Here is a 115,343-nt window from a genome sequence, read left to right as displayed (position 1 = left end):
TAGCCGGTGAGTACCAGGAGTGGCGTGGAGCTGATGGCTCGCCCGCCGGGTAGCCATCGGCGCACCGGCCGACGAGCGATCAGCAAGAGCCGCTTCCACCACGCGTGGGTGTGCACCCGGCGGACCTCGGTCAGCGGATCCACGCTGGAGGTGAAGCGTCGCGGTGAGCTTGCTGGGAGTCCCCGCGGTTCCGTCGTTTGAGACGCCGATTCCACGGGCAACGCCGTGACCAGGCCCTTCAGGCTGGTGACCTCTTCGGCGACAGCGAAGTGCACATCGTGTGCTGATCTACGCGGGGCTCGGTTCGTCAGGGCTGGCCCCCGGCACTGCCCTGCAGTCAATGCGCCGGAATTCGGGCCAGATTGGGCCTCGTCGGCACGTGTCCGAGGCCACCGTCAAGGGCCATGTCTCGCGGCTGTTGGTCAAGCTGGGCTGCAGCACCCGTACTGAAGCCGCCCTGCTGGCCCACGAAGCTGGCCCCAGCACGCCACCCTGAAGCCGTCAAAGAGACGTCTCCCAGCCCTGGCTCGTGTCCGTTGCGGACGGTCACCGGAAATGCGCACCTCGTTGATCGGCGATCCGCCGCCGACGATCTCGGTGACCGTGGCGGCGACGAGCAGGCCCGGAGCAGCGCTGCTGGCGTCCAACGGGTCAGTCCTCGTCGCCCTTTTTCTTGTCGCGGTCCAGGGCCAGGTCGAGCGCGAGGACGCTGCCGATGATGAGTAGTGGGTCGACATCGGGAGTGACCTGCACGGCGTAGGTGTCGCGGATCGTCAGCCACCGTTTGGAGACCACGGCAACCTCGGTGCCGTCGCGTTCGATCACGTACTCGTGGTCGAGCAGGTCGCCCTTCATCTCCAGGTCGTTGGGCCCGGGCACGTCGATGGTGAACTTGTCGCGAAACGGCGTGAGGAGCTTCTTGCGGACTTCTGCGGCCTTCTCGCCGCCGATCCGGATCTCGTAGGTGGGACGCAGCGCCACCAGGTGCCGGTGCAGCGTGGCGACCTCATGGCCGGAGGCGTCCTCGATGACGACTTTGTTGCGGACGCTGAGCACCTTGCCGTCGACGTGGAAGACCTTGGTGCCGTGCTCGTCGAGGACGTCGAAGTCGTCGCCGATCGAAAAAAACCGCTCCCTGATGACAAGCATTCTTCGATTCTCCCTCACGGTGGGCGAAAGGGCTGGCCGGCGGACCGGTCTTCCGAAGTGGCGGGCGGGTAGTTGTGGTGTTTGTTGGCGATGGCGCCACCGAGGCAGGGGGCCGGACCATGGGTGAGGCATGTCGAAGCCGCGAAGCTCGGACTAATGGCCGCTCCCGTCAGCTGAGACGCCGATCCCACCGGCAGTGCGGATACCGGCGAGTCCTTTGTGGTGACGGTTCTATATCTCCGATCGGCCGCGTCAGGGCATCGTGAACGCCCGACCGCCCCCCTTGCCTCGGGCGATCACCGATCCAGGCCAGACCACCTGCCTCAACATGCGTAGCCACAAACCCGTCGGGTGGCATCCTTCACGAGTATGAATATTCTGCGTGACCTGGGCGGACGAGGTTTCTGCCAGGGTCAGGGTCAGGCGGGCCGGGCGCGGGCGTAGACGTCGCCCGAGTTGGCCTCGTGGGGCAGCGCCCGCAGGTACGCCGCCACCTCGTCCGCCGGCCGCCAGCCATTGAGTGCGAACGCCATCTCGTCGCCGAGCGCCACGGTGAACCTGGTGAAGCCCAGGCGGGTGAGCCGGTCCAAGCAGTGCGCGGCCAGGTCCCGTTCGATGGTGGTGAACTCGAAGGACAGCGCCGGCAGGGGGCGGCTCAACCCGGCCAGCACGGCGTCCTCGAATCCCTCCACGTCGATCTTGACGAAGCCCGGCACGCCGTGCGCCGCGACCAGGGTGTCGAGTGTAGTTCCGGCCACCTCGATCTCGACGTCCCAGATCTCGTCCTCCCAGCCGCCGGCTCCCTCGGCGGCCTGCAGGAAATCCGCCGACGCCGTGGAGATCGTCGGGTTCGCCGAGTTGACGTGCAGACGCACCGGCCCGGTACGCGCCCCGCACGCCGCCTCCACCACGGTGACCCGGTCGTCGTCCGCGTAGAGGGCGCGCAGGGCCTGGGTGCAGAGCGGTTGCGGCTCGACGGCCACCACGCGTGCGCCCAGCCGCCGGAAGCTGCCGAGCCGGTCACCCACGTGCGCGCCGACGTCGAAGACCAGGTCCCCTGGGCGAACCAGGGGCGCGTAGAACGCGTCCATCGCCGCCTCGCGGGCCGGGTCGCCGTAGTACGCCTCCAGGGAGCGGCGCAACCCGGACAGGGTCGGATCCGCCTTGAGTGCCTCCACCGCTCTGGAGTCGTCGACCACTGGTCCAACCGTAGTCGCGTCCGGAGCAACGCGAGGGCGATTCGCGCGCATCTCCTGGGCACTGCCGGACCTCCGGCCTCCAGCTACCAGAAGTCCGCTCCTGCCGCTGGCCACGCGCGCAATCATGAGCGCGTCCTGGATCGATGCGGCTGTGAGAGCCAGTGCTGGTGCGAGCCAAAGCACGGGCAGGCTGCTTGCGGTCGGTCCGCCGTCGGCATTCCGGTGCGGTGGCGGCTTGGATAGCGCAGACGGATACGCGAAGCTGCCCACCCCACCAGGGAAGGGCGGCGTTTCGTTACCGAAACACCTCACAGGGGCGTAGCTCGGAGCACCGGTCTCCAAAACTGAAGGTTGCAGGTTCGGATCCTGTCGCCCCTGCTCTCGTCCCGGCTACGGCCACCGCTGATGATTCTCAACTCCACGTGGATGGCATAGCAAGACTCCAGCCGGCGCCTGCACGCCCCGGCGGGGGCAGCACCTCCGCGACGAGGGAGACGCCTGACCCGCTCGCTTTGGAAGCGAGAGAACGGGGTTTGACACCCCGGTTCCGGACCACGGGGTTGTAGCTCAACTGGCAGAGCAGCGGTCCGGCAGGCCGCAGTTTAGGGGTTCGAGCCCCCTCTTCTCCACGTACCGATGCCTTCCTGGCGTAATTGTGGCGCACGGGAATGAAGTCTCCGAGGACCGCACATCCTCGACCTGCCCCACCCGGACCGGAAGACGTACGCCGACGTGCTCGAACCGCCGGCCGACTTCGACGGCTCGCCGGACAGCTGGCTCGCCAGCGCCCCCGAGCGGCAGCGGGCGCTGTTCGACTACGCCCACGCCGAAGCGCGCGGGCGGCAGACGGAGATTCCGGCCAAGCTGAGCATGCTGCGCGCCCGCGCCGAGCTGACCGCGCTGCCGGTCGCCGAGCGGCACGCCGTACTCACGGGCCCCGGCGGGCTGCGACCTACGGCTGGCATTGCCAGCTATGGCCATCGATCACTACCTTGTGTGTACGCATGACTACCGTGTGGGGAGGCTGGTTGCGGCGTCTGAGTGCTCTAGTTCCGCTGCTCCTGTTGTCGGCGGCTATTGCTTCATGCTCGCGAGCCACCCCCCTCTGCGACTACGCGGACGGCCTGGTCAAGTCAGCGCAGCTAACTCAGGCGGCTGACGCCTACGCCACCGCGGAGCGCTCGGACGAGGGCGATTGCGCCGACGACGGCCTCAAGCACGTCGGCGAGCTGCGAGCGAAGGCCAGCGCCTACGTCGCCAAAGGCCGCGCCGCGCGGCGGGCGGGACAGCTCCCGGCCGCCACCGCGTCGTTCCGGGCCGCCCTGGCCATCGACCACAGCGACACCGAGGCGGCCGCCGAGTTGCAGGGCCTCACGAGTGTCTCGGCGACTCCGGCGCTTGCCCCGTCGGTCGTTCCCATCCTGGTCAAAGGCCCGCCGGGCCGGGACGCTGGGCGCGGGCTGGCATGGCTTGCCCTTGTCCTCACCCTCGTCGTGATCATCGCCGCACTTGGCCTGGCGATGTGGATACGGGCGACCCGCCTGGCGCTCGACCGGGTGGCCGCATCGCTCGATGCGGCGAAGAGCCGCGACGACGATCTTCGGGCCGACGTGGTGCGGTTGATCGAGGCCGGCCGGGCGACCACGGATGACGTGGAGGAGTGGTACGGACCAGGGGGAGACCGATGACCAACCGCATCGACGTTACCCTCTATTGGCTCCGCACCGGCACCACCGGCCGTCTGGTGGCGCGGCGGCGGATGACCTGGTCCGGCGGCGACGAACCGGTCGACGAGATATGGGCGTCCGGTTCAGTCGACGGGATCCAGATCGCGACCGTCGATCATGCGGCACAGTCCACGGTTGAATGGCAGCGGTTGCTCGCCGGCATGGCAGTCCTGAAACTCACCGTGGTGACGGCCAAAGCTCAGCTCGTCCTGCGCCTCCTGGACGCCGATGCGCTCGAGAGCCTCGCCGGTACCGCCGCTCCCGCGACTTTGTTCGCCCGCGTGACCACGCAGTTCGAGGAGACCGACGGCGTGCTTCAGGCGGCCGGTGGCCACCTGAACGCGCCGGGGCGCCACCTGGTCGCCCAGCCGCTGCTGCCAGTGCTGCGGGCGGCGCTGCAGAGCGTCAACCTGGCGAAGACCGACGTGCCACCGCCGGCCAGACCCGCCGAGGAGCCGGCGCCAGCGCTGCGGGAGTGCCTTCCGCCTGCGATCAAGTTTGAACGGACCCGGGGCGCCCAGGTCGGCCACCACAACGTTCAGATCAACCGCTTCGAAGTCCGCGGCCCGACGCCGAGCCTCGACCTTGAGCGGGTGCTGTCTCGTCTCGAAGTCAAGGCCGCCCGGACCGCGCTGCTGGCCGACCCGACCAACGCGGCGCGACGCACCGATTTCGTCGAGTCGCTCCAACGGATCTCGGGCTGGGCGGTCAAGGCGAAGCCGCTGGTGCTTTCGGCCACGAGCCGACCGCCCAGCTTCCTCGAGCGGGTCTTCTCCGTCGAAGGATTGCAGGTCGGCAACGGCAACACCCAGCGGAACACTTTCAAATGCTGCGTGACCGACGTCCCGGCGGCCCAAAATCTCCTGAACAACGACCGCGCACTGGCCAGGAGCCTGGCCGACTATCTCTGCCCACGTTCCGGCACCGTCGGTGATTTCAGCACCTTCCGCGAAGACCTGCAGCGCACGATGCGCAACCTGCCGATCACCCTCACCAATCCCCACAGCGTCCGCCTGCCGATTCCCGAGCCGGGCCAGACCCTGATCGTCCGGGACATCGACGGAGTGTCCATCGGCCCGAAGAGCGCCGTCACCCCCATCTTCGTCAATCGCAGCGAGGCGCCGAAGCCGTACATACCGCCGAGCCCAGCGCCGCCGCAGGTTCACCCGCCGAATCCAGCCGACGAACTGTCCACAAGGACCCCAGAGCCTCCCCATCGAAGCATCCCCGGGCCAGGATCTTTCGGTTTCTGAGCCGAGCTGCCGGACCGGATCGTCGGCACATGTGCGCCGACGCGCGCCGACCAGCAGGTTGCGACAGAACCCGTCTGCAAGCTGCGAGATCCGATACCGGCGCTCGGGACGTTCCCGGCCAGCCCCCCGCTTCTTCACCGCTGTGACTCCCAGTAGAGGTCGAAGTGGTCAGGCGTTTCCGCCTCCGGGGATGGCTGGCGCCGGCAGGCGTCTCGGTTCGCCTGAGGCCACGTCTGCAGGCGTGCAGCAGGTCGATGTGGAGCGTCGCGAATAAGCTTGACGGACTCCGCCACGGTTCCGTCATCTGAGACGCCGATCCCACGCGCAATGCCCTGACCAGCCCTTCCGGGCGGACGACACCTTCCGGGGAGTGGCGGGCGAACCGGGCAGCGTCGGCCAGCAGCGGGGTGAACCGTTGCGCCCACCGGAACATGGTGACGTGGTCGACCTCGACACCGCGCTCAGCCAGGAGTTCCTCCACGTCCCGGTAGGAGAGGTTGTAGCGCAGGTACCAGCGGACCGCCACGACGGTCACCCCCGCGGGGAACCGGAACCCGGTGAACGCCGACTTCGGCGGCGACCAGGGACGACGAAGACTCGACCGCTGCACCCGTCAAGCCTGCGTCGATCCCTGGGCACGAGCAACGCAACAGACCGGTTCCGGTTGACCCTATCGAGCTGCGAGACCATCAGGACCAGACCAGCCAGTTAGGCCGCGTGACTGACACTTTCATTTGTTCGTGCAGCAGACCCGTTTGTGGGTTAACGCGGGGTGGGCTCTTGAGGTTAGGTGGTCCGGCGTTCGAGCTCACTTCGCGCGGTGAGGAAGTTGACGGTGGGGTCGCCCTGTGGGAGGTCGGAGACGAAGACAACGAGCCCGGCCGTTTGACTGTCCGCCCAGCCGCAGATGGTCATGTAGCCGCCGCGTTCCCCGCGTCCTTTCCCGCAGCGGGCTTCTCCTCCGAATTGGCCTGTGTCAACCGCCTTGGTCTCGACGCGTCCGTAGAGGGTGAGTATGCGTTTGAGGGTTGCTGCCGGGTCGTCGACGGTTCCCGACGCGCCGGTGACGAGCACCGCGTCGGCGGTTTCGGTCTCACCCCCGTACGCCCAGGCGACCGCGCTGGTGGGTGTTCCCACCTCCTGCTTCAGCTTCTCGATCAGCGAGATTGGTCTGTTAGTCAGACCTCGGCTCATATTCTTGGGCTTCCCGAGGAGGGTTTCTGGTGTTTGCAGCTGGCGAGGCGATGGCGTGCTGGCCGGTGTCGGCACGGTAGGTGCTAGTGCAGTGCATGCGGTTGACAGCAGGAGTGTTGCTGCTGCGGCTAGCGACAGTGCTGCGGCGGCTATCCGGGCGCTCCCGTTGCGGCGGATCGTCGCCATGGTGCTCCTCTGATCAAGAAGATGTCGCGGAAGCCTAGCCCAGTCGATCTCCGAGCGAGGGCGGGCAGTTGGTCGGTTTTCTCACTCCCCAGGGCTGGTATGGCATCGGGCGGCAGGCGTGCTGAGTTCGACTTGTACCCGTTGGCTCTCCTAAGACCAGGGTCGCCATCGACCGGTGCCCGACCGCCTCACGGGGGCAGAGTCCGGCGGTGATAAAACGGGGCATGGAGATCGCGCGGCTAATCCAGGCGTTGGATGACGTCTTCGACGGCGCGATCGTGCATCACGGGTACACCGACTACATTCGCGATTACGAAGTCATCGTCTACGTCACCGCAGACCCGCGTACCGACATCCCACCCGTCCCCTCCGATACCTCTTCAAGTACTGCGTTGCAGCCGAGGTGCAAACGGCGGTGACTCCCGACACCTGGCGGCGCTCCATCCTGGCCAACGACACCACTGCCGCGTTCCGATTTCGCCAAATCCGGTCAGGCGAGGACTGGATCGACCTTGAGGACTTGGAGCGTTACCCAAAGGAATTCGCCGTCGTCATCGACAGCCACCCGTGACTCTCGTGCCGTTGGCACAACCAGCCGTACATCCACACCCGAGCCGACGTGCAAGACAGCGAGCGACCGCAGCCGACGATCCGAACAGCCTAGCGGCGATGCTCAGCGTCAGCCCACAGCAGTCGCGATCGGGCGAAGAACGGGCAGCAGCCGCACCGTCGGCCGTCGCACACCTCGTCCGCGTAGCGAGCGAAGTCCTCGGGCGTGTAGAACGCGGCGACGAAGCCGCCGCGCGCCTCGCCCTCCCACCGCTTGCTGAGGATCACGGCGGAGCCGGTCCGACCGCGCAGTTCGCTGATCCGGAACGGGAAATCATCCACTGTGCCGCCGCCTCTGTTCCACGCGCGCAAATCGTAGATCCTGTTGTCGTCTAAACCGGACGGAGCCGGCGTCGTCTGCCAGCCGGCTCCCGGGTCGAGTAGCGTGATTTCCTCTGCGGCGCGGGCCCGGCCAGGACCCCGCTCGAGATCGATCACGCCGTCGCCGACCGAGCCGTCGTCCTGGCCGAGAAAAAGGGCAATTTTGTCGGTCCCGCCGTGGCACCAGTCGAAAACCCCGACCAGCCGGCCGGCGGCGTCCAGCCGTACCCCGACCGCACCCTCGGTGGCTGGGCTGCAGCCTGTCAGCCCGGCCAGCACCAACGTGCAGATCACTCCCAGCAGCCCTGTCCGTCGCATCCCATCAGCATGAGCACCGGCGGTCACCTACCGATCACGGCGAGAGATCGGCTTGACGACATCGGGGATCGGCGAAGCAGATCCAGCAAGGCCACTGCTTGAAGGCCGGCGGCAGCTCGCGGTGCAGGTTGTGATGGCCTGCTCTACTGACAAAGTGCGTGCCCGTCTACTTTTCTACCTTGCGTTGATGGCTGCGGGCGTTATGGCGACAGGAGCCGGACTCTTGGTCGCCCTGGGATATGTCGAGCAGCCAGGGCCCTTTGGCGAGGGGGCATTGGGCGCGGTTGGCGGAGCTATGGCCTCGGCTGGGTTTTACCGATGGAGGAAGTGCCGCTCCTCGGGCTCGGGGCAAGCGTGAGATCGCGCGCCGACGCCAGCGTCGAAGCATGTCATCGGCAGCACCTGGGTGACCTCAGGCGTTAGCAGCGCCGACATCATCGGTAGCCGGCGTCGCAGCGAGCAGGCGGTCGCGTCGCTGACCGCTGTGGTCCCGGCCGGCGCCGTCGATGCCGCGTTGACCGAGCCTGCAGGTGTGCAGTGGTTCCTTTCGGGCTGGGGCGCCCCTGCTGGCCTGCTGCGGCCCGAATGCGTCGGGCCTGCGATCCCGTATCGGCACCATCGCTGAACCTGGAGCTGATCTGCGCTTCGGCGACCAACTGGGCACCAGCGCGGAGGTCCCACTTTGACCACCTGTTCGTACGGACTGCACTACGTCTGGGCAGTCGCGGCCTTGGGCGCTCGGCGGGTGGTACCTTACCGACCCCTTTGTTGACGAGAAACGAGATTTGGCGTGGTCGACTCCCAAACCGACACCGGTTCCTCCGCTGGCTCCACGTCTTCGCGTCGATGGGTTTGGGTGGCGGCCGGGTCTGTCGTGCTCCTGGCCCTGCTAGGCGGCGGAGCAGCTTATTGGCAGTTCGCTAACCGTGGGGATGAGGATCCGGGATTGACGGGGTGTCGGTCGGCTGGGGTGCTGGTTCGGGCAGGGCAAGGGAAGGTTGTGCCGGCCGACGAGGTTCAGCGGCTGGGCGCCCTGTTCGAACGCTCGGCTCACGATGACTTGAAGTCCGCTGGCGTAACTGCGGCGGGGTTGGTGGAGAGGGTGCAAGATGCTCGCAACACCGGCCCCGGTGGTGACTTCTACCGTGCCCAGTTGGCTCAAGCTGTTCCGCGGATGACCTCTGCCTGCGAGAACCACCAGGTCAGGGTCAAGGCGTAGTTCGGATCGTCTGCCGCGGCCCGATATATACCGAGGCCCCGACCTGCGTTTAAGCAGGTGGGGGCCTCGGTAGCGCTGGCGGAAGTCGATATGGACAGAGGCTGGGCTGTTCGCCGGCCTCCCGACCTCAGTCGGCCGAATCAGCTGAACGGCTTGCGGTGCGCTGCCGGGCGGCAGAGCGCCTCGGGAGGTCAGGCAAGCGGCTGGGCGCGAGTGGCGGTGACCGTCGCGGTGCCACTGGTCGACAGGCCGGAGATCCCGACCGGAAGATCGGCAACGGTCAACGTCAACTATTGTTCCGCGAAACGGACTACATCAGCAGAGGCGGGTCCAGGCTCGGGTGTCACGCTCACCGGCGGACGGAGGACTCGCTTCCTCCGATCGTGTCCGGATCTTGCCAGGCACTTCGACGGTCCAGCAACCCTGCGCCGGTCGTGCTGATGTCAACGCGCATTCGATGCCTCGATGACGGTTGCCGTTCCTACCGCGGGCCGGCCCTCGTGCATGGTAATCGTCATGCCCGGCCGCGGGTCACGCCAGAGGGCGGGGGACAGTGGGCCAAGCGGACCGACCCGGTTGCGCCGGGTGGCAACGCTGGCGCGGACTCCACCCAGATGCGTGCCACGAGCAGATCGGGGTCGCCTGCGGCCGTACGCCGGCCGAGGTCCTCAACTGCACCCACCCCTACCTGCGCTTACACGTTGTCCCAGCTTGCCGACCTGCGCACTCGCTTGGCGGAAGTCGGCAATGAACGCTGACCCGGCCCGGACCGGGGTGCGCGGGCGGCGCCGGTGCTCGTCCCGGCTCAGCTCCGCCGGCCGGGAAAGTTGACGGTGAACGGCGAGGTGCCCACCCGGATGGCGGACGCGTCGACCTGCCGGACGTAGTCCGGGTAGCAGCGGTCGGGGTGCAGGCAGAGCCGGACCCGCTGGCCGGGCACGAGTCGGGCGTCGTACCGGCCGTCCTCGACGTTCTCGTCGACCGCGACGATGTCGCCGGTGTCGGCGTTGTAGACGTGGACCGGGTAGCCGTAGCCGTACACCGGGAGGCCGTTGGCTTGGCCGGAGATGGCGGTGCCGGCGCTCATCCGCTCGTTCGCCACGGTGGTGCCGCCTGCGACGACCTTGATCCGGGTCGCCTTGACGCTGTTCGGCGCCCCACCGGACCACTGGGTGGCGTAGACGCTGTTGGCGCCGCCGTTGCCCGGTGGGATGAACGCCAGTGACCACTCGTACGGGCCGAGCCCGCTGAAGGTGTACGAGCCGTCGCCGGGAACCTTCCGGGTGGTCTCGTACCAGAACGGATCGTAGGTCGTCAGCGCGACGGTCACCGACACCGGCTGGCCGGTGACCGCGTCGGTGATCGACCCGGTGATCGACCCAGCCCGGTCCAACAGGATGTCGGGCAGCGTGGTGATCCCGGGCCCTGGCGCGACCGTCAGTGCCTTGGTCCGGTCGCCGGTGCCACCGCTCGGGCCGACCCACTGCGCGCCGTGCCCCTCGGCCGAGCCGCCGGCCCAGATGTTGTACCGGTCCGGGTGGAGGCTGTGGAACCGCACCACCCCGTTCTCGTCGGAGATCTCGTTGGCGTCATAGATGTCGGGGAACCGCTTGTCCACCGAGATGGCGATGATTCCCGCGTTGGGCACCGGCGTGCCGGTCGCCCGGTCTCGCAGTGTCACGCGCAGTTCGTTACCGGGTGGCTGGACCGGCAGCGTCGCGTGGGTCACCCGCCCGGCGACCGCGGTCGCCTCGACCATCCCGCCCTCGTGTACGCCGTCGTTCGCGGCGCCGGTGAATCGGTAGTGGCCGGGCGGCACCTCCAGGTCGACGTACCCGTTCGGGAAGGTCCCGGTGGGGCTGGTGCAGATGAGGCCGAGTTCCATCGGGTCCTGCACACAGAAGTTCCGCACCTCGGCGCCGGTGGCCGCGTCGGCCGCGACGAACCGGATCCGACCGGCCGGAGGAAGCACGTCGTCGACGACGAGCCGGCCACGGGTCGGCACGGTCACAGCTCCCCAGGGGAACCCGAGCCGGCTCGGGTAGTAGCGGGGCCGGAACACGCCGGGCAGTTGGTTGGTGATCCGGTAGCGCCCGGCCGACACGCCGGACACCCGCCACCGGCCGGCCCGGTCCGTGGTGGTCGAGTAGGTCGGATGCTCGGCGCCGGAGTCCGGCGCGAGGGTGACCCTGACCTGGCCAGCCGGTCGGCCGGACCGTTCGGTCAGAGTGCCGCTGACTGTCGCGGCAGCGTTACCGGCGCGGACCGGCGCGACCGTACCCAGCACCGCGTCGACGCCGAGCAGCAACAGTGCGCACAGCGCCGCCAACAGGAGAGTCGCGGGACGTGCTACTCGGCTGTCCATCGTGGTGGCACCTCCGGAATCGGCAAAGCTCGGCTCGCTCGCTCGCGCACGTCAGGGCAGCGTAACTTTGGCCGTCATCACTTGAAGTCATGTGATGAACACGGACAGCGTCGGTTTTCGAGGCATCTGCAACTCGCTACCGACGGTCCGGGCACTGCCAGCCGCTCGTGTAGCCGGACGGACTCGTGTCTTTGGGCCTCTGCGGTTCGGACGTTTCCGTCGACGACCCGACCTGTACGGCCGAGACACCCTGGCCCCGCCTGCGCCACTCGATCAGAACGCGTGGGACCCCCCGGTACGGGAAGCACCCCGCCGCGGGTGCGCCAGGCGGGAGTCGCCGCCGCCGAACCCCGTGCCGACGGCCAGCATTCTGGCCTTGGCCAGGGGCGTGTCGCGGTACTGATCGTGCGCCGCCGGATCTCCGTGACCACGGTCGCCCGGGCCCGCAGGCGGTGGGTGCCTGCCCGCTGCGAGCGTTGAGTAGCGCCGAGAGTCAGCGTCCCCGTGGGTGTTGCCGAACTCACGGGGACAGACACGCCCGACCGCGAAGTGTCGGCCCGGCCGCTCAGGCGGGGCTGAACTGGATGAGGACCGACGCGGTCGGCAGTTCGTCCGGAGCGGGTGGCGCCTCGGTGCGCCAGGCCAGCCGTACGCGCCATCGGCGGCCCGGCGGTAGGCGGTAGGCGTCGGCGATGCCGCCGGCCGTGCCGCTGGCGAACCCGAGGATGCCCGACTCGAAGACCACCTCGAGCACGTGGCTGCGGTCCCAGCCGCCCGGATCGAAGTCGGCCGGCCCGTCCCAGGTCTCCAGCCGGGTGTCGCTACCCAGCACCACGGCGTCGTCGATGTTCTCGACCACCACGAAGCCCGGCGCCGAGCTGACCCATTGATCGAGCTCGTGCGGTGCGGGTGGAACGTTGCGCCGGTCGTTGCTGTCGTCGATCATCGCGAACAGTCGATAGTCGACATTGACGTACAGCTCGGTGTGCTCGACCAGCGCCGCCATGCTGGCCCCTCCCCGCTCGGTGGACTGCGAGGGTAGCGTTCTCCCGCTGACCGTGAGTGTCCGCATACTTGCTCACCCGTGCATCGGCAGCAGCGAGTGTCCCGAGTGGGCCGCCGCTTGCGGTGTGATGGCGGTGGTGATTGCAGGCGTAAGAGCCAGGCGGGTAGGGCCGCTCGTCGGGCGGTCTCGGATCGGTTGGCCCGGTCGCCGCGCCAGAATCGGGCGAGCCGCAAGTCTCGGCGCCCCTGGCAGCCCCATCGAGAACCAGATCCAGCCCTGAAACGGCGGGGAGACTGCCGATGTGGGCTGGGAGCCTCGCTGCCGCTACCTCCCAGCTTCGACTCCCGGCCCTGGCCTGGGCCCCACGCTGACAGCGTCGCAGCCGCTCATGCCGCCGAGAGGTCGCTATTGGGCGACCGCTTGCCGTCGGCCCTCGGCGCCTGAACACTTTCCCGCCTGATCGGCAATGTCAGGGTGAAGCGCGAACTTTGCCGAGGAGGGCCATGGCTTCGGATGCGGATTTGATAGGCCGGTCGCTGGATGGCGATGTCGACGCCTTCGTAGAGGTGGTCGAACGTCATGAGGCCGCCGTCGGTTCGTACCTCGTTCGCCGGGCTGGGCGGGATGCGGCTGAGGACCTCCTGGGCGAGGTTTGGGTTGCGGCGTTCGAGTCGCGGCGATCGTACGACCGGTCGTACGACGATGCGCGGCCGTGGCTGTACGGCGTGGCATTGAATCGCTTGCGGCGCTACTGGCGATCCCGGCCGACCGAGGACCTGGTGGCGGACGTGCCGGACGTGGCTACTGGATGGGATCCGTGGTCGGCGGTGGACCTCGGCGTGGACGCCCGGGCGGTGCTCCGGTCGGCCCTGACGCGGCTCAAACCCGAAGAGCGGGAGGTCCTGAGGCTCGTCGCCTGGGAGGACCTGACCGCAGCCGACGCCGCGCGGGCCCTCGGAATACCGGCCGGCACCGCGCGGCGGTTGCTGAGCCAGGCCAGGGCGGCATTGCGCGACGCCCCGGGGGTGTCCGCGCTTCTGAAGGACCGCAACAGCGCGAAGGAGAGACACCGATGACCGACGAGCTTGATCTGGTCGGTGCGTTGGGCAGCGCAGAACCACTGCGCCCGGAGGCGTATCAGCGGGCGCGGGCGGTGCTGCGGGCGGCTATGGCCGACCCCGGAACCGTGCGGCTGCTGGGCGCGATATCAGCGGAAGACACGACTATGGAGGCGACTTCAACCATGGAAACGACGACAACCACGCGGGACCACGAATCCAGCCCGGCGCTTCAGCGCCGCCGCAGGATCGGTATCGCGGGTCGATTGGGCATCGGTGCCGGAGTTGCGGTTACCGCCGCCGCGGCAGCTGTCGCTGTGGTGCTCAACTTGTCGGCGACCGGGGACACGGAGGCCGGCAACGATTCGGCGGCCGCCGCCTCGGGCTCGACCACCGTCAACGGGTCCGCCGAGCCCGCGCCGCTGATGATCTTGGCCGGGTCCATCAAGACGGTCACCCCGTCGGGGGGCGACGCGTGGCTGGTGAAGGCGACGCAGGTCAACGGCACCAAGACCATGCAGGTCGTCTACACGCTGTACACCGACGGTCACGCGATCTATACGGGCAACAGCGTGAAGGACATCAAGCGTGCGATCGCCCGTCACCAGGACCAGATGACGGACGGTGGCTACGCTCCGCTCCTCAAGGCGGCCGTCGCCGCAGCGGACAGCAGCCCGGCCGATGGCCGGACCCAGATGCTCAAGGCAGCCAACGATCCGCTGGTGGGCCTTGACCCCGCAGCGCAGAAGGCGGTGTGGGACAAGCAGCAGGCGGATGCCCAGGTGATCATCAGGCAGAAGGGCGGTAACGCCGAGCCGAAGCCGTACAGCCCCCAGGCCGTTCAGCGGCACTTCGACAACGCCCTGTGGACGTACAGCACCGAAGCACTGTCCGCTGGCGACGGCAACACGCAGGTCCGGGCCGGTGTGCTGCGTCTGCTGTCCACCATCTCCGCGGTCAGCGTCAAGAACTCGACCACCCACGGCAAGGCCACACTGACGATCACCGCCGGCCCCGAGGTGTTCGGCGGCGAGGGCAGCGAGGTGCTGACCATCGACGCCACGACCGGCATGCTCGTCAAGGACGTCTCCACCGTGCCGGGCCTCCCTCAGGCCTCTACGACGTACGAGTCCTCCCGCGTGACGAAGGCCGACCTGTAGGCCGGGAGTTCCCATCCACCGTCGCTGACTACCTGGTGCGATCCCGCCGCAGGCACCGTGACCAGCGGGTCCGTGGTGGTGACCTCTTCGGAGGTCACCACCACGGCTAGGCTTGTGCGAGCTTCAGAATCGCACTGAGCGTTATCGGCGGTGGGGCAACGGGCCGTGTCTCGGACACGTTTGCTGCCAGGTGAACTCGCGTGAGCGGGCGAGTTGTTGCACGTAGGTCAGGGCGTCGCGGTAGCCGGTGATGACCTCCCAGGTTTGCGGGTTGGTCTCTACCGGTTCGTCGCCGGCGACGGCCGCGGCGGCGTCGTCCAGAGGCACCTGGTAGCCCTCGATCGAATTCGAACCCTGGATGGCGCCGCTCCTCAGCGACGGCCGGTGCGGGCCTCGGGTGACGTGCCGCCGTAGGTGGACAGTTCGACGCTGATCAGGGCCGGGTGGATGGGACTTCGCTGCCGGCGGGCTGACCGTGCGGGCCACCGTGGGCATGGGGAATCTCCCGGCGGCCAGGTCCCGGGATCGGCCGGGGCGGTGGTGGCGCCGTCGAGGCGCGGACGACGAGCTCGACCGGTTGGTCGGCCGCCGGTGGAAGCTCGACGTCCGGCTTCTCGATGACCTGTACCAGCAGCGCGAGGCCCTGCCGCGCGACCTCGTCGAACCGCTGCCGCACGGTGGTGAGCGGGGGAGTGACGTAGGCGGCGACCGGGATGTCGTCGAATCCGACGACGCTGATGTCCTCGGGCACGCGGCGCCCGGCCTCGAGCTGCGCGCGGATGAGACCGATCGCCATGTCGTCGTTCGCGGCGAACACCGCGGTCACGGTGCCATCGCCGGCCAGTTCCCGGCCCGCCGCGTAGCCGGACGTGGCCGACCAGTCGCCCTCGACGACCGGCGGCTCGTCCGCGCCATGGGCTCGCAGCGCCTCGCGCCAGCCGGCGAGACGGTCCCGTGCCGAATACCACCGCTGCGGGCCGGCCAGGTGATGGACGGTCGCGTGCCCCAGCTCCAGCAGGTGCTCGGTCGCGGCCCGCGCGAGCCGGCCCGCGCCGACCCTGGCGGTCACCACCTGCGGCGCGGCGAAGGTGGGCGGCGCGCCGAGGACCAGGACCGGCACGTCGACGCTGATGAGGCCGACGCCCTCGTCGATCGGCTCGGAGATGACGACGCCGTCCACGCCCTGGTCCAGCAGCGACGCCAGGGCGCTCGCGATGCCGCCCGGGTCGCCCTCGATCGTGTCGGCCAACCGCAGCGTGTAGCCCACCTCCCGGACCGCCCGCTCGATGCCCATGAGCCACGACGCCGGCCCGTACAAGGCGCTGCCGAGCGTCACCACGCCGATCGACCGGGTCCGCCCGGACGCCAGCGCCCGGGCCGCCTGGTTGCGCCGGTAGCCGAGCTCCTCGGCGGCGTCCAGGACCCGCCGGCGCACGTCGGCCGAGACATACGGCTCGTCGTTGAGGACCCTGGACACCGTCTTCTGGGAAACGCCGGCCAGCCGCGCGACGTCCACGCTGCGCGGCGTCGGAGGGCTTCCACCCGGCCTCGCCAGTCGCGTCACGGCAGCTCCCATCGTCGGCCATAGTCCTGTATGATTGCGTAGTCATGTCTACGCAGTCAGACACCCGCCATCAAGAGCCCGTAACCCGCCCGTGACGCTGGCGAAGCACGTTCCTCACCAACACCCTAACTTCCGTTTCGAACCGAACAAGTCAGGCCGCGCCGCCCGCCGACTTCGCCGAGGGCCACAGTGCCGGCCACGCCTTCAGCGTGTCACGCGGCCGGGGGTCACGGGGGCGAATCGGTTCGCTACTCGATCAGCGCAGCGTCGGTGGGCCGGCGACACGGAATGTCTGAGCGCGATGCCCTAGCACTCCGGAAGGGTCGTACTCGTCGGCGGCCACTCGGAGCTTGCGAGGCGTCAGGAGCAGGAAGTAACCGTCCTGAAACCTTGACTTCACGCTCGATGCACCCATTAATGCATATCTATGTATTCGGGCCGCAACCATCCTTCCCGGGTGGTCGGCGACGCCGGCAGACTTGTCGAATCGATTCGTGCATCGGCCTTGAGTCCATGCCCTGAACCGGTGTTGCAGAGCTGGCGGATGAGTCACAGGAGGTAACCGTGCATCACACGAACGTCCACTGGGGTGGCCGATTGTCGGCGTTGGCCAGAGGGCTGGCCGCGACTGTGGCGCTCGGCCTGCCTCTGACGCTGGGTGGCCTGACCCTGGCGACCCCGGGGCCGGCCCTGGCCGCGCCGGTCGTGACGCAGAGTGTCGCGGCCGCCGGACTTGATGGTGTGGCGGCCGGTAACGGCGCGATCGCCTCGGTCGATCTGGCCGGGACGTGGGCCTTCACGCCCGCGGGTCGGGGAACGACCTCGATCGCGGTGCCTGGTGGTGGCTGGTACAAGCAGGGCTTCACCGACGTGACCGAGGCGGTGTACTCGCGCAGCATCACGGTGCCGGACTCGGGGCAGCCGCAGTCGACCTGGATCGAGTTCGGCGCCGTCAACCACCAGGCGACACTGTCGGTCGACGGCCGCGTGGTCGCGACCCAGACGACGGCGTTCACCCCGTCGAACTTCGACATCAGCGCCTACGCGGCGCCCGGCACCACCCACACGATCACCGTGAACGTGAAGGGCCGCGGCGCGTTGAAGGCATCCAACGGCCGGTACCTGGTGCCCGACGCCGCCACGTGGTCCGAGGCGGTACCGCAGGGGATCTTCGGGTCCGCGTTCCTGCGGGTGTACCCGGCGGTGTACGTCAGCGATACATTCGTGCGTACGTCGGTGGCGAACAAGACGCTGACCTACGACGTGACGGTGCGCAACACGTCGGGCAGTTCCCGGTCGGTGACGTTGACCGGGTCGCTGGCGTCCAAGAACGGAACGGCCTTCAGCTACCCGGAACTGCCCAGCCGTACGGTCACCGTGGCGGCCCGCTCGACCGTGACCGTGACCGTCGGGCCGGTCGCGTGGAACCTCGACAGCACCTCGTACTGGTGGCCCAACGTGCCGTACCGGTCGGGGTACCGGGCGCAGCTGCACGGGCTGACGGTGCGTGCCGCCACCGACGACGGCCGGACGAGCGACGCCGAGTACCGATTCGGGTTCCGGGAGGCCACCCAGAACGGTGACTACTACTACCTCAACGGCGTGCGGGTGAACTTCCGCGGCGACAACCTCCAGGGTGCCGACTATGACCGGATCAACAACGGCGGCAAGGGCGACGCGTACCACACCCTGCCCGGCTTCCTGCCCCCGTCGTCCGGCAACGGCGGCTGGCCGCAGGCGGTGGACAACTACCAGCGGCTGAACTACAACGTGGTGCGCATCCACCAGGAGCCCGGAAGCCCGTACATGTTGGACGTCGCCGACGAGATGGGCCTGATGATCATCGACGAGGTCGCGATTCGCGGCTCCCAGTCCTCGCAGGAGTGGAAGGAGTCCGTCGGGCACGACAACATGGTCAACCACGCCCGTGCGCTGGTCCTGCGCGACCGCAACCACCCCGCGATCATCCGCTGGAGTCAGAACAACGAGCCGAACCAGAGCGGCCAGGATTCCGAACAGTTCGAGAAGGAGCTGTACGCGGCGATGAACGGCGCCGACGGCACCCGGCCGATCATCGCCGAGGTGGGCGTCGGCGGGAATGTCAGCCTGTATCCCGGGATGACGTACGCCAACTTCGCGGTGATCCCGCACTACGTCGACGGCTTCGGCAGGTACGGGGAGGGCCTGATCACCGTGAACGGGCGGCCCGACGGCGAGGGCGAGTACATCTGGCCGGCGTGCAACAACAAGCAGGGCTTCGAGTGGTTCGCCACGGCGACCCTGGCCAAGCGCGGCAAGGGCGCCACCGACCTGCGTCCGTACACGCTGCTGTCCGCCTGGGCCAGCGTCGTGCCCGGCGTGCGGAGCACCGACTTCACCCCGGAGGAGGGTGGTCACCCCATCTACGGTGCGGACAACCTGCCCGACCCGTGGAGCAACCCGCAGATCCAGCGTGTGCAGGCGGCGTTCAACCCGGTGGCCGCGGTCGACCTCCCGTACTGGTCCGCCTCCGGCAACTCGGACTCCAACGGCACCTTCCCACTACCGCAGGCGGTACCCAGCTACGCCCGCAACGCCACGGTGACCCGCACCATCACCGTGTTCAACGACGACTTCACCAACACGTCGGTGGGCTTCGCCTGGACCGCCCGGCTCGACAGCCCGACCGGCGCGGTCGTCGCGTCCGGCAACACCACCCTGACCATCCCACTCGGCTCACGGGTCACCCAACCGGTGTCCTTCACCGCCCCCGCCACCGGCAGCCGCGTGTACCTGCAACTGTCGACCACCAAGTCCGGCAGCACCACCTTCACCGACTCGGTCGAATACCTCAACCTCGGTGGAAGCGGTGGAACCGGGCCCACTCCCGGCACCTACCGCATCGTCAACCGCAACAGCGGCAAACCCCTGGCCATCGCCGGCAACTCCACCGCCGACGGCGCCAAGGCGATCCAGCAGAGCGGCACCCCCACCTGGACGATCAACGCCACGCAGGACGCCTACACCCTGCGCTACACCGCCTCGGGAAAGGTGCTCGACGTCAACGGCGCCAGCACCACGACCGGCCTGCAACTGCAGCAGTGGTCGGCAAACGGCGGCACCAACCAGACGTGGTACCTGCGACCCACCGGTAACGGCTACTACACCATCGTCAACCAGGCCAACGCACTGGTGGCCGACGTCTACGCCGCCTCAACCAGTGACGGCGCCCAAGTCGTCCAATGGACCGCCAACAACGGCACCAACCAACAGTGGCAGTTCGTACCCGCCTGACCAGTAGCAAAGGTGAGTGTCAAGTTCGGCCGCCGGTAGCGGGCTGCCGATTGTCGCGCCGACTCGGGGGCACGGTTTGTGCGCCCGAGTCGGCGCGATCCAATCACGTGGGACACGAGCTACCGATCCGAACCGACACGAGCGTGCGCTTCGGCCCACTCGCGCATGCTGCGCGGCGCCCGGCCGGTCACGCGCTCGATGGTGTCCGTGACCGGCGCGGGCTTGTTGACGTGCGTCTCCCAAGTGGCGAACAAAAGGTCAGCAGGCGCGTGCGGGGCGATCTCCGCCCGCGCGGTCGCGGGATCGATCTCCTCGTATCGCAGCTCACGGCCGTGCGTCCTGCCGATCAGCTCGATCTGCTCCCGGTGGGTAAGCGACTGTGGTCCGGTGACGTGGTAACGCTGCTCGCTGTGCCCGTCCTGGGTCAGCGCTGCCACAGCGATCCCGGCGAGGTCAGCGGGGTGAATCGGGGAGCCTGCTGCGTCAGCGTAGGGGCCTCGAACGACGTCACCGGCCGCGAGCTGTCCAGGGACGTCGAATGCCCAGTGCAGCGCGTCGGCGGAGTTGATGTCCAGTCGCAGGAAGGTCCACTGCATCCCGGAGTCGATGATCGCCTGCTCGATTCCGTGGTGGAACGCCGCGATGTCGTTGGGCTGCTGCTCCGCGTTGTCGTCGATCTCCGCCGTGGACTGGAACACCACGCGCTTGACACCGGCGTTCTTCGCGGCCTCGATGAGCTCCGGCACCCCAGGGCCCATGGCGAGGACGAAGATCCCGTCGACGTCCCTCACCGCAGCCGGCAGAGTCCCAGGGTCCTTCATGTCGCCGGCGACGACCTCAGCGCCGGCAGGAAGATCCGCCTGCTGCGGATCACGAGTCAGGGCCCGTGCAGGCTTACCGATCGACACCAGCTGCTCGACGATGGACCGGCCCACGGGTGCCGTAGCCGCAGTCACGAGGATCATTGATTACTCCAGAAAATGGTGAGGTCTGAGTGGGATTAGGTCTCGGCTTGCTGTCAGATGCTCGCGAGCTGCTCCTGATTCACCTCCGCCATGGTTGTTTGACGTGCCTTCTTCGGTAGCCGGTGAACGCGCCAATCGGAGCATTGATCAGGAACACCAGGCGCCATCCGAGAGCGAACAGGTCTGCGTTGATGAGCAACCCCGCGACGATGGACGCGCCAGGGCCGACAGGCCGATCACGGGGCCCAACGTGCCGAACGCGCCTTCCCGATCTCCTCGGGCGGGAAGAGGTCCGGACCAACCCGAAGGCCTGCGGAATCATCAACGCGGCGAACAGGCCTTGCACCGTCCGGGCGGCGATCAGAGTGTCGGGCGACCACGCGGCCGCACAGGCCAGGGAGGCGGCCACGAAACCGGCGGCGCCCACCAGCAGAAGCACCTTGCGGCCAAATATGTCGCCCAGGCGCCCGCCTGTCAGCAGGCCTCCAGCTAATGCCAAGGTGCAGGCTGCGGCGATCCACTGCACGCTCGCATGTGACCCGCCAAGATCCGCTCTGATCGCTTGCGCCGCGATGTTGACGACAGTGGCATCGAGCAAGTTCATGATCATCGCCGCGAGGACAGCAAAGAGTCCGAGCCAGCGGTGGCGTCGTGTTGTCCATGCCGCAGACTCTGGCATCGAAGTAGGAACATCAGTTTCCTACTGGGGTGGGAAACTTCCAGCATGTTGGAAACATCGGCGCGGTTGCTCCGGCTGCTGTCTCTCCTGCAAACCTCACGCAGGTGGAGCAGCACCGAGCTGGCCGAGCGGCTGAACGTGACCACCAGAACCGTGCGCAACGACGTCGAGCGTCTCCGCGCTCTCGGCTACCCGGTGCACGCCACGTTCGGCACCGACGGCGGCTACCGCCTCGCCGCGGGCGCAGTCCTCCCGCCGCTACTGCTCGATGACGAGGACGCCGTCGCCATCGCCATCAGACTGCGCACCGCCACGCCGTCCGTAGCCGGCATCGAGGAATCCTCCGCCCGAGCCTTGGCGAAACTCGAACAAGTGCTGCCAACCCGGCTGCGGAACCGAATCAACGCGCTACAGACCTACAGTGTCGCGGTCTCGGCAGGCGACGACAATCAGCGGGTTGCCGCAACGACGCTCAGCGAGATCGCCGCAGCGTGCCGAGACCGGCAACGACTGCGTTTCGACTACCGCTCCCACGACGCCTCAGAGTCTCGCCGTGAGGCCGAGCCCTACCGCCTGGTCAACTGGGGGAGACGCTGGTACCTCGTCGGTTGGGACATCCAGCGGGAAGATTGGCGCACCTACCGCGTCGACCGTATGACCTTGCGTCTACCGCACGGGCCTCGGTTTCTCGCCCGGCCGCTGCCGGACCCGGACGTCGGCGCATACGTCATGCGCGGGATCGGCCGAGCCGTGTGGCGACGCCGGGCGACAATCATCGTGCACCTGCCCGCCGAAGTCGTCGTCGAAAGACTCCCACCAGCAGTAGGGCCCGTCGAATTTATCGGTAGAGATCGCTGCAGGGTGCGCACAGGATCTGACAACCTCGAGCAACTCGCTGTCTGGTTCGGTCTGCTCGGCGCCGACTTCGAGGTCATTGAGCCGCCGGAGCTCCTCGGTCACCTCAGGATGCTTGCCGACCGGTATCGACGCGCCGTCGGCGACACACCAAGCACCACCCGTGCCGACTGACCCCCAACGCCGGCCGCGCTTCGAGCCGGGACAACGCGCTCCGGGGTGCCTTGAGTCCCGCCTGACCGGGCACTGTGAATTTTGGAATGCCTGCTCGGCTGTGACTGGCCGCAGGGGCCCAATTCCGTCGACAGGAATGGCGTCCGTTCGCGGCGAGTGGTCGACTCGCCGAGCCGGGCTGCGGTCTACGGCTGTACGAGCCGATTCGGCGACCGGTCCGCGCTCAACAGGCGAAGGATGGACGTCAATGTCAAGCGGCCCTCTTCGAGTGGCTAATAAAATCTGACCGGCGTCGACGCCGCCCAGACGTCGACCCACGCACACGAGTCCGTCGGGCAGCCCTCCGTCGTGCCTGGACGGTCGGTCGGTGCCCCGTTCTGCGGCGTCCGGGTCGGCAGGTGGTGGTCGCCACCTTGAAATCTCGAAACGCGAGACGTCGGCTGGATCGTCTTGCGCCGGCCGGGCGTGCTCTGGAGACTACCGGGAGTAGCCCTGGCAGGCCGACTGCCCGTCAGGGCGAACGTTCACTGATACGGGGGCGCTACGTGGACATGTCGTTGTGCGGAATCACCGCGAGACCAGACGTCGACCACGGCCATTCCATGCCGTGAGCGCGCGGTCAGCCTTCGTACGTCGTTGACGCCTCCCTGCCGAATGCCCGATGGCAATTCGGTCGTCACGTGTGCCCTCAGGAGGTGCATTCCGCTGCTCAAATGGAGGAATAGTGCAGGATCTCAGCCGACTGCTCGCGCTCGTCGCGGTGGCGGAAACCGGTTCGATTTCTGCGGCCGCGTCAAGACTCGGTTATACGGCCCCCGCCTTGAGCCAACAAATGGCCAAGCTCGAACGGGAAGTTCGAATGCAGTTGCTCGTACGGCACCGCCGGGGCGCGCGGCTCACCGCTGCCGGTGAGCTGCTCGTGCAGCGGGCGCGCGAGATCGAGGCGATCCTGCGGGCCACCGAGACCGACCTGATGCAGTTCCTCGAAGTGTCGGAAGGGCAACTGCGCATCGGCACCTTCACCACGGGCGAGACCCAGTTCCTGCCCGACGTCCTGGCCGAGTTGCGCCGCAGGCACCCGACCATCGCCCTGTCCATGCAGGAGTTCGACCATGCCGACGGGTTCGAGCGATTAGCCGAGGGCGACATCCATCTCCTGCTCACCCCCTCGTACATCCACGGTCGACCACCTTCCGTGCCGGCGGGGCTGAGCTCGGAGGTGCTCCTCGAGGAAGAATTGCTCCTGGTCGCCAACGAGGGGCATCCCCTGACGGCGGAGCGCATGCCCCTGCACTGGACAGCGCTGGCGGGTTTTCCCCTCATCATCGGGCGGCGTGGCCTGGCTTCGCGTGAGGCGTTGGAGGCGCTGTTCGCGAGCCGTTCGATGCCCCCTCCGGTGGTCGCGTTCGAGACGGCGGACTATGCGATGGCGTGCGCCCTCGCCGGCAGCGGGGTCGGCGTCGCCTGCGTGCCGAGGATGGCCGCCAGGGCGAGCCGCGCGCCGATCAGCGTCCGGCCCTTCGCGGCTCCGCTGCTCAGACATGCCATCAGCCTGCTGTGGCGTACCTCGGACATCACGCCTCTGGTGCGTGCGGCCCGCAGCGTGTTCCGCGAGACCTTCGCCTGCGGCGGGGGTGGGGAGGCGCGGGATGCGCTCGTCGCCTCGGTGCACTGACCGGACCGCACCCTCGCCCCCTGCTCCGATCAGGCCGTTCCCCTCGTCCGGCCTCGCCGGTCCGACCGGCGATGCAGGTCCGGTCTCAGCCGGAGTGCTCGCCGACGCCGAGTCTTGGCAGGGACCAGCGCGGGTCGAGGTGGGGCACCGGCCAGTTCGGGTCGGGACGCCAGTCGGTCCAGCGCACGTCGAACGGGGGATCGCGCCGCAGGGCCGCCCGGCTCAGTGCCACTCCCTCGGCGCGCATCGACCGGACGCTCTCCGGCGGCACCAGACCCCGGCTCGTCAACTGGGCGAGATCGCCCTCGTCCTTCCAGGTCGCCGTGCCGTCCGGGGCGACCCGGAGATCAAGGGCGTAGTCCATGTACTGGACGGTGGCGCCCGCACGGACGTACGGGCGCTGGAAGTTCACGTACCAGCCGAGGTGCGCGCCTTCCCGATCCCAGCAGACCCAGACCACGTGGTGCAGGCCGTGCGGCATGAGCCAGAGGGTGTTCATCCGCCAGACCCGGTCGATGTGCACCCAGTCCGACCGGACGAGGCACTCGGCGATCCGCTCGCCCCGGTCGGCCGGAGCCGGCCTCTCCGGCGGGGAGTCGGGTGCCCGCCACTCGGTGCCCGCCGGCATCCACAAGACGAGGAGATCGCCGTCGTCCCGCACCGCCGTCATCGGCCGCGCGGACCACACCCGGTCCCGCCAGACCTCCTGCACCAGCACCTGCTCGCCAGGCGTCCACCGCCGCGGTGCCGTCATGGCCTCACCCCTCCAACTCCGCAAACCGGCCGATGGGGTGCGGTGAGAGGGCGACGGCGCCCCTCGCCTGACAATCCTTCGCCACCTCGACCGCGCTGACATCGGCCAGCACCTGGTATCCCGTGGAGCTGGCCAGGGTGGCCAGTTCCCGGGGCGAGGAGCCCCAGACGAAGGGTTCGCCGTTGCGTCGTACGCTCGCCGCCATGCTCGCGACGGCTGCGTCCCGAGGCTCAGCGAGATGCCGCGCCTCCCAGTAGTCGAGCACGACGGTCAGCCCAGCGGTGAAGAACCCGCCGAGCGCCTCCAGGGTGGCGGAGATCGCCTGCTCCTGCAGGTAGTAGGTGACCCCGCTCCACGCCACGAAGGTGCGCCGGGTGCCGTCGAGCCCGGGAACCTTCCGCAGCACCTCGTCGAGCCGCTGCTCGGCGAGGTTCGCCGGGACCATCCGCAGCCCGGTCACTCCGTCGGGGCGCAGCCGGGCCACCCGGGCCCGCTTCAGTTCCTGCGTGGCCGGCTGATCGATCTCGTACACCGTCAACCCTTCCGCCCACTCCGGTCGGCGCAGCGCGAAGCTGTCGAAGCCCGCGCCGAGCAGCAGGTACTGCCGCGCTCCACGGCCGCAGGCGCGGCGCAGGGCATCCTCGGTGTGACGGCCGCGCAGCAGCACGTGCGGCGCCGCCACCGAACCGGCGCGCATCCACCAGCGGATGGCGCCCTCCGGGTTCCGGTCGGCCTGCGGACCGCGTACCGCCGACGAGCCGAGGACGCTCCCGCGGAAGAAGGCCCACTCCTGCTCGCTCAGCAGCTGCGCGGCGACCGGGTCGACGTGGACCGGCGCTGGCTCGTGAGCGGTGTGGAAGGCTCGCATGAACGCGTTGCCCAGCGCGGTGGAACTGGCCCCGCCGGTGCGGGGACGGTCACCCCTGGCCGCCGATGCCGCCTTGCGGGAATCCTGCGGGTCGTTCACAACGCATCGAGTTCGTCGAAGGCGTGATGCCGCACCAGGGCCGCCGTGGCCCGGCGGACGGCGGCGTCGTCGGGGACGCCCGCCCCGTAGGCCGTGCGCAGCGCCACCCGGCGCAGGTAGTGGTAGAGCAGAGCACAGCGGTAGTCGCTCAGCAGCACGTCGGCAGTGATGCCAGGCACCGCGACAGTCAGCTCCCTCCGGTAGAGCTCGAGCAGTTCCACGTCGTCGGCCTCGCTGTTGGCGACGAGGAAGGCCAGGTCCAGCGGTCCGCGGGCACGGGTCGCGGCCTCCCAGTCGATCACCCGGATTCCCGGCTCCGCCGGATCGGCGGGGAACAGCACGTTGCCCGAGTGCAGATCACCGTGGACGACGGTCACGGGGGGCGCGCTCAGCGCCCGCAGCAGGGCCGGCGCCCGCTCGGCGAGGCGTGCGGAGCCGGACCGCACCTCGGCGGGCAACCAGCTCGCCTCGGCGACGGCGGAGAGTCCCGCCGAGCGAAAGGTTCCCACCAAGAAGTCCGCGCGGGCCGGGGCGGCCTCGTCGGGCAGCCACCGCCACTCGTCCGGGACGCGGTCCCACCAGCGGGCATGGAACGAGGCGAGGGCCCGGACCGCTCGCTCGCTGTCGGCGGCGGAGAGCACGGCGCGGGGCGGCAGGGTTCCCTCGGCCATGTCGTCGAGGACCAGGACGAGAGAGGTCCCGCGGGTCGCAGGGCCCCAGCCGCGCAGCCTCGGCAGGCGCAGCAGTTCGGTGCCGTGGACGCCGTCCGGGCTGTGCACGTGACGTTCCACGGCCGGCAGACCGAGGCGTTCCTTGAACGCGCGCACGCCGTCGTCGGCCGGCGGGAACTTGACGATCAGGTTGCTCGGCCGCGCCGGGCGGCCGGGGCCGGACGCGTTTGCGGCGCGGCGCACCCGCCACACGTGTGGCGCACCGTCCACCGGTTCGATGGTCAGTTCCTCGTCCGCGCCGATCTCGGATCCGGGCAGGGCCGAAAGGATGGCCGCGTCGAGCGCCTCGGGGGTCAGGCGCGTGGTCACGACAGGATGGCCCCGAGGGCCGCGTCGTGGGCCCGGACGGCCCGGACGATCTCGTCCAGATGCCCCTCGTCGTGCGTGCAGGTCGACTCCGCGACGACGCGGCCCACCGGCACGACATCGCCCCAGGCCGTGCCGGCCACGGGGAGCGCCAGGAATGCGTCGTCGAGGGCCTCCACCTCGGCACGGATGCGGCGTCGGGCCCTCGTGACGATGTCGAGGATCTTGGACACCGGTACGCCCTCGTAGGCGCGCAGTCGTTCAGCGTTCGCAGCGTCGATGTCGAAGTCCGGCCGACGGTTCGTGCTGCCGGCCGCGGCGAGCCGGCGCAGCTTGGCCATCTGCTCGTCCACCTCGTGTTCGGGATAGTAGACGGCGAGGTGGCAGAGGGTGTCCCGGACGGTCCACGTGCCCACCCCGGTCGGCAGGTCGGCGATCTCGTCGACGACGGACGCGACGGACTCGATCCGCCTCCGCTGCTCGTCCATCGAGGCCAGCAGCTCGGCCCTGGTGCAGCTATCGGTGATGGTCATCGAGCGCTCTCTCTCGGTAGGGTCTGTCGAGCAGGCGAAGCCCGGGTCAGGAAGCGACGGACGCGTCGCCGGTGCCCGGCCAGCGCAGGCTCAGGGGGCGTGACGCTGTCGTACGCACCTGCCGCCAGAGCATCCACGTCTCGGGCCGGGCCAGCAGGCTCCTGCGCACCCACGCGCGCGGTTCGTCCGCCGACTGTTCACCCGCCTCCCACGGCGCACGTCGTCGCAGCCGCAGCAGCAGGCGGCGCCCACCCGTTCCGTCCTCGGGTGTCACCCGCCAGGTGAACACCTGTGCCCGGGCGAGGCTGACCATGCGTGGCACGGGAGCCGGGGCGCTCTCCTCGTCCGGCCCCGGCAGCAGCGGAAGACCGTCGACGCCGACATCGGCGTAGCTGACGAACAGCCCGCCCTGGTCGCGCGCGGCGCGCAAGGACAGGCTGAAGCCTCGGCCGGGCGTGGTCCACGTGGAGTTGCGGAGCCCGTAGTGGCGCATCACGGGCAGCATCGCCTCGTGGACGAGGATGGTCTGGCGCAGCCCGAGGAAGTCCAGGTGGACCGGGCCCACCGTGTGGGCGTGCAGGTGCGCACCGACGAGCAGTACGGGACGGTCCGTACGGGCCGCCGCGGCCAGCTCCGGCAGACCCTCGACGCGGACGAAGGACCCGCGCTCGTCGTCGGCCAGACTCAGGTACCACTGTTCGTCGGCGGCCTTGTCGATCCACGTGTCGTACCAGCGGTCGACGAGCGGCGGGTTGGTGGCGGCCGGCAGCCCGGCCGCCACCATCGCCGCCCGGACCTGGGTGCTGACCTCGGAGCGGATCCCTTCGCACTCGTGCGCGATGCGATCCCGCTCCGACTGCCAACTTCCACCGCTCCGGGCCATGGCACCCACCGGGCTTCCTACGCCTGGGCCAGGCGCAGCAGCTTGGGGGCGTGCTGCTCGATGACCGGCCGGACCGGCTCGCCCAGACGATCCACCAGGGTGGTGAGCTCGCGCTGGACGTCCTCGGGCATCCGGCGCTTGAGGGCGTAGCGCAGGCTGTGCTGGACCGTCCAGTCGGTGAAGCCCTCGGCCTGCGCGAAGGTCGCGATCCGGGCGGCGGCCAAGGCCTCCTCGGGGGTGCCGAAGTCCGCAGCCATCCGCAGTCCGAGGTGCAGGTACGGCGCGTTCTCCTCGTTGAGGTAGTCCGTGAGGGCACGGGGATTCCGCCCCTGGTCCCGGAGCACCCGGTGCACGTCGGTCATCGCCCGGTGCTTGAAGGTGATCTGGTCGATCGCCGCCTTGAGCCGGAGGTCGAGGGCGTCGAGCACCTCGTCGTCGATGGTGCGCCCGGGCGTCCGCCGCCAGGCTTCGACGGTGCTGGCGAAAAGGGCCACCACACCGAGCGCGGACGGGTGGTCACCACCGTTGGTGCCCAGCGTCTCGACGATCGAGTCCACCCGGTCCGCGGTGGTCCGGATAGCTTCGAGGGCCACTGCCGAGACGATCGGATCGTCCGGCATGACGTACTGGAGGAGATCGATCGAGCGGCCGGAGCCGTCGGGCAGGGTGTACGGCTTGGTCGTCACCTGGTGGGCGCCGTGCTTGGTCAGGTCGATGCCGGGTGCCGCCTTGACCAGCGGGTGCACTGCGACGGAGATGCCCGTCTTGTAGGTGATGAAGTCGAGTAGGCCGTTGAGGACGCCGGCGAGGTCGCCTTCCTGCACCAGCGGATAGAACGGGATGGCGGTGATCCGCATGTGCAGACCCGCGTCGTGGCCAATCTTGGGTGCCTCGAGGATGTGCTCCCAGCTGTAGCGGGGCTTGAACTTGCCGATCTGGCGGGCGACCCGCTCCACCGGGGTCTCCAGCCCGAGCAGCATGGCCCGGAAGCCGACGTCGCGCAGGTCGAGCATGATGTCGGGATCCACCTCCATCGGCACGGTGGAGACGTAGATGGTCTTGCCCTGGGTCGGCTCGTTCTCGCGCAGCGCCGAGATCAGGGACTCGACGTGTGAACGGCGCAGCAGGAAGTCGTCGTCCTCGAAGATGTACATCTGGAGATCGGGGTAGGCCGCCGCGGCGCGGTTCATGGCGCGCACGGCCTCGCTGCCGTCGTAGAAGTAGAGCTGCTCGCCCCACTGGGTGAGCTGGCAGAACTCGCAGGCCCGGGGACAGCTGCCGAAGACCGTCATCATCTTGATGGCGTTCGGACGGTGCACGTAGTTGCTCAGGCTGAGCGTGGAGCGGGCCCGCGCGCCGGTCTCCCGGCCGGACTCGTCGGTGCTCGCCCCCGCGTCGATCTGCGGAAGTTCGGCGAGTTCGAGCGGGATGTTGAGGTCGTCGGGAGCGCAGACGTCCATGATGTTGGTGGGCGTCCAGTACTTCGTGTCCAGCTCCATGAGCTTGACGTCGAGGCCGCCGGAGAACACCCGGCGCTCGAACTCGGTCAGCTTGACGACCCGGGTGTCGTGTACCCGCACGGCGTCGCCGGTCCGGTCGGCCAGGTGCAGGTTGGGGATGTCGCGGAAGAGTTCCAGGGCGGGCCGGTTGTCCCGGGGCCCCTCGTACGCGGAGGAGAAGATCATGTCCGCCTCGCTGGTCTCGCCGTGCGGTCCGACGACGACGTCCAGCGGGGTGTACTCCAGGTATTCCCGGCGGCAGAAGTACGAGCTGTAGCCGGCGCCGACCAGGCGGGGCACGTAGCCGCGCTCCTCGTGCCGGCGGCACTGCTGGTTGAGGAAGTACATCGACTCGATCTCGGTCTGGGTGAAGAAGTTCGAGGTCGAGAAGAGGAAGTAGCAGCGCTCCCCGAACTGGTCGAGGGCCGCCTCGCAGGCCTCGAACTCCGAGTCGCCGAGTTCCAGGTTGAAGGCCTTGACCTCCACGCCGAGCAGGCCCAACCAGGACGCCACGTAGAACGAACCGATCGGGGGCTGGATGCCGAGGACGCGGCGCGAGCGGTTGCCGACCGTGCCGCCGCGCACCGGGTACTGGCCGCCGACGTTGGGTACGAAGATCGCCGCGGGACCGTCCTCCAGCGGGCTGCGGTCCAGGTCGTAGATGGAGCCGTCCGCCACCGTGAGAGCCAGCAGGTTGGCGGACACCCGGGCGTAGGTGCGGTTGTCGGTCTTGTCGAGGCGCTGGATGGCCTTCTTCACCATCGGCGTCAGGGAGCCGAGTTCATCGAGACTCTCGATCGGCAGCTCGGACAGGCCACGGGCGAACAGATAGCGCTCGGGGGTGGCGAGTCTCGCGAAGCCCTCCTTGGCCACCTTACGGTCCAGCCGCTCGGTCTCGGTCTCCAGGTAGGTGCGGTCAAGACGCTCCTGCTTGCCGTTCTGGAACAACAACGAAGACTCCTCGGGTCGATCGGGTTGTGCCGCCGAGCGGCGCACCGAGCGGACGTCAGTAGTGGCGGAACTTGCTCGTGTACCAGTCGGTGAATCGCTCGATCAGCGAGTTCAGTTCGCTCTCGCCGGGATGGGTGCGCCAGTCCCATCCGCTGTCCAGCCCGTTCGCGTCCACGAGGAGCTTCTTCAGCCGGAAGCCCGTGACCCGCCCGTCCGCCGGGTCGTCCGCGGTGAAGTAGGCGAGCGGCTCCTGGTGACCGGCGTCGAAGGGCGTGTGGACGTAGATGTAGGGCCGGAAGCCGATCTGTTCGCGCAGTCCCGGCAGCGGTGCCGGGGATGAGGCGAACAGCTCCGACAGCGGCTCGTGGATGCGTAGCGAGCCGGGCAGCGAGCACAGGTGCGGATGGAAGGCGTAGTCCTCCTCGGCGAACGCCGACGCACCGCCGCCGCCGCGACCGTGCTCGTAGAAGACGGGGGGCGCGTCGTACACGTCGCTGTAGAAGCCGGTGACCAGAGACTGGAGCGTCTCGATCTCGGGGAACCACTCCTCGAGAACGTCGTCGAAACAGCGCAGACGAAAAGGCGTGTCATGGCATGCCCTCGTCATGATGGAAAGGTAGCCCTCGACCACCTGCCCGACCGGTGCCAACAAGTAGAAATTAGGTGTTGAGACCAGTAGCTGGCTGGGCGATATAGCGGCTGGAAAACAAAAGAGACACCGTGGTCCGTCCCGACTTCTCACATCGACTTGCACGACTCCCCCTGGCGCGGTGTAATGACGGGAATCTAGCGCCCGTTTCCTGGTAGGTCCACGCCGGGTCCACATTTTGGACGGTGGTATCAGCATTGCCGAAGACTGATGAAAGATTCGATTAAGTGTGTTGCTTGTGGATACCGTGAAAGCTGTGCTCTTCGATCTCGACGGCACCCTCTTCGACTACGACGGATCGGTGACGGACGCCTTGCTGGGCTGGCTTCCCGAACTGGGTGTCGACCCCTCCGACGACGTACTGGAGCTGTGGCGGAGGCTGGAACGCGAGCACTATCCCGCGGCACATCGCGGAGCCATCAGCTGGAGCGAACACAGAAGGCGGCGGCTGCGGGAGTTCCTCGTCGCCCTCGACCGCCCGGTCGACGAGCCGTCCTTACTGGAGGTCTTCGCCGGCTACCTCGACAGTTTCGAACGGGCCTACCGGCCCTACCCGGACGCCGTCCGGGCCCTGACCCGGGTCCGCGCCGCAGGTCTCGCCGTCGGGGTCCTCAGCAACGGCTCCACCGGGCGGCAGACCGGGAAGCTGCGGGCGATCGGACTGCTCGGCCTCTGCGACGTGGTCTGCGTCTCGCAGGACCTGGCCGCCGCCAAACCGGACCCCGACGCGTTCCTGCGCGCCTGTGCACGGCTCGGGCAGCCGCCCGGCGCGGTCCTCATGGTCGGTGACAACCACGAGTGGGACGTCCGTGCCGCCCGCGCGGCCGGGCTGCCCGCGCTTCACCTGGACCGCCGGGGTGACCGCCCCGAAGCGGACCCCCACCGGATCACCACGCTCGACGCACTGTTCACCCCCTCATAAGGAGTTGGTCCTCAGATGAATCCGCTGCCGGAGGAAGCCGGCGGGATCACGCCGTGGCTGGAGCGGGTGGCCGGGCTGGTGCCCGCCATCCAGGAGGCCCGCGACACCGTCGAAACCCTGGGCCACCTGCCACCCGACCTGGTGGCGCGGCTTCGGGACGCCGAGCTGTACCGGTTGTGGGTGCCCCGGTCCCTCGGTGGCCACGAGGTGCCACCCGCCGTGATGCTGCACGTGGTGGAGGAGATCGCCCGGCACGACGGCTCCGTGGCCTGGTCCATGATGGCCGGGGCCAACTCGGCGCTGCTCGCGGCGCGGCTGCCCGAGGCCGGCGGCAGAGAGATCTTCGGCGACCCGCTGACCGTGGTCGCGGGATCGCTGCACACCGCAGGCACGGCGGTCCGGGTCGACGGCGGCTACCGGCTCACCGGCAGGTGGCGGCTGGCCAGCGGGTGCGCGGAGGCGAGCTGGCTCATCTGCTCCGCCTCCGTCACGGATGAACCCGACAGCAGTGGTGCGCACATCTTCTTCGTACGGGCCGCGGAGAGCGAGGTCATCCACGAGTGGAACGCGGTCGGCCTGCGTGGCTCGGGGAGCAACGGCTTCCGGGTGACTGACGTCTTCGTCCCCGAGCACCGGCACATCGCGCCGGGCGCCGAACTGGTCGTGGACGGCCCGCTCTACCGGAGCTCCATGGCGCACTTCATCAATCCGCCGTTGGGTGCGCTGGCCCTCGGCATCGCCGAGGACGCCATCGGCTGCTTCCACGAGCTGGCGCAGAAGAAGACCGCCCGCGGCAGCGACCTGACCCTCAGCGAGCGCGGCACCGTGCAGGAGAAGGTGGGTACGGCCAGGTCCCTGGTGCGCTCGGCCCGCGCCTACCTGCACGCGGCCACCGCCGACATCTGGCGCGTGGCGGCGACGGACGCCGACATCCCGCACGAGCTGACCGCGGAGATCATGCTCGCCACGGCGACCGCGGCCAAGAACGCGGTGGAGGCCGTCGGCATCCTCTACACCGCAGCCGGATCCAGCTCCGTGGTCGAGTCCAGCAGGCTCGCCCGCTGCTTCCGCGACGTCAACGTGGTCAACCACCACGACGCGGCGTCGCTGCAGGTGTTCGAGCGGGTCGGCCGCTACGCGTTGACGGGGCGGTAGCGGCCGTAGGTGGTCTCCGCGAGCCAGGGACCGGTCCTAGTCCGCGGAGACCACCCGGAACGACTCCGCGTACCGTCCCTCGGGAAGCCGCCCGGCGCGGGCGATGGTCGCCGCCCACCGTCGTACGTCGGCGTCGAGCGCCTCCGGATCGGCGTGCTGGCTGGCATGGCAGCGCAGTGCCGCGCACTTGGCGTCGAGGGTGGCGGTGATGTCGACGTACGTGTTCGAGTCGCGCCCCGTCATCACCCAGATCTCGGCGACCCGCCACGGATCCAGCCCGCCTGCGGCGAGTTCGGGAAACGCCCGCGGGTTGCGGGCATCGGGGTATACGGCGCTGAACAGCGCCTCGCCCACGGCGAGATGGTCCGGATGGGAGGCGCGGATCCGGTCGATCTGTCGTACCGGTGAATGCGTCACCACCCGGTGTGGACGGTGCGTGCGCAGCACCCGGGTCAAGCAGCGGCGGAGGGCCGGAGACGGTGTCAACCGCCCGTCCGGAAGCCCCAGGAAATCCACGTGCCGGACGCCGACCGCCCGTGCCGCGGCCTGCTGCTCCGTCCGGCGTGCGGCGGCGACCTCGGCCTTGGGCAGCGCGAGGTCGGAGTGACCGGAGTCCCCGTCGGTCACCACGCAGTAGCGGACGTCCTCGCCCTCGGCGACCCACCGGGCGACGGCGCCCGCGGCGCCGTAGTCGACATCGTCGGGATGCGCGGTGACGACAAGCGTGCGGCTGCGCACCTCCGTCTCGCCGGCGAGCGGGGAACGCGTATTCGAGGACTCGGCCATGCCTTCACACTAGGTCGGCCACGACTCCGGCATAAGCCGGTGAAGCAGGTTTAAGAAAATGTCGCCAACAGCCGTCACGGTCCCTTTCATCAAACAATTCATATGCTGGGAACGGTCATTGACACCGCCGGGTGTGTGCCGTGTAGGTTCGCCAGACCACGCCTTTCACGCCACGTGCTCGCGGCACCATTTACAGAACAGCGCCCGGGATCCCGATGAATGAGCGGCTCGCCTGCGTTAATGCAGGGGCCGCCGTCTCCTGCCATCGGAATGTCCGGCACCGGGCCGGCGTGAACACGGACCGACGTACAAGGAGACCGGCGCATGCCGACTGCCCAGGACTGGGAAGTCACTGTCATAGACACCGGGCGCGAGCACGCACAGTTCGAGTCGCTGCGCCACCTGACCCACGGCGACATGGCCATCGTCGTCCTGCGCGATCTCTTCCCGGCCGTATCCGTCGCCGACCAGGCGGCCCGGATCCAGGAACTGCTCGCCGTCCCGGAGACCGCGCGGCTGCTGCACGCTCCGGTCGCCGACTTTCTCGACGAGATCGAGTCGTACCACGAGCGCGCCGAGCAGGCCCGCGCGGCGCTGGCGCGCTCGGGCGTCGACCTGCCGGCCCGGACGCGGGAGGCCCTGCGGGAGTCCTTCGGGCTCAGCTCGGTGGAGGTGGCCGTCGAGGACGGTCAGGGCGCCTACGGGGAGGCCGCGGTCCGGACCCGTGTTCCGGGGCCGGCCGCGGGGCTCGCCAGCCACAACATCATGCGCGACGGCGACGGCACCAACATCGCGCTCACCTACCTCGCCTACCACCTCCAGTGCGTCGTGGTCGTACGCGCCGCCGCGGGCGGCGGTGAGTTGGTCGTGCACGACCGTGCCTGGGAACCCGGCGACGAGGCCCACCGCACCGTCGACGGCACGGGCTACACCGACGTGGTGGCGGGAACGCGGGCCGACCGGTACGTCCCCCGCGACGGTGACGTGATCCTCTTCAACCCGGACCGGTACCACCGGGTCACCCCGGTCAGCGCCGGGGAACTCGTCACTGTGGAGTTCTGCCTCGGCTTCCGGGACGACCTGCTCGACTACGCCGTCACCTGGGCCTGACGCCTCGGTGGACAACCCGCCTCCGCCCGCGGCCCTGCTCCTGTGGGACATCGACCGCACCCTGGTCGACTGTTCCCTCGTCACCAGGGGTGCGTACGACCGGGCCTTCCGACGGATCACCGGCCAGCCGCTCGGCCGCGTTTCCGACATCGCGGGAGCCACCGCACGGCACATCGCGGTGCGGGCGCTCGCCAGGCACCGGCCGTGCACAGCCGATGCCCTCGTGCGGCGACTGCTCGACGCGGTCGACGACGAACTGGATCGGCTGGGGGAGGAGCTGACGGCAGCGGGACGGGCCATGCCGGGCGCTGCCCGAGCGCTCACCGCGCTCGCCGGCTGCCCCGGCGTCCGGCAGACCGTGCTCACCGGCAACACCCGCCGGTCGGCTGCGGCAAAGCTGCGCGCGTTCGGCCTCGACCGGTATCTGGACCTGGCCATCGGGGCGTACGGCGACGAGGCCGAGGAGCGGGCCGCGTTGCTGCCGCCGGCTCGGGAGCGGGCCCGGCGTGCCCTCGGCGTCGACTGCCCGCCGGCTCGAGTGATCATCGTCGGGGACACCCCCCGCGACATGGCCGTGGCCAGAGAGCACGGGGTCCGGGCGGTGGGAGTGGCGTGCCACCCGGCAGACGCGGGAGGGCTGACGGCGGCCGGCGCCGACGTGGTCCTGCAGGGACTCGCCGACACGGACGCGGTGCTGCTGACCTTCGGCGGGCTACTGCGGCAGCGGTTCGCGGAGCGGCCGAGCGGATGACTCCCGTCGTCCTGCTGCCGGGGCGCTGGCACACCCCGCGCCATTTCGGGCCGCTGCGCGCCGCGCTGCGGCGCCACCGGATCCCCGTCCACACGCCGCGGCTCCAGCGCGGCTCGCTCGCCGCCGACACCGTCCACGTCCAGCGGCTCGTCGACACGCTGCCCGAGCCGCCCGTGGTCCTCGGCCACTCCTACGGCGGTTCGGTGGCGACCGGGCTGCGCGGGGTGGCCCATCTCGTGTACGTCGCCGGATTCGCGCTCGACGTGGGGGAGTCGACCGCCGACGTGGGCGGTACCAGCACCCGGCTCGCGGCGGCCGTGACGGAGAGCCCCGACGGCACCACCCGGCTGCTGCCCGACCGGGCCGTGGAGGTGCTCTACCACGACTGCGCCGACGACCTCGCGGCGAGCGCCGTGTCCTGGCTGCGTCCGCAGGGCCCCGGGTACGGCCGGGCCCGTCCGACGCGCCACGCCTGGCGTGAGACCCCGTCCAGCTACGTCGTCTGTGCGGCCGACCGGGCCCTGGACCCGGCGGTGCAGCGCGAGATGGCCGCGCGGTGCGCCGAGCGCCACGAGTGGCCGGTGGGGCACTGCCCCATGCTCAGCCGCCCCGACCTCGTCACCGATCTGCTCCTCGGCCTGACCGCATCAGGTACGCGCCGGGCCGACCGCGGGTGATCCGCCCCGCACTACCACGAGGAGTCCCATTGGATCTCGGTGCACGATGGCCTCGCCGGCCCGGCGCGACGCTGGCCGAGGCGCGGCGAGCGACGAACCTTCCGGACGGGCCGGACGACCTGGACGCGCTGCCGCGCGTACCCGCGCCCCGACCGTGGCGATGGGTGGCCGGCGCGGTCGGCCTGGTGCTCGCGGCTCAGTTCGGGCACGGCCTGGTGACCAACCCGGCCTGGGAGTGGGGGACATTCTTCGACTACCTGCTGAGCGAGACCGTGGTCTCGGCGGTGTGGGTCACCGTCCAACTGGTGCTCGTGTCCGGGGTCCTGGGGTTCGCGCTCGGCAGCCTCATCGGGGCGATGAGGCTGTCCCGCAGCCGGATGCTGCGCGGTGTGGCCGGGACGTACGTCTGGGCGCTGCGTTCGGTCCCGCTCATGGTGCAACTGCTCTTCTGGTTCAACCTGGCCTACCTCTACCGCCGGATCGGTCTGGGCATCCCGTTCGGCCCGGTCCTCGTGTCCGTCGACACGCTGCACCTCATCGGCACGATGGCCGCCGCCGTCATCGGGCTGACGCTCCATCAGTCCGCGTACGCCGCGGAGATCATCCGCGGAGGGGTGGCCTCCGTCGACCCCGGGCAGATGGCGGCGGCGGAAGCCCTGGGCATCCCGCGGCTGCGCCAGTGGCGCCGGATCCTGTTGCCGCAGGCGATGCGCGCGATCCTGCCGAACGCCGTCAACGAGATCGTCTCCCTGCTGAAGTCCACGTCGCTGGTGTCGGTGATGGCGATCGGTGAACTCTTCTACCGCGTCCAGATCCTGTATGGACGCAACGGTCGCGTCGTACCGCTGCTGATGGTCGCCACTGTGTGGTACCTCGCGCTCACCACCGTGTTGACCCTTGTGCAGCACCGGGTGGAGCGCCGTTTCGCCTGGGTCGGCTCCGACGGCGACGGGCGGGCCGCCGCGTGAAGGACGAGACCCCGGCCCTGGACGTACGCGGCGTGCACAAGGCGTTCGGCGGGACGGAGGTGCTGCGTGGTGTGGACCTCCGACTACGGCGCGGCGAGAGCGCGGCGGTGATCGGCCCGTCCGGCGCGGGCAAGTCGACCCTGTTGCGCGCCATCAACCACCTCGAGGCCCCCGACCGGGGACACGTCCTGGTCGACGGCGAGCTGATGGGCTACCGCAGGCACCGCCGCGTCCTGGTCGCGCTCCGGGACCGGGAGCTGCTGCGGCAGCGTACCCGGATCGGCTTCGTCTTCCAGAACTTCAACCTGTTCCCGCATCTGACGGTGACCGAGAACATCATCGAGGCCCCCGTGGGCGCGCTGGGCGTGCCGCCCGCCCGGGCCCGGGAACGGGCTGCCCGGCTGCTTGCCCGCGTGGGTCTCGCCGACCGGGGCGGGGCCTATCCGCGTCAGCTGTCGGGCGGGCAGCAGCAGCGCGTCGCCATCGCCCGGGCCCTCGCCCTGGAGCCGGTCCTCCTCCTCTTCGACGAACCCACTTCGGCGCTCGACCCGGAGCTGGTGAACGAGGTGCTGACGGTGATCAAGGACCTCGCCCGGGAAGGCACGACGATGGTGGTGGCCACGCACGAACTGGGCTTCGCCCGCGAGATCGCCGACACGGTGATCTTCCTGGACGGCGGTGTCGTCGTCGAGGCGGGTCCGCCCGAGCAACTCCTCGACGCTCCTCGCCACGCACGCACCCAGGCGTTCCTCGCCAAGGTCCTTTGACCGCTCCACCCCCCCCCATGACCCGTACCATCCGACACCCACGTCAGGACCCGCGAATGAGACACCCGTCAGGGCGCGTCGCCGCAGCCCTCACCGCCCTCTCCTGTTGCCTCGCCCTCGTGGTGACCGGCTGTGCGAACCCCGAGTCCGAGAAGACCGCGCCTCCGGCGAAGGCTGCCGACGGCACCCAAATGAACCTGTCCCCGAGCCAGGACAGGCTGCACGCCCAGCGCATCGCGGCCATCGCCGACTCGGTGCCCGAGGCGGTCCGCGAGGACGGGTTCCTGGACATCGTCAACCTCGCCGGCACCGAGCCGCCACTGAGCTTCTACGCCACCGACAACCAGACGGTGATTGGTGTGGAGCCCGATCTGGCGACCCTGGTCGCGGACGTGCTTGGCCTGAAGCCGCGCTTCCACACCGTGTCGTGGGAGAACATCTTCATCGGCCTGGACAGCGGCAAGTACGAACTCGCCATGACCAACGTGACGGTGACCGAGGAACGCAAGGATAAGTACGACTTCGCCACCTACCGGGCCGACGAGGTCGCCTTCGAGGCGCCCCGGGACGCGGACTGGACCGTGCGCGGCCCGAACGACGTCGCCGGCCGGACCATCGCGGTGACCGCCGGTACCAACCAGGAACAGCTCCTGCGGACGTGGGACCGGCAGAACCGCGCGAAGAACCTCGATCCGGTCACCGTGAAGAACTTCCAGAATCCCGCCGACTACTACCTGGCGCTCGGTTCCGGCCGGGTCGACGCCTACCTCGGCCCCGGTCCGGCGGGTGCCTACCACGCCGCCGCGAGCGGCAAGACCAAGGTGATCGGCACGTTCTCCAGCAGTGGCGATGGTCTGGAGGGGCGGATCGGTGCCACCGTGCGCAAGGAGAACGGCATGATCGAGCCCGTCGCCAAGGCGCTCAACGTCGTCATGGCCGACGGTACCTACACCGAGGTGCTCAAGAGGTGGGGGCTCCAGGCGGAGGCCCTACCGAAATCGGAGGTCAACCCGCCGGGCATCCCCCGGTCCTGACGCATGGTCGCTGTGCCCCGCTCTCCGAGCGGGGCACAGCTCACGCCTCCACGATGCGGAGGATGCCGCCGACGCCGAGGACGCTGTCGAGACTGCACAGTTCCGCCACGGCCTGCCTCATCGCGCCTTCCTCGGCACGGTGCGTGATGAAGACGACACGCGCCTTCGAGGCGCGGTCCTCCTGGGTGATGGAGCGGATGGACACCTGGTGGCGGCCCAACACCCCCGACACCTCGGACAGGACGCCCGGCGCGTCGGTGACCTCCAACTTGAGGTAGTGGGGGTGCGCCAGCCGTTCGGTCGGTCGCAGCACCGCGGAACTGCCGAGCGGAACCCTCCGGTGGGTGCCGCGTCGCAGGTGGTCCGCCGCGGTGACCAGATCGCCGAGCAGAGCGGACGCGGAGGGCAACCGTCCGGCGCCGTGACCGTAGAACATCTGGTCGCCGGCCGCGCCGCCCTTGAGGAACACCGCGTTGTACGTGTGGCGCACGTTGGCGAGGGGATGGTTCTTGTCCACCAGGGCAGGGAAGACCTGGACGCCGATTTCGCGCTCGCCGGAGCCGGCCGCCCCGAAGACCTCGGCCTTGGCGATCGATTTGATCACGTATCCGAAACGCGCCGCGATGTCGAAGTCGTCGCGATCGAGCTTGTCGATACCCTCGCGCTCGACGTCGTCGACGGCGATCGCGCGTTTGAAGGCGAGCGAGGCGAGGATGGCCAGCTTCGACGCGGAGTCCGCGCCCGTCACGTCGTTCGTGGGGTCGGGCTCGGCGTAGCCCTCCTCCTGTGCCTGGCGCAGGGCCTCGGCGTAGCCGAGCCCCTCTTCGGACATGCGCGTCAGCATGTAGTTGGACGTGCCGTTGACAATGCCGAGCACGCTTGTGATGTCCTCGCCGAGGAACGATTCCCGGAGTACGCGCAGGATCGGCACGGACGCGACGGCGGCAGTCTCGAAGAAGAGATCTACGCCGCTGGCGTCGGCCGTGGAGTACAGCTCCGGGCCGTGCTTGGCGATCAGTTCCTTGTTGGCGGTGACGACCGGCTTGCCGGCGCGAAGCGCGGCGAGCACGTACGTGCGGGCGGGCTCGATGCCGCTCATCACCTCGACCACCACGTCGATGTCATCGGCGTCGGTGATCGCCCGCACGTCGTCGGTGATGAGCGGGGTCAGCAGGCCCGAGCGCTTCTTCCCCGCGTCCCGTACGGCGATGCGCTTGAGTATCAGATCGATGCCGCTGATTTCCTGGATATCGGGAGCCCGACCCAGGAGAAATTCGGCGAAAGCCGCTCCGACGTTGCCGCAACCGAGCATACCCACGTTCACGGGACGATCCATGGCGGGAGCATATACGCCTGCATCGTCCGGTCACCGCCGCTCTGCTGCGCCGTCTTGGATGGTGAAACCGGCCGCAAAGAAAAAATCTTCTGCGTGGCCGCTCGACGGCCGTCGGCGGGGAGTCGGTCGGAAGAGGCGGAGCCCGCGGGCGACCAGTTGGGGACGCCGCTTCGGGCGGATCGGCCGTAAAGCCGTACTTATGTCTGCCCCAAGAAAACGTCACTACTGGCCGCTGTCCGGGCGTGCTGGAATGAAGAGCGCTGCTCGGCGTGCCGGGCCGCGCAGCCATCTCGCCATCGTCTTGGAGGAAGCCCGGTGCGGGTCCTCGTCCTGGAATGCGCCCTGTCGTTGGACGTCAATGCCGCCATGATCGCTGACTACGCCGATGTCGCCCGACGACACGGTGATCTCAGCCTGACCGTGCTGACCAGGGAGGGTGTGCGGGACAGGTTGGCGGGTGGGGTTCCGGAGGAGGTCGAACTCCTCGAGGAGGTGCCCGACTACTTCACGCCCGGCGCCGTCGAGCGACGGGCCATGGAACTGCTCCGGAACTCCTCGTACGACCTCCTGTTCGCCCCGCGGGAGGGGGACGTCGTACGAGCCGCGCGTATCCGGGAGAAATTCGGTATCGAGGGCCAGGACGTCGAGAGCGCACGGGCGTACCGCGACAAGCTGGAGATGAAGCGGCGGGTGGCCGCCGCCGGTCTCGACGTCTGGCCCTCGTACCGCGTCGACGACGCGGTCGACTTCTGGAATGCCGTCGACGAGCTGGGATATCCCCTCGTCCTCAAGTCCCGGTCCGCCTGGGCCGGCGAGACCGCGGCTTTCGTCTACGACGAATCAGGCGCGCGGCAGGCAGCGTCGGACTGTTTCGGCCGGCTCTCCGCCGATGTGCCCGCGCACAGCGTCGCCGAGCCGATGGCGGGTTCGGTGATGTACCACGTCGACGGAGTGCGCCATGACGGGGAGTTCCTCTACCTCATCCCGTCGCAGTACTACGGCTTCGGGACCGGGCGCGCTGTGGGCGAGCACGTCGGCTCCTTCGGTTCCGTCATGCTCGACCCGGCTTCGGCCGTCGGCCGTGGCCTGGTGGAGTTCGTCGAGGCGGTCGTGGCGGCCCTGCCCAACGCCCGGACTTCCGCGTTCCACGCCGAGGTGTGGGGCGACGTGAACGGCAGGCTCCAGCTCAACGAGATCGCCGCGCGCGCCGGCGGGCACTTCACCATGACCAATGCGGGTGCGGCGACCGGTCTCCTACCCGACAAGCTGTGCCTCGGGCTCGCCACCGGCATGAAGCCGGAGCAGTTGGGCTTCGTCGGAGAGGAGCACATCCGGCCGGTGGCCGGATTCGGCCTGCCGTACCGCGCCGGCAGGGTGGTGACGCTGCCCGACCGCTGCGAACTCCCCTCGGTGCTCAAGTTCGTCCTGCCGGAGTGGCTGGTCCCCGGCGCGACGATCCCCCTTCCCACGAGCTGGTTCGACACCATCGGAGACGTCACGCTGACCACCCCCACCTACGACGGGTTGCGGCCCGAGATGGAGCGGGTCGTCCGCTGGGCGGAGGACGCCATGAAGATTCAGCCCGACGAAGCCGGCCTGATCCGCTGACGCCGTCGGGCGACCGGCGAAGCGGACCGGACCTGGCGGGAGCATCATTCACGGGGAGACGAGATGACGCAGGCGCTGTCCTGGGGGCAGCCGGCACCGGTTGTGCATGCCCGGGGCCTCACCAAGTCCTACGGCGGCCCGGCTGCCGTCGACGGGGTGGACCTGGAGATCTGGGCCGGTGAGTCCGTCGGGATCCTGGGGCCCAACGGTGCCGGCAAGACATCGCTCATGCGCATGCTGAGCTGTGTCTCCCTCCCGTCGGCCGGCTCGCTGCGCATTTTCGGGCTGGATGCCGCGAAGCAGAGCCGCGACATCCGGCGGCGGCTGGGCATCGTGCATCAGGAAGACATCCTCGACTCGGAGCTGACCGTCGCCGAGAACATCTACATCTACGGCAGGTATTTCGGGATGCCCCGTGCGGTGATCCGCGAGAACAGCGCCGAGCTGCTGGAGTTCGCCAAGCTGTCGGATCGTGCGGACTCCCGCGTAGAGACCCTCTCCGGAGGGATGAAGCGGCGACTGAGTATCGCCCGTGCCCTGGTCAGCAAGCCGGAAGTCCTGTTGCTCGACGAGCCGACGACCGGCCTCGACCCGCAGGCGCGGCACGTGCTCTGGGATCGGCTGGCGATGCTGAAGACTCGTGGCGTCACGTTGATCCTGACGACCCACTTCATGGACGAGGCCGAGCAGCTGTGCGACCGGATTCTGCTCATGGATCGGGGGAGCCTCCGGGACGAGGGCGCTCCGCAGGAGCTCGTCACGCGCTATGCGTCGAAGGACGTCGTGGAGATCCGCGCGAGCGGCGCAGCGGACGTGTCCGCGCTGGCGGAGCTGGTCGGCAAGATCGGCAATCGGATGGAGCAGCTGCCCAACCGGCTGTTGCTCCACGTCGACGACGGTGATCTCGCCCTGCGCGCGGTGATCGACCTCGGCGTCGATCCCCGGGCCTGCCTGGTCCGGCGTGGCTCGCTGGAAGACGTCTTCCTGAGGCTCAGCGGCCGGAGCCTGCTGGGGTGACGATGCCCTCGATCCTTGTCGCCTGCGAACACTGGCTGCTCCAGTACCGCCGCACCTGGCGAGGTACGCTCACCAGCTCGATTCTCGCGCCGCTGCTCTACCTGGCGACGCTCGGGCTCGGCCTCGGCGCGAGCTTCGATCTGCAGGTCCAGGCCCACACCCAGCGGGTTGACTACGTGGTGTTCGTCGCCCCGGGTCTGCTGGCCGGCTGGGCGCTGCAGACCGCGGCCGAAGTGTCGGCGTACCCGGTAGCCACCGCGATGCGGATGGACCGCACGTATCACGGCATGGCGTCCTCACCGGTCGGCTACCGCGGAGCGTACGCGGGACACCTGGCCTTCATCGCGCTGCGTGTCGCCATCAACTGTGCGATCTTCCTGGCGGTGCTGGGCGCCCTCGGGATCGTCACCTCGTGGTGGGCGGTGGTCGCGCTCTTCGTGGCGGTGCTCACCGGCATGTCGTGTGCCGCGCCCATCCTCGCGTTCTCGGCCGCGATCACGCGGGACGCGAGCCTGACGACTCTCACGCGCCTTGTCGTGACGCCGCTGTTCCTGTTCTCCGGGATCTTCTACCCGGTCAGCGTCTTCCCCACCGTGCTGCAGTGGCTGATCTCCGTCACGCCGCTCTGGAACGGGGCGGAACTCTGCCGGCAGTTGATGACGGGCCACGCGGACCTCCGGCCGGCGCTGCTGCACCTGTTGGTCCTCGGGTGCTACCTGCTGCTCGGCACTGTCGCGGCCGAGCGGATGTTCAAGAGGCGATTGACCCTATGAAGTCGGCAATTCTCACGGATGTCAGCGCGGTAGTCGAGCGGAACTTTTTGGTCGCCCGGAAGACCTGGTCGGTCCTGCTGTCGGGCATGATCGAACCGGTCCTGTTCCTGCTCTCCATCGGACTAGGTCTCGGTTCGCTGCTCGGGCCGGTGGAGGTGGGCGGCGAGACGGTGCCGTACCTCGTCTACTTCGCCCCGGCCCTCATCGCGACATCCGCCATGAACGGCGCCCTGTACGACTCGACAGTGAACTTCTTCTGGAAGCTGCGCTACCGACGCCTCTACAAGCAGCTCCTGTCGGCGCCGATGAACATCAAGGGCATAGTCGCCGGAGAGATCGTCTGGGCGCAGCTCCGGGGTGTGGTCTACGCGGTAGTGATGTTGGTGATCATCGGCGTGTGCGGCGGCCTCAGATCCCCCTGGGCCGCACTCGCCGTACCGGCCGCGTTGGTGGTGGGATTCGCCTTCGCGGCCATCGGCGTCGCGATCGCCACGGTGATGCGCAACTGGCAGGATCTCGACCCGGTCCGCTTCGGCACGCTGGTGCTCTTCCTCGCGAGCGGCACGTTCTTCCCCACGTCGGCTTACCCGCCGGCCATCGGTCACCTGGTCGAGCTCTCGCCCCTGTACGCGTCCAACGAACTGGTCAGGGCGTTCTGCGTCGGGCGGGTCGGTGCCGCCCAACTGCTCCAAGTGGCCTATCTGGTGGCCCTGACCCTGGGCGCCCTCTGGATCGCCGTGCGTCGTTTCGGACGCCTGCACGCCGACTGAGCGCCGGCCCGCCCATCTCCCACCTGTGGGAGGAGAACCTCCGAAGGAGCCTGACGCCGTGCAGAACACGAGCCGCCACGTTGTCCATCTCGGTTTCGCCGAGCAGCACCTCGACTCGATCGAGTTCGGCGACCACCAGGTGTCCCTGCTGGTGCACCGGCACGTCGTCGAGCAGATGTCACCCGCCGCGCGGCAGCGGTTCGTCCGCATCGGCGTACTGGACGTGCCGCACACGTTGGACTTCGAGGACTACGACCGGGCGCTCGACCAGATGATCCCGCTGGTCGAGGAGTTCGCCGTCGAACTGGGTCCGCCGGTCGCCGTCGTCGCCATGTACGAGCACGTCACCCTGCCGGCGGCCCGGCTGCGCGAGCACTTCGGCATTCCGGGCGTCGGCGTCGAGACGGCGGTGCTCTGCCGCGACAAGGTCCGCATGAAGGAGGCGATGCGGGGCGGCGGGGTACGCGTTCCCGCGTTCTGGGCGGTCGGCGCAGCCACCCCGTACGCCGACCTGGAGAGGATCGCGGCCGCCGTGCCGGGCGGGATCGTCCTGAAGCCGCAACGCCAGGCCGGCAGCTTCGGCATCAGGGTCTTCCGCGACGCGGCGGAGTTCCTCACGTACGCCCAGGCGCACGGCATCCCCGACGATCACGAGGTGGAGGAGTTCGTCGCGGGCGAGGTGTGCCACGTCGACGGCGTGGTCCGGGACGGTCAGATCCGCTTCATCAGCGCCTCCCGGTACATCGGCGACTGCTTCAACTTCCGGACCGGCACGGAGCACCTCTCGTCCGTCACGTTCGACGACGCGGCGACGCTGGCGCGGATCAGCGACTTCACCGCCCTCGTGCTGAAGTCGCTGAGATTGCACACCAGCACCTTCCATCTGGAGCTGTTCCTCACCCCCGACGATGAGCTGATCTTCCTTGAGGTCGCCAACCGCTTCGGTGGCGCCTACATCGGTGAGGCCATCCGCGCCGTCTACGGCGTGGACCTGGTCCGCGAGTCCGTCCTCGCCTGTATGGGCCTGCCGTCCGAGGTCGGGACCGTCACCGACATCCTGGGGTACGCAGAGGTCGGAGCCTCCGGTTGGCTCTACCCGGCCCTGCCGGAGATGCGGCCCTGCGTCGTCAAGCGCATCCGCGGCCTCGACACCTGCCCGGACTCCGTGGTGCTGTCCGAGATCCCCAACATCGGCCAGACGCTGAACGACGACATCACGGCTTTCCCCAGTGCGGGCAGGTTCGTGCTGGCCGGAGCGAGCACTGCGGAGGTCGAGCGCGACATCCGACACCTCGCCGCCACGTACGCCCTGGAAACCTGCCCGCGGGCTACCTGGTCACGAGACTGCGCAGTGCCGCCAGGACCGCCCGGTTGCTGACCTTGGTCCGTCGCTGCGCATGTCCGGAACCGATATCCGGACCAACGGCGGCCCATTGCTCCATGAGGTGTTCGCACCACCGGACAGTGCGGCCCGCGGCCGTGCGGACGTGAGTGGGGGATCGAGATGACGGCGGACGCGCCGGACCGAGCGGCGGCACCTCCGGTGAGCGCGGATGAGTTCCGCAACGCGATGGCGCTGCTGGCAGCACCGGTGGCCATCGTGACCACTCTTTTTGACGGGCGCCGCTGGGGCTTTACCGCCAGCGCGGTGACCGGGCTGTCCCTCAGTCCACCGCTGGTCTCGGTGGCGATCGATCGGGCGAGCCGGTCGCACGGAGCCTTCGTGCTGGCGAAGGAGTTCGTCGTCAACGTGTTGGCGGAGCAGCACCGCGAACTCGCTTCCCGGTTCGCGCGTCTGGGACCGGACAAGTTCGCCAACCACACCGACTCGACCTTCCCGGGTACCAGTCTCCCCGCCATCGATCAGGCGATCGCCCAGTACCGCTGCACCCGTCAGGCGGTGGTACCGGTCGGCGACCACGACCTCGTGGTCGGTGAGGTGAGCATGGTCCTCCGGGATGCGGCTCGACGGCCCCTGCTCTGGTACGAACGGGGCTTCCACGCCGCGGTCCGGCTCTGACCTAGACCGGCTGCCCCTGCGGCGGGACCCCGGAGAATCCCTGGTGATGTCGTGGCCGATCGGGTCGAGATCGGACTCGTCACTGCGACAGACCACGCCGCCATCGTCCTGGTCGGGCTCCCGTCAGCGTGCTGGTGCGCCGATTCGCGCTCAGGCGCCCACAGGCCAACATGGACCTGGTACGCCGCGCCGGTGAGGTGGAAGTCACAGCCGAATGGACTTAGCGCGGATTGTTGCGCACCGTAGTTATCCCAGCACGCGGGAGAATGTTGCCTGATCGATCCGGATTGATTAAAGCTGGTGTGGGTTCCGCCGGGAGTTGTCGGCGGACACGGGGGCTTGGAGGAATTCGTTGTCGACGTTCGCGTTGAGTGAAAGTAAACACTGCTCGGTCAGAATCTCCTGCAGTTCATTGTGGGAATCTCTCGCCAGTATCCGATTGGTCTACAGTGCTCGAAATGCCGCACCGTGGCCTTACGGAAATTGGCTGCAGGCCACCCGGCGTTCAATCAAGCGAGACGGACCGGAACTCACGCCCTGGCTGCGGGACCTGTTGCAGATCCACGGCGGCATGTTGCCGTCGTTCGTCACGCCCTTGCCGAGATCGGCGTCGCCCACCCTCGATGAGGAGTTGGCGGACCTCCGGGCAGTGCCGCCGGCGCAGGTGCGTGCCGAGCTCGAGCAGTGGGGCGGCGGGCTCCAGTCGCGTGCCCTGCGCTCCCTTCATGAGTGCCCCGAGCAAGCCCTCGACCAGCTCGCGGACATGGTGGCGGTCTACTGGGAGGTGGCACTGCGCCGGTATGCCACCGCCATACGCTCGACCTATGAGGCGGAGATCTTCGCCCGGTCGCGGGTACTGGCCACGGAGGGCCCGGAAAGCCTGCTGGACAGCCTGCACGCCCAACTGCCGCAGGTGGGCACGCCTGGCGTCGGGGCGCCGCCGTCGGCGTCCGAGCCGATGTCGCGGGTCCTGATCGTCCCGTTGCTCTTCGGCCGGGGACCGTCGCTGACGGCGACCGCCCCGCACGGCGTCGTGTGCTTCTCCTACCAGGCCTGCGGTGCGGCCGTGCTGAGCGGTGCCGCCCTGGAGCCCGGCCGGGCGGACGGCACGGGGCGCAAGGACCGTCTGGAAATCCTGCTGGGCCGCAGCCGGGCGGCAATCATGCGCGGTGTCACCGTGCCGACCACCACCTCGGCTCTCGCCGCTGAGCTGGGCCTCGCCGTCAGCACGGTGTCGGAGCACCTGGCCGTGCTGGTGGCGGCGGGAGTGGTCAAGCGCCGGCGGGCGGGCATCCGGGTCCTGTACGAGCTGGACCGGGTTGGCCTGCCGTTGCTGGGCTACCTGGGCAGCGATTCGATGGCCATGTCGTCCGCCGGCTGAGCGTGCCTGCGGGCCGCACGTCATGTCCCGGTGCCCGCCGCGCCGGCAGCTTGCCCGGCGTGCTGGACTACGACCACGAGGCGGCCACGGATGACGCCCCGCGAGGCGGGGAGGCCAGGGCCGGCGCCGCGGCGGAGCCGTGATGACACTGCTGCCCGCGGGCGCTCGCCTCGTCTGGACGTGGGGTGCGGCATCTGCCCGGTGACGGGCTTCGCGGGCCGGACCGGTGGGTGGCCGGGCTCGACGAGGCCGGGCGGGTGCTGCATCCGGGCTGGGTGTCCAGCATGCGGACACCCGGCCGGCTTGAGCCCGCCGCCGATGCAACCGCGCAACATCTTATCGGCAGGCAGGGACCGCTATGCGGATATCGGCCGTCGCCGTGTGGTGAGGATGATGTCTTTTCACGGCCACGAGGGTGACAGCCGACGTCGACAACGGATTTGTCGGCTCCGTTCGAATTCACCGCCACAACAATTCCAGGGACTGGATCACATGCCCCGTCGGGGACGGTCGAGAAAATGGCACGGCTATTTGCCGTCGAAGGTGCCGACGGGGCCGGTAAGGCCACTGCCGCCCCGGGCCTCGTCGCCCAGTTCCACCTTCCAGCGGCACTGAAAGATGTGACGATGGCCGGCCCGACCGGGCCCGCCCGGCGGTCTGGGTCGGTGAGGTGATCAACCACTGTGCACGGATCGCCGCGTCGATCAGCGCCGGCTGACGGGTGCCGCCGGTCGGCGATCCGGCCGATGGCGCTGGCGCCGGGTCCGGTCCGAGCGGATCCGACCGCATCGGGAGCCGGCGCCACCGGCCGGATCGCCTACGCCACCTGTTCGATCGGGGCGGTCCGGTCGAGCCCCGGCCCCTGCGCGATGTCGAGCAGGGTGGGTCTGGCCAGGCGGAGATAGTCCGTGGTGCGCAGGGCGACGGAGCGGTCCAGCGCTGCGGCGTTGAAGAAGATGTCGGTTGTCTCCAGTAGGGCCGGATCCACGATCAACTCCAACTCGGCGTCGAAGGCGAACGGCATGATGGTTCCGCTGACGGTGCCGGCGAGCCGTTCGGCGGTCTGCCGGTCGGCGAAGCCCGCGTCGCGGCCGCCCACGCTCTCGCGGATCCGGTCGAGGTCGACGCGCCGGTCGCCGGGCACCACGGCCAGGACGAAACGAACCTGCCTTTTGCTGATCTTCACGCGGACGACGATGCACTTCGCCGCCTGCTCCGGAGGGTGCCCGCGCAGCAGGCTCGCCCGTTCCGTCCGGCCTTCCGGGGCGTGCCGGATCAGCCGGTATTGTGCGCCGCCCTCCTCGAGCAGGTTCAGCAGCCGGTCCGCCGCGGTGGGCACCGGATGATGCTTGTCCGAGGGTTCGGGACTCATCCCCAGACCACCGCAGAGTCGAGCGTGTCGTCCGCGAAACCGATGAAGAAGCCCATGGTGAGCCGGTCGGAGCCGGAGACCCGCTCGATCGAGTGGTACCGGGTGGGGTTGATCAGGTAGACGTCGTTCGCCTGTGGGCGGAACTCGTGGCCGGGCACGTCCCTGACCACCTGCTCGTCGTAGCCCAGCCCACTCTGGATCTTGTACTGCTCGTCGGCGGCCGCCCAGGGCTTGCGGTAGATCCGCAACTCGCCGCCGCTGTCGCACTCCTGGATGCACACCACGCAGCTGAGCTGGTAAGCCAGATCCTGAAGGGCCACCTCGGTGCCCGCGGCATCGCGCATGATGTTGTCGTTGTGCAGGGGATTGCGGACGCCGTCGGCGTGGATGCGGATCACCGACTCCGCGTACTCGCCCCGCCCCGGTTGCGCCGCCGGCTCGAGGCTGCTCAGCCCGAACTGCACCCGCAGCCCGTCCCGGACGTGCTGGGCCAGGTCGAATGAGACGCCCTCCAGCATCACCTTGGCCTCCTTCGCGGCCTGGAGGTAACCCTCGAAGTCGTCGAGGTACTTGGCCAGGTACGGGCCAATGGTCGTGAGCGCGCCGTTGGCGTACGTGGTGGTGGAGGCCGAATCGAAGACCTCCCGGAGCCGAGCTCGATTCTCGGCGAAGACCTCGTCGGGAAGCAGGTTGCGCAGCACGACGACGGCCACGTCGCCGTCCACCAGCCGGCGGAGTAGGTCCCCGGACGGGCGGGTGGTGCGGACGTCGACGACGACGCGATTCCAGTTTTCAGACTCGTACATGCTGACGTTCTCCTTCGGGTCGGGATGCGGTGGCGGCAGCGGGCAGCGGCAGTTCCAGCACGTGGTCCGTCGGCAGGGGAGTCCACCTGTCCACCGCGCCCAGCGCCGGGATGATCTCCGAGGACACGATGGTGGCTCCGGGACGGTCCAGCCGGGACATACCGAAGTAGATCGGGCGGTCGTTGTCGGCGGGGCTCCAGTGCACGACGTAGGCCGCGTTGAGGTTGACCGCGATCGCGTTGCCGGAGGTGCCTCCGGTCGGGACGGCCCGCAGCCTGGTCAGGGTCTCCACCGGGTCGAGGGCCTCGGCCCCGGGCGGGACGATGTAGTCGAAGTACTCCAGCGAGTCGAACCGGGACGCGGGCAGGCCCAGCCGGCGGTACACGGTGGGCATGAACCCGTTGTGCATGAAGTACCAGGGGAAGTCCCCGGCACGTTCCAACGGGTGGGTGAACTCCAGGCCATGGTTGGTCGGGAGCGTGGCATGGCGAGTGTGGATGGCCAGGAAGGTGGAGCGCAGGCCGATGAGGGGTGACTCACCGACGCTCTCCTCGATCGGCCGCACGTCGCGATGCGTCCGCAGGTGTGGCGCGTCGGGGGCGCTCCACACCGCACCCCAGCCGTTGGGGTGGACCCGCACCGGGCCCTCGTGCGTGGCGGTGCGTCCGCAGGCCATCGCGACGGCGGCGTCCACCATCTCACGGACGTCGAAGTCTCCCACGCAGAGCAGTAGTCGGCACATGAACGATCAGCCCTCCCATCGGTCGGCGACGACGGACCGCAGGTTCTTGAGCACCTCGTCAACGTGGTCGCCGGTGATCAACAGTCGGCCCAGGGCGCCGGCATGCCGCAGCACGTCCGAGGCCAGTGCGGCGCGGTCCACCGCCGGCAGGTCCCGCTCGGGCGGCGCGGGCAGGCGGAGCATCCGTACATCGGGGTCGACGTCGGCCATCGCCTCCGCGACGGCGAGTTCCTGCGGCGAGGTGAGAGACACCTGACCGGCGACCCCGCGACGCGAGCGGGGCGGCAGGAGGGCCGGTGGCGTGTCGTCCAGATGGCACCGGACGGCGATGTCGGCCCAGTCCATGCCGGTCGCGGCGGCCACGAGCGCCACCAGCCCGCCACCGGAGAGCCGGAAACCCATCTCGACGAACACCGGTCCGGCGTCGCCGAGGATGGCGTCGAGGTGGAACGGGCCCTCCCGGTAGCCGGCCGCCTCGACGGCGGACCGCGCCAGCCGGTGCAGCGCGGCGTCCGCGTGGTCACCATGCTCGGCGACGTGGCCGATCTCGCGGAACCCGGACAGCCCGGTGGCACCCGGGGCGTCCTGCGGCTCCACAGCGGTCAACTTGTGGCAGACGCTGAGCAGGTACACGCGTCCGGCCCGCACCACGCCCTGAAGTGAGACCTCGGGACCGCGTACGAACTCCTCCGTGATGACCGCCTCGAACGAGGCGCCGCCGTAGTTGCGCAAGCCGGTGATCACCGACAACGCCTGCCGACGCTGAGCCTCGTCGGCGGCCAGCAACACCCCCAGGCCGCCGCCGCCGTCAACCGGCTTGACCACCTGCGGGTAGGCCAGGTCGGTCCGGGACACGCCACCGTCGGCGGCGAGCACAGCGCTGCGGGGCTGCGGCAGCTCCGGCGCGACCCGTGCGAGCGCGGCCCGCTGCTCCTGCTTGTGCAGTGGCTCGAACGTGGCTCCCATCCGCGGCCACGGCGCCGTGCCGAGGGACCGCGCCGCGGTGAACGCGGCGTCGACGTAACGCTCGAAACCGGTGAGCAGCAGGGCCGGTGCGATGCCGGCCTCCGCCAACGCGGCGATGACCTGCCGGGGGTCCTCCGGGCGCGACACCGCCAGCTCCACGTCGAACTGCCGGCGGCCGAGGTCGCGGCGTCGGCGCAGGTAGCTGGCCGTCTCCACCAGCACCGCCCGCATCCGCCGGGACCGGGCGCAGTCCAGGTACGGGTCGAGCCCGTCCCGGGTGGCCCCCACCTGTACGAAGTCGGATCCACCCGACTGCGGCGCCACGCCGGTCATCGCCCGGAAAGCAGTTCGGGAACCGCGTGGCCGTCGGCTCCCCGCAGGCTGAGGACGACCTTCTTGTGCGGATCGCCCTCCAGGATCGCGTCGATCAGCTCGCCCTTGACCGGCGTGGTGGACGGCAGCCGCAGCGAGCTGCGATAGAGCAACCGCAGCTGTGCGAGGGTGAGTCCGGTGACGCGCTGAAGCCGGCCGGCGAGGGCCGCCACGTCCCCGGCCGGCGGCACCACGTCCTCGGCGAGCAGATCGTGGATGGTCTCGGTCGAGCTCACCAGATCCGGCTGCTCATTGCTCAGGTAGCGGTCCAGGTGCAGGCCCTTCTCCGTGAACGGCGCGTACACCATGGCGACGAGCTGCTCGTCGGTCAGGCCGTACGCCTCCATCGCGTACGCCTGCATCGCCGAGCGCATCCGGGCTACGGCTGCCGCACCGGCGTAGCGCTCCCGCATCACCGTGATGAGGCGGTCGGGGAACTCCTTCTGGTGCATCAGGCCCAGAGCGAAGTCGACGTACTCGGCCAGGCCCTCGGCGTACGTCCGGCCGTGGCGTCGCTCGGTCTTCAGTGCCCGCAGGTGCGCCATGAGCGCCGGGTTGCCGCAGTCGGACTCGGTGAAGCTGAAGGCGACGTCGTCGAAGACGAAGCCGAGGAACTCCGTCAGCAGATCCCAGTGGTCCCCGGAGGCGTATGCCGTGTCGTCGTAGATGGAGAAGAACTGAAGATCGGTGCGGACGTCGGTGGTGATGGCCCGCTCGGCGATGGTGTCCGTCGCGTCCGCACCGTGGATGTCCGCGAAGTAGGCGCCGGAGATCTTGTCGAGGGAGGACAGGAAGCCCTTGAAGCCGCTCCGGTGGTCGGGCGACGGTTGCAGGCCGAAGCGCCGGGCGAGGCGGGTGACCCACAGGAAGTAGTCCCGTTGCTCCGTCTGCGAGTCACCAGTGATGATCACGTTGACCCCGCCGTCGTGGGCGGCGGCGAGCCCGAAGGCGTTGACCATGCTGAGGTTGCAGGCGTTGCAGAAGGTGGGCCTGGCGTCCGCGGCGGTGCGGTGGCCGGTCATCAGGATGTCGACCCGATTGCGCTCGACGACCTCGCGCCGCTGCGGCAGGTCGACGTCGAATGTCGACACCACCGACCCGTCGACCACCAGTAGTTCACAGTCGGGGTCGTCGAGCAGGCCCAGCGCCCGGTACGCCCGGTCGATGTTCTCCATGACGGCGCGCGGCATACCCGCATGCCGGTTCGTCGCCACCCGCATCCGGAAGGTGCTGCCGTAGATCTCGGCGAGGACGAGCTGCATCGCCCGGACGAAGGCGAGGGTGTACGAGCTGTCCTTGCCGCCGCCGTAGGCGACGAGGACGACGTTGCGGTTCAGCGACGCCGGCTCGGGCAGCGCGGCGTACAGGCGCATCGCGCAACGCGCCGCGCTGGTCAGGTTCTCGCGGGACATCGCGGAGCGGAGGGCGGTCAACGCGGCCCGCCGGGTTGCGACCCGGCTGGGGGAGCGCTCGACTGTCGGAGTCACCATTGAGATCGATCACCTTCCCTGTGGCCGTCCCGTCAGGGACCGCACGCGATAGGGCAGGCGCATATGACCGACGACCGGGCGAAGGTGGAATTGCCCGGGCGTACGGATATGGCGTGCCTTTACTGTGTTCCTGGCATCGGGTGATTGTCGTCGTCCGTTACGACCGGACCCGGGAAATGAGAAGCCGAACAGCTATCGGATAAGACTTCGTTTAGCATCGGCAATGACATCGGCGGCCCACCATGGAGCGGCCCTGTGATTGAACCTCAATTGCGCCCCCGTCCGGCAACCCGTTCGATCCCTACAATGGGGGAGGGGGTGCCAGGTGGTCAAGCCGCAATCTCGTAGTTTGAACCTGGCCCCGCCCAAGCGCATCACTTCGACCTATCGGAAATGGCCGAAAGGCTCCTGGTCAGCCAGTCGTCGAACGTCGTGCGGACGTCGCGACATTCGGGGAATCAGAGTGGGCGGTCCGCGCAGCGGATGCTTCGTGCAACGCGTCGAGGGCGGCGGTGATCGCCGGCCGGTCGCTGGTGCTCGCCCGCCACACGGCCATGATCTGCCGGGAGCTGGTTGGCCGCAGCGGCAGTGCCACGACCTCCGACGGCAGGCGCCCACGGCCCAGCCGGGGCAGCAACGCGACGCCCAGCCCGGCGGCCACCAACGACACCTGGGACTGGTACTCGTCCACCTGGCAGGTGATGTCGGGCTGCCGGCCCCGCTCGGCGAAAGTCCGCAGTAGCCACGCGTGACACATCGATCCGGGACGCTGGCTGATCCACCGCTCGGCGACCAGGTCATCGGCGGAGACCTCGTCCCGGCCTGCCAATGGATGCCCGGCCGGCAGGAGCACGTCGGCGACGTCGTCGCCCAACGGGGTGCACCGCAAGCCGTCGGGGAGGACCAGCGGGGTGTTGTGCCAGTCGTGCACGACGGCGACGTCCACCTCTCCCTCGGCCACCAGGTCGACGCCGCGGAGCGGGTCCACCTCCGACACGCGGAGGTCCAGGCCGGGGTGCCGGCGGGTCAGCTCCACCAGCACGTCCGGCAGGAGTCCTCGGCAGGCCGTCGGGAAGGCGGCGAGCGTGAGGCGGCCGGTCGGCGTTCCGTGCTGGAGTTTCAGTCGGGTCTCCGCCCGCTCCAGGGCCGCCAGCACCTCCCCCGCCGTCTGCGTGAGGATCTGCCCAGCGGGGGTCAGCGCCACCCGGCGGCCCTCGCGGTCGAGAAGGGGGGCGCCGGCCTCCCGCTCCAGCTTGGCGATCTGCTGTGACACGGCGGACGGCGTGTAGCCGAGCGCCGACGCGGCCCCGCTGATGGAACCGAAGGTTGCCACGGCGTGCAGCGCACGCAGCCGGCCCAGATCGTGTAGTGAAGCCATGCTAACGAACTCCCATTAGAAAGTGTCAGCCTTCGGGTCCTTGGCGGCGGCGCCGGATGAGACATCATGGGTCCGGTCCGGTGGCGCGCGCCGGGTAGGAGGATGGGCGGTGAGGAGATAACGATGAAGCCGACTCATGTCGGGCTGGTCGTTTTCGTCGCGGCGGTCTGGGGCGTGAACTTCGTTGTCATCGATGTAGGTCTGCAAGACTTCCCGCCGCTGCTCTTCTCCGCACTGCGTTTTATCCTCGCCGCGATACCGGCGGTCTTCTTCGTCGGTTCGCCGCGGGTCGCCTGGCGGTGGGTTCTCATCGTCGGAATAGTGCTCGGCGTGCTGAAGTTCAGTTTCCTCTTTATCGGGATGCACGTCGGCATGCCCGCCGGACTTGCTTCCCTGGTGTTGCAGAGTCAGGCGGCGTTCACCATTGTTCTCGCCACTTTGCTGCTGCGCGAGCGGCCCAGGGCGGTGCAGTTGGTCGGCCTGGGCGTCGCCATGGCCGGGATCGTCCTGGTGGGCACGCGGCTCGGTGGGACGACGCCGGTCGCCGGGTTCCTGTTGGTGCTGGCTGCTGCCGCCTGCTGGGGACTGGCGAACATCGCGACCCGCAAGGCCAACCCGCCGGACATGTTCCGGTTCATGGTCTGGGTGAGCGTGGTTCCTCCCCTTCCGTTGCTGATCCTCTCGGCCGTCTTCGAGGGCGTTCAGGACGACCTCGCCGCGCTGCGCTCGATGTCGGTGTCCGGTGTGGTCGCCGCCGTGTACGTGGCCTGGGTCGCGACCCTGCTAGGTTACGCGATCTGGGGATACCTGATCCGGATCCACGGAGCCACCTCGGTGGCCCCCTACGCGTTGCTGATACCGGTGTTCGGTCTGGGCGCCGCGGCCGTCTTCCAGGGTGAACCCCTTACCGCCGTCACGATCCTGGCCAGCGTGCTGGTCATCTCCGGGGTCGCGGTCGGTGCGGTGCGCCTCCCGCGGTCGGCGTCGTCCGAAGCCATCGTGCCGGTCGGCGGAACCGACGACGCCGTTCCGGTTCTCACGGCGCGGCGTCTGCCGTAGGCCGCCCTCTACAAGGACGGCTCTCCGTTCCGTTGTACCCCGGGCTCCGGCTCGGCGATGGCGTGCACCGAAGGCTGCGCCAGTCGGACGTAGTCGGCGGTCCGCAGGCTGACGGAGCGTTCCAGCGCGCCCGCGTTGAAGAAAATCTTCTCGTGCTCCAGCAGCCCGGGATCGACGATCAGGTCCAGCGCCGCACCGAAGGTGAAGGGCACGATGGTGCCGCTTGGCGACCCGGTCAACCGCTCGGCCGTCGCCGCATCGGCGAACATGGCGTGCCGCGCCTGGTATCGCTCCTTCAGCCGGTCGAGGTTCAGGCGCTGGTCCCCGGGCACGACCGCCAGGACGTACCGGGATTCCTTTTTGGTGATCTTGAGACGCACGACTATGCACTTGGCCGCCTGCCCGGCGGGGTGGCCCCGCAAGGCGCTGACTTCGGTGGTGCGCCCCTCCGGCCGGTGATCGAGGGAACGGTAGTCGGCGCGTCCCTCGTCGAGCAACGCGATCAGCCGCTGCTCGGTGGTGCCGTCAGTGCCATCTGTCGGGGCGAGCCGGAGTTCATCGTGCATTTCCATACTTTAGTGCTCTCTCGTCATTTTGCCTGTCCGGGCGCGGTGCCGGTGCCCTTCACGCTCGACACGATGGCGTCGAGGACGGCCCGGCGGGGATGTTTCTCTGGTCTGCCCATCCACTGCGGGGAGGGCAGCATCGGCACTGTGGCAGGGTCACGCGGAGTTGCGCCACTTGCGGCCGTTCCGGCCGATGAGCCGATCGGCGTCGGTCGGGCCCCAGGAGGCGGCCTCGTAGGTCGGGATCGGCGAGTTGTCCTTCTCCCAGTTCTCGATGATCGGGTCGACGATCCGCCAGCACTGTTGCACCTCGTCGCTGCGGATGAACAGCGACGCGTCACCGATCAGCGCGTCCAGGAGCAGACGCTCGTACGCCTCCGGGGACTCCTCGACGAACGTCTGGTCGTAGGAGAACTCCATCGTGGCGGTGCGGACCCGGAAGGAGTGGCCCGGCACTTTGGCACCGAAGCGCAGCGAGATGCCCTCGTTCGGCTGGATCCGCAGGATCAGCGCGTCGGCATCGAGGCCGGTGAGCTGGTCGGTCGGGATCGGCAGGTGCGGCGGCCGCTGGAACTGCAGTGCCACCTCGGTGAGCCGGGCCGGCAGGCGCTTGCCGGTGCGTACGTAGAACGGCACCCCGGCCCAGCGCCAGTTGTCCACGTTGAGCCGCATAGCGGCGTAGGTCTCGGTGCGCGACAAAGGGTCCACGCCGGCCTCCTCGCGGTAGCCGGCCATCAGATCCTCGCGCGTGCCGCCCCGGGTGTACTGTCCCCGGACCGCGGCCTCGGCGATGTCCCGGTCGGTGGGGAGCCGGATCGCCTGCAGCAGCTTCACCTTCTCGTTGCGCAGGCCCTCAGCCTCGAACGAGGCCGGTGGCTCCATCAGTGCCAGCGCGAGGACCTGGAGCACGTGGTTCTGCACGATGTCCCGCATCGCGCCGGCGTCCTCGTAGAAGCCGCCGCGGCTGCCGACGCCGAGGGTCTCGGCGACGGTGATCTGCACGTGGTCGACCCAGGAGCGATCCCAGATGGGCTGGAAGATTGAGTTCGCGAAGCGCAGCGCCAGCACGTTCTGGACGGTGTCCTTGCCCAGATAGTGATCGATGCGAAAGACCTGGTGCTCGTCGAACGCGCTGTGCACGACGCGGTCGAGCTCACGGGCCGTGACCAGGTCGCGCCCGTACGGCTTCTCGATGACCAGGCGGGAGAAGGAGCCTTCGCGTGGCTGGTTGAGCCCGACGCCGGCCAGTCCGTTGATCACCGGCTCGAAGGCCCCGGCGGGGGTGGACAGGTAGAAGAGCCGGTTGCCGGACGTGCCCCGCTGTGCGTCCAGCTCGTCGAGGGTCACCGCGAGCCGTTTGTAGGTCTCCGGGTCGTCGTAGCCGCCCGCCACGTACCGCACGCCGCCCTGGAGCTGGCGCTTGCTGGCGAGGGTACGTTCGCCGAGGGCGCTCTCGATGAACTGCTCGTCGGTCATCGGCGTGCGCGCGACGCCGACCAGCGCGAACTGGTCCGGGAGCCGCTCGTGCCGAGCCAGGCTCTCGACTGCGGGCAGCAGCTTACGCCGGGTCAGGTCACCGGAGGCACCGAAGATCACCAGGGCGGCCGGCGGGGCACTGCGATCCTGGATGAGCTGAGTTGCGCGGTCCATGGTCTGCGTTCCTCCGGGCACAAGGGATGTGGGTTCGGGGGTGTCGTGCTGTCATGCCAAGGAATTGTGCGGCTGTGGGGGTGGTGTCCGGGGTCCCGGGGCGTGGCCCGTTGGTCGTGGAGCTCGAGCGTCCCATGCCGGGCTGACGGTTGGGCGACTCGGTGCGGTCTGTGGGAGTCGGGAGTGGGACGCCCTCGTGGCCGCGCCCGCGGGCGCGGCAGAACGGGACGGGCGGCAGCGCCGGAATCGACCGGTGCAGCGGTAGCGCCCACTCATCGCGAACGTCCGACAGTCAGTGGGAATCCGCCGGGCGCACCGTCGTGCTGACCGTGGGAACCGGCACGCCGGCGGCCTCGATCAGCACAGCGGCCTCAGCGGCCACCGCATGCCATCGGCGGCGCAGCATGCCGTCGGGGAACGCGTCGGTCCAGGGCTTGACCTCGGTGGCGTAGTGCGTGATGAACGGCGCCCGTTCCAGATCCACCTGGTACGGCATCGGCACGTACCGCTCGCCGTGGTAGGTGAAGTCCAGGCGCTGCTGCACGACACTGACCGGCATCACGTTCCATCGTGGATCAAGCAACTCGAACCTGCCGCCGAGCAGGTAGTTCAGCGTGTCCTGGTCTCCGAACAAGGGGCGCCAGTCGGGGTTGGCGATCAACTCTGCGGCCCGCTCGGTCAGCCGCTCGGCCCGCCAGCGTGCCACGTCGATGGCCAGCAGGCCGGAGTTGAAGTACGGGAAGCTGGGTGCCCGGCCGCTCAGCGGGAACCGGTCGGTCTCTACGTGCGGGCTGCCCAGCTCGGGAATGTACGGGTCGCGTGCCGCCGCGACCGGGTAGTCGTGCGCGATCGGCCGGTGCAGGGTGTGCACGCTGACGCGGGCGATCATGTCCGAGTCCAGGTAGAGCAGCCGGTCCGCGTCGATGAGGCCGGGTGCGACGATCCGCGCGTACCCCATCGGCGTGATGTAGCCGATCCGCATGTCGGGAAAGGTGAAGTCGCGTTGGATGACGGTCACCGTCGCCGGAGCGGCGGCGGCCGTCAGTGCCGCCAGCGAGTCCGGGAGAACGCCGGGGTCGCAGAGCAGGTAGAGGTGCAGCGGCTCCGGTCCCTGCCAGCTGCGGGCCAGCGACCGGGCTGCCACGCAGGTGGGCCAGACGTAGTGGGCGTCAAGGCACAGGACGACACCGTTCACCGTCCGGTCACCGATCGCCGGAAGGCCGTGCCATCGGTGACCAGGATCTTCTCGAACACAGCGGCGAGCAGTGCCAGCATCAGCCCTCCGGCCGTTGTTGGAGCAAGCAACCGTAACGCAGAATCGACCATGGCCGGAGACGCCGCAGATTGCAAGCGGAAGGGGCGGTCCTGATGTCCGAGATGGACAGCCGAAGCTCCGGCGCGATCGCTGGACGGGACACCCGCATCAGGGGCGAGTACGCGGCCGGACGCGATATGGTGATCAACAACGTTCCCGAGTCACGCCCAGCGCCATTCGCCGTGCCACTCGACATCTCCGACTTCGCCGATCGAACGGACGAGTTCAGCGCCATTGTCAACATGTTCGGGGAATGCGCCGCCCCGGTGGTGGTGAATCTCTTCGGACCCGGCGGGATCGGCAAGTCGGCGCTGGCTGTCCGGGCGGCTCACCGCCTCCGCGACCGCTTCCCCGACGGCGTCCTGTACGCGGCCCTCGGCACCCAGTCCTGGCAGACCGCCGACATCGTCGCCGAATTCCTCTACCTGCTGGGCCGCTCGGCTGACGGTGCCACCGAGTCCCGGCTGGTTGCGGAGTTCCGGACCGCGGTTGCCGGCCGCCGGGTCCTGGTCGTGCTGGACGGGGCAACCTCTGCCGATCTGACCATCCCACTGCTGCCCACCACCGCTGGTTGCGGCGCGATCGTGACCAGTCGCCCGCCACTGACCGGCCTGCCCGGCGCTGAGCTGGTCGAGGTGCCGGTGCTGCCCGAGCCGGACAGCGTGGCCCTGCTCGGCCGCCTCGCCCGGGTGCAGATCGACGCGTCCAACGCAGACCAGGCGGCACTGCTGGTGCGGATGTGCGGCAGGTTGCCACTGGCGCTGCGTGTCGCCGGTGCGAAACTGAAGACCAGGGGCGACTGGGATATGGGCCGGCTGTCCGAACGGATGGCGGCGGCGGCCAACCGGCTCGACCTACTCCGGATTGGGGACCTCGAGGTGCGCGCGACGCTGCTGACCAGCTACTCCGAGCGCGACCCTGGCGAGCAGCGGGCGTTTCGGGCGCTCGCCCTGGCCGGTGGCGACGAGTTTCCCGGTTGGATGCTGGCGCCGTTGCTGCAGGTGAGCATGGCGGAGAGCGAGCGCCTGGTCGAGCGCCTGGTCCATGCACAACTCGTTCGCGTCACCCGGATGGACGGCACCGGCCAGCCCCTCTACCGCCTGCACGACCTGGTCCGCGACCTCGCCCGCGAGTTGGCCGACACGGACGCGGCCGCCGAGCGTGCGGCCATGGCGGTCCGGTCGAACGACCGCTACCTCGACCTCGTGGCGACTGCCGCCCGGGCGCTGCGGGAGCAGGGCTCTGGCAGCCGTGCTGCCGATCCCGTCTCTCCGGCGCCGGACGACGACTTCGCCGAGCTGCGCAGGACGATCACACTGGCACCCGTCGCCTGGTTCGCGTCCGGGCGGGACGGCATTCTCGCCAGCCTGCGCCGGGTCGCCGAGGACGGCCAGATGGACCGGGTGGGCCGCTTTGCCGACGCGATGCTCGCTCTGCTGATCGTCACCCCGTTCGCCGAGGACCGCATCCGGGTGCACCGGCTGGTGCTGGAGGCCAGCACCCGGGCCGGAGACCAGGTCCAGCTCGCCGGTGCGCGGCGGGACCTGGGTCGCGCCTTTCGGGACTTCGGCCGGTATGCGGAGGCGCGCGCGGAGCTTGAGGCCGCGATCACCGATTTCGCCGACCTGGGCGATGCCGGGGCGTTGGCCGAGACCCGACTGATCTATGCGGTGCTGCTCCGGTTGCTCGGGGAGAACCAGGCCGCCCGCGAGGTGGTCCTCGACTCACTCACCCACTTCGAGGCGACCGGGGAGACGGGCTGGCAGGCGTACGCGTACCGGACTCTCGGCATCATCCACCGCAACCAGGCCGACTGGCCCGCCGCTGGCGCAGCCTTCGAGCGGGCGCTGGAGTTGTTCCGTGCCGTCGGCGACCGGCACCGGGAGGGTAACTGCCTGGTCCACTACGGCAGCGCGCTGCGCCAGCAGGGCGAGCCGGGCCGGGCGCTGCCCCTCTACGGCCGGGCGCGGGACATCTTCGCCGCGCTCGGCTTCTCGCTCTGGGAGGCGATCACTGACGTGCACCAGGCCGCGAGCCTGATGGACCTGGAGGTGCGGGAGGAGCCCGGCCTGCTGCTCGACCGGGCGCTGCGTACCTTCACCGACATCGGCGACCTCCGGTGGGCGGACATCGCCGAGTACCACCGTGCCCGGCTCGCTCTGCGGGCCGGCGATGTCGCCGGCGCGCTACCGCGGCTGGAACGGTCAGCCAGTCGGTTCCGGGAGCTCAACGAGCCGTACAGCGAATCCATGGTGCTGCTCACCCTGGCCCAGGCCCAGGCGCCCGGCCCGGCGGCCCGGTTCACCCTGCAGCGGCTGATCGAAAACGCCCGGCGGTTGGGAAACCCAATGCTGGAGAGAACGGCGACGCGACTGCTCGACCGTCGATGAACAGCGCGTTCGGCCGGGCGCCAGGCCCCGATCACGACCGTGCAGGCGTACGCGGTGTCCACGTCGCAGGCGCCACGTACCCCCGCGGCGGCGCGGCGGACCCGTCCCTGACCGCCCTCGCCCTGTCCCGCCGCCTCGCTGCCTTCCTGAGCGACCCGAGCCTAGCCGCCGTCCGGGCCACCGACGTGTAGGTCCCGGCCAGCGGCGTACCGGCCGGAGACGCGCATGTCGCGGCCCGCGACCGCGCCGCTCTCGTTCGCCTGGATGATCGTCGGGTCGGCCCCGGCGAGCGCGTCCCGCAGCGCCGCGGCGAATTCCGGGTCGGAAGTGATCTGCCGGGCCAGCCGCAGCGTCAGCCGATCTTCGGCGGCCGGCGTCGGCGCGGTGGTCACCTCGTCGATGACCTCCAGCGTTCCCGGGTCACCAGCGAACCGGTGCCGGATCACCTGGGCCACCCGGTCCGCCCCGGAGAGCAGCCGCTGCGCTGCCCCACCGGCCACGCCTGTGGAAAGGGCGGTCAGCGCTCCGACGGCGACGCTTGCCAGGTCCAGCGGTTCCATCTGTGCCTCCTGGTCGGGGCGGTCGTCCGGGTCCGTCCAGCCTAGCCGTCTTCCGTGGGGGATTCCGGACAGCGAGGTAGGCCCGGCGTAGCGCCGCGCAAAGGTCGGACGGAAGGCCCCCTCGACTCCACAGTCGACGCAGCAGCGGCGTCCGACTGAAGCGCCGACGGGATCAGCGCCTTCGACCACAAGGTCGCTACCGCCTACCGGTGGCCCCTCTACGCGTTCGTCGAGCGGCTCACCACGCCCGGCTTCCGGGAGGTGGAACGCCTACCCCGACCCGGCGACGACCAGCGCTGGCCGCACCCCGTCATGGCCGCGGTCGTGGTGTGATCACGCCGAGGGCCGGCCTCCCATCGCGGGAGGCCGGCCCTCGCTCAGCTGAGCACCCCCGTCGAGGCGGGCGTCCGGTACGGCGGCAGCGCGCTCAGGCGGTGAGCTTCCCGGCGATCTTGACGACCCGCTCGGCCATGTGGTCGAGGGCCGAGAACTGGGCGTCGCCCAGCGGGGCGTCGTTGCTGCCACCGGTGACGTGCGAGACGCCGTACGGGTTGCCGTCGGCGAACTTCAGCGGGTCGGTGTAGCCCGGGGCGACAACCAGGCCGCCGAAGTGGTGAACGGTGTTGTAGAGCGCGAGAAGGGTCGACTCCTGGCCGCCGTGCGCGGTCATGGACGCGGTGAAGCCGGCGTACACCTTGTCGGCGAGCAGCCCCTGCGCCCACTGCGGGCCGAGGGTGTCGATGAACTGCTTGAGCTGGCTGGCGACGTTGCCGTAACGGGTGGGCGTGCCGAACAGCACGGCGTCCGCCCAGACGACGTCGTCGGCGGTGGCCTTCGGCTCGTTCCTGGTGGCGTCGAAGTGCTGGCTCCAGGCGGCGTTGGAGGCGATGGCCTCCGCCGGGGCGAGCTCCGGAACCTGACGCAGCCGCACCTCGGCGCCAGCCTTCTCACCAGCCTCGGCGAGGCGCTTGGCCATGGCGTGGAGGGTACCGGTGGACGAGTAGTAGATGACGGAGAGCTTGGTCATCGGAGGCATCCTTCCCAAAGTAGTTGCCGCTGATAAATTTGCTGCAGCAACAATCTTGACTGTAGCAGCCACCGCGCGGCACCCTCAACGGCCCGGCCATGCCCAGCTCCGTGACGGAGCGCACCAGGCGACGGGCTCGGGCTGTGGCCGTCCAGCCGACGAAGCGGAGGTTCTGGCCCCGCGATGAGGCGATGGACCCCCGCGGCGCCACACCTGCGGGCCTCGCCGCTGGCTGTCCGCTTCACCGCGATCTGCCCGGGCTGGACGGCGAACAACGCGCACCATCAGTTGCGGGGGCAGACGAGCGCGCCGCTGCTGGTGCTCAACGGGCGGTACGACCCGGCCACCCGTACGACGGGGCCCAGCGGGTGGTGCGGCAGCTCGGCAGCCAGGGTCTGACGCGTCGACGTCGTGACGGTGACACCCCAGCTCACGGTAGGTAGTGCGACCGACTGGTCAGTCTCCTACCCGCCGGTCGGGGCGTCGCCGGTCATTCGCTGCGCATCGGTGGATCAGGAGTCGTCGGACGGGTCGGCCGGCTGCTGTCCCGGCCAGAACGGCCACTCCTCGAATGACCGGCACCGGCCGTCGTCGGCGAAGCGCATGACCCACAGGTCGCGGTACTCCTGGTCGACCGGGTCACCGTAGCGAACCTCTTGGCGCGACACGGCGGTGTCGCCCTCGACCGCGACGATCTCCGTGGTCATCCGGAACACCTCGTCGGGACCCTTGCGCTGCTTCTCCCACATCCGGGCGATGGCCGACAGACCGACGACCGGCGTCCAGTACGGCCCCTGCCGGTAGCTCGCATCCTCAGTGAAAAGCGTGACCAGCGCGTCCGTGCCCGGCGTCCGCCAGAGCCGCTCGTAGGCGGCGAGCCAGTCCTCGACGTGCTTCCTCTCCATGGACATCACCTTGCCACCGGAGCGGCGGCCAGCCGGGCGAACCGCGAGCTGGGGTCGCGCTCACACCGATCCGGTGAGTGGGTGAGCAGCGGCAGATGGCGATCCGCTTCGCCGTCTTCGCTAACGTCCTCGATCTGGACGAGCACGGGGATCCGCTCAACGAGAAGTACGCCGAGCGCCGTGCCGGCGACCTGGTTCAACGGTGCTGCCCTGCAGTTGCTGCACGGATATCGCTGGCCCGGCCGACATTCGTCCGGCGCGATCGCTCCGGATCGGCCGCTGATGGAGTGGCTGACCGTGGGTTGCTCAGAGGCCACTGGTCCAGGTGCCACAGGCTGCACGGACCCGCGAATCGGCGGTGACCGTCCGGGCGAGGGTCACCGCCGATAGCGTGGTCGAACCGGTCAGGCGGCCGAGCAGGCGGTGTCCAGCTCCTTGATGGCGGCTTCCAGGGCCTTCTTGCTGGGCTTGGCGTCGGCGGACTTGTTGTACGCGTCGCTCAGGCTCATCATCTCGTTCTGAATCTTTTCGGAGGCGGCGGTGACTGCCTCGTTGGCGCTCATCGAGTGCGCCAGGATCGCTACCGAGCCGGCGGCCCACTGGGCGCTGACCGCGAAGTGCCCGGCCGGCGGGCCGATCTTCTCGGCCTTGGTGACCTTAGCCGCGTTGTCCTTGATGTCCTTCTTGATGTCGGCGCAGGCCTTCACCGTGGCCGCGTCGTTGGCTGCGGTGCTGGCCGCGGTGGTGGCCGCACCGCCGGTCGGAGCGGCGCTCGAGGCCGCCGGCGACGGCGAGGTTGCGGTGCCCTCGGATTCGGGCTGCGGATCGCAGCCGGACGTCGCGATCGCCGCCGTAACAGCCAAGCCGGCCAGGACGAATCGAGTTCGGTTCATCGATGTTCCCCCGTGATCTTCATGTTCGGCGCACGCTACCAGCCCCGGTCGAACGGGTGGGGGCAGTTTCGTGGCCGACGCTCCACACGAGTCACCAGCTCGCCAGAATCGTCAAGAGGGCTTGTCGGGAGCGGTAGCCGGTGGCCCTTGTGCCGGTCAGCGGTGGCTGACGACGTTCACCACCTTGCCGTCGGGGTCGCGGACGAAGAAGCGCCGCACGCCCCACGGCTCGTCGGTGATCGGGTGCACGATCTCTGCGCCCGCCGCACGTACCGCCTCGTAGGCGGCGTCGACGTCATCGACCTCGACGCTGAGGTCCGGGTTGACGGCTGCCGCCGTGTCTCTGGTGACGAGGGTGACCTGGGCGGTGGGGTTGGACGGTGAGACCAGGGTGACCACCCAGCCCAGGTTCATGTCCTCCCGGAAACCCAGAAGCTGGTAGAAGCCGCTGCTCGCGGCCGGGTCGGCGGTGGTGATGTCGGGCACGGCGCGGCGGATCGTCATGCCGGATTCTGGCATGCGATGTGCCACGGCATCCTGACCTGCGGCTGCCATCAGGCGGATTGCCGGTGACCGCCGAGTGACAGGAGCAGGCCGGCGGCGGCCAGCCCGATTCCGGCGGCGGCGGTGTACTCAGGGAGTTGGGCGGGGATGCCGAGGTAGACGGTGATGCCGAGGATGCGGGACAGGCCCCAGGGCAGCAGCGCGAGCTGGTCGTTCCACACCGTCAGCGCGCGTTCCAGGCCCACCACGGCGACCAGGGCGGAGAGCACGCCGAGGGGCACACCCGCGGCGGTGAGGGTCAACCCGACGGCGCTTCGGCGGCGCCTGCCGTACCGGTCCCGCAGGACGACGGCGACGACCACGAACAACCAGCAGAACGCCGCGAACGCGACGGTGACGTACGCCGCGCGCACGCTCGGCGCGGTCCAGAAGGCGAACCAGTAACCGCCCGGTCCGCGCCCGGCGAGCGCCGCCAGCAGCAACACGCTGCGCAGCAGCGCGACGCCGCCGAGCGCGGCCCACAGGTGGTACGGGTCCCGGCGGCCGACGACGAGGCGTACGACGAGTGTGAACAGCGCCCACCCACCGAGGGTGACCAGCAGGTGCGCCGGCGCGGCGAACCAGGTCAACACGAGCCGGCTCGCCACCAGCACCAGGGCCGGGACCAGCCACACCAACACCCGATCCGCCCGCGTCGTGGGCGTCGGCAGCGCGGCGACCCGCCACGGCCGGAGCGCGCCGAGCAGCAACCCGCGCGCGGCGGCGGCGCCGAACCCACGCCCGTAGAGGCCGAGCAGCACCACCAGCAGGATCGACCCGAGCATCGCCCGGGCCGCCCAGGCCATCGCCGGGTCCCGGTCGGCACGCCGGGCCCCGAGGTCGGCGGCGGTGAAGTTGTACGCCGGCAGGTCCACATCGGCGCCGTAGCGCTGCCGGTGCGCGTCGCGCGCGTGGTGGTATGCCGCTGTGGCCAGCCGCCAGTCGTGGCGGGCGGCCGGGGCACCCGTGTCCAGCCACTGCGCGTGCCGCAGCACCATGGCCCGGTACGCGCTCAGCGTCTCGAACAGGTCGACCTGGTAGTCGAGAGTCGCGGTGAAACGCCCGCGCAGTTCGGCGTCCCGCCAGGTCGCCGGTTCGGTTCCGGCGACCAGGTCCCGCATGCGCCGGGCCAGTACGACTGCCTGCCGGCCCTCCTCGATCGCCTCGTCGACGCGGCCGCCGGTCACCGCGTAGATGCTGTCCAGTGCGGCGGAGTCGCCGGTCGGGATGTCCCACTCGAAGATCCACATCATGGGCGGCGGTTCCAGCCCGAGCGCCCGCACCGACCGGTCGGCGTACGGGCCGATGTAGAGGCCCTTGGTGACCGCCTGCCGGGACAGCGCCATGGCCTGCCCGATCGCGGCGACGGTGCCGGGATCGCCGGAGAACGTGCGGTACGCCCAGTCCGCCGTGATCTGCGCCGGGTCGACGTTCGGGTCCCAGGCCAGGCGGCCGACGGCGTACGTGTTGAGGTCGTAGAGCTGCCAGAACCCCGCGCGCAGGTACAACGACATGGGCCCGGCGCGCAGGGGACCGCCGTCCTGGGTCCAGTTCCAGACACCCTCGACGTTTCCGTTGGCGGCGAGGAATGCGCGCAGCGCCTCGCCGTGCAGCGGGCCGAGATCGTTGGGCAGCGAGCCGAACCCCTCGAACTCGCGGCGGGCCTGGAACTCCACGATGCGGCGGTGCCCGCCGCCCAGCAGGGTGGTGTTGAGCGGCAGGTGGCTGTAGAAGTCGCCCAGGGTGTACTTGGTGGACACGATCAGGTGCGGGTCGTCGAGCCCGCCGAGGACCTGCGCGTACGACTCCGGGTTGGTGTGCAGGTCGCCGACGGCGCCGACGCCCACCGTCCACGTGCGAAAGATGATCTCCTTTCCGGCCGTGCCAGCCGTGTCCAGCAGTGCCCGTAGCATCGCGCGCACGGACGCCGCCGTGGTGACCGCGAGCTTCGACGAGTAGTCCCAGCCGGCCCCGGCGTACACCTCGCCGCCCTCACCGACACGGACCATCAGGCCGTTGACGAACGGCATGCTCTCGAACAGCTCGGCCAGACCGGCCTGGTAGACAGTCCACAGCCGAGGGTCGGCCGTGTCGAGGCCGCCGACGGTCCGCGTCAGGTACGCCTCCAGCGGCGGCGACACCGCGAGCATGTCGGTCAGCAGGAAGACCCGCACGCCCATGTCCTCGGCGTACTTGAAGACGGGGCCGAACGCGGCGACCATCGCCCGTGCGCGGTCGACGTGCGGGTCGCCGGGCGGGTAGACCGCGTGCCCGTCGCCGACCTTCGCGAACGTGACGTACTCCAGGAAGCCGGGCACGACGACTCCGTTGAATCCCTGCGCCACCGAGTGGTCGACGAACTGCCGGAACTGCGCGTCGATGCGGGCCACCGCGGCAGCGTCCACCCACGGCGCGCGAGGCAGGACCGCCGTCCCGACCACGTCGGTGTTCAGGCCATAGTCGTCGCCGGCGGCGAAGACGGCCGGGTCGGGCTCGCGCCCCACCGAACCCGCGTCGGTCAGCCGCAGGCCGAGCCGGGGGATGACCACCCGACCCGCGTCCGCCGCTGCAAGCGCCTCGGCGCCGGAGCGGATCCGGTCGGCCAGCCGGTACATCCCGGCTGCCACGCCCGCGACGTCGCCGCCCTCGACGGTCAGCTCGGCGCCGCGCACGTCGAGCCGGTACGACTCGGGCGTCCCGCCGAGGGTGGACAGCACGCCCGCCCGCAGCGCGGTGACCGCCGACAGGTCCGGGGTGGCGACCGGTGCCGTGCCGGGTGCGGTCGTCGCGGGCTTGGCCGGGTGCGGCGCGGCCGGGACGAGCAGCGGCCGGGGCAGGCCGCGAAAGACGACCGCGTCGGCGACGGCGCTTGCGGCCTTTTTCAGCCGCAGATCATCGGGTACGACGAGGGATGCCAACGGCGGCACCGGCGCGGGCGTCCGCGCCGGCGCGGCGACAGCGTCCTCGCGCGGCACGGCGGCGGGGGAGTGGCTCAGCCCCAGCGTGTCGCCGACCCCCCAGGCGGCGGCCGCGCCGAGCGCCAGCAGGACCGCCGCGGCGACGAGCAGCGGGTACGGCCTGCGGGCCTGGGCAACGTGAGCCACGCTCGCATCGTAATGGCTGCACCGGCCCGCGCCCGGCGCCCCCGCGGTGAGGATGCCGGGCAGCGGCGGTGCTCAGAGAGCGATCCGGTCGAACTTCTCCCAGGCGCCGATCGCCGTCCGGTTGGCGATGAGGGGTTTGGTGCCGCCGCTCTCCGCCACCACGTACCTGCCGTTGGTCGCGGCGCGCAGGCTGATCGTGTCGTCCGAGTTGTTGATGATGGTGAACTTCTCCCAGGTGCCGACCTTGGTGCGGTTGGCGATCAGTGGTTTGGCGCCGGCGCTCTCCGCCGTCACGTACCGACCGTTGGCACGCGAGCGGAGCGCGACGTAACCGCCGCCGGCACTGATCACGTCGAACTGCTCCCACAGTGCGACTGTGGTGCGGTTGGCGATCAGCGGCTTGCCGCCGGCGCTCTCCGCCACCACGTAGCGATTGTTGGTCCGTGAGCGGAGGGCGACCGGAGGCGCGGCCACCGGTGCGCCGGTCAGCCCGGTGAGGGCCGCGTGGGTGCCGTTGAAGACGTTCTGGCTGTAGTTCCCGGGCTGGCTCGGGTTGCCGGCGGCGTACTGCCAGATGGTCTCTGCGGTCCAACCCGCCGGCAGGGGTGGACGAGTGGTGGTGTAGCCGGCGATGTCCAACGGGTTGGCGCCGAACGACGCGTTCTTGCCGGTGCACGGGTTCCAGTAGTTGGTGTTCGTGTAGATCATCACGGGCCGGCCGATGCGTGCCTTGACCTGGTCGGTGAAGGACCGGATCCAGTTCGACATCTCGGTCGGGGTCAGCCCGTAGCAGGTGGGCGCGTCGCTCCAGTAGGGCCACTCGATGTCGACCATCGGCACGAGGGTCTGGCCGTCCTTGGTGAACTTCGCGCTGTCGACAAAGAAGTTGGCCTCGTTGATCGGGTCGCGCTTGTCCGGACGGGCGAAATGGTAGGCCCCGACGAGCAGACCGGCGTCCTTGGCCGCGGCATAGTCTTCGGCGAAGTACGGATTGAGGTACGTCCTGCCTTCCGTCGCCTTGACGTAGGCGAACTTGACGCCGCTTGCCGCTACCGCGGGCCAGCTGATCGGGCCCAGGTTGTGGTCGTGGCTGGAGACGTCGATGCCCCTGACCGTGTAGCCCGCCGGGATGGCGGCACTCGTGGACGTCGCGGCGCTGCGCGCGCCCGGGGTGATGCCAGCGTTCGCTCGGCCGCCACCATCGGCGGTCGGGTCTGCGGCATGCGCGGGCTGCGTGACGCCGAGCGCCGTACCGACCGCGAGGCCGGCGGACATCAGCACGCAGAGCAGTCTTCTAGGCATGGTGAGGTGGGTTTCTCCTTGCTCGCGGGCCGAGGTGACCACCGGCGCGGCGGGCGGAACCCGCCACGCCTGTGTCGCGCGCCGAGAGGCGCGGCTGGCTACCTCCATCGGCGTGGGTCCGCAGGAGTATTTCTTGTCGACGGGAGATCGCACCGTCCTGGAGGAGCGAAATCAGATCATCGGCAGGACGCGTCGAGCCGAACGGTGGAATTCGAGAGTCGGGGACACCGCCACGGCGGCTGCGAGCGGTGTGCCGGCCAGCAGCACGCCCACGGATGTGTCAGGTCCGGTCCCCGGTCCAGGCCGCTTCGAGGATCGCGGTCAGGCTGGCGGTGTCGGTCGGGCCCGGATGGTTCTGGATCAGGCGGGTGACGCCACTGGCCATCTCCGCGAAACGCGGGAGGTCGGCGCGTGCCACGCCGATGTCCGCCAGGGTGGCAGGAATGCCGATGTCGGCAAGGAGTCCGTCGAGCCAGGTGAGGAACGTTTGCGCGGCCTCGGCATCCGAGGCGTCGGTCACGTCGAGCCCGCACACCCCGGCGAGGATGGCCAACCGGTCGGCGATCGCATCCCTGGCCGCGTCCAGTGCGTAGGGCAGGAGCAGCCCGACACCCAGGCCGTGTGGCGTGTGCGTGGCGGCGCCGATGGGGTACTGGAGGGCGTGCGGGGCCGCGTTGCCCGCGTGGGAGAAGGCGAGCCCGGCGAGCATGGACCCGTAGGACATGTCCGCGCGCGCGTCCGTGTCGCCGCCGTCGGTGACCGCGCGACGCAGGCTACGGGCGATCCGCTCCGCGGCCCGGAGCGCGTAGTGGTCGGTGATCGGGTTGCGGCCGAGGAAGACCTGCTCCACCGGGTCGCGCGGTCCGTGGGGCCGGGGTCGCGCGGTGTAGCTCTCCACCGCGTGACAGAACGCGTCGATTCCGGAGTGGGCGGTGACGGTCGCCGGGCAGGTGTAGGTGAGTTCGGGGTCGACGATGGCGAAGTCGGGCACGATGTGGACGCTGGAGACCCCCACCTTCAGCGCGCGGTCCGGGTCGGTCAACACCGAGACGGGTGTGAGCTCGGAACCGGTGCCTGACGTCGTCGGGACAGCGACGAGAGGAATCGTCGGCCCCGGCACCTTCGACTCGCCGTAGAAGTCGCGCGGCGTCCCACCGTGGCGCCGGATGACGCCGACGATCTTGGCGAGGTCGATCACCGTGCCACCACCGATGGCGAGGATGACGTTGGCGTCCACCTCGGCGGCGGCCGAGACGGCCAGGGCGACATCGGTGAGCGGCACGTCCGGAGTCGCGTCGGAGAACACCGCGACGACCTCGACCGTGTCCCGCACGGCGGCCACGATCTCGGCCACGCCCGGCTGCCCCAGCAGAACCTGGTCGGTCACGATGAGGACCCGCGAGCCACTCTCGGACACCACTCGTGGGATGTTCTGCGCGACCCCTTCGCCGACGATCAGCTGGCGTGGTCCGCGGACGGTCTCAAGCATGTCAGTGCCTCTCTCGAACGTCGGCGGCGATGTGCTGGGCGAGCGACCGGGTCACCCGCGCGACCCCGACGGCGTCGGCAGGGTTGGCCGCCCGGATGGCGCGGGCGCGCGCGCCGGGCGGCCGGAGCAGCAGGGCGGTCACGGCAGGTCGATCGCCGCGTAGGTGAGATCGAGGTATTCGAGGATGCCCTCGTGCGACCCCTCCTTGCCGATCCCGGACTGCTTGACGCCTCCGAACGGGGCCGACGGGTCCGATATGAGGCCGCGGTTGATGCCGATCATCCCCGTGTCCAGCCCTTCGGTGAACCGGAGCGCCCGCCGGAGGTCCCGGGTGAAGACGTATCCGACCAGGCCGTGTTCGGTGTCGTTGGCCTTCGCCAGCACCTCGTCGTCGGACGTGAACGAGATGATCGGCGCCACCGGACCGAAGATCTCCGCCCGCAGCATCCGCGCGTCGTCGGGCACGTCGACGAGGACCGTTGGCGGGTAGAAGTGGCCCGGCCCGTCCGGACGCTCGCCGCCCACCAATACCCGCGCGCCACGTTCGACAGCGTCGGCGACCAGCTCGTCGATCGTGGCGACCGAGGCCTCGTCGATCAACGCTCCGACGTCCACGCCGTCGTCGAGACCATGGCCCACCGACAGCGCGCCCATCCGCTCGGCGAAGCGCGCCGTGAACTCCTCGCGCACCGGCTCCTCGACGTAGATCCGGTTGGCCGCGATGCAGGACTCGCCGATGTTGCGCATCTTGGCCACCATGGCTCCGTCGAGCGCGACGTCCAGGTCAGCGTCCGCACACACGATCAAGGCCGCGTTGCCGCCCAGTTCCATTGACGTACGCAGCACGTTGTCCGCGGCCTGCCGGAGCAGCACGCGCCCGACCTCGGTCGACCCGGTGAACGAGAGCTTGCGGGTCCGACTGTCGGCCAGCAGTGCCGAGACCACCTCGCCGGAACGCTTGGTGGTCAGAACGTTGACGACGCCCGGGGGGACGCCGACCTCCTCCATGATGCGGGCCAGGAGCAGCATGGTCAGTGGCGTCTGGGCGGCTGGCTTGGTGATCGTCGTGCAGCCTGCGGCCAGCGCAGGAGCGATCTTGCGGGCACCCATGGCCAACGGAAAGTTCCAGGGCGTCACGAAGACGCACGGTCCGACCGGCTTCGGCACGGTGAGGATGCGGTACCCACCTGCGGGAGCGACGCTGTAGCGCCCCTCGACGCGCACCGCCTCCTCGGCGAACCAACGGAAGAACTCGGCACCGTAGGCCACCTCCGCCCGAGCCTCGGCGAGCGGCTTGCCCATCTCGAGGGTGATCAACCGGGCGACCTCCTCGGTTCGCTCGGTCAGCGCCCGGTACGCCGCGGTCAACAGCTCTGACCGTTTCCGGGGCGGGGTCGCCGCCCATCGCGCCATTGCCGTGCTCGCCGCGTCCAGAGCGGCGAGCCCGTCACCGACGTCGGCGTCCGCCACCTCGGCGATGGTCTTGCCGGTGGCCGGGTCCTCGACGGCGAAGGTGGCTCCGCTTGCGGCGTCGCGCCAGGCGTCGCCGATCCGGAGCCGCCGGTGCTCGGGGGCCAGGACGTTCATCGGGTCACTCATCGCGTCGCCTCCTGTGATCTTCTTGGTGATGTCCGACGTGCCGCAGCGATCGCGCTGTGCGCGCAGACGGACGGGTCACCCGCCCTCGTCGGGGGCGAGGTTCGTCGAGCGCGTCGAATGCGGCAGTGGCCCGGTCGGCGGGGCGACGCCCGGCACCACCGATCGCCACTGCCGTCTCGGCGTCCCGGTTACCGCCCAGCCTCGGACAGCGACAGCCCGGTGTCCGCGTCGAACAGGTGCGCCCGGTCCAGGTCGACCGTGACCTGCAGCCGATCGCCCGGCGTACCGGTGACGGTGGGCCGGGCCTTGACCTTGACGATCTTCGTCCCCACTCGGACGTCGACAAGCGTCCGGTCACCGAGCGGCTCGAGCCCGTAGAGTTCCCCGGACAACGACGCGTTCCCACGCTGCTCGACGGACAGGTCCTCCGCTCGCAGGCCCAGCAGCAGCGCACGACCGTCCTCGGCGGTGGTCCAGCGGGGCCGTGGCAGCGTCCAGCCCTCCGCGCCGACCAGACGATCTCCCTCGGCGCGGCAGGCGAGCAGACTGATCGGCGGGCTCCCGACGAATCCCGCGACCCACTGGTTGGCGGGACGTTCGTACACCTCGGTCGGCGTTCCGACCTGTTGCACCTTGCCCTCCTTGAGGACCGCGACCTGGTCGGCCATGGACAGCGCCTCGACCTGGTCGTTGGTCACGTAGACGAACGTCGCTCCGAGGCTCCGGTGGATGCGGGTGAGCTCGGTGCGCATCTCGACGCGGAGCTTGAGGTCGAGGTTCGTCAGCGGCTCGTCCATGAGAAACGCGCGCGGGCGACGGACCAGCGCCCGGGCCAGGGCGACACGCTGCATCTCACCGCCCGACAACTGCGCGGGACGGCGCTGCAGCAGACGTTCGATGTGCAGCAGGCTCGACATCTGCTCGACCGCGGCGGCGATCTCACTGGAAGAACAGCGGCGTGCCCGCAGGGGCGACGCGATGTTCTCGTACACCGTGTGTCGCGGGTAGAGGGCGTAGCTCTGGAAGACCATCGCCAGGTCGCGTGCGGCCGGGGTGTCACCCGTCGCGTCCCTCCCGTCCAGGTGCACCGACCCGGCGTCGAGCTTCTCCAGGCCGGCGATCGCTCGCAGGGTCGTGGTCTTGCCTGCCCCGGAGGGCCCGAGCACGACGAAGAACGAGCCGTCCGGCACGTCCAGCGTCACCCCGTCCAGGGCCTGGACCTTCCCGAAGGACTTGCTCAGCCCGCGCGCTGCCACGGTTCCCATCAGGCCACCAGCTCTTCCGTACGCACGTCGTAGACCGCCGGGGTCCCGCCGGTGTGCCGCAGCCCGACCTTCGCGTCAGCGGCGAAACGGACGGTCGGTGGCATCCGAACCCGTACGTCGCGCTCGCCGCCGTGGTCGACCACGTAGATGATTTCGTCGCCCAGCCACTCCGCCGAGACCACGCGGGCCGGGACAGTGCCGTCCGCCCCTGGCTCGGTGACTTCCAGCGCCTCCGGCCGTACGCCCGCCACCAGGCGAGCGTCGCGCGGCAGACCGGGCGGTGGCGTGAGGACCAGACCGCCCTGACCGCGCAGCTTCCCGTCGGCCACCTCCACCTCGATCAGGTTCATCGGCGGGGAGCCGATGAACGCGGCGCAGAAGAGACTCGCCGGCCGGTCGTACACCTCCAGCGGCGTGCCGATCTGCTCGACGCGGCCCTTGTTGAGGATGGCGATCCGGTGACCGAGCGACATCGCCTCGACCTGGTCGTGGGTGACGTAGACCATCGTCGCCCCCAGTTCCCCCTGCAGGTGCTTGATCTCCGTGCGCATGTCGGCTCTCAGCTCGGCGTCCAGATTGGTGAGAGGTTCGTCCATGAGGAATGCGCGCGGCCGTCGCACCAGGGCGCGAGCGAGCGCGACGCGCTGCTGCTCCCCACCGGACAGCTGGCGCGGTCGCCGGTCCAGGAGCGGTCCGAGCCGCATCAGCCGGGCGGCCTCCTCGACCCGCTCGCGCACCTCCGCCTTGGGCAGCCCCTCGGCCCGCAGGGGGAACGCCAGGTTGTCGCGGGTCCGCAGGTGCGGATAGAGCGCGTAGAACTGGAACACCATGGCGATGTCGCGCTCGGCGGGCGGCAGGTCGTTGACGAGCGTGTCGCCGATGCGGATGTCGCCAGTCGTCTGCCTTTCCAGGCCGGCGATGGCCCGCAGCGTCGTCGTCTTGCCGCAACCCGAAGGGCCGAGCATCACGAACAGCTCGCCATCACCGATGGACAGGTCCACGTGATCAACCGCTACCGTCCCGTCCGGGTAGCGCTTGTGCAGTGCGTTCACCTCGATGCCCGCCATCAGCGTCGCACCGCCCCGAGCGTCACACCGGCGATGAGATGCTTGCGCACCAGGTACGCGAAGACCAGCACCGGTAGGGCGAACACCACGGAGGCGGCGGCCACGAGACCCCAGTCCGTCGTGGTGCCACCGATGAGGCCGGCGATGGCGGGCGGAGCCGTCCGCACGTCGTCGCTGGAGGTGAGGAAGATGGCGAACACGAACTCGTTCCACGAGAAGATGAGTGCGAAGACCGCCGTCGCGGCGATGCCGGGCACGAGCAGGGGGAGGGTGAATTTCCAGAACGCCTGCAGACGGGTGTAGCCGTCGAGCATTGCGGCATCCTCGTACTCCGCGGGCACCTCGTCGACGAACCCCTTCATCATCCAGATCGTGAACGGGACGTTGAACGCGGCGTAGATGAGGATCAGCCCGAGCTTGCTGTCGATGAGCCCGACCTGGCGGTACATGAGGAAGATCGGGATCACCACCACCACGGGCGGCATGAAGCGGGTGGACAGGATGAAGAACAGTTGGTCCTTCTTGGCCCTCACCGCGAAGCGTGAGTAGGCCCAGGCCGCCGGCACCCCCAACACGGTGGCCAGCACCGTGGAGACCCCCGCGACCACCGCGGAGTTGAGGAACGAGACGGACAGGGCCGAGCGACCGCCATCGGGAGCGACGAACACGTCCCTGTAGTGCTCCAGTGTGACTCTGAAGTCGAAGAACTTCGCCGGGATGGCGTAGACGTCGCGGTTCTCCTTGATGGACGTCTCGATCATCCACAGCACCGGAAAGAGCATCACGACGGCCAGCACGATCAGCAGCGCGACCTCCAGCCCGGAGCGGCCCCGGCCGCCGAGGCGGCGCGCGGGGGGCGAGTGATCCCGGGCAGGACCTGTGGACACGGCCTCGTCGACGGAGACGGCCATCAGTCCTCCTTGAGCTTGTTCAGGTAGCGCAGGTACAACTGCGTGAGGACGATGACGACGAGGACCATGAGAATCCCGTACGCCGACGCGGTTCCGGTGTTGAAGCCCAGGAACGCCACCTTGTAGACGTGGAACGACAACGTCTCGGTGGAGACGCCCGGGCCTCCGTTGGTGAGGATGTAGACGAGGTCGAACAGCCGGAAGGCCTCGATGGCCCGGAACATCACGGCAATGAGGAGCAGCGGCCACACCAGGGGAAGAGTGATGGTGCGGAACCGGAACCACTCGGACGCCCGGTCGATCGAGGCGGCCTCGTACAGGTACTTGGGAACCGCCGTCAGGCCCGCGAGCGCGATGAGCATGATGAACGGCGTCCACTGCCAGGTGTCGACCACGACCAGGGAGATCAGTGCCGTCCGCTGCCGGGTGAGCCACTCCACCTGCCCCAGGCCGAGCGAGCCGAGCATGCTGTTGATCACGCCGAACTGCGCGTCGAGCATGAATCGCCAGAACAGCCCGACCACGACCGGCGACAGCATCATCGGCACCAGGAACAGAGTGGTCAGCACCCCTCGCCCGTGCGTACGCCGCGAGATCAGGTAGGCGATGCCGAAACCGAGCACGGTCTGCAGGCCGACCGCGCCGATCACGTAGATCAACGTCGTCAGGGCCCTCTGATGGACCTGCGCCGACGTCAGGATGGCGGTGTAGTTCCCGAACCCGATGAAATTGGCGGGCCCACCGCGGGTGGCCGAGTAGTCGGTGAAGGACAGGTACAACGCCCACAGCAACGGGAACACCGACATGGCGAGCAACAGCAACAGCGCGGGGGAGATGAAGCCCACGGCGAGCCCGCGGTCGGTCAGCCGGCGGGACCGACCCGGCGCAGGTGGCGGCACGGACGCCACCTGCCCGGGGTTGTCGGTCGTCAGAGGGACGGGGTCACTCACAGCCCGCCGCCGCCCTTGCGGCCGCTGGAGTCGAGCACACCCTGCTGCTCCTTGGCGATGTCGTCGAGCGCATCCTTCGGCTTCTTCGCGCCGTTGAGGGCCGCGTTCACGTTGGTGTTCTCGATGTCGACGAGGCGCGCGTACTCGGGCACGTTCCACATGTCCCGCATCCGCGGCACCGAGTCCGTGTACACCTGGTTGAAGGGCCCGGCGTTGAGGAACTCGGGCGACTGCAGGGCGTCCGTACGCGAGGGCACGCCACCAGCCGCGGCCCACTTCTTCTGAACATCAGCCTGCTCGAACCACTTCATGAAGTTCAGGGCCTCGGCCTGGTTGGCCGCGGAGGAGTAGGCCGACACGTGCATCCCCATGCCGCCGAGGGGGACCAGGTTCGTCTTCTGGCTCGGCAGGGTGGCGAAGCCCAGCTTGTCGAGAATCTGCTCCCGCGTGGTGCCGAGCGTCGACTGCTTCGGGTCCAGCAGCCCGCCGCTCGCGGCGATCCAGTTGAACGCGATGCACGCCTTGCCCTGGGCTACCGCCGCGTTCACCTCGTCGATGAACCAGTTGCCGGAGCCCTTGGCGGTCAGCGGCTTCATCTTGTTGACCAGGACGTCCATCGCCTCCTGGCCGGCGGCGTCGTTGAGGACGCCGTTGATCTTGCGGGCCTTGGCGTCCCAGAGGTTGCCGCCGTAGACGCCGTTGACCGTGTTGTAGGTGACGGCCGCCGCGTCGGAGCCGTTGGCCTGGTGGAACGCCAGCCCGCTGACGCCAGGATTCTCCGCCTGGCACTTCTCGGCGGCTGAGATCATCTGGTCCCAGGTCTGCGGAGGCTTGTCACCGATCAGGTCCTTGCGGTAGATCATCGTCCAGGTGTCGCCGAGCAGCGGCAGCCCGTACAGGCTGGCGTTCTCGTCGCGTTTGCCCGTCTCCGCCTGGGGGAATTGGCCGTAGGCCGCCAGGAGGTACGGGTTGTAGGCCGCGACGTCGATGTTCTGCTTGACGAAGTCGGTGAGGTCGAGGATGTTGCCGTTCGTCACGGCCTCGCCGATGTGCTGCGAGTCCAGGATCGCGATGTCGAAGTCGGTCTTGTGCGCGGCGAACTGGGTGAACATCGCGTCGTGCCAGTTGGCGTTCGGCACGGTGTTGACCTTGATGGTCGTGTTCGGCCGTTCTTTCTTGTACTCGGCGTTGCCGAAGGCTTCCAGTGCCTTGGCGGGGGGCCAGTCGAACCAGATGAAGCTGAGAGTCAGCGGGTCCTTGGTGAGTTCCGGGATGGTCGCCGGCGCCTTGGGGGCGCTCGCCTTCTCGCCGTCGTCCTTGCCGTCGCCGCATGCCGTCACGGTCGTGGCGACCAGCAGCAGGGCCGCCGCCGCCAGCCGCGCCTTCCGGCCGGGAACGGACATGATTCCTATTCGCTTCGGATTCCGCATGTTCTCGCCTGCTTTCTGGGTGGGAACTTCCAGAGCCTCGCTATGCGCTTCGCCGAGCAGTTGCTGGGTTGTTCAGGCGTGTCGCGGGACTGTCGCGGGGGTCGACCCGGGGGGCGGCGTCACGAGTACGCCGCGATGTGCTGGGTCTGCAGACCGTCGGGCAGTCCTCCAGGTGATCGAAGTCGCCGTGGCGGGTGGTTCCGCGATGATGGAGGATGAAGATCATCCGTCGCGTTTCCTATACGATCCGGGTGGGGGCGTCAGCATGCCGCAGCGTCGTGACTGGTGTCAACAGGTTCCCGAAGGCGCAAGAAAGGACCTCAGGTCACGATGGACGACGAAGCGATGAGCGGGCGGGGCCGGCGGGCCGTGCCGGGTGCGATGCCGCCGGGAAGATCTCGCGGCCGGCTCGCCGACGAGGTGTACGACACGCTGCTCGGACAGCTGATGTCGCTCCGGATCGAGCCTGGTTCCCGCGTCACGATCGACGTCCTGGCGCGGGAGCTGGGGGTCTCGCAGACGCCGATCCGCGACGCCCTGAACCGTATGGAGGCCGAGGGCCTGGTCGTGCGTGTGCCCCATGCCGGCTACCGCATCCCACCCCAGATCACCCGTCACCGATTCGAGGACATGCTCGAGGTTCGCCTGCTCCTGGAGCCGGCGGCGGCACGCAGATCCGCCGAACGGGCGTCCTTGGAGCAGGTGGCCGGTCTGCGGCGGATGCTGGAGGAGATGGCCGAGCTTCAGGGGGGCAGCGGGCTGCTGGCCTACGGTGCCTTCGGGCTACGCGACGCCGCTTTCCACGATCTCGTCGCCCAGAGCGCGGAGAACCAGGTCATCCGGGAAGCGCTCGCTCGCCTGCACAGCCACGTGCACCTCTTCCGGCTGCACCACGACACCCAGGTCACGCACCTGGCCATGGCCGAGCACGAGGACGTTGTGGCAGCGATCGCCGCGCGTGACCCCGACGCCGCTGCTTACGCGATGCGTCGGCACATCCTTCGGTCCGGCGAGCGTTTCCGTCGATTGTTCGACGAGGTCAAGGACGCGGACCCGATGACGGTGGAGGGTTGACGGGCGGGCTGGGCCGAGGAATGCTAACTCGATCAGATCGGATTGGATCTGATCCACCCCGCCCGTCCCCACATGCGAGGAGAAGCAGGTGCCCAGAGCGCTGCTCCTGACCGGCGACGCCGCCGAGGAACTCGACACCATGTATCCCTACTACCGCGTGCAGGAGGGCGGCTGGGACGTCGACGTCTCGTCCCGGACGATGCGTGACGTGCAACTGGTCATCCACGAGTTCGACCCCAACTCCGACGCCTACGTGGAGAAGAACGGCCGGAAGCTGCCGGTCGACGTGCCCTGGGCCGAGGTCGACGTCGAGCGCTACGACGCCCTCATCATCCCCGGTGGACGTGCCCCCGAGTGGATCCGGGTCGACGCCGACGTCCGGCGCATCACCGAGCACTTCTTCGCACGCAACCTCCCCATCGCGCTGGTGTGCCACGGCGCGCAGGTGCCGGCGGTGTACGGGCTGCTGAAGGGCCGGAAGACGGCGTGCTTCCCCCCGATCACCGGTGACATGGAGAACGCGGGCGCGACGGTCATCGACGCTCCCGACGTCGTGGACGGCAACCTCGTCTCCTGCCGGGGTTGGCCCGACATGCCGCAGTTCGGCCGGGCGATGATGGAGCTCTTCTCGAAGTCCGTCAACTCCGCCTCGGCATGAGCGCACCTGGTCTGCCCCGGTGACGGCACTTCGGACCGTCACCGTCGACGGTTCCCCCGTTCACGTCCTGGAGAGCGGCACCGGTCCCGCGGTGCTGATGCTGCACGGCTCCGGACCCGGCACGACCGGGTCCGGCGCCTGGGCAACGACGGCGCAGGCGCTCGGCACGTCCTGGCACCTGGTGGCTCCGGATCAGGCGGGGTTCGGCCGTACGCCCGTCCCGGCGGGCTCCAGGGGCGGGCTCCGGCTGTGGACGGAACAGGCCGCGGGCCTGATGAATGCTCTCGGCATCGACCACTACGCCGTGGTGGGTCACTCCATGGGCGGCGCCGTGGCGCTGGCGTTGGCGGCCGCCCGCCCCCAGCAGGTCACCCGTGTCGTGGCGGTCTCGACGATGGGCGCCCCCGGGGCGCCGCTGTCCGCCGATCTCGACGCCGTCTGGGCCGCCCCGGCCGGCCCGACCGGGGCACGGGACATGCTGAGTCGCCTCGTCCTCGACCAGGCGCTCGTGACCGATTCGGCAGTCGATGCCCGTGCCGCTGCGATGCGAGCGGGGGCGGACGCCTTCGCGTCGCTGTTCCCTCCACCCAGGGCACGATGGGTCGACGACCTCACCCTCTCGGCGCAGACGCTTGCCGCGATCCGCGCGCCCGTGCTGCTCGTTCACGGCGCCGAGGACCGGGTCACCCCGCTCGAAACAGCAGCCCAGCCCCTGCTCGAACACCTGGCGGACGTCCGTCTGCACGTGTTCGGGCGATGCGGGCACGTGCCGGCGATCGAGCACCCGCACGAGTTCAGACGACTGCTGTCGTGCTTCCTCGGCCGGGGTCACCAGTAGCCGCGGCCGGTCCGCGTGCGCTCGGAATATCCATTGCCATCCGATCGACACAGCACCTACCTTGATTGAGCAAGGCAGTCCCGACCCACCCGAGGAGTTCCCGATGGCGCAGTACGCCTACACCGAAAGCACGCGGCTCATGCCGCGCGGCGGTGTCGTGCTGTCCTCGATCGGGCGAGCCCACAACCTGTGCGCAAATGAGCGGAACTGGGATCCGGGGTGGCGGCGCGAATAGCGTCAGCGCAAGCTGCGAAGCCGCCCACCCCGACCGGGACAGGGCGGCTTTTCCGTTGCGGGAACAACGTCATAGGGGCGTAGCTCAACTGGTAGAGCACCGGTCTCCAAAACCGAAGGTCGCAGGTTCGAGTCCTGCCGCCCCTGCTTTTCGTCCCGGCTGCGGCCAGCGACGTTGTAGATTCTCAACTCCACAGTGGATGGCATGAGCAAGACCCCGGCCGGCGCCTAAACGGGCCGGCCGGGGGGATTACCTCCGGGACGAGGGAGACGGCTGACCCGCTCGCTTTGGGAGCGAGAGACACGGGGTTCGACACCCCGGTCCCGGACCCGTTCGAGTCGGGGAGGGGCACGTTCGCAGGGGACCGGTCCAGGTCTCCCAGCCCCTCCCCGCTTCATGGGCCATTGGAGCTGTCGGCAAAGCTCACCTGGTTCTCAGCCAGGAGATCGTCGGTTCGAGCCCGACATGGCCTACGTGGAAGGTCTCTATCGCGTACCAGCTCACGTGGCTGAACGCACCGTTTCCAACGTGGAGGTGTCGCGTCCTGTCGAGCTGCCCCAGGTGTGGGGCAACGGTGGGCGCGAAGTGCGCCAGCGGGCACGTTCCCGTCCAAGTGGTGGAGGCGCCCTGGCCGTCGTAGCTCAGATTGGGGGAGCGTCCCCTGGTACGGGGAAGGTCGCGCGTTCGATTCGCGCCGGTGGCTCCACGCGGTTGTAGCTCAGTTGGTAGAGCGCGACGTTGCCAACGTCGAGGTCGCCCGTTCGAATCGGGTCAACCGCTCGATGCCTCTCGGGTAGAGACAGTGCGACATCACCGACGCCGGCCTCAACGGGCCGTTCGTGATCGGAAGAAGGGAGGGACCCGGGTGGACGCCGGACCCCTACACCGCGTCAGGTTCGCCCACGCGATCCGGATGCTGAAGAACACCTGGCGGATCACCGTCAGCGCGTGCGCGCCCTGCAACCAGCGCAAGGGCGATCGGACCCCGGCCGAGGCAGGCATGGTGCTCCGCACCAGCCCGGTCGTGCCGGCGTGGGGGTCGCTGGCGCAGCGCTGACACCGGCCGGCGGGCCATCACCCCGCCGGCCGCGATGGGAGCTGATGTAACCGGCAGCATCGCTGGCTCTGACCCAGTGCGTAGAGGTTCGAATCCTCTGCTCCCAGCTAGGCCCTCGTAGCCCAGTGGTAGAGGCGCGGTCGTGAGGCGGCCGACAGGGCAGGTTCGAATCCTGTCGGGGGCACCAAGCCGGTGTAGCTCAGTTGGCAGAGCACGCGCCTTGTAAGCGCGAGTGGGCCGGTTCGATCCCGGTCGCCGGCTCCACACCCTGCCGCCGTAGCTCATCAGGCCAGAGCGACGTCCTCGTAAGACGTAGGCACCCGGTTCGAGTCCGGGCGGTGGCTCTCTCGCCGACGTAGCTCAGGTGGTCAGAGCGTCCCGCTCATAACGGGAAGGTCCCCGGTTCGACACCGGGTGTCGGCACGCAACACCACCTGTCCGGGTGGGCAAAATCGCAAAGCCACCGCACCCGATTAGTGCAGGATTGCTAGTTATGGGCAACCCGCGCACCTACACCGACGACCAGCTCCGCAACGCCGTCCAGGGCGCGACCTGCTGGGCAGACGTCATGTCAGCCATCGGCAAGTCACGGACAGCAGGTCGTACGAGTGTCCAAGCTGTCGCGGCCCGCCTCGACTTGGACGTGTCGCACCTGACTCACGGCAGCAACCCTCGTCAGCTCGTAGCGCCAGCGCACCCGTTCAGCCAGCCAGCTCAGCACGGCGGACGATCGGGGTTGAGCATCGCCGCCCGATGGTTCATGGATCGGGGTTACAACGTCTCGATCCCGCTAGAGCCGGCCGCATACGACCTGATCGCGGAATCCGACACCGGACTGCAACGGGTGCAGGTCAAGACCACCGGCACGACCGAGAGCAATGGACGCTACCGGGCGGTCCTGCGGCGGACGGTGTACGACGCCAGCGCGGGGGATACCGCTCGTGGTCGCATCCGAGTCACAGGCTACACAAAGGGCGAGACCGACTTTTTCTTCATCTCGACAGCGGGGGCCCTCGACTACCTCATCCCGGTAGAGGCGGTGAGTGGCGCGCAATACATCGTCCTCGACTCGAAGTACGCGGCGTTCGCGGTCGAGACGAGGAATCACATGCCCGGCTAGCCCAACTGGCAGAGGCGTCCCGTTCAGGGCGGGAAGGTTCGCGGTTCGAATCCGCGGTCGGGTACTCAGCAACACCTTGGGGTCGTAGCTCAGTTGGTAGAGCGTCCCGCTCGCACCGGGAAGGCCGTCGGTTCGATTCCGTCCGACTCCACGCCGCCGGCCCGCCGGTCGGCCCGAGGTTCCCCCGCACCAAGGTCACGTAAGCGTGGGCGATTCGCCGCCGGAAGCGGCCACATGCCGACGTAGCTCAGTGGTTAGAGCACCCGACTGTCGATCGGGGGGCCGCGGGTTCGATCCCCGTCGTTGGCGCGCATGAAGGGTTGGCCGAGTCTGGTCGATGGCGCCGCGTTGCTGACGCGGAGCGGGCCATACTGCCGGGGGTTCGAATCCCTCACCGGGTCGCCGGGATGAGACAGAACCCGGCGTACCGGCCGGCTTCCCTCGCCGCACGCACGACATGCCCCCGTAGCTCAGTGGATAGAGCGCTTGACTACGAATCAAGAGGCCAGACGTTCGAATCGTCTCGGGGGCACTCACGGGATATGGCGCAGTTTGGTAGCGCACCTGACTGGGGGTCAGGGAGCCGTCGGTTCGAATCCGGCTCCCGCTCCCAACGGTCCTGTCCGTTCGGGTCGGCCCTGGCACAGGGAGTGCCAGGTGCAAGCGCGGCAGTACCCTCCGCGGCCGGCCGCCTATTCACGCCCCGATAGCTCAGCGGGAGAGCACCGGTTCGACAGACCGGGGGTCGCTTGGTTCGACACCAGCTCGGGGCACGCACACCACCTGGCGCGGTGGACGAATTGGAAGAGTCGCCCGGCTTTCACCCGGGACATGTGCGGGTTCGAGTCCCGTCCGCGCTGCCGATCTGGCGTAAACCGTAATTGGTAGCGGTCCGGACTGTTAATCCGGCGGGCGCAAGCCCTCTACAGGTTCGAGCCCTGTCGCCAGAGCCAAGCCCGCGTAGCTCAACGGGAGAGCGCCTGGTTTACACCCAGGGGGTCGGAGGTTCGACACCTTCCGCGGGTACTGGCCTTCGGGCCGTAGTTGTGGCTGTAGCTCAGTGGTAGAGCGCCCGGTTGTGGTCCGGGTCGTCGCGGGTTCGAATCCCGCCAGTCACCCCACGGGAGTGCGCCACCGATGGTGAGGTGGGCCGGGCTGTAACCCCGGTGCGTTCGCGCTCAGGGAGTTCGAGTCTCTCCACTCCCACGCAAGCCCGCGTAGCTCAGGGGATAGAGCACCAGCTTCCGGAGCTGGGTGTCGGGGGTTCGATTCCCTCCGCGGGCGCTTCTGCCTGGTCGTGTGCCCGAGTGGTGAGGGAGCGGTCCGCAAAACCGCGTACGCCGGTTCGATTCCGGCCACGGCCTCGACTGCCATCCACTGTGGTGCGAAAACGTGGCGTGCCGTCCACAGGCTCACCGGGGAGAGCCCGTCCGACTGATCGGCCTGTCCCACGCTCGCCCGAGGGGTGGCGGTCAGTACGCGGTCAGCCCGTGTTCCTCGAACTGGCCACGGACTCGACGCAGCAGCGCCTCATCCGGCGGCGGCATGTCCGCCAGCGGGAACGGCAGGCCGAGGGCGGCGTACTTCTGCGCGCCGAGCCGGTGAAAGGGCAGCACCTCGACGCGTTCGACGGTGGGCAGGTCGGCTGCGATGGCCGCGACGGCGTCGACGTTGCCCGGGTCGTCCGTGAGGCCGGGCACGAGGACGAAACGGACCCAGATCGGCGTGCCACGGTCGGCCAGGCGGTGCCCGAACCGTACGGTCGGCGTCAGCCGCCCGGTGCGGGTGACGGTCCGGTACGTGGCCGGGTCGCCGGACTTGATGTCGAGCAGTACCAGGTCGGTGGCGTCGAGCAGCGCGTCGTCGGCGCGGTCGCCGAGCAGGCCGCTGGTGTCCAGAGCGGTGTGCAGCCCCATCTCCGTGCAGCGGCGCAGGACCTCGCGGGTGAAGGCTGGCTGTTGCAGCGGCTCGCCGCCGCTGACTGTGACGCCGCCGTGCGCGACCTTCAGGAAGCGTTCGTAGCGGCGGATCTCGGTGACGAGGTCGTCGACGGAGATAGGCCGGCCGTAACGGCGGTACTGGGTGTCGGGGCTGTGGCAGTAGAGGCAGCGCAGCGGGCAGCCGGCCAGGAACGCGACGAACCGGGTGCCCGGCCCGTCCACTCCGATGGAGATGTCGAAGGAGTGGAGCGAGCCGGTCAGCGGCGCCGTGACGACGTCGGTCATCAGAGTGATCCGTGGAAGGTTCGGGAGATGACGTCGCGTTGCTGCTCGGGGGTGAGTTTGACGAAGTTCACCGCGTACCCGGAGACCCGGACGGTCAGCTGCGGGTAGTTCTCCGGGTGGGCCATGGCGTCCTCGAGAGTCGCCCTGTTCAGCACGTTGACGTTCATGTGGAAGCCGCCGCTGTCGGTGTAGCCGTCGAGCACTCCGGCGAGGTTGGTGATCCGTTCGTCGCGGGCGTGGCCGAGGCCGTCCGTGGTGACGGTGATCGTCAGCGAGATCCCGTCGCGCGCGCTGCGGTACGGCAGCTTGGCGACCGACAGCGCGGCGGCGACCATGCCGTGCGTGTCGCGGCCGTTCATCGGGTTCGCGCCCGGCGCGAACGGTTCACCCGCGCGCCGCCCGTCGGGCGTGTTGCCGGTGTGTCTGCCGTAGACCACGTTCGACGTGATGGTGAGAACCGAGAGCGACGGCTCGGCGCCCCGGTAGGTGGGCTGCCGCCGGATCTTGGCCATGAATCGTTCGACCAGGTCGACGGCGATCGCGTCGGCGCGGTCGTCGTTGTTGCCGAAGGCGGGGAAGTCGCCGTCCACTGCGTAGTCGACGGCCAGGCCGTTCTCGTCGCGCAGCACCTTGACGTGGGCGTGCCTGATGGCGCTCAGGCTGTCAACGGCTACCGACAGGCCGGCGACGCCGGTGGCGAGGAAGCGGTGCACGGGGTAGTCGTGCAGGGCCATCTCGATGCGCTCGTAGGCGTACTTGTCGTGCATGTAGTGGATGACGTTGAGCGCGTCGACGTACGTCTCGGCCAGCCAGTCGAGCGTCTGGTCGTACGCGGTCATGACCGCGTCGTAGTCGAGCACGTCGTCGACGATCGGCGCGGCGACGAAGACCTGCTCGCCGGTCATCTCGTCGCGGCCGCCGTTGATCGCGTACAACAGGGCCTTGGCGAGGTTGGCGCGGGCGCCGAAGAACTGCATGTCCTTGCCCACCCGCATCGCCGACACGCAGCAGGCGATGGCGGTGTCGTCGCTGTACGCCGGTCGGATCAGGTCGTCGTTCTCGTACTGGATGGCGCTCGTGTCGATCGAGACCTGGGCGCAGAACCGCTTGAACCCCTCGGGCAGCGCCGGCGACCACAGCACTGTCAGGTTCGGCTCCGGGGCCGGGCCCAGGTTGTACAGGGTCTGCAGGTAGCGGAAGCTCGTGCGGGTGACCAGCGGGCGGCCGTCGCAGCCGATCCCGCCGAGCGCCTCGGTCACCCAGGTCGGGTCGCCGGAGAACAACTGGTCGTACTCCGGCGTGCGCAGGAACCGGATGATCCGCAGCTTGATGACGAAGTCGTCGACGAGTTCCTGCGCGTCCCGCTCGGTGAGTCGGCCCTCGGCGATGTCGCGTTGCAGGTAGGCGTCGACGAACGTGGCGGTCCGGCCCAGCGACATCGCCGCGCCGTTCTGCTCCTTGGTGGCCGCCAGATAGGCGAAGTACAGCCACTGGATCGCCTCGCGGCCGGTGCTCGCCGGACCGGAGATGTCACAGCCGTACCGGCTGGCCATGAGTCGCAGCTCGTCCAGCGCCCGAATCTGCTCGGCAAGCTCCTCGCGGTCGCGGATCACGTCCTCCGACGACAGCCGGGTGTCGAGCGACGCCTTGACCTCCCGGCGCTCGGCGATCAGGCGGTCGACCCCGTACAGCGCGACGCGCCGGTAGTCGCCGATGATCCGACCACGGCCGTACGCGTCCGGCAGCCCGGTGATGATGTGCGAGCGGCGGGCGGCCTTCACGTCGGCCGGGTAGGCGTCGAAGACACCGTCGTTGTGCGTCTTGCGGTACCGGCTGAAGATCGCGTGCACGGTCGGGTCGAGGGTGAAGCCGTACGCCTGGAGACCGGCCTCCACCATCCGCAGCCCGCCGTTCGGCATGATCGCGCGGCGCAGCGGGGCGCTGGTCTGCAGACCCACGATGAGCTCATGGCCCTGGTCGAGGTAGCCGGGCTCGTGCGAGGTGATCGTGGACGGGGTGTGGTTGTCCACGTCGTAGACCCCGCGACGACTCTCCTCGACGAACATGTGCTGCAGCTGCCGCCAGATCCGCTCGGTACGGGGCGTCGGCCCGGTCAGGAACTCCGACCCGCCGGTGTACGGCTCGATGTTGTCGTGGACGAACCCGCCGACGTCGATCGTCTCGCGCCAGCCGGTGCCGCGGAACCCGCGCCAGGCTTCGTGGGATGTGGTGGCCATGGCCCCTCCTTGGTCTCCTCCCAGCGTCGCCGAGTGACGACCAGCGGTTAAGGGCCGGAGGTCCCGGACGGTCGGGACCGTCCGGGACCTCCAGGTGCGGGTGCGCCCACCAGGGCGGTCGATCTCAGCCGCGCGCGGCCCAGTCGCCGAGGGCCCAGTCGCGGACCTCGGGCATGTCCTCCAGGTGTTCCACCACGTACGTCTCGTGGCGGTCGAGCTGGCTCTGGCACCACGCCTTGAGGTCCGCGGCACCGCGCGGGAGGCGCTTGGCGTTGTTGATGGCGTCCATCACGAGGTGGTACCGCGATGCCTTGTTGCGCACGGTCATGTCGAACGGGGTGGTGGTCGTGCCCTGCTCGATGAAGCCGCGGACGCGGAACCGGTCGGCGTCGGGGCGGCCGTGCACGAGCTGGTGGATCGCGCCGGGGTAGCCGTGGAAGGAGAACACCACGTCGACGTTGTCGGTGAACAGCTCGGTGAACAGGGTCTCGCTCATGCCGTGCGGGTGGTCCTTGGGCCGGACGAGGGTCATCAGGTCGACCACGTTGACCACGCGGACCTTGAGGCCGGGCAGCTTGTCGCGCAGGATCTGCGCCGCCGCGACGGTCTCCATGGTGACGACGTCGCCGGCGCAGGCGAGGACGATGTCGGGGTCGCTGGTGCCGTCGTCGGTGCCGGCCCAGTCCCAGACGCCCGCGCCGCGAGCACAGTGTTCGACGGCCTCGTCCATGGAGAGGTACTGCAGCTGCGGCTGCTTGTCGATCACGATCAGGTTGATGTACGACCGCGACCGGAAGCAGTGGTCGGCCACCGACAGCAGGGTGTTGGCGTCCGGTGGCAGGTAGACCCGGGCGACGTCGCCGCGCTGGGTGAGCACCACCTGGATCAGGCCCGGCCCCTGGTGGGAGAAGCCGTTGTGGTCGTTGCGCCACGCCGTCGAGGTGAGCAGCACGTTGAGGCTGGGCACCTTCTCGCGCCACGGCAGGTTCTTGGCCTCCTGCAACCACTTGCCGTGCTGCACGGTCTGCGAGGCGCTGACCATGGCGAACGCCTCGTAGGTGGCGAACATCCCGTGCCGGCCGGTCAGGTTGTAACCCTCCAGCCAACCGTGGCAGTTGTGCTCGCTGAGCACCTCCATGACCCGGCCGTCGCGGCTGATCGCCACGTCCTCCGGTGTCACGCGCTCCATGAAGGCACGGTCGGAGACCTCGAAGACGCTGCCGAGCCGGTTGCTGTTGGTCTCGTCCGGGCAGAACAACCGGAACCGGTCGGCGTTGCGGGTGTAGATGTCGCGCATCATCTCGCCCAGCTTGCGCGTCGACTCGGCCCGCTGCTGCGCGGGCCGGGGCACGTCGATCGCGTAGGCCCGGAAGTCCGGCAGGTCCAGATCCCGGGTCAGCACCCCGCCGTTGGCGTGCGGGCTGGCACTCATCCGCAGGTCGCCGTCGGGCGCCTGGTCCCGGATGGCCGCCACGGGCGTGCCGGCGGAATCGAACAGCTCCTCCGGACGGTACGACTTGAGCCAGCGCTCGAGCAGCGCGAGATGCTCCGGGTTGTCCTTGACGCCGGACAGCGGCACCTGGTGGGACCGCCACGTTCCGGTGACGGTGATCCCGTCGACGGAGTCCGGCCCGGTCCAGCCCTTCGGCGACCGTAGGACGATCAGCGGCCAGACCGGGCGGGTGCCGTCCCAGGAACCGTCACGGGCGGCGGTCTGAATGTCGCGGATCCTCGTCCAGGCGGTGGCGAGGGCGGCGGCGAAGCGGTGGTGCATGCCGGGCAGGTCGGAGCCCTCGACCTCGATGACGTCGTAACCGTGGCCGCGCAGCAGGGCGCGTACCTCCTCGGGGTCCTTGCGACCCAGCACCGTGGGACCGGAGATCTTGGCGTCGTTGAGGTGCAGGATCGGCAGGACCGCGCCGTCGCGTTCGGGGTTGAGGAAGGACACGCCCTTCCAGGAGCCCTCGAGGGGCCCGGTCTCGGCCTCACCGTCGCCGACGACCGCGATGGCCAGCAGGTCGGGGTTGTCCATGACCGCGCCGAACGCGTGGACCAGGACGTAGCCCAGCTCGCCGCCCTCGTGGATGGAGCCGGGGGTGGTCACCGACACGTGCGACGGGATACCGCCTGGGCTGGAGAACTGCCGGAACAGGCGCAGCATCCCGGCCTCGTCCTGGCTGACGTCCGGGTAGATCTCGCTGTAGGTGCCTTCCAGATAGCCCGCGGCCACCAGCGCCGGCCCGCCGTGACCCGGACCGGCCAGGTAGATCGCCTGCTGACCGGTGTGCCGGATCAGCCGGGAGACGTGCGCGTAGATCAGCGACAGGCCGGGGCTGGTGCCCCAGTGACCGAGCAGGCGCGGCTTGATGTGCTCAGCCGACAGGGGTTCGCGCAGCAGCGGATTGCCCTGCAGGTAGATCTGCCCGATGGTCAGGTAGTTGTTCGCCCGCCACCACGCGTCCAGACGAGCGAGTTCGGTGTCGTCGAGTTCGGCGAGCGTACGGAGTTCGGATACGGCCGCGGTCACTGTGGTCCTTTCGCTGATCTCGTCTCTGCCAGGGCCCACGTTAGGCGCAGCCGTGGTCGGCCACCCGGGGCCGCAAGCCGGAAACCGAGGGACCTTCGGCCCCCAATATCCTGAGGTTCCCCCCGGATGTGGACAGCCCGGCGACCGTGGCCACGGGGAAGTCACGGTCGCCGGGAGCTGTTCGGCTCGCCGGTTGGACCTCCGGGGCCGCAGGTGCGGGAGCGGCAGGCTTCGCCACGGCCCGGCGGCGACCGGGCAGCACCAGAAGGGGCGAACAACCCACCGATCAGGGTGCCGATCGCGGCCACGATGAAGCCGATCTGCAGGCTGTCGGTGAACACCGGCGCCACCGCGTCGAGCAGCGGGCCGCGCAACTCCTGCGGCCGGCAGTTACGCGCCCTCGTGGCTCGGCCTACCAGTTGCGTCCGGTGGGCAGATCCGCCAGCCCGGGTGCCGACAGGTGGAGGACCTCGTAGCGTTCGGTGGCCGCCTCGTCGTGAGCGACGGCGCCGTTCCAGAGCACGAACCGCATCAGCTCCCAGTGCTGGGGGTCGATCGCAAGGGCTGCGGTGTGTACGTCCTCGTGTCGGGCCAGCGCGCGAAGGTCCTGGATCTCCTGGTCGATCGCGGCGGCCAGCCCCAGGCCGGTCCGGCCCGGATCGGAGTCGGCAGGGATCGGGGTGAGACGCCGCGAGGCTGCCTGAGGGAACGCCGTGCGTGCGGGGCCGGGGTGGCAGGCGACGCCGGTCCAGTGGCGGACCACCGGACGTCCGAAGTCGCGGATGATGTTCTGGAATCCGCCGCCGAGCAGGAAGTGGGCCATGGCGCCGATGTCGTTCCAGAGGTAGAAGGGGGCGTACTGGTTGACGGGGGAGTCGTTGATGCCGCGTTCACGGATGACGTACGCCTTCAGCCCCAGTCCGGCGCGGTCGTCGAGGAGATGGCCGCCGTCGGCTACGCGTTTGCGGATGATGCGCATGTCGTAGTCGGCGGGCAGGGTGATGTCGTACTGCTTGGCGTACACGGTGTCGCCTTCCCAGGTCGGTATGCAGCTGGCCAGGTGGGTCATGAAGGTGGCCGGCCTGGCTCCTGTGCCAGTGCCACTCGCCGGGATGGCGGCGCTACGAGCCGGCGGGCGCGACGTACGCGGCCAGCAGGTTCAGCACACCGGTGATCGCCTGGTCGAACGGTGCCGTGGAGTCGGCGGCGCGGGCCAGCACGTAGCCGCCCTGCAGAACGGCCACCACTGTCGCGGCGGTGGCTGTCGGATCCATGGTGGCGGCAAGCTCCCCGCGGTTCCGGCCCTCGGCCAGCACCTCGCTGAGGCGTTCGCGTAGCCAGGAAAGTGTCGCGTCGACCGGGGCGCGCAAGGTCGGATCGCCCATGACTTCGGGATCCTGAGTGAGGCGGCCGATGGGGCAGCCTTTGAGGACGTCCCGTTCGCGCCGCAGGTAGGCGGTGATCCGCTCCATTGCCGTGCCTGAGGTGGCGAACTGCGCCTCGGCCTTGGCCCGCATCTCCTCGGCCGTGCGGCTGATTGCCGCGAGCGCCAGGTCGGGCTTGCCGGAGAAATGGTGGTACATGCTGCCCTGGCCGGCCCCGGCTCGCTGTTGGATGGCCTTGGGACTGGTTCCGGTGTAGCCGCGTTCCCACAGCAGCTCCCGGGTGCTCTCGACGAGTCGTTCGACAGTGCTCATTCGAGCACTGTACCTACTAGTAGGTACAGTGCTCGACGGTGGGACCGAGCGCCGAGCACGGCCGGCCAGCCCCGAGAACACGCCCGACGCCGGTGCCTCAGTCCGCGCCCTCGGTCTCGGCCAACCGGTCGGCAGGCGTCTGTGTCACCGGGTGACCGGTGTCGTCGACCAGCCCCGGCGCCATGCTGCCGCCATGGGCGTCCTGAACCTCCCGGGTGTCACGGGCCGCTTCGTCCTGCGGCACCCCGGGCTGCTCCCCGTCACGCCGTTCTTCCCGCTCGGTCATGGGCCTCCCCTTCCTCGGTCCTGACCAGCGGCGGTACCCGTACGAGCGGCAGGGAAACCGATCAACGGCCGGTCCTTCGTCCCGCCCGCCACCGGCGGGCGAGTACGGAGGTCCGTTGGCTCGGCTTCGGTCGGTGGCGACCGCGGCGATGACAGCGCGCGGACGACGAGTGCCGTCAGTCGGCCGACGAAGGCGCTCGACGCCCGTGACTGCGGCAGGCGTTCAGGCGGCGGCCCGGCTCAGGGGTTGCTTCTGTTGGTAATGGCCCAGCTCGATCGCCGCACGCGTCAACTCGGCCTTGTTGCTGACGTTGAGCTTCGCGCGAATCCGCTTCGCGTACGTGTTGACTGTCGCCGGTGACAGCCCCATGCGCGTGGCGATCTGCGCGTGCGTGAAGCCGGCGGCGATCAGGCGCAGCGTCTCGATCTCGCGTGGCGCCAGGCCACTCGTCTCCTCGCCACCGCCGCGGGCCAGCTCCTCCTGGAAGCGGCCGACCAGCCGCGGGCAGACGTAGAACCCACCACCCGCGATGACGTGCAACGCCTCGCGGATGTCCCGCTGCTCGGTGCGGTGGCCGACGCAGCCGCGTGCTCCGGCGCGTACCGCTGTCAAGAGGCCGGTGCGCCGCCAGCCGGCGCTGACCAGCGGTGAGCCCAGCGACGCGGCCAGGGAGATCTCTGCGGCGTCGGCGTACTCCGGCAGGTCCAGGACCACAACGTCGTAGTGCCCCGCCATCTCCAGGAGCTCCTCGACCGTCGCGACAGCGGCGGTGACGCGCATGTCGGCGGCGTCGGACGCGAGCTTCTCCAGGCCGGCCAGGGAAACGGGCTGCTCCGACACGACGGCGACTTCGAACACCCCGGGCTCCTTCGACTCGGCTACGCCCGCGCTGTCGCGCGGCCGCCCTAAGACGGACGATGTCGGGTCGCGGTTCACGCCGGCCGCAGAAAAGTGCTGCCGAGCGGGTCAGTCCGTGGGCGGTGCGGAGTTGATGTCGGCCGCGGCGTAGATCTGGGCGGTGTTGTTGAGCTTGGCGACGTACTGGCCGACCAGCTCGAGCACGCCACCGACGCCCTGTAGCAGCTGGTACTGGTTGTACTGGATCTGCTCGGTCTGCTCGGGGTGCGGGTCCTTGACGCTCGGGTAGTACTCGTCCGGGCCGGCCGACCACGCGGCGTAGTGGTTGCCCCCGATGGGGTCACCGGCGTGTTTGGAGACCTGGGTGGCCGCATAGCTCGGGGCGTAGAAGATCCAACTGGCCCGCTGCATGACGCTGTCGCGGAACTTCTCGAACTCGTCGATCTCGGTCTGCGTCAGCTTGAGGATCCTGTTCTCGGCGTCGTGGATATCGCCGGTGCTGACCTGCCAGTCGCTGAGGTCCGGCTCGGGCACCGAGCCGTCGGCGGCCGGCAGCGGAGCGCCCTCCTCGGTGACGGGCTCGCCGTCGCTGTTGACCCATCCACCCTTGCCGTCGGACTGCGGGATGTCGCGGCCGTACTGGTCGACCGGGTTGCCCTCGGAGTCGACGTAGCCGCCCTTTCCGTCCGACTTCGGCGGCGTGAAGACGATCGAGGAGTCCTTGCCGTCGACGCTGCGGGCCTCCCGCCAGGTCTGCGTGAGATCGACGGGCACGGCGTTGGTTTCCATACCGCACTGTTGCGCGCGGGTGCGGACAGGTTCAACGTCCCCGAAGTGGGGTCTCGAAGACTGGCCGCATGCGCGGCTAGCGTCTCGGCGACGGGGTGGACCAGGAACGCAGCAGGGGTGACGAGTTGGCCGATTACAACCTGACGTCGACCGAGATCAACGTGTCACCGCAGACGATGCATCGGTACGCCGCGCAGCACATGAAGGTCGTCATGACCAACCTCGTCGAGCACTGGGACGCCGTCGGCAAGACCTGGGAGAGCCTCAAGCTCGGCTGGATCGGCGACAGCGCCGAGGCCGCTGACGAGTTCAACGCCCGGCTCAAGGACATCCAGGAGCGGCTGTTCGGCGTGCCGAGCGCCGACGGGCAGACAGTCGAGACGCCGGGCCTGCTCGACAAGGTGCGCTCCGGGGTCGTCGTCGCAGCCGCGAACTACAACAACGCCGAGCACTCCGTCACCGACATGTGGGACGCCTTCTGCGCCCAGATGCGGCAGGAGGCTGAGAGCACCGGCGACAGCGCGCCGCCGCCGAGCGACGACACCACCCTCGACCCGATCAAGGCGGACTACTCGGCCAACCCCTACCCGTGGCACAAGCCGGAGCAGAGCTGATCCGTGGGCGATTCGAAGGACGGACGTCCGGATCCCGCGGCGCTGCGCCAGCTCGCGAACGACTGGCGGGCCGAGGGCGACCGTCTGGAACTCCTCGGCGACAACGTGCTGGCCGCCTACAACGACGTCAAGTGGACCGGATTCGCCAGCCTGTCCGCGGACATCGCGACGAACATCGTCGACCTCAAGCTGCGCAAGATGAAAGACGCGGCACACGAGTTCGCGAAGTTCCTCGACGAGTACGCGGACAAGGTTCAGGAGCAGATCGACAAGGAGAAGGCCCGTACGATCATCGAGATCGTGCTGGCCATTCTGGGCATCCTGACCATGGGCCTCGGCGCCGTCCTCGGCCCCATGCTCGCGGCCCTCGGCCGCCTGCTGGCCGGCCTGCTCACCGCGATGAGCCAGGTCATGGGCAAGATCGTCACCGCGGTCATCGACGTCGCCATCGGCATGCTCGTCTGGGGCTCGCTGCAGGTCGCCATGGAGTTCGGCACGACGGCGGTGGTCTCCAGCATCATGGGCGTGCCCGCCGAGTACACCGCCAGCATCGCGATCAGCACCGTCATCGCCGGTGTCATGGGCGGTCTGTTCTCCATCCGGGGCGTCAACAACGTGCCGGTCAAGGGCTCGGCCACCGGCGCCAAGCCCGGTCCGATCCCCAGTCCCGCACCCACACCCAAGGGCGGTTCCAGCACCGACGTGACCACGAACGGCACGCTGGTCACCGGGCCGAAGCCCTACTCGAACACCACTGTGGACAGCAGCGCGGTGAGCATCGACGGGGTTGGCGCGAGCGCTACCACCATCGCCCCTCCGGTCGTCCCCGGCGCCGGCCGTGGCGCCCCCGTCACCGGCGTGGGGGACCAGCGGGTCCACTCCGGCGCAGGGTCGGTGGGCAGCGCCGGGCGTACGGTCGAGCACGCCAACCCGCAGGCCGCCCCCCGCACCGGGGAGACCATCACCACCCCGGCGACGCCGATGCCGCAGACCACCACCGCCGCGCCCGGTGGCGCCACTCCAGGCAAGACCATCACCGCGCCGCCCGGTCCGGGGAAGGCCGGCACCTTCGAGGTGCAGACCGCCCCGCCCGGCACCGTCGCAAGTCGGCCGCCCACGGTGTCGGGAGCCGACACCCCGCCGGTTGCCAACCTCGATCGCGGCGCCAACCTGGACCGGCAGCCGCCGCGAGTCTCCACAGGTGGCGAGGTCCCCCCGCTCGCCTCGGTGGGCGGCCGCGGCAGTGTGGACCTGGGGCAGGTCTCGCCGCTCACGCCCCAGCCGTCCCGCCCCGGCAGTGTCGACCTCACCATCTCCGGCCACGGCGACCTGACCGCGACGCCGCAGCCGAAGACGGGCTTCGCGGGCGCCGACGTCGCCGCCTCGTCAGTCAACACGCACGGGCCGGGCCGTACCGTCACGCCGGACAACCGCGCGACGGGCTTCGCGGGCGGCCGGGAGGCCGTGACCGACGTGCCCGCCACGTCGACAGGCGGGAACGTCGTCAATCCGGCCACCGGCCGTCCGGATGCCGCCGGTACGACCCTCACGCCGCCGCATCTGGGCGAGAACGTGCCCGCGGGCGCGGCACCCCGGTCCGGCGCGGTCAACGCCACGCCGCCAGCGGTGCCGGAGCATGAGGCGGCGGCCGGCGCGAACGCGGCGCGCGGCGGGTCGACTGCCGAAGGTGCGGCAACCGGGCAGAACCGCGGACTGCACTACACGACGACGAGCGGCCCCGCGGCTGTGCCGCACGGCGTCAACCTGCCGCCGGCGATGCGCCCCGGTGCGCTCCCGGACCTGCCCGCCGGCACCCACGTCACCGCGCCGCCCGCGCGCGTGGTGGGTGCCGAGCACCTGCCGTCGGCCACGCCGGGCCGGTTCCCGGACGCCCCCGTACACGATCCCGGTCGAGGCCCGGCCCCGGTCCGCGACGCGGTGTCGTCGTCGACCCCCGGTAACACCGCGGGCGTGAATGCCGGGCACGGGATTGCGCCGCCGCGCGAGGCCGGCACGTCCGCTCCCGGCACCGCGCGGCCCGGCGAGGTCGTTCCAACCCGCGACATTCCCGCCGGCACCGATGCGCCGCGGCCGGCGGAGGCCTCCACCACCCCGCGCAGCAGCACGGACCTGACGTCGACCGCGGCATCGCCGCGCACGGGCAGCCCGCAGCGCTCCACCGACGTCGGTTCGTCCACGGTGCGGCCCGTCGACTCCGGTCCGGACGCCAGCGCGGCGCGTCCGGCCGATGCGAGGACGCCGGCCGGACGCGCCGGCTCCGGCCCGCACGGCAGCGCACCCCGACCTGCCGACGTCGAGACGCCGACGGGTCGTCCGGTCGGGCCGTCGTCGCGGCCCGACGCGGCCGAGGTTCCGACCGCGACACCGCCCCGTCGGTCGATGTCGGAGTCCCCGGTGTCGGAGTCGTCGGCGACTGCGCGTGTCGATGCCGGGCAGGGCAGGTCGTTGGAGGAGCGGTTCGAGGCGTTGGGTGGGCCTGGCTCGAAGGGGTCGAAGGGATCGGATTCGGCGTCGATCAGTGGGTTGGAGCAGCGTCTGGAGGCGCTGGGCGCCGGCCGGAGTTCGATGTCGCACCCGGACGCGTTCAAGGCGTTGCGAAGCGAGGAGCTCCAGGTCCCGAAGACCGCGCCGAAGGAACCCGAGTTGCCGGAGTTCCCGGCTGTGCCGACCGGCACGGAAAGGCAGCGAGCGCTCGTCGAAGATTTCGGCGAAGCGGCCGGGTTGCCACGGAAGGAGATCGACGAACTGCTGACGAACCTGAAAGCCAAGTACGGCGACAGTGTGCTGGACAAGGGCGCCGATGCGGCCGCGACCCGTGAGCTGATCAAGGACATCGGCGTACGGGCGGGGATGGACCCGAGCGTGGCCCGCGGCTTCGCCGAGCGTGCGACATCACCGAACACCGCCACCGCGCAGGTGTCCCGCGCCGAGTTCCGAGCCGAGATCAGGGCGTTCGCGGATGACAACCGGATGATCGAGCGTCTGGTCAACCTGCGTGTCGGACGGGCCGAGGACCTCGGCGTCACGATGACGCAGGGCCCCCGTAGGGAGCTGACCCAGGCACTGCGGGCCGGCGACGAAGCGGCATCAGCCAAGATCAGCGGTGACCTCGACCGCGCCATCGAGGTCCGGACGACCACGGCGAAGGCGACGCACGACAATGCCATGGAGAACCTGGAGCGCCGGGTGAAGGAACTCACTCAGTGGCGCGCGGACCGGGAGGCCATCGCCGCCTCGGACGCCGCCGCCGAGAAGGCCGCCCAACAGAAATTCACCCAGGACTTCCGCGAGGGACCGCTCGCCGAACTCACGTATCGTGTCGGCGCCGCCGATGGCGCGAGCCCGGCGAAGGCCATGAACCTCCGCTCGCCTGCAGAGCCGACGCGAGTCGAACCGCCGGCGCGGCAGCGACACGACGATATCGTGGCCTCCGAGAAGGAGTGGGCGCAGTACCAGCGGGACCCGCAGGGCGGTGAACCGGAGCTCCAGCTCGAGACGCCACCGCATCAGCGGGAGTTCGACGAGCTGCTGGCCTCGGCCGATGACCTCGGTGCCAAGGCCGGACTGTCGCCCGCTGAGATCACCCAGATCCGCGCGGACATCCAGGCGCGCTACCGCGAAACCCTGTCGTTGGACGAGGCGAAGCGGACGCTGCTGGAGAACACCGCCGTACGGGCGGGAATGGACCCGGATCGTGCGGCGACGCTCGCCGCGCGCGACATCGACGGTGGCGTCGGTGGCGGCAACGCGCGGCAGGTGTACGGCGACGAACTGGAGCAGCTCGCCGAGGGCAACCACCTCATCGACCGCTATGTGCGGCTGCTCGACGACGACTTCCGGCGTTTCGGGCTGCCGTTCGACGACGCAGCGCGGGAGCGGCTGACGCTCGGGTTGCGGCAGGGGGACGAGGCCGCAATCAGGGAGGTCACCGACCCGCTGGACGAAGCGCGGACCGTCGCGGACCAGCGTGCGACCCGGATCCAGGACCAGGAGCAAGAGGATCTCGAAGGCCGGCTCGAGGCGCTGGGGAAGCCCAGCGAGCGGCCCGCATCGGCAGCGAAGGTCGAACCGGTGGAGCCCACGCCGACGCCTGCGGCGACGCGTACGCCGGAAGAACTCGAGGCCCTGGCAACCCTGCGGGAGGCGTTCCGCCGGGACGTGCTGCCCGAGTTGCACGCCGGCACCACGCTCAAGCCCTCGCCCGGTCCGCGGCCCGAGCCGTCCGTCTCGGACCGCATGGGCCGCACCGACGAGATCACCGACCCGGAGATCCGGGCGCGGGACGAGGAGCACCAGCGGCAGGTGCAGGAGTTGACGCCGCCGGCAGACGTGCCCGAGCCTCCGGTGCTGCCCACGGTGCCGACCAACGGTGAGAGGCTCGGCTCGCTGCAAACCTTCGGCAAGGGGCTGGCCGAGGACGCGGGGCTCGACGACGCCGCCACCACGCAGCTGCTGAAGACCATCGAGGACCGGTGGGGATCGTCGTTGCTGGACGACACCAGCGCCGCCGCGGCGCGCAGGACGCTGGTCGAGGAGATGTACGGCCGCTACGACCTCACACCGAACAAGGTGCGTACCCAGGACCTCGTCGGCGGTGACGCCGAGCTGCGTGAGCTGGCTCGGGCGGGCTTCCGCGCTGAGCTCATGTCGGCGCAGGAGACGAAGGGCCTGGGCGACCGGCTCGCCGACCTCACGATGCCGAACGGCTACAACCTCGCCGATGACTTCGTGAACAGCGCCCGGAGCAGGCTGGCGGAGGCGTACCGCTCGGGCGACCCCGACGCGGCCGGCCAGGTTCACCTGGAGATCGCGGAGAAGGTTTCCGAAATCACGGCGAAGCAGCACGCCGACGAACTGGCTGCGCGGGCGATCCAGCAGACCGAGGTGAACCGGGGCGCCTTCGGCAAGGTGATGGACGACCTCACCGCACGGCTGAACGCGGAGGACGTCAAGCCGCTGCCCGGCAAGCAGACCCGGCCCGAGAGCATCCTGCCGGAGGGGCCGGGCGAGGGCCTTCTCATGGCGAAACCGCAGCCCCGCGACCCGAACGCCACGCCGCCGACTGCGAGTCGTGCTGACGTGTCCGACGATCTGCCACGCGGCGGGACGGATTCACCGACGCCTGTCGAGCGGGCCGAGCAGAACATTGAGGACCGGAACCTCGCTGCCGCCGCGGCTGAGCGCGACCTGCACGCGGCCGGCCTCGACCCGGACAGCCGATTCCGGGCCGGGGTGGCGGAGTTCCGTACGGCCAATCCTGAGGCGCGCTTCGACGTGGACGCCGTCCGAGCCGAATACGACGCCCGCATCGTCGACGCCTGGCGCGACAAACCGGAGGCCGACTCGTGGCGCCCGCACGTCGCCGCCGTGGCATCCGCTCTGCCGCAGATCATCGCGCAGGCCGTCACCGAGGGCGTGCCGACCGCGACCGTCGACGTGGACGAGCCGGTCGTGACCGTCGCCGACGCGGAGTTCACTGTCACGCTGGACGCGCTGCGGGACCCGGAGTCGCTCCCGTCCGCGGTCCGGGACCTGTTGCGGGACCGGTGGATCGGCGATCCGGCGCGATTCGCCCGGGAACTTGAGGCGGCCGAGATGGCCGACGACCTCCTGACCCGTGCGGTGGGCGTGGTGGACTACGACTACGGCTTGGACCTGCCCACAAGCGTGCTGGATGGCATGCGCCGCACAGTCATCGCGGATGTCCTGCACCACCACGACGTCATCCGGTACCAGGGCGACGACGCACGCTTCGCCGAGGACGGCGGCCGCGAAGCGGTGTGGGAGGCGTACGAGGACCGGCAGTTCACGAGCATCAAGGCTGACGTGATCCTGGCGCGTAAGGCCTGGATGGCGGCGCAGAGCGCTGCGGAACAGTTCCACCGACTGGTAGGCGCGGGCACCACGGACGCGTTGAATCTGGACCTGTCGGAGGTGTCCCTGCGCGCCCTCGGCGAGCGGTTCGCCGCCGAGCAACTCGCCCTGCGCGGGAATCACTTCTACGGCTTGGAGGACCTCCAGCGCCAGGCGTTCCAGGAGCGACTGGACGCGCTGCTGCACCCGGTGGACGAGATCGCGGCGCTCACCGACGCCGAGCGGGCGAAGCGCTGGCAGCAGGAGGCGAGTTCCCTGCAGGCGCAGTACGCCCAGCGTCTGGAGACGGCCCGGCTGGCCGAGCGGCACCGCCCGGACCTGGTCGCTGACTTCGACACCGTGCTCGCTCATGCCGTGGCGGAAACCGAGCGCACCGGCGTGGCGACGCTCGACGGGCTGCGCCCGGGAGTGCTCGACGCGTTCCGGGCGGACTTCGTCACCACCGGCCGGCGGTGGTTCGAGGAGGTGTTCGGCCCAGCGGTCACGGCGGGTGTGCGCGGGTACGACGCGCTCTTCGTCGACGCCGAGGCCCAGTGGGGCCACCAGTACGAGCACCTGCGCACCAGCATCCGCCAGGAAGCCTTCGTGCACCTGCAGTCGCACCGGCACGACGCCGCGTTGGACGCCGCAGCTGCGAACCACAGGGTGGTGTCCGCGGAATCCGGCCGGGATCCGCTGCCGGAGTCGGCCTACACGATGGCCCGGGAGGAGTTCCTCGCCGCCGCCGGGGCGAAGCTGCGTGCGACGGTGAAGGAGCAGCTCGACCCGTTCGCGAAGAGTCAGGGCGCACACTGGGACACCGTCGCCGCCGAGATCGAGCGCGATATCGCGCGCTATTTCGACGACGAGAAGCTGCGCGAGTACGGCGCCCGCGCCGCGACGGCCGACGCCGACCCGAGCGCCCCGGCACTGCCCGAGTCGGCGGGGACACCCGGGACCGCGTACGACAGTGCGGCGGCACCGATCCTCGAAGCCGTACGCGCCGGGGTGTCGGCGGCGCTGCACCGCGACGGCCGGGAGGTCCCGGCCGACGTCCGCGATCGCATAGCCGGCGAGATCGAGGCGGTGCTGCGCGAGGCGGGCACCGCGGCCCGAGCCCGCGCCGAGCGGGGCGGCAACACCGAGATCGCGGTCGCGGCGGCAGTCGCCGAGTTGGCGGAGCGTACGGCAGACCTCGCCCAGTCGGTGCCCGCACGCCTCCTGCACCACGCGCAGGTCGGCGCCGAGCTGCATCACGCCGAACGTGCCTTCGAGGGCCTGCTGGCCACCCGCGACGCGTTGCCGTCGAGCGTCGTCGCGACGCTGTCGGTCGCCTTCGCGTACGAATGGCTGACCCGCTACGACAGGCTCTTTCGAGGCGCGACGAGCCAGGGCGAGGCCGCCGCGACCGAGACCGGCCTGCGGGATCTCGCAGAACGGGTGGGCATCGAGCTGCCGAACCACGACCTGCTCAGCCCGGCCGCCCTGCGTAAGGCGCTGCTCGACGCGGCCGCGACGCTGCCCGGCGGTTCCGCGGCTGTCGGTTCGGGCCTGTTGCTACGCCAGCCGGGCGCCCCGCCGGTGAACGGGATGGCCATGGTCGCGGACTCCTTCGTCCCGATCCCGGGGGAGCAGCGTGTCATCGTGGCTCCCGGCGCCGACGTCGCCGGCTTCCTCACCGAGGTCACCGGCCGGGTCACCGACCCCGCACAGCGCGCCAAGATCGTCGTGCATGCCCCGACGGTGCCCGAGGCGGTGCTCAGGACGCTGGGCAACCGCTACGGCGTCACTGTCGCGTACACCGAGCGGCCGACCGACGCGCGGCAGGCACGCCGGGCGGTGCCGGTCACCGCGGACGGTACGCCGACCCTGCAGCGCTGGGCGGAACACTGGCTCGTCCGCCCGGCCACCCAGGAGACCCCGCCGCCGTACGGGCTCCGGCAGGGCAGCCGCTCCGGGCTGTTCGAGCTGCCCGAGGGCTGGGTGCTGGAAGACCTGCCGCAGCGGGTGTGGGCACGGCCCGCCGGGTCGCCCGATCCGGAACTCGCCACACGGGTCCGCTCGGGTTCCGACGGTGGGAACGCGTCGATAGTTGTCGGCGTACCAGGCGTGCCGGTCCCCGAGGCCGTCGCGCGGGCCGGTCTCGACCTCATCGAGCGCCTTCCGGTCGAGCCGGGGCGGCAGGGGGTGCAGTGGCTCAGCCCGCTCCCCGAGGTGCAGCGCCCGCCCGTGCCGATGCTTCAGAGCGCGCCCGAGCTGGACGCGACGTCGGGTGGGCTGACCGGCGTACCGACAGTCGACACGCACGCCGGTCCGGCTCACGACGCCCTGACCACGCTCCGGGCCGCGGGTCACGGGGACGCCGCGGCAGCGTTCCTGGCCGAGCCGGACGCGGCGGCGCGCGACCGGATACTGCTCGACCTGCTCGGTGCCGGTGATGCCGTCCGCGGGGCCCTGCCGGAGCTCCATCTCGGCCTGGCGAACCCGGATCGCTCCGATGTGGCGCTGGCGGCGGTCCTCGGTTACGCCCAGACGGCGCTGCGCGGCGAGCCGGTACCTGCCGACCGGGTCCTGGGCGCGGCGAACGGCCTGTCGGTCGGGACGAAGAGCCCGCTGATGAACGCCCTGCTGTCCCTCGCCGGCCCGGCGAGCGCGAACCGTGCGGTGCTGGCCAGCCTCGCCGAGCTGGTTTTCGACTGCCGGTGACGAGGTCGCCGGCGAGGGCGTACCGCCGGGTCCCCCGTTCGCGGGGGTTGGCCGCGCCCCCACGGCCCGCGCGACGATGCGCGGTGCCCGTTCACCGGGCCGGCACCTGAGGGGAACGAGGAACATGGACAGCATCGACGACAGCGCCCACGTCCATCGGGTGCTGCGGACCGACGTCCCGGCCCTGGGCGAGGTGATGCCGCCCGTGCTGGACCTGACGGCCGCGACCGGGCCGCTGTGGGCCGCGGCCACCGACGACTACGACGACGCTGTGGTGGCGGCGGTGCTCGCCGCCCCGGGCACGTCGGCGCTCTGGCGCTCGTGGCGTTTCGCCGCCGACGCGACCGACGGTCCGGGGACCCGCGTCTACCTGCTTGAGGCGGAGGAACCGGAAGTCGCCGCCGCGGCGGTGCGTTCGGCACTGGCCGAGGCCGGTCCCGACACCACCCTGCTGATCGAGTTCGCGACCGGGGACCTGGGGCCTCCGGCGGCCCACGCGGCGCTCGGCGCCTCCGCGCTGCTCTGGGCGTTCGACGCCGACGAGCCGGTCCAGGTGGCGCGGGTTTTCGACGGCGTCGACCCGTATGCCGGGCCGTACTTCGACCAGGGGCATCCGCGGTTGGAGGGCCCCGAGCGCGACGCCGCGCTCGGTTTCCTCGAGAGCGGCCAGACGTTGTTGCTGACGCCGCAGACCCAGGACGATGTGGTGGACCCGCAGCGCGGCCCCGTCGTACCGACGAACTTCCGTACCGACGGGGCCTGGGTCTGGACCGACGCCGTCGCCTACTACCTGCGCGAACACGGCATCGCGCCGGACGAGGGGCTGCTCACGCATGCCCGCGACGCCGGCTTCGTGGCGGCCGAGGCGGGCGCCGTCGGGCTGCACCGCGCGCTGTCGTGCCTGTTCCTGCCACGAAATGTCGAGCCGGCCGAGGAGGTTGGTGCCGGGTAGCGGTACGGGAGCGGAGAAAATTCGGGCGGGCGTGAACCCCCACGTCCCACGAGCCGTCTCAGTGCGTCACGGACGTCGAGCGAAGCGCGAAAGACCAACATGACTGGACCTGTGAGCACGGATCCCGCGGCTGAGCAGCCGGTGCGCCGGGCGACGGTGGCGGCGCCGCCGGCACCTGAGCATCGGGCGTCGGCAGAGGTCAGCCAGCGGCGCGAGTTCGTTCGCGCGTTCGTGGAGCACGCCGCGGAACGCCCGGCGAGCGAGCGGGTGACAGTACGCCTGCCCACCCTGATCACCGTGACCGCCGCGGTGGCGGTCGGCGCGCTCGTTGTCGGGGTGTTCTGGCACCTCGTCCGGCCGATGACCCCGCAGCAGAAGGCGGCGGCGAAGGGCACCACTGTCGCACCCAGCGTCCTGCCGACGGGCACGTTCGACGCGGTGGCCGGCTGGGACTGCGAGGCGGCGGCGGACCGCGGGTTCGATGCCCGTGGCCGGATCGGGGCGTGGCGCACGATCGGCAAGGGAGGCTGGTCGCAGGGCGGCTGCCACGGCACCGCGGTGACGCTGCCGCGGCCCGCCAGCAGGGACGGCCGTGCGGCCACCGGACAGTCGGCGACCTGGTGGTTCACCCCCGGCCCGAACATCAGATCCTGCGCCGTCAGCGTCTACCTGCCGAAGACCGGCTCGGCGCTTGTCAGTAAGGCGACGTACATGGTCGGAGCCGGCGCGACGGGCACGCCGTTCGCGAGTTTCACAGTCGATCAGGACGCGAACGCTGGCAAATGGTTCGACGCGGGGACCTACCCCGTGCACCAGAACCAGCTCGCTGTCAGCCTCGACGCCTCGAACACCTCTGGTGCGAGCAACGCCCGTGTGGTGTTCGGACAGGCGCGGGTGAACTGTGGGTCCTGAGTCTCTCGCCGCGGGAACCGCCGCCCGTACGCCCGCGACCGCCAAGATCGAACGGGTTTCCACACGTGCGTGGAGTCGGCACAGGACGATCGGTGCTGCCGTGCGGGCGGCCAAGCCCGGTGCGGTGGTCGCGGTCTCCCCGGGCACGTACCGGGAGTGCCTGGTCCTGGACCGCGACGTCACAATCGTCGCCGAGGACGAGTCGGCAACTGTCGAGCTGATCGCGCCGGAGGGACCCGCGGTCCAGCTCCGCGGCGGTTCGGCCACTCTGCGGGGCCTCACGATCCGCGGCAGCCGGACGGGAAACGCCGCAGTGGTGGTCTCGGCCGGGCGCCTCGAGCTGACGGACAGCCGGGTCAGCGGCGGCTTCGTCCACGTGGCCGGCAGTTCGGCGGCCAGGCTCAACGGCTGCACCGTCGAGGAAACCTCCACGTGTGCGCTCAACGTGGCCGACGGCGCTCGCCTGGAGGCCTACGACCTGCGCGTCACGAACGTCTCCGGCGTCGCGGTGGCGGCGGGCGGCTCGTCGTACCTGGCGCTGTCCGGCGCGGTGCTCAACGACGTGCGGGGTGTCGGCGTACGCGTCGGCGAGACCGCCACCGCTGTGCTGGAGCGCTGCGACATCGGCTCGGCCGGGGACGCGGGCGTGGAGGTTCGCGAAAGCGCGGGCCTGCGCCTGCTCGACAGCCACATCCACGACATCGAGGGCGACGGTGTACGCGTCCTCGGCAGCGCCGGCTTCGGCGCCGACTGGTGGCCCGAACTGCACCCCGGCCGGCCCGACGACCTGACGCCCGCCGAGCCGGGCACGACCGGGGGAGTCGTGGTGCGGCGGTGCGAGATCCGCCGTACCGGAGCCGCCGGCCTCGTGACAGGTGGCGATTCGGTGACGCTCGTCGACGACACGGTGATCGACCGGGCCGGCAGCGCGGGTGTGCTGGCCGCGCACGACAGCCGTGTCGTGGTCCGCTCGGTGCGCGTCAGCAACAGCACCCAGACCGGCGTGGCGCTGCGCGACAGCGCCCAGGTGCGATGGCGTGGCGGCTCGCTGACCGGTTCGAAGGCCAACGGCGTCTTCGCGGTCGGCGACAGCCACCTGCAGTTGCGCGACGCGGAGGTGCGCGAGAGCGGCTTCACAGCCGTCCATCTCACCGGGAGTGCGTCGGTGACGCTGCTGGGCGTCGCTGTCACCACGACCGCCGAACTCGGCATCCGTGCCTCCGGCCGTTCGGTGCTCCACGCGAAGGGCACCGGCATCGACCGCGCCGACCTCACCGGCGTGCAGGTCGACGACGTGGCCGACGCGGTCCTGCGCGACGTGACAATCGCCAACTGCCGCACAGGTGTTCGCGTGGACACACCGCACCGCCCTCTGCTCGCCGACTGCACCGTGCGCGACATCGCCCAGACCGGTGTGGAGATCGCGGCCGGTTCGGCGCCCACGCTGGTGCGTACCACTGTGGCGGGCTGTGGGGCCGCGGGCGTCTTCGTTGACGTCGACGCTGAGCCGGTGCTCGACAACTGCCGGATCGAGACGATCGGCGGCAGCGGTCTCGCGGTGTGGACGGGCGCCCGCCCGACGCTGCGACGGGTGACGATCACCGAGGTCAAGAAGAACGGCCTCTACTTCGGGACCGGTGCGCACGGCGAGGCGGAGGACGTGACGATTTCGCGTACGGGCTACCCGGCACTCTACGTCGGGGACGCGGCTGACCCCGTACTGCGCCGATGCGTCGTGCTCGACTGCGACGAGGACGTCAGCCTGGGTGCGGACGCCGAGCCCGTCTTCGAGCAGTGTCGCAGCGAGCGGGTCGGTTCGGCGGTGTGGCCGGCGACCGCGGGGCCGGCGCCCGCCGCAGCGCAGACCTCGTCAAAGGCACCCGAGGCGGGCACCCCGCCGGAGGCCGAGGCGTCGGAGGACACGCTGCAGCCACTGCTCGGTCAGCTGGACGAGCTCATCGGTCTGGTCAGCGTCAAGCGGGACGTGGGCACCATGGTCAAGCTGATGCACCTCGTGAAGCGCCGCCGCGAAGCCGGGCTGGCGCCGCCGCCCATGTCCCGCCACCTCGTCTTCGCCGGCAATCCCGGTACGGGCAAGACGACTGTCGCCCGCCTCTACGGCCAGTTGCTGGCGGCGCTGGGCATGCTCAGCAGCGGTCATCTCGTCGAGGTCGACAGGGGCACGCTGGTCGGCGAGTACGTCGGCCACACCGCACCCAAGACGCAGGCCGCGTTCCAGCGTGCGCTGGGCGGTGTCCTCTTCATCGACGAGGCCTACGCCCTGGTGTCCGAGGGGCAGAGCAGCGACTTCGGCAACGAGGCGATCTCGACGCTCGTGAAGCTGATGGAGGACCACCGCGAGGAGGTGGTGGTCATCGTGGCCGGCTATCCCGACCAGATGGGCCGCTTCATCGGCGTCAACCCCGGTCTGTCCTCGCGGTTCTCCCGCACGCTGACGTTCGCCGACTACAACGAGACAGAGCTCGTGCAGATCGTCGACAAGCACGCGGGGGACCACGACTACCGGCTGTCGGATGAGGCTCGCACGCGCCTGACCGAATACTTCAGGACCGTCGACCGCGGTGAGGGCTTCGGCAACGGCCGCTTCGCCCGCAAGGTCTTCCAGGAGATGACCGAGAACCACGCCGGCCGCATCGCCGAGCTCGACGACCCGAGCGACGAGCAGCTGAGCACCCTGGAGGCCGCCGACCTGACCGACGTCGCGTTCGACGTAAGAGGCTGAGGAGCCCGATGAGCCGCCTGGCGTTCCACCGGCCCGCCCGGATGCTGCTGCCGCAGCTTCCCTCCCAGCAGGTCACCCTCCCCAACCCGCCGGAGCCTCCCAAGGAGAACCCGGGCAACAACGCGTGGAGCCTCGTGCTGCCGCTGCTGTCCAGCGTCGGCATGGCCGCCTACATGGTGACGTTCGGCAGACCCGCCCTGATCATCATCGGCGTGCTGTTCTTCCTGACCTCCACAGGCGCGGTCGTCGGCATGCGGATGTCGCAGCGCAGCGCCAACGGCAAGCAGGCTCGCAGGGCCCGTGTCCGCTACCGGCGCCACCTCGCCCGGGCCCGTGACGAGGCGCGCGAGGTCGCGAACGCCCAGCGCGCGGTTTCGATGCTCGTCGACCCCGACCCGCACCGGCTCTGGTCGATAAGCGCCAACCGGCACCGGGTGTGGGAGCGGCGCCAGAGCGACAAGGACTTCCTGCGGGTACGCGTCGGCCACGGCACGGTCCGGTTGGTCACGCCGATGGGGCTGGACCCCGGCATGGATCCGCTCGGCGACTACGACTGGGACTCGTTGCAGGCCGCGCACCGGCTCATCGACCGGATGGGCCACGTCGAGAAGCAACCGATGATCATCGATGTGGGTCGCGCCGGCGTCATCAGCGTCGTGGGCGACCCGACGCGGGCAGACACGCTCGCCCGCTCCATGCTGACCCAGATCGGGGTGCTGCACGCGCCGGACGACGTCACCATCGCCGTCGAGACCTCAGGCGCCGAGCACTGGGAGTGGACCAAGTGGCTGCCGCACACCTTCGAGCCCGACGTGAAGGGCGAGAGCGGCACGGTGTCGCTTGTCGCCGAGGACCCCGAGGTGCTCGGCGCCTTCCTCGCCGGTGAGCTGGCCCGGCGCAACGAGCAGGTGCTGAGCCGGCGCAACATGCTCAGCAGCGAGCGCCTCGGGGACGCCAAGCAGCGCCGCCTGGTCGTGCTCTTCACCGGCTTCGCGCCCTTCTCCGACTGGGGCCGCTCAGACCTGATGAACGCCCTGTTGCAGGCTGCCGGCCCGCAACTCGGCATCACCCTGATCTTCCTCAGCGAGAAGGACCGGGACGAGCCGAGCCGCGTCGACCTGCGGATCCGCTTCGACGACGAGGGCAACATCGTGACCGAGGGGCACCCCGACACGGTGGTCACGCCCGCGCACCGGTGCAAGCCCGACCATCTCACCCCGCAGTTCGCCGAGCTCATCGCCCGCAACCTCGCCCCGCTGCGGCTCAGCGACGAACGGGAGCAGGTGCTGACGCGTACCCGCTCACTCAGCGAGATGGTGCTGGGCACCGACCCCGGCCGTGCCGACCTGACGGGCCGCTGGGTCACGGCGGGCGACCCGCGCATGCTGCGCGTCCCGATCGGCACCGACGGCGACGGCCAGACAGTCGTCCTGGACATCAAGGAGTCCGGCCAGGGCGGTTCCGGGCCTCATGGGCTCATCGTGGGTGCGACGGGCTCCGGCAAGTCGGAGCTCCTCCGTACGCTCGTCACCGGCCTGGCGCTCACCCACTCGCCGGAGCTGCTCTCGTTCGTCCTGATCGACTTCAAGGGCGGTGCGGCGTTCGCACCCCTCAAGGAGCTTCCGCACGTCTCGGGCCTGATCACCAACCTCGCCGACGACGCGGCGATGATCGATCGCGTCCTGGCCGCCCTCATGGGGGAGCAGCAGCGACGTCAGCGCATCCTGCGCGACGCGGGAAACTTCGACACGGTACGCGAGTACCAGATGCGCCGCGCCGCCGGCGCCGCCGGCCCCGACGGGGAAACCCTCGAACCGCTGCCCACGCTGCTCATCGTCGTCGACGAGTTCGGCGAGCTGCTCTCCGGCCGTCCCGAGTTCGCCGAGCTGTTCGTGCAGATCGGCCGGGTCGGCCGGTCGCTGGGCATGCACCTGCTCATGGCCACCCAGCGGCTCGAGGAGGGCAAGCTGCGCGGCCTCGATTCGCACCTGTCGTACCGGATCTGCCTGCGTACGTTCTCGGCCGCCGAGAGCCGGACGGTGATCGGGACGACCGACGCGTACAAGCTGCCGCCGGTCCCCGGGTCCGCGTATCTGAAGGTTGACGAATCGGTCTACCAGCGGTTCCGTGTCGCCCACGTCTCCGCGCCCTACGTCAGCGCCGAGGACCGCCTCGCCAGCATGACCGCGGGCGGCACCTCCATCGTGCCGTTCGACCTGCGCTCCGACGCTGTAGTCGTCGAGCGTGAGAGCGACGAACTCGCGCGGCTGGCCGCCCGGCCCGGCCCCACCGAGTTGCAGGTCCTCGCCGACCGGTTGCAGGCGATTGCCAGCCCCGCGCACCAGGTGTGGCTGCCGCCGCTGCCCGCCGCCCTGGCTCTCGACCACCTCATCGGGCGGCCGGCGCCCAAGGCCGGCCGCGGCTACGCCGCCCGCGTGTGGCCGCTCGCCGGGCGCCTCGCCGTGCCGATCGGCCTCATCGACCTGCCACTCAAGCAGGACCAGGAGACGCTGGTCATGGACTTCGGCGGCGTGCACGGGCACCTGGCCGCTGTCGGCGCTCCGCGTACCGGCCGCAGCACGTTCCTGCGCACCATCATGATGTCCGGGATGCTCACCCACACCCCCGACGAGCTGCAGTTCTACTGCATCGACTTCGGCGGTGGGACGTTGCACCCGTACGCCGCCGCGCCGCACGTCGGCAGCGTGGCGGGGCGTAACGAACCCGAGCTGGTCAATCGCATGTTCGCCGAGATCCGCGGGCTGATCGTGCAGCGCGAGCGGGAGATGCGCGAGCTCGGCGTCGAGTCGATCGCCGAGCTGCGCGAGCGCCGCCAGGCAGGGCTGCTACCTGACGGGCTGCGCATGGCCGACGTCTTCCTGATGATCGACAACTGGGGGGCGCTGCGGGCCGAGTTCGAGAGCGCGGAGGTGTACGTCACCGAGATCGCCGCGCGTGGCCTCGGCGCCGGCGTGCACCTGGTGCTGACGTCCGGGCGCTGGAACGACATCCGTCCAGCCCTGCGCGACAGCATCGGCACCCGCATCGAGCTGCGGCTCAACGACCCCACCGAGTCGGACGTCAACCGCCGGCTCGCCGCGAGGATCCCGGCCAACATGGCCGGTCGCGGAGTCAGCACGCCAGGCGTCTTCTTCCACCTGGTCCTGCCCCGCCTCGACGGCATCGACTCCGTCGACGGGCTGCGCGAGGCACAGGACGAGGCGCTCGCCAAGATCTCCCAGCACTGGAACGGCCCGGTGGCGCCGCCCGTCCGGCTGCTGCCGCAACGCGTGCTCGTCGACGAGTTGCCGCCGCTGGCCGGTGACGCCGTGCCGATCGGCCTCGCCGAGCACGACCTCTCCCCGGTCGGACTCGACCTCTTGGGCGGCGATCCGCACTTCCTCATCTACGGCGACGCCGGGTCGGGCAAGAGCTCACTGCTGCGCACCTGGCTCACCGGGCTCACCGAGCGGACCTCGCCGTACGACATGCGCGTCGTGCTCTTCGACTACCGGCACGGGCTCATGGACGTCGTGCCGGAGGAGCACCTCGGGGCGTACGCCGGTGACGCGGGAACCGCCCAGGTGTACGTGCAGCAGGTGGTGGAGAAGCTCAAGGAACGCGTACCCCCGCCGGGCATCACCCCCGCGCAGCTGAAGGCGCGCGACTGGTGGGAGGGCACCGAGATCTACGTCGTCGTCGACGACTACGACCTGATCGTCGGCCCGCAGAGCGTGCTCGCGCCGTTCCTGCCGTTCATCCCGCAGGCCCGCGAGGTGGGCCTGCACCTGGTCCTCGCCCGCCGCGTCGCAGGAATGGTCCGCACCGGCATGTCCGACACACTCACCACACGCATCCGCGACATGGGGTGCGGTGGCCTCATCCTCTCCGGCGACCCCAAAGAGGGCGTCGTCCTCGGCGACGAACGCGCGGCGCAGCGGCCCCCGGGCCGGGGCGTGCTCGTACGCCGGGGCCAGCCCAACCGCCTCGTCCAGATCGCAGTCACCGAAACCACCCAGGGGTAGACCCGTCATGGCCAACGAACAGACCCGCGTCACAGTGGTAGGCACCTACCGCAGCGCCGACGTCGCCCTCCCGTCGCTGAGCCCGCTCGGCGAGTTCACCGCGCGGCTCGCCGAGGTGTGCGGTCAGGACAGCAACGACCAGCTCCCACCCGTATGGACCCTGTCGCGCCCCGACGCCGGCCCCCTCGCCCTGGACACCAGCCTGTTGCAGGCCGGCATCGTTGACGGTGATGTGCTCTACCTCTACGACCTGGCGGGTGACCCGGTCGACGCCCCGATCGTCAAGGACATCGAGGAGATCGTCGCCGAGCAGACCGAGGAACTGCGGCTGCGCTCGGCGCATCCCGGCCCTGTGGTCATCGGCATCGGCCTGCTGTTCCTGCTGGCCGCGGCGGTGCTTGTCGGCCTGCGCTACAACGCCGACACCGGGGCGGCGATCGGGCTCACCACGGGCGGGCTCCTGCTGCTCGGGATGGCGTGGGGCGTGCGCCAGAAGGAATCGGCGACGCCGCCGCTGCTCGTCCAACTCATGGCGCTGACCGCCGTACCGGCCATGGGCGCCGCCGGCGCCCTCATCGCGCAGGGCCTCACCTTCTCCGGCTGGGCCGGCGCCGCGATCGGCGCCAACACCGCGATGCTCATGGCCATCGCCATGCTCGGCGACGTCCTCCTCGTGGCGATCGAGCTGTCTCTCGCCGCCGGAGCCGGCCTCGTGGCGCTGACCACGGGCCTCGGAGCCGACGCCGTCGAATCCAGTGCCGTCGTCGCGGCCGTTGCCATCGGCATGCTGGCGGTGTCACGTCGGCTCGCCGCCACCATCACCGCCTGGGGCCAGAAGTTGCCGCGAGGCCGGCAGTCCTTCGCCGAGGCCACCACCGGGCTCGTGAACCGTTCCGCCTGGATCACCGGGGTCGTCATGGGCGGGCCGGCTGTCGCACTCTGCGTCACGTTGCCGCTGATGGCGTTCTCCGGACGTACTGTCGCTGTCATCCTTTCGGGGATCTGTTGCCTGGCCCTGTTCGCCCGCGGACGGATCGCCGCCTTCACCGTCGAGCTGTGGATGCTCGGCGCTGCGACAGCCGCCGGTGGGTTCGGCCTGCTGGCCGCGCTCGTCATGTCGATGGGCGGTGCCGCCGCGTCGGCGGTGCTCGTGGGCGTCGGGCTCACGACAGTGCTGTTCGGCATCGGCATGAGCGTGCTGGTGCCACCCCGCAAGCGGCACACCGGTTCGGGCCCGAAACCGCCGATCCGCCGCAGCCGCTCGGAGGTCGTCGGCGCGGGGGCCGCCATGGCGATCGCACCCCTCACGCTCGGCGTCTTCGGCGTCTTCGGCCACCTGGTAATGGTGGGCCGGACGCTGTTCTGAGAAGTTCCGTCCCGGTGCTCAGCGGTCCACGGGCAGGAGGTGGCCGAGTTCGATCGCGCGGCGGGTCAGCTCCGCCTTGTTGCCGGCGTTCAGTTTCGCGCGGATGCGCTTCGCGTACGTGTTCACAGTCGCCTGTGACAACCCCATCCGCGTCGCGATCTGTGAATGGGTGTAGCCAGAGGCGATCCACCGCAGCGTCTCAGCCTCGCGCGGCGCCAACGCGCCCGGCTCCTCCGCCGACACCTGGGAAAGCTCCTCCGGCAGCCGATCCGCGAGACGTCGGCACAGATAGAACCCACCCTTGACTGTTACCCGCATCGCCCCACGCACCGCGTCCTGATCCGCCTGCCGACTCACGCAGCCCCGCGCGCCCGCGAGAATCGACTCCATCAGGCCGGTGCGCCCCGGCCATTCCGCGCAGACCAGCACCGGACCGTGCGCAATTGTCCGGGTAATCAGCTTGCTCACCGTGGGCTCCGGCCGTGCCACATCCAGCACCACCAGGTCGAAGCTGCCCACCAACTCCTCGACGTCGGCCACCGCGACCTCCACCAGCCGGTCCGGGTCGTCCCCGGCCAGCTTCTCGAGACCAGCGCGCCAGATCGGCTGCTCTGCCACCACAGCGACTTTGTACACGGCGCTCCTCCACGCACTTCCCCGGTGTGTCACCGGAGATCTCACCTGAGACGTACGCGGGGGCCCCTCGGTTCGAGGACGCAGGCGACAAATGCCGGACGTCCCCGAACGGATGTCTTGTTCGCGATCCCGGTCGGCTCATAGCCTCTGTCGCTGTCCGGGACGGTCGACCGCAGGAGTGTGCCGGTGCCCACCCAAGACCTCGCCGACGGCACAGTTGTGGAATACGACGACGACGGCCGCGTCGTCCGCGAGGAGCTCCCCGACGGCACGGTCTTCGACCGCTTCACCGCTGATGGCAGGCCGACGCATGGCACGTTGCCCGACGCGGGTGAGGTGTCGATCTCGTACGGCGGTGGTGGCGGCAGTACGTGGAGCTATGCGGACGGGACGGTTGTTCAGCGCAACGCCGCTGGTGACGTCACCTACGAGCGGACGGGCGATGGGGCGTCGTTCGATGCGTTCA

General features: G+C 69.7%; 94 protein-coding genes, 24 tRNA genes and 2 pseudogenes. 67 read left to right on the top strand and 53 right to left on the bottom strand.

Annotated elements, in window-relative coordinates:
• Nucleotides 1–340: 340 nt before the first annotated feature.
• Complete coding sequence (locus AB0B39_RS12310) at nt 341–496, top strand: LuxR C-terminal-related transcriptional regulator (protein WP_357493434.1); 156 nt, start codon at nt 341–343, stop codon at nt 494–496.
• A gap of 155 nt (nt 497–651) precedes the next feature.
• Here AB0B39_RS12310 and AB0B39_RS12305 read toward each other — a convergent pair whose 3' ends face one another.
• Together AB0B39_RS12305 and AB0B39_RS12300 are read right to left on the bottom strand one after the other, a co-directional pair.
• Complete coding sequence (locus tag AB0B39_RS12305) at nt 652–1,149, bottom strand: LURP-one-related family protein (protein WP_357574308.1); 498 nt, start codon at nt 1,147–1,149, stop codon at nt 652–654.
• Nucleotides 1,150–1,568: 419 nt separating this feature from the next.
• Entirely contained in the window at nt 1,569–2,348 is a 780-nt protein-coding gene (locus tag AB0B39_RS12300) for an FkbM family methyltransferase (RefSeq protein ID WP_357493176.1), read from the bottom strand.
• A gap of 312 nt (nt 2,349–2,660) precedes the next feature.
• Between AB0B39_RS12300 and AB0B39_RS12295 the strand changes: the two genes are divergently transcribed.
• The 4 genes from AB0B39_RS12295 to AB0B39_RS12280 all read left to right on the top strand — a co-directional run bounded on the left by AB0B39_RS12295 (nt 2,661) and on the right by AB0B39_RS12280 (nt 5,328).
• Nucleotides 2,661–2,726: transfer RNA gene (locus AB0B39_RS12295), tRNA-Trp, on the top strand.
• 354 nt (nt 2,727–3,080) lie between these two features.
• Nucleotides 3,081–3,356: a hypothetical protein gene (locus AB0B39_RS12290; RefSeq protein ID WP_357493174.1), complete on the top strand. Its 276-nt coding sequence runs from the start codon at nt 3,081–3,083 to the stop codon at nt 3,354–3,356.
• Nucleotides 3,353–4,036, top strand: coding sequence for a hypothetical protein (locus tag AB0B39_RS12285; protein WP_357574307.1), 684 nt, complete (start codon nt 3,353–3,355; stop codon nt 4,034–4,036). Before AB0B39_RS12290 ends, AB0B39_RS12285 begins: the two co-directional genes overlap by 4 nt.
• Nucleotides 4,033–5,328 carry a hypothetical protein gene (locus AB0B39_RS12280; protein ID WP_357574306.1) on the top strand — a complete coding sequence of 432 codons (1,296 nt, stop codon included), beginning with the start codon at nt 4,033–4,035 and terminating at the stop codon, nt 5,326–5,328. Before AB0B39_RS12285 ends, AB0B39_RS12280 begins: the two co-directional genes overlap by 4 nt.
• Before the next feature lie 421 nt (nt 5,329–5,749).
• Here the strand turns inward: AB0B39_RS12280 and AB0B39_RS12275 are convergent.
• Nucleotides 5,750–5,863 (bottom strand): annotated as a pseudogene (locus AB0B39_RS12275) (IS6 family transposase); the annotation flags it as partial.
• A gap of 251 nt (nt 5,864–6,114) precedes the next feature.
• Nucleotides 6,115–6,708, bottom strand: coding sequence for a hypothetical protein (locus AB0B39_RS12270; RefSeq protein WP_357574305.1), 594 nt, complete (start codon nt 6,706–6,708; stop codon nt 6,115–6,117).
• A 224-nt stretch (nt 6,709–6,932) separates the two neighbouring features.
• On the opposite strand from AB0B39_RS12270, the gene AB0B39_RS12265 reads away from it, so the two are divergent.
• Nucleotides 6,933–7,127 (top strand): hypothetical protein, encoded by a 195-nt coding sequence (locus AB0B39_RS12265; RefSeq protein WP_357574304.1) that lies wholly within the window; start codon nt 6,933–6,935, stop codon nt 7,125–7,127.
• Entirely contained in the window at nt 7,124–7,279 is a 156-nt protein-coding gene (locus AB0B39_RS12260) for a hypothetical protein (RefSeq protein ID WP_357493167.1), read from the top strand. Before AB0B39_RS12265 ends, AB0B39_RS12260 begins: the two co-directional genes overlap by 4 nt.
• 89 nt (nt 7,280–7,368) lie before the next feature.
• Here AB0B39_RS12260 and AB0B39_RS12255 read toward each other — a convergent pair whose 3' ends face one another.
• The 3 genes from AB0B39_RS12255 to AB0B39_RS12245 form a co-directional block, all read right to left on the bottom strand.
• A complete protein-coding gene (locus AB0B39_RS12255) occupies nt 7,369–7,956 on the bottom strand; it encodes a hypothetical protein (protein ID WP_357574303.1) in 588 nt (195 codons plus the stop codon).
• 2,024 nt (nt 7,957–9,980) lie between these two features.
• Complete coding sequence (locus AB0B39_RS12250) at nt 9,981–11,540, bottom strand: carboxypeptidase-like regulatory domain-containing protein (protein ID WP_357493163.1); 1,560 nt, start codon at nt 11,538–11,540, stop codon at nt 9,981–9,983.
• 565 nt (nt 11,541–12,105) lie between these two features.
• A complete protein-coding gene (locus AB0B39_RS12245; RefSeq protein WP_357493161.1) occupies nt 12,106–12,546 on the bottom strand; it encodes a hypothetical protein in 441 nt (146 codons plus the stop codon).
• Between the two features lie 503 nt (nt 12,547–13,049).
• Here AB0B39_RS12245 and AB0B39_RS12240 point away from each other — a divergent pair.
• Together AB0B39_RS12240 and AB0B39_RS12235 are read left to right on the top strand one after the other, a co-directional pair.
• Nucleotides 13,050–13,622 carry a sigma-70 family RNA polymerase sigma factor gene (locus AB0B39_RS12240; protein ID WP_357574302.1) on the top strand — a complete coding sequence of 191 codons (573 nt, stop codon included), beginning with the start codon at nt 13,050–13,052 and terminating at the stop codon, nt 13,620–13,622.
• The gene (locus tag AB0B39_RS12235; protein WP_357574301.1) at nt 13,619–14,764 is read left to right on the top strand and encodes a hypothetical protein; all 1,146 of its coding nucleotides are present in this window, start codon (nt 13,619–13,621) and stop codon (nt 14,762–14,764) included. Before AB0B39_RS12240 ends, AB0B39_RS12235 begins: the two co-directional genes overlap by 4 nt.
• A 433-nt stretch (nt 14,765–15,197) precedes the next feature.
• On the opposite strand, the gene AB0B39_RS12230 is transcribed toward AB0B39_RS12235, so the two are convergent.
• Complete coding sequence (locus tag AB0B39_RS12230; protein ID WP_357493157.1) at nt 15,198–16,328, bottom strand: LacI family DNA-binding transcriptional regulator; 1,131 nt, start codon at nt 16,326–16,328, stop codon at nt 15,198–15,200.
• A gap of 564 nt (nt 16,329–16,892) precedes the next feature.
• Between AB0B39_RS12230 and AB0B39_RS12225 the strand changes: the two genes are divergently transcribed.
• A complete protein-coding gene (locus AB0B39_RS12225) occupies nt 16,893–19,601 on the top strand; it encodes an RICIN domain-containing protein (RefSeq protein WP_357574300.1) in 2,709 nt (902 codons plus the stop codon).
• A gap of 119 nt (nt 19,602–19,720) precedes the next feature.
• On the opposite strand, the gene AB0B39_RS12220 is transcribed toward AB0B39_RS12225, so the two are convergent.
• Complete coding sequence (locus tag AB0B39_RS12220; protein WP_357493154.1) at nt 19,721–20,566, bottom strand: NAD(P)H-binding protein; 846 nt, start codon at nt 20,564–20,566, stop codon at nt 19,721–19,723.
• 79 nt (nt 20,567–20,645) lie between these two features.
• Entirely contained in the window at nt 20,646–21,176 is a 531-nt protein-coding gene (locus tag AB0B39_RS12215; RefSeq protein ID WP_357493152.1) for an MFS transporter, read from the bottom strand.
• A 114-nt stretch (nt 21,177–21,290) separates the two neighbouring features.
• On the opposite strand from AB0B39_RS12215, the gene AB0B39_RS12210 reads away from it, so the two are divergent.
• Both AB0B39_RS12210 and AB0B39_RS12205 read left to right on the top strand, forming a co-directional pair.
• Nucleotides 21,291–22,274: a YafY family protein gene (locus AB0B39_RS12210; RefSeq protein ID WP_357574299.1), complete on the top strand. Its 984-nt coding sequence runs from the start codon at nt 21,291–21,293 to the stop codon at nt 22,272–22,274.
• A 724-nt stretch (nt 22,275–22,998) separates the two neighbouring features.
• Complete coding sequence (locus tag AB0B39_RS12205; protein WP_234580884.1) at nt 22,999–23,949, top strand: LysR family transcriptional regulator; 951 nt, start codon at nt 22,999–23,001, stop codon at nt 23,947–23,949.
• 85 nt (nt 23,950–24,034) lie between these two features.
• Here the strand turns inward: AB0B39_RS12205 and AB0B39_RS12200 are convergent, their stop codons facing one another.
• Genes AB0B39_RS12200 through AB0B39_RS12170 form a run of 7 tightly spaced genes read right to left on the bottom strand, consistent with a single transcriptional unit; the run spans nt 24,035 to nt 31,180 of the window.
• The gene (locus AB0B39_RS12200; RefSeq protein WP_357493147.1) at nt 24,035–24,703 is read right to left on the bottom strand and encodes a DUF402 domain-containing protein; all 669 of its coding nucleotides are present in this window, start codon (nt 24,701–24,703) and stop codon (nt 24,035–24,037) included.
• Nucleotides 24,704–24,707: 4 nt separating this feature from the next.
• Nucleotides 24,708–25,670 (bottom strand): class I SAM-dependent methyltransferase, encoded by a 963-nt coding sequence (locus AB0B39_RS12195; RefSeq protein ID WP_357574298.1) that lies wholly within the window; start codon nt 25,668–25,670, stop codon nt 24,708–24,710.
• The gene (locus AB0B39_RS12190) at nt 25,667–26,710 is read right to left on the bottom strand and encodes a phosphotransferase (RefSeq protein WP_357493144.1); all 1,044 of its coding nucleotides are present in this window, start codon (nt 26,708–26,710) and stop codon (nt 25,667–25,669) included. The genes AB0B39_RS12195 and AB0B39_RS12190 overlap by 4 nt, the downstream gene beginning before the upstream one ends.
• Nucleotides 26,707–27,240, bottom strand: a complete 534-nt coding sequence (locus AB0B39_RS12185) for a hypothetical protein (protein WP_357493142.1) — start codon at nt 27,238–27,240, stop codon at nt 26,707–26,709. Before AB0B39_RS12185 ends, AB0B39_RS12190 begins: the two co-directional genes overlap by 4 nt.
• Before the next feature lie 46 nt (nt 27,241–27,286).
• A complete protein-coding gene (locus AB0B39_RS12180; RefSeq protein ID WP_357493140.1) occupies nt 27,287–28,123 on the bottom strand; it encodes a hypothetical protein in 837 nt (278 codons plus the stop codon).
• Nucleotides 28,124–28,140: 17 nt separating this feature from the next.
• Nucleotides 28,141–30,573, bottom strand: a complete 2,433-nt coding sequence (locus AB0B39_RS12175; protein ID WP_357493138.1) for a radical SAM protein — start codon at nt 30,571–30,573, stop codon at nt 28,141–28,143.
• Between the two features lie 55 nt (nt 30,574–30,628).
• Complete coding sequence (locus tag AB0B39_RS12170) at nt 30,629–31,180, bottom strand: hypothetical protein (RefSeq protein ID WP_357493135.1); 552 nt, start codon at nt 31,178–31,180, stop codon at nt 30,629–30,631.
• Between the two features lie 298 nt (nt 31,181–31,478).
• Here AB0B39_RS12170 and AB0B39_RS12165 point away from each other — a divergent pair, with 298 nt between their 5' ends.
• Nucleotides 31,479–32,144, top strand: a complete 666-nt coding sequence (locus AB0B39_RS12165) for an HAD family hydrolase (protein ID WP_357493133.1) — start codon at nt 31,479–31,481, stop codon at nt 32,142–32,144.
• A 15-nt stretch (nt 32,145–32,159) separates the two neighbouring features.
• Complete coding sequence (locus AB0B39_RS12160) at nt 32,160–33,299, top strand: acyl-CoA dehydrogenase family protein (protein WP_357493131.1); 1,140 nt, start codon at nt 32,160–32,162, stop codon at nt 33,297–33,299.
• Between the two features lie 36 nt (nt 33,300–33,335).
• On the opposite strand, the gene AB0B39_RS12155 is transcribed toward AB0B39_RS12160, so the two are convergent.
• The gene (locus AB0B39_RS12155) at nt 33,336–34,085 is read right to left on the bottom strand and encodes a PIG-L deacetylase family protein (RefSeq protein WP_357493129.1); all 750 of its coding nucleotides are present in this window, start codon (nt 34,083–34,085) and stop codon (nt 33,336–33,338) included.
• A 324-nt stretch (nt 34,086–34,409) separates the two neighbouring features.
• On the opposite strand from AB0B39_RS12155, the gene AB0B39_RS12150 reads away from it, so the two are divergent.
• Genes AB0B39_RS12150 through AB0B39_RS12125 form a run of 6 tightly spaced genes read left to right on the top strand, consistent with a single transcriptional unit; the run spans nt 34,410 to nt 39,392 of the window.
• Complete coding sequence (locus AB0B39_RS12150) at nt 34,410–35,195, top strand: hypothetical protein (protein ID WP_357574297.1); 786 nt, start codon at nt 34,410–34,412, stop codon at nt 35,193–35,195.
• Between the two features lie 7 nt (nt 35,196–35,202).
• The gene (locus AB0B39_RS12145) at nt 35,203–35,946 is read left to right on the top strand and encodes an HAD family hydrolase (RefSeq protein ID WP_357574296.1); all 744 of its coding nucleotides are present in this window, start codon (nt 35,203–35,205) and stop codon (nt 35,944–35,946) included.
• On the top strand, nt 35,943–36,623 hold the full coding sequence (locus tag AB0B39_RS12140) for an alpha/beta hydrolase (protein WP_357574295.1): 681 nt from the start codon (nt 35,943–35,945) through the stop codon (nt 36,621–36,623). The genes AB0B39_RS12145 and AB0B39_RS12140 overlap by 4 nt, the downstream gene beginning before the upstream one ends.
• Nucleotides 36,624–36,652: 29 nt before the next feature.
• Nucleotides 36,653–37,591, top strand: coding sequence for an amino acid ABC transporter permease (locus tag AB0B39_RS12135; protein ID WP_357574294.1), 939 nt, complete (start codon nt 36,653–36,655; stop codon nt 37,589–37,591).
• Nucleotides 37,588–38,358 (top strand): amino acid ABC transporter ATP-binding protein, encoded by a 771-nt coding sequence (locus tag AB0B39_RS12130; protein ID WP_357574293.1) that lies wholly within the window; start codon nt 37,588–37,590, stop codon nt 38,356–38,358. The genes AB0B39_RS12135 and AB0B39_RS12130 overlap by 4 nt, the downstream gene beginning before the upstream one ends.
• Nucleotides 38,359–38,414: 56 nt before the next feature.
• A complete protein-coding gene (locus AB0B39_RS12125; RefSeq protein WP_357574292.1) occupies nt 38,415–39,392 on the top strand; it encodes an ABC transporter substrate-binding protein in 978 nt (325 codons plus the stop codon).
• 40 nt (nt 39,393–39,432) lie between these two features.
• On the opposite strand, the gene AB0B39_RS12120 is transcribed toward AB0B39_RS12125, so the two are convergent.
• Nucleotides 39,433–40,728: a homoserine dehydrogenase gene (locus AB0B39_RS12120; protein ID WP_234580912.1), complete on the bottom strand. Its 1,296-nt coding sequence runs from the start codon at nt 40,726–40,728 to the stop codon at nt 39,433–39,435.
• A gap of 315 nt (nt 40,729–41,043) precedes the next feature.
• Here AB0B39_RS12120 and AB0B39_RS12115 point away from each other — a divergent pair, with 315 nt between their 5' ends.
• The 7 genes from AB0B39_RS12115 (at nt 41,044) to AB0B39_RS12085 (ending at nt 48,297) form a co-directional block, all read left to right on the top strand.
• Nucleotides 41,044–42,336, top strand: a complete 1,293-nt coding sequence (locus AB0B39_RS12115; RefSeq protein WP_357574291.1) for a hypothetical protein — start codon at nt 41,044–41,046, stop codon at nt 42,334–42,336.
• Between the two features lie 63 nt (nt 42,337–42,399).
• On the top strand, nt 42,400–43,353 hold the full coding sequence (locus tag AB0B39_RS12110) for an ABC transporter ATP-binding protein (protein ID WP_357574290.1): 954 nt from the start codon (nt 42,400–42,402) through the stop codon (nt 43,351–43,353).
• Between the two features lie 2 nt (nt 43,354–43,355).
• A complete protein-coding gene (locus tag AB0B39_RS12105) occupies nt 43,356–44,126 on the top strand; it encodes an ABC transporter permease (RefSeq protein ID WP_234581252.1) in 771 nt (256 codons plus the stop codon).
• A complete protein-coding gene (locus tag AB0B39_RS12100) occupies nt 44,123–44,896 on the top strand; it encodes an ABC transporter permease (RefSeq protein ID WP_357574289.1) in 774 nt (257 codons plus the stop codon). The genes AB0B39_RS12105 and AB0B39_RS12100 overlap by 4 nt, the downstream gene beginning before the upstream one ends.
• Nucleotides 44,897–44,954: 58 nt before the next feature.
• Nucleotides 44,955–46,274, top strand: a complete 1,320-nt coding sequence (locus AB0B39_RS12095) for a hypothetical protein (RefSeq protein ID WP_357493108.1) — start codon at nt 44,955–44,957, stop codon at nt 46,272–46,274.
• 165 nt (nt 46,275–46,439) lie between these two features.
• Nucleotides 46,440–46,916: a flavin reductase family protein gene (locus tag AB0B39_RS12090; protein WP_357493106.1), complete on the top strand. Its 477-nt coding sequence runs from the start codon at nt 46,440–46,442 to the stop codon at nt 46,914–46,916.
• 352 nt (nt 46,917–47,268) lie between these two features.
• A complete protein-coding gene (locus AB0B39_RS12085; protein WP_357493104.1) occupies nt 47,269–48,297 on the top strand; it encodes a winged helix-turn-helix domain-containing protein in 1,029 nt (342 codons plus the stop codon).
• Nucleotides 48,298–49,114: 817 nt separating this feature from the next.
• On the opposite strand, the gene AB0B39_RS12080 is transcribed toward AB0B39_RS12085, so the two are convergent.
• From AB0B39_RS12080 to AB0B39_RS12055, 6 genes are all read right to left on the bottom strand, one after another.
• A complete protein-coding gene (locus AB0B39_RS12080; RefSeq protein WP_357493100.1) occupies nt 49,115–49,636 on the bottom strand; it encodes a YbaK/EbsC family protein in 522 nt (173 codons plus the stop codon).
• 29 nt (nt 49,637–49,665) lie between these two features.
• Entirely contained in the window at nt 49,666–50,475 is an 810-nt protein-coding gene (locus tag AB0B39_RS12075) for a hypothetical protein (protein ID WP_234580923.1), read from the bottom strand.
• Nucleotides 50,462–51,217 carry a hypothetical protein gene (locus AB0B39_RS12070; protein WP_357493096.1) on the bottom strand — a complete coding sequence of 252 codons (756 nt, stop codon included), beginning with the start codon at nt 51,215–51,217 and terminating at the stop codon, nt 50,462–50,464. Before AB0B39_RS12070 ends, AB0B39_RS12075 begins: the two co-directional genes overlap by 14 nt.
• A 6-nt stretch (nt 51,218–51,223) precedes the next feature.
• The gene (locus AB0B39_RS12065; RefSeq protein WP_357574288.1) at nt 51,224–52,516 is read right to left on the bottom strand and encodes an ATP-grasp domain-containing protein; all 1,293 of its coding nucleotides are present in this window, start codon (nt 52,514–52,516) and stop codon (nt 51,224–51,226) included.
• Nucleotides 52,513–54,045, bottom strand: coding sequence for a hypothetical protein (locus AB0B39_RS12060; RefSeq protein WP_357574287.1), 1,533 nt, complete (start codon nt 54,043–54,045; stop codon nt 52,513–52,515). Before AB0B39_RS12060 ends, AB0B39_RS12065 begins: the two co-directional genes overlap by 4 nt.
• A 412-nt stretch (nt 54,046–54,457) precedes the next feature.
• Complete coding sequence (locus tag AB0B39_RS12055) at nt 54,458–55,423, bottom strand: LysR family transcriptional regulator (RefSeq protein WP_357493090.1); 966 nt, start codon at nt 55,421–55,423, stop codon at nt 54,458–54,460.
• Between the two features lie 102 nt (nt 55,424–55,525).
• Between AB0B39_RS12055 and AB0B39_RS12050 the strand changes: the two genes are divergently transcribed.
• A complete protein-coding gene (locus AB0B39_RS12050) occupies nt 55,526–56,482 on the top strand; it encodes an EamA family transporter (protein WP_357574286.1) in 957 nt (318 codons plus the stop codon).
• Nucleotides 56,483–56,490: 8 nt separating this feature from the next.
• On the opposite strand, the gene AB0B39_RS12045 is transcribed toward AB0B39_RS12050, so the two are convergent.
• The 3 genes from AB0B39_RS12045 to AB0B39_RS12035 all read right to left on the bottom strand — a co-directional run bounded on the left by AB0B39_RS12045 (nt 56,491) and on the right by AB0B39_RS12035 (nt 59,893).
• On the bottom strand, nt 56,491–57,048 hold the full coding sequence (locus tag AB0B39_RS12045; protein ID WP_357574285.1) for a YbaK/EbsC family protein: 558 nt from the start codon (nt 57,046–57,048) through the stop codon (nt 56,491–56,493).
• Nucleotides 57,049–57,204: 156 nt separating this feature from the next.
• Nucleotides 57,205–58,698, bottom strand: coding sequence for a glucose-6-phosphate dehydrogenase (zwf, locus tag AB0B39_RS12040; protein ID WP_357574284.1), 1,494 nt, complete (start codon nt 58,696–58,698; stop codon nt 57,205–57,207).
• Nucleotides 58,699–58,990: 292 nt separating this feature from the next.
• Nucleotides 58,991–59,893, bottom strand: a complete 903-nt coding sequence (locus AB0B39_RS12035; protein WP_357493082.1) for a glycosyltransferase — start codon at nt 59,891–59,893, stop codon at nt 58,991–58,993.
• Nucleotides 59,894–60,066: 173 nt separating this feature from the next.
• Here AB0B39_RS12035 and AB0B39_RS12030 point away from each other — a divergent pair, with 173 nt between their 5' ends.
• A complete protein-coding gene (locus AB0B39_RS12030) occupies nt 60,067–62,403 on the top strand; it encodes a tetratricopeptide repeat protein (protein WP_357574283.1) in 2,337 nt (778 codons plus the stop codon).
• Nucleotides 62,404–62,564: 161 nt separating this feature from the next.
• Here AB0B39_RS12030 and AB0B39_RS12025 read toward each other — a convergent pair whose 3' ends face one another.
• Both AB0B39_RS12025 and wrbA read right to left on the bottom strand, forming a co-directional pair.
• Nucleotides 62,565–62,963, bottom strand: coding sequence for a hypothetical protein (locus AB0B39_RS12025; protein WP_357493078.1), 399 nt, complete (start codon nt 62,961–62,963; stop codon nt 62,565–62,567).
• Nucleotides 62,964–63,390: 427 nt separating this feature from the next.
• Nucleotides 63,391–63,990, bottom strand: coding sequence for an NAD(P)H:quinone oxidoreductase (gene wrbA, locus AB0B39_RS12020; RefSeq protein WP_357493076.1), 600 nt, complete (start codon nt 63,988–63,990; stop codon nt 63,391–63,393).
• Nucleotides 63,991–64,173: 183 nt separating this feature from the next.
• On the opposite strand from wrbA, the gene AB0B39_RS12015 reads away from it, so the two are divergent.
• Nucleotides 64,174–64,389, top strand: a complete 216-nt coding sequence (locus AB0B39_RS12015; protein WP_357493074.1) for a hypothetical protein — start codon at nt 64,174–64,176, stop codon at nt 64,387–64,389.
• A 113-nt stretch (nt 64,390–64,502) separates the two neighbouring features.
• On the opposite strand, the gene AB0B39_RS12010 is transcribed toward AB0B39_RS12015, so the two are convergent.
• From AB0B39_RS12010 to AB0B39_RS11945, 14 genes are all read right to left on the bottom strand, one after another.
• Complete coding sequence (locus AB0B39_RS12010) at nt 64,503–64,895, bottom strand: nuclear transport factor 2 family protein (RefSeq protein ID WP_357493072.1); 393 nt, start codon at nt 64,893–64,895, stop codon at nt 64,503–64,505.
• A 5-nt stretch (nt 64,896–64,900) separates the two neighbouring features.
• The gene (locus AB0B39_RS12005; RefSeq protein WP_357493070.1) at nt 64,901–65,095 is read right to left on the bottom strand and encodes a hypothetical protein; all 195 of its coding nucleotides are present in this window, start codon (nt 65,093–65,095) and stop codon (nt 64,901–64,903) included.
• Between the two features lie 204 nt (nt 65,096–65,299).
• Nucleotides 65,300–65,788: a hypothetical protein gene (locus tag AB0B39_RS12000; protein WP_357493068.1), complete on the bottom strand. Its 489-nt coding sequence runs from the start codon at nt 65,786–65,788 to the stop codon at nt 65,300–65,302.
• Between the two features lie 156 nt (nt 65,789–65,944).
• Nucleotides 65,945–66,292 carry a VOC family protein gene (locus tag AB0B39_RS11995; RefSeq protein WP_357493066.1) on the bottom strand — a complete coding sequence of 116 codons (348 nt, stop codon included), beginning with the start codon at nt 66,290–66,292 and terminating at the stop codon, nt 65,945–65,947.
• 50 nt (nt 66,293–66,342) lie between these two features.
• Nucleotides 66,343–69,435 (bottom strand): hypothetical protein, encoded by a 3,093-nt coding sequence (locus AB0B39_RS11990; RefSeq protein ID WP_357574282.1) that lies wholly within the window; start codon nt 69,433–69,435, stop codon nt 66,343–66,345.
• A gap of 72 nt (nt 69,436–69,507) precedes the next feature.
• On the bottom strand, nt 69,508–70,737 hold the full coding sequence (locus AB0B39_RS11985) for a GH25 family lysozyme (RefSeq protein ID WP_357574281.1): 1,230 nt from the start codon (nt 70,735–70,737) through the stop codon (nt 69,508–69,510).
• 280 nt (nt 70,738–71,017) lie between these two features.
• Nucleotides 71,018–72,226, bottom strand: a complete 1,209-nt coding sequence (locus AB0B39_RS11980; RefSeq protein WP_357493060.1) for an iron-containing alcohol dehydrogenase — start codon at nt 72,224–72,226, stop codon at nt 71,018–71,020.
• Nucleotide 72,227: 1 nt separating this feature from the next.
• A complete protein-coding gene (locus tag AB0B39_RS11975; protein WP_357574280.1) occupies nt 72,228–72,368 on the bottom strand; it encodes a hypothetical protein in 141 nt (46 codons plus the stop codon).
• Nucleotides 72,365–73,825: an NAD-dependent succinate-semialdehyde dehydrogenase gene (locus tag AB0B39_RS11970; RefSeq protein ID WP_357574279.1), complete on the bottom strand. Its 1,461-nt coding sequence runs from the start codon at nt 73,823–73,825 to the stop codon at nt 72,365–72,367. The genes AB0B39_RS11975 and AB0B39_RS11970 overlap by 4 nt, the downstream gene beginning before the upstream one ends.
• 188 nt (nt 73,826–74,013) lie before the next feature.
• Nucleotides 74,014–75,090: an ABC transporter ATP-binding protein gene (locus AB0B39_RS11965; protein WP_357574278.1), complete on the bottom strand. Its 1,077-nt coding sequence runs from the start codon at nt 75,088–75,090 to the stop codon at nt 74,014–74,016.
• The gene (locus AB0B39_RS11960; protein ID WP_234580964.1) at nt 75,090–76,157 is read right to left on the bottom strand and encodes an ABC transporter ATP-binding protein; all 1,068 of its coding nucleotides are present in this window, start codon (nt 76,155–76,157) and stop codon (nt 75,090–75,092) included. The genes AB0B39_RS11965 and AB0B39_RS11960 overlap by 1 nt, the downstream gene beginning before the upstream one ends.
• Nucleotides 76,157–77,068: a carbohydrate ABC transporter permease gene (locus AB0B39_RS11955; protein WP_357574277.1), complete on the bottom strand. Its 912-nt coding sequence runs from the start codon at nt 77,066–77,068 to the stop codon at nt 76,157–76,159. Before AB0B39_RS11955 ends, AB0B39_RS11960 begins: the two co-directional genes overlap by 1 nt.
• A complete protein-coding gene (locus AB0B39_RS11950) occupies nt 77,068–77,967 on the bottom strand; it encodes a sugar ABC transporter permease (protein WP_234580970.1) in 900 nt (299 codons plus the stop codon). The genes AB0B39_RS11955 and AB0B39_RS11950 overlap by 1 nt, the downstream gene beginning before the upstream one ends.
• 47 nt (nt 77,968–78,014) lie before the next feature.
• Nucleotides 78,015–79,421: an extracellular solute-binding protein gene (locus AB0B39_RS11945; protein ID WP_357574276.1), complete on the bottom strand. Its 1,407-nt coding sequence runs from the start codon at nt 79,419–79,421 to the stop codon at nt 78,015–78,017.
• Nucleotides 79,422–79,778: 357 nt separating this feature from the next.
• Here AB0B39_RS11945 and AB0B39_RS11940 point away from each other — a divergent pair, with 357 nt between their 5' ends.
• The 29 genes and pseudogenes from AB0B39_RS11940 (at nt 79,779) to AB0B39_RS11800 (ending at nt 85,794) form a co-directional block, all read left to right on the top strand.
• The gene (locus AB0B39_RS11940) at nt 79,779–80,522 is read left to right on the top strand and encodes a GntR family transcriptional regulator (RefSeq protein ID WP_357574275.1); all 744 of its coding nucleotides are present in this window, start codon (nt 79,779–79,781) and stop codon (nt 80,520–80,522) included.
• A gap of 88 nt (nt 80,523–80,610) precedes the next feature.
• Complete coding sequence (locus AB0B39_RS11935) at nt 80,611–81,180, top strand: DJ-1/PfpI family protein (RefSeq protein WP_222952845.1); 570 nt, start codon at nt 80,611–80,613, stop codon at nt 81,178–81,180.
• Between the two features lie 19 nt (nt 81,181–81,199).
• Entirely contained in the window at nt 81,200–82,018 is an 819-nt protein-coding gene (locus tag AB0B39_RS11930) for an alpha/beta hydrolase (protein ID WP_357574274.1), read from the top strand.
• A gap of 103 nt (nt 82,019–82,121) precedes the next feature.
• A complete protein-coding gene (locus AB0B39_RS11925; RefSeq protein WP_357574273.1) occupies nt 82,122–82,253 on the top strand; it encodes a hypothetical protein in 132 nt (43 codons plus the stop codon).
• A 73-nt stretch (nt 82,254–82,326) separates the two neighbouring features.
• Nucleotides 82,327–82,399, top strand: a tRNA-Trp gene (locus AB0B39_RS11920).
• Nucleotides 82,400–82,651: 252 nt separating this feature from the next.
• Nucleotides 82,652–82,726 (top strand) — tRNA-Glu (locus AB0B39_RS11915).
• Nucleotides 82,727–82,883: 157 nt separating this feature from the next.
• A tRNA-OTHER gene (locus AB0B39_RS11910) sits at nt 82,884–82,959 on the top strand.
• A gap of 1 nt (nt 82,960) precedes the next feature.
• Nucleotides 82,961–83,033, top strand: a tRNA-Gly gene (locus AB0B39_RS11905).
• A gap of 139 nt (nt 83,034–83,172) precedes the next feature.
• Nucleotides 83,173–83,310: pseudogene (locus AB0B39_RS11900) on the top strand (HNH endonuclease); the annotation flags it as partial.
• Between the two features lie 35 nt (nt 83,311–83,345).
• Nucleotides 83,346–83,417: transfer RNA gene (locus AB0B39_RS11895), tRNA-Gln, on the top strand.
• A gap of 4 nt (nt 83,418–83,421) precedes the next feature.
• Nucleotides 83,422–83,497 (top strand) — tRNA-Leu (locus AB0B39_RS11890).
• Nucleotide 83,498: 1 nt separating this feature from the next.
• Nucleotides 83,499–83,574, top strand: a tRNA-Thr gene (locus AB0B39_RS11885).
• Between the two features lie 6 nt (nt 83,575–83,580).
• Nucleotides 83,581–83,654: transfer RNA gene (locus tag AB0B39_RS11880), tRNA-Thr, on the top strand.
• Nucleotides 83,655–83,659: 5 nt separating this feature from the next.
• A tRNA-Met gene (locus AB0B39_RS11875) sits at nt 83,660–83,733 on the top strand.
• Nucleotides 83,734–83,803: 70 nt separating this feature from the next.
• Nucleotides 83,804–84,430 carry a group I intron-associated PD-(D/E)XK endonuclease gene (locus AB0B39_RS11870; RefSeq protein ID WP_357574272.1) on the top strand — a complete coding sequence of 209 codons (627 nt, stop codon included), beginning with the start codon at nt 83,804–83,806 and terminating at the stop codon, nt 84,428–84,430.
• A tRNA-Leu gene (locus AB0B39_RS11865) sits at nt 84,421–84,494 on the top strand. Before AB0B39_RS11870 ends, AB0B39_RS11865 begins: the two co-directional genes overlap by 10 nt.
• 14 nt (nt 84,495–84,508) lie before the next feature.
• Nucleotides 84,509–84,581: transfer RNA gene (locus AB0B39_RS11860), tRNA-Ala, on the top strand.
• A gap of 85 nt (nt 84,582–84,666) precedes the next feature.
• Nucleotides 84,667–84,739, top strand: a tRNA-Asp gene (locus AB0B39_RS11855).
• Between the two features lie 8 nt (nt 84,740–84,747).
• Nucleotides 84,748–84,832, top strand: a tRNA-Ser gene (locus tag AB0B39_RS11850).
• Between the two features lie 57 nt (nt 84,833–84,889).
• Nucleotides 84,890–84,962, top strand: a tRNA-Arg gene (locus AB0B39_RS11845).
• Nucleotides 84,963–84,964: 2 nt separating this feature from the next.
• A tRNA-Pro gene (locus AB0B39_RS11840) sits at nt 84,965–85,043 on the top strand.
• 87 nt (nt 85,044–85,130) lie between these two features.
• Nucleotides 85,131–85,203: transfer RNA gene (locus AB0B39_RS11835), tRNA-Val, on the top strand.
• A 12-nt stretch (nt 85,204–85,215) separates the two neighbouring features.
• Nucleotides 85,216–85,290, top strand: a tRNA-Glu gene (locus AB0B39_RS11830).
• Nucleotides 85,291–85,294: 4 nt separating this feature from the next.
• Nucleotides 85,295–85,383, top strand: a tRNA-Asn gene (locus tag AB0B39_RS11825).
• A 1-nt stretch (nt 85,384) separates the two neighbouring features.
• Nucleotides 85,385–85,456 (top strand) — tRNA-Val (locus AB0B39_RS11820).
• Between the two features lie 20 nt (nt 85,457–85,476).
• A tRNA-His gene (locus tag AB0B39_RS11815) sits at nt 85,477–85,551 on the top strand.
• 1 nt (nt 85,552) lies between these two features.
• Nucleotides 85,553–85,636 (top strand) — tRNA-Tyr (locus AB0B39_RS11810).
• A gap of 5 nt (nt 85,637–85,641) precedes the next feature.
• Nucleotides 85,642–85,714: transfer RNA gene (locus AB0B39_RS11805), tRNA-Arg, on the top strand.
• A 9-nt stretch (nt 85,715–85,723) separates the two neighbouring features.
• Nucleotides 85,724–85,794: transfer RNA gene (locus AB0B39_RS11800), tRNA-Cys, on the top strand.
• Nucleotides 85,795–85,902: 108 nt separating this feature from the next.
• On the opposite strand, the gene pflA is transcribed toward AB0B39_RS11800, so the two are convergent.
• From pflA to AB0B39_RS11760, 8 genes are all read right to left on the bottom strand, one after another.
• The gene (pflA, locus tag AB0B39_RS11795) at nt 85,903–86,655 is read right to left on the bottom strand and encodes a pyruvate formate-lyase-activating protein (RefSeq protein WP_357574271.1); all 753 of its coding nucleotides are present in this window, start codon (nt 86,653–86,655) and stop codon (nt 85,903–85,905) included.
• Nucleotides 86,655–88,892, bottom strand: coding sequence for a formate C-acetyltransferase (gene pflB, locus AB0B39_RS11790; protein WP_357574270.1), 2,238 nt, complete (start codon nt 88,890–88,892; stop codon nt 86,655–86,657). The genes pflA and pflB overlap by 1 nt, the downstream gene beginning before the upstream one ends.
• A 124-nt stretch (nt 88,893–89,016) precedes the next feature.
• The gene (locus tag AB0B39_RS11785) at nt 89,017–91,419 is read right to left on the bottom strand and encodes a phosphoketolase family protein (RefSeq protein ID WP_357574269.1); all 2,403 of its coding nucleotides are present in this window, start codon (nt 91,417–91,419) and stop codon (nt 89,017–89,019) included.
• Nucleotides 91,420–91,831: 412 nt separating this feature from the next.
• On the bottom strand, nt 91,832–92,488 hold the full coding sequence (locus tag AB0B39_RS11780) for a DUF4865 family protein (RefSeq protein ID WP_357493035.1): 657 nt from the start codon (nt 92,486–92,488) through the stop codon (nt 91,832–91,834).
• 52 nt (nt 92,489–92,540) lie between these two features.
• On the bottom strand, nt 92,541–93,116 hold the full coding sequence (locus AB0B39_RS11775) for a TetR/AcrR family transcriptional regulator (protein WP_357493033.1): 576 nt from the start codon (nt 93,114–93,116) through the stop codon (nt 92,541–92,543).
• A gap of 97 nt (nt 93,117–93,213) precedes the next feature.
• Nucleotides 93,214–93,402, bottom strand: a complete 189-nt coding sequence (locus AB0B39_RS11770) for a hypothetical protein (protein WP_357493031.1) — start codon at nt 93,400–93,402, stop codon at nt 93,214–93,216.
• 222 nt (nt 93,403–93,624) lie between these two features.
• Nucleotides 93,625–94,260, bottom strand: coding sequence for a response regulator transcription factor (locus tag AB0B39_RS11765; protein WP_357574268.1), 636 nt, complete (start codon nt 94,258–94,260; stop codon nt 93,625–93,627).
• Between the two features lie 108 nt (nt 94,261–94,368).
• Nucleotides 94,369–95,049, bottom strand: coding sequence for a hypothetical protein (locus AB0B39_RS11760; RefSeq protein WP_357574267.1), 681 nt, complete (start codon nt 95,047–95,049; stop codon nt 94,369–94,371).
• A gap of 95 nt (nt 95,050–95,144) precedes the next feature.
• Here AB0B39_RS11760 and AB0B39_RS11755 point away from each other — a divergent pair, with 95 nt between their 5' ends.
• From AB0B39_RS11755 to AB0B39_RS11725, 7 genes are all read left to right on the top strand, one after another.
• On the top strand, nt 95,145–95,663 hold the full coding sequence (locus AB0B39_RS11755; protein ID WP_357574266.1) for a hypothetical protein: 519 nt from the start codon (nt 95,145–95,147) through the stop codon (nt 95,661–95,663).
• Nucleotides 95,664–95,666: 3 nt separating this feature from the next.
• On the top strand, nt 95,667–104,243 hold the full coding sequence (locus tag AB0B39_RS11750) for a hypothetical protein (RefSeq protein WP_357574265.1): 8,577 nt from the start codon (nt 95,667–95,669) through the stop codon (nt 104,241–104,243).
• Nucleotides 104,244–104,367: 124 nt separating this feature from the next.
• Nucleotides 104,368–105,195, top strand: coding sequence for a hypothetical protein (locus AB0B39_RS11745; protein WP_357574264.1), 828 nt, complete (start codon nt 104,368–104,370; stop codon nt 105,193–105,195).
• 111 nt (nt 105,196–105,306) lie between these two features.
• Entirely contained in the window at nt 105,307–106,107 is an 801-nt protein-coding gene (locus AB0B39_RS11740) for a hypothetical protein (protein WP_357574263.1), read from the top strand.
• A 100-nt stretch (nt 106,108–106,207) separates the two neighbouring features.
• Complete coding sequence (locus AB0B39_RS11735) at nt 106,208–108,850, top strand: right-handed parallel beta-helix repeat-containing protein (protein ID WP_357574262.1); 2,643 nt, start codon at nt 106,208–106,210, stop codon at nt 108,848–108,850.
• An 8-nt stretch (nt 108,851–108,858) separates the two neighbouring features.
• Complete coding sequence (eccCa, locus tag AB0B39_RS11730) at nt 108,859–112,875, top strand: type VII secretion protein EccCa (RefSeq protein WP_357574261.1); 4,017 nt, start codon at nt 108,859–108,861, stop codon at nt 112,873–112,875.
• A gap of 7 nt (nt 112,876–112,882) precedes the next feature.
• Nucleotides 112,883–114,241 (top strand): EsaB/YukD family protein, encoded by a 1,359-nt coding sequence (locus tag AB0B39_RS11725; protein WP_357493013.1) that lies wholly within the window; start codon nt 112,883–112,885, stop codon nt 114,239–114,241.
• 18 nt (nt 114,242–114,259) lie between these two features.
• Here the strand turns inward: AB0B39_RS11725 and AB0B39_RS11720 are convergent, their stop codons facing one another.
• Nucleotides 114,260–114,859: a response regulator transcription factor gene (locus AB0B39_RS11720; RefSeq protein ID WP_357493011.1), complete on the bottom strand. Its 600-nt coding sequence runs from the start codon at nt 114,857–114,859 to the stop codon at nt 114,260–114,262.
• A 204-nt stretch (nt 114,860–115,063) separates the two neighbouring features.
• Here AB0B39_RS11720 and AB0B39_RS11715 point away from each other — a divergent pair.
• A partial coding sequence (locus AB0B39_RS11715) for a hypothetical protein (protein ID WP_357574260.1) occupies nt 115,064–115,343 on the top strand: 280 nt, incomplete at its 3' end.

It is taken from the genome of Micromonospora sp. NPDC049114 (assembly GCF_040648635.1).
In the GTDB taxonomy this organism is placed as follows: Bacteria; Actinomycetota; Actinomycetes; order Mycobacteriales; family Micromonosporaceae; genus Micromonospora.
This window is presented reverse-complemented; position numbering and strand designations above follow the sequence as displayed.

Excerpts from the sequence above, each read along its gene's own strand:
- AB0B39_RS12310 (WP_357493434.1), top strand. The coding sequence starts at position 341 with ATGCGCCGGAATTCGGGCCAGATTGGGCCTCGTCGGCACGTGTCCGAG.
- AB0B39_RS12305 (WP_357574308.1), bottom strand. The coding sequence starts at position 1,149 with ATGCTTGTCATCAGGGAGCGGTTTTTTTCGATCGGCGACGACTTCGAC.
- AB0B39_RS12285 (WP_357574307.1), top strand. The coding sequence starts at position 3,353 with ATGACTACCGTGTGGGGAGGCTGGTTGCGGCGTCTGAGTGCTCTAGTT.
- AB0B39_RS12280 (WP_357574306.1), top strand. The coding sequence starts at position 4,033 with ATGACCAACCGCATCGACGTTACCCTCTATTGGCTCCGCACCGGCACC.
- AB0B39_RS12270 (WP_357574305.1), bottom strand. The coding sequence starts at position 6,708 with ATGGCGACGATCCGCCGCAACGGGAGCGCCCGGATAGCCGCCGCAGCA.
- AB0B39_RS12265 (WP_357574304.1), top strand. The coding sequence starts at position 6,933 with ATGGAGATCGCGCGGCTAATCCAGGCGTTGGATGACGTCTTCGACGGC.
- AB0B39_RS12255 (WP_357574303.1), bottom strand. The coding sequence starts at position 7,956 with ATGCGACGGACAGGGCTGCTGGGAGTGATCTGCACGTTGGTGCTGGCC.
- AB0B39_RS12250 (WP_357493163.1), bottom strand. The coding sequence starts at position 11,540 with ATGGACAGCCGAGTAGCACGTCCCGCGACTCTCCTGTTGGCGGCGCTG.
- AB0B39_RS12245 (WP_357493161.1), bottom strand. The coding sequence starts at position 12,546 with ATGGCGGCGCTGGTCGAGCACACCGAGCTGTACGTCAATGTCGACTAT.
- AB0B39_RS12240 (WP_357574302.1), top strand. The coding sequence starts at position 13,050 with ATGGCTTCGGATGCGGATTTGATAGGCCGGTCGCTGGATGGCGATGTC.
- AB0B39_RS12235 (WP_357574301.1), top strand. The coding sequence starts at position 13,619 with ATGACCGACGAGCTTGATCTGGTCGGTGCGTTGGGCAGCGCAGAACCA.
- AB0B39_RS12220 (WP_357493154.1), bottom strand. The coding sequence starts at position 20,566 with ATGATCCTCGTGACTGCGGCTACGGCACCCGTGGGCCGGTCCATCGTC.
- AB0B39_RS12215 (WP_357493152.1), bottom strand. The coding sequence starts at position 21,176 with ATGATCATGAACTTGCTCGATGCCACTGTCGTCAACATCGCGGCGCAA.
- AB0B39_RS12210 (WP_357574299.1), top strand. The coding sequence starts at position 21,291 with ATGTTGGAAACATCGGCGCGGTTGCTCCGGCTGCTGTCTCTCCTGCAA.
- AB0B39_RS12200 (WP_357493147.1), bottom strand. The coding sequence starts at position 24,703 with ATGACGGCACCGCGGCGGTGGACGCCTGGCGAGCAGGTGCTGGTGCAG.
- AB0B39_RS12185 (WP_357493142.1), bottom strand. The coding sequence starts at position 27,240 with ATGACCATCACCGATAGCTGCACCAGGGCCGAGCTGCTGGCCTCGATG.
- AB0B39_RS12180 (WP_357493140.1), bottom strand. The coding sequence starts at position 28,123 with ATGGCCCGGAGCGGTGGAAGTTGGCAGTCGGAGCGGGATCGCATCGCG.
- AB0B39_RS12170 (WP_357493135.1), bottom strand. The coding sequence starts at position 31,180 with ATGACGAGGGCATGCCATGACACGCCTTTTCGTCTGCGCTGTTTCGAC.
- AB0B39_RS12160 (WP_357493131.1), top strand. The coding sequence starts at position 32,160 with ATGAATCCGCTGCCGGAGGAAGCCGGCGGGATCACGCCGTGGCTGGAG.
- AB0B39_RS12155 (WP_357493129.1), bottom strand. The coding sequence starts at position 34,085 with ATGGCCGAGTCCTCGAATACGCGTTCCCCGCTCGCCGGCGAGACGGAG.
- AB0B39_RS12150 (WP_357574297.1), top strand. The coding sequence starts at position 34,410 with ATGCCGACTGCCCAGGACTGGGAAGTCACTGTCATAGACACCGGGCGC.
- AB0B39_RS12140 (WP_357574295.1), top strand. The coding sequence starts at position 35,943 with ATGACTCCCGTCGTCCTGCTGCCGGGGCGCTGGCACACCCCGCGCCAT.
- AB0B39_RS12125 (WP_357574292.1), top strand. The coding sequence starts at position 38,415 with ATGAGACACCCGTCAGGGCGCGTCGCCGCAGCCCTCACCGCCCTCTCC.
- AB0B39_RS12120 (WP_234580912.1), bottom strand. The coding sequence starts at position 40,728 with ATGGATCGTCCCGTGAACGTGGGTATGCTCGGTTGCGGCAACGTCGGA.
- AB0B39_RS12110 (WP_357574290.1), top strand. The coding sequence starts at position 42,400 with ATGACGCAGGCGCTGTCCTGGGGGCAGCCGGCACCGGTTGTGCATGCC.
- AB0B39_RS12105 (WP_234581252.1), top strand. The coding sequence starts at position 43,356 with ATGCCCTCGATCCTTGTCGCCTGCGAACACTGGCTGCTCCAGTACCGC.
- AB0B39_RS12100 (WP_357574289.1), top strand. The coding sequence starts at position 44,123 with ATGAAGTCGGCAATTCTCACGGATGTCAGCGCGGTAGTCGAGCGGAAC.
- AB0B39_RS12075 (WP_234580923.1), bottom strand. The coding sequence starts at position 50,475 with ATGTACGAGTCTGAAAACTGGAATCGCGTCGTCGTCGACGTCCGCACC.
- AB0B39_RS12070 (WP_357493096.1), bottom strand. The coding sequence starts at position 51,217 with ATGTGCCGACTACTGCTCTGCGTGGGAGACTTCGACGTCCGTGAGATG.
- AB0B39_RS12065 (WP_357574288.1), bottom strand. The coding sequence starts at position 52,516 with ATGACCGGCGTGGCGCCGCAGTCGGGTGGATCCGACTTCGTACAGGTG.
- AB0B39_RS12060 (WP_357574287.1), bottom strand. The coding sequence starts at position 54,045 with ATGGTGACTCCGACAGTCGAGCGCTCCCCCAGCCGGGTCGCAACCCGG.
- AB0B39_RS12055 (WP_357493090.1), bottom strand. The coding sequence starts at position 55,423 with ATGGCTTCACTACACGATCTGGGCCGGCTGCGTGCGCTGCACGCCGTG.
- AB0B39_RS12050 (WP_357574286.1), top strand. The coding sequence starts at position 55,526 with ATGGGCGGTGAGGAGATAACGATGAAGCCGACTCATGTCGGGCTGGTC.
- AB0B39_RS12045 (WP_357574285.1), bottom strand. The coding sequence starts at position 57,048 with ATGCACGATGAACTCCGGCTCGCCCCGACAGATGGCACTGACGGCACC.
- zwf (WP_357574284.1), bottom strand. The coding sequence starts at position 58,698 with ATGGACCGCGCAACTCAGCTCATCCAGGATCGCAGTGCCCCGCCGGCC.
- AB0B39_RS12030 (WP_357574283.1), top strand. The coding sequence starts at position 60,067 with ATGTCCGAGATGGACAGCCGAAGCTCCGGCGCGATCGCTGGACGGGAC.
- AB0B39_RS12025 (WP_357493078.1), bottom strand. The coding sequence starts at position 62,963 with ATGGAACCGCTGGACCTGGCAAGCGTCGCCGTCGGAGCGCTGACCGCC.
- wrbA (WP_357493076.1), bottom strand. The coding sequence starts at position 63,990 with ATGACCAAGCTCTCCGTCATCTACTACTCGTCCACCGGTACCCTCCAC.
- AB0B39_RS12015 (WP_357493074.1), top strand. The coding sequence starts at position 64,174 with ATGAGGCGATGGACCCCCGCGGCGCCACACCTGCGGGCCTCGCCGCTG.
- AB0B39_RS12010 (WP_357493072.1), bottom strand. The coding sequence starts at position 64,895 with ATGGAGAGGAAGCACGTCGAGGACTGGCTCGCCGCCTACGAGCGGCTC.
- AB0B39_RS12000 (WP_357493068.1), bottom strand. The coding sequence starts at position 65,788 with ATGAACCGAACTCGATTCGTCCTGGCCGGCTTGGCTGTTACGGCGGCG.
- AB0B39_RS11995 (WP_357493066.1), bottom strand. The coding sequence starts at position 66,292 with ATGACGATCCGCCGCGCCGTGCCCGACATCACCACCGCCGACCCGGCC.
- AB0B39_RS11985 (WP_357574281.1), bottom strand. The coding sequence starts at position 70,737 with ATGCCTAGAAGACTGCTCTGCGTGCTGATGTCCGCCGGCCTCGCGGTC.
- AB0B39_RS11980 (WP_357493060.1), bottom strand. The coding sequence starts at position 72,226 with ATGCTTGAGACCGTCCGCGGACCACGCCAGCTGATCGTCGGCGAAGGG.
- AB0B39_RS11970 (WP_357574279.1), bottom strand. The coding sequence starts at position 73,825 with ATGAGTGACCCGATGAACGTCCTGGCCCCCGAGCACCGGCGGCTCCGG.
- AB0B39_RS11965 (WP_357574278.1), bottom strand. The coding sequence starts at position 75,090 with ATGGGAACCGTGGCAGCGCGCGGGCTGAGCAAGTCCTTCGGGAAGGTC.
- AB0B39_RS11960 (WP_234580964.1), bottom strand. The coding sequence starts at position 76,157 with ATGGCGGGCATCGAGGTGAACGCACTGCACAAGCGCTACCCGGACGGG.
- AB0B39_RS11955 (WP_357574277.1), bottom strand. The coding sequence starts at position 77,068 with ATGGCCGTCTCCGTCGACGAGGCCGTGTCCACAGGTCCTGCCCGGGAT.
- AB0B39_RS11945 (WP_357574276.1), bottom strand. The coding sequence starts at position 79,421 with ATGTCCGTTCCCGGCCGGAAGGCGCGGCTGGCGGCGGCGGCCCTGCTG.
- AB0B39_RS11940 (WP_357574275.1), top strand. The coding sequence starts at position 79,779 with ATGGACGACGAAGCGATGAGCGGGCGGGGCCGGCGGGCCGTGCCGGGT.
- AB0B39_RS11925 (WP_357574273.1), top strand. The coding sequence starts at position 82,122 with ATGGCGCAGTACGCCTACACCGAAAGCACGCGGCTCATGCCGCGCGGC.
- AB0B39_RS11870 (WP_357574272.1), top strand. The coding sequence starts at position 83,804 with ATGGGCAACCCGCGCACCTACACCGACGACCAGCTCCGCAACGCCGTC.
- pflA (WP_357574271.1), bottom strand. The coding sequence starts at position 86,655 with ATGACCGACGTCGTCACGGCGCCGCTGACCGGCTCGCTCCACTCCTTC.
- pflB (WP_357574270.1), bottom strand. The coding sequence starts at position 88,892 with ATGGCCACCACATCCCACGAAGCCTGGCGCGGGTTCCGCGGCACCGGC.
- AB0B39_RS11780 (WP_357493035.1), bottom strand. The coding sequence starts at position 92,488 with ATGACCCACCTGGCCAGCTGCATACCGACCTGGGAAGGCGACACCGTG.
- AB0B39_RS11775 (WP_357493033.1), bottom strand. The coding sequence starts at position 93,116 with ATGAGCACTGTCGAACGACTCGTCGAGAGCACCCGGGAGCTGCTGTGG.
- AB0B39_RS11770 (WP_357493031.1), bottom strand. The coding sequence starts at position 93,402 with ATGACCGAGCGGGAAGAACGGCGTGACGGGGAGCAGCCCGGGGTGCCG.
- AB0B39_RS11760 (WP_357574267.1), bottom strand. The coding sequence starts at position 95,049 with ATGGAAACCAACGCCGTGCCCGTCGATCTCACGCAGACCTGGCGGGAG.
- AB0B39_RS11745 (WP_357574264.1), top strand. The coding sequence starts at position 104,368 with ATGGACAGCATCGACGACAGCGCCCACGTCCATCGGGTGCTGCGGACC.
- eccCa (WP_357574261.1), top strand. The coding sequence starts at position 108,859 with ATGAGCCGCCTGGCGTTCCACCGGCCCGCCCGGATGCTGCTGCCGCAG.
- AB0B39_RS11725 (WP_357493013.1), top strand. The coding sequence starts at position 112,883 with ATGGCCAACGAACAGACCCGCGTCACAGTGGTAGGCACCTACCGCAGC.